We start from the raw sequence: 115,343 nt of genomic DNA on the forward strand, positions 1-115,343 counted from the left end.
CAGGCCGCCCACCAGGCCGGCGCACAGGTCACTCACGATGTCGCCGTACAGGTTGGGCAGCACCAGGACATCGAAGTCGTTGGGGTTCTGGACCAGGCCCATGCAGGTGGCGTCGACGATCTTGTCGTTGAACTCGATATCGGGATAGTTGGCGGCCACCTCGCGCGCAACGCGAAGGAACAGACCGTCGGTCGCCTTCATGATGTTGGCCTTGTGCACGGCCGTCACCTTTTTGCGGCCGCAACGACGGGCGTACTCAAAGGCGTACTCCACAATACGGCGGCTCTTGGCGATAGAGATCGGCTTGATCGAGATCGCGGAATCCGCGGCGAAGGTCTTTTGGCCCGAACGCTCGACGAGCTGCGAGAGCTCCTCGACCTCGACAGCGCCCTCATCAAACTCGATGCCGGCGTAAAGGTCCTCGGTGTTCTCGCGCACGATAACCAGGTCGACATCGCGGAAGCGAGAGCCGTCGCCCGGCTGCGACAGGCAAGGGCGCACGCAGGCATACAGGTCAAAGTGCTTGCGCAGGGCCACGTTGACACTGCGGAAGCCCGTGCCGACCGGCGTGGTGATGGGGCCCTTGATGGCAACCTTGGTCTCGGCGACCGCATCGAGGACGTGCTGGGGCAGCGGCGTGCCGAACTCGTCCATGACGCCGGCACCGGCCTCCTGGACGTTCCAATTGATCTGGACACCGGTGGCCTCGACCACGCGGCGCATGGCCTGCGTAATCTCGGGACCGATACCGTCACCGGGAATCAGGACTACATCGTGCGCCATAATCTGTTACTCCTCGTCTTCGGCGGCCTCAGATTTTTTAACGCTAGCACGCTTCTTCTTTTTGGAGAGATCCAGGCCAAAACGTTTAACAAGCATTTCGCAAATCTCGCTCGAACGGGCCTTGAGATAGCTGCCCTTGCCGTTCTCGGCGTCGAACTTAAGGCGCAGCGCGAGCTTCTCGGCGACCTCGGCGTCGATCTCTCCCTGGCTAAACTCGTACAGGCAACCGAGCATGTCGCGATACTCGAGGTCGCCGTGGTAGCACTGGATAGCCTCGTCCAGGATGGGCCAAGCCTCGCGCGAACGCTCGACGCTCGTGGCGCCCCACACGCACAGCAGGCGGAAGGCGGCATAGCGCAGCGTGGAGGAAATCTCGTCGAACAGCGCGGTCTCGGCGCCCTCAAAGGCATCGCCCAGCTGCTCGGGGCAGGTGGTGGCGAGTGCCGCCAGAGCATCGAGGGCCTCCCAGCGGGTCTGAGCCTCGGGGCGGTCGAGCGCCTCGATCAGCGCGGGCACGCAGGGCACGACGCGCTGCGGATCGCGCTCGGCAAGCAGGTGCAGCACGCGGGCGGCAAACTGGCGGATGCGGCGCGTGGGGCAGCCGAGCTCCTTGACCAGGCGGTCGACGGCGTTCTCGTTCTCCTCTGCCAGCTGGAGCTGTGCCAGCTCCTCATCGGTGAGCTGTTCGTCTTTATTTTCTGCCATAGTTACCTCTTCTTACTATTTCTTAGCGTGCTTGCCAGCACCCTTGCTGTCGTCGGTGACCGAGATGAGCTGTCGGTCGGCCGCGCCGTTGCGACGCGCACGGCGACGCTCCTCGGCGTCGCCCGCGTCGGCGGCGGCGCGGTGTGCCTTGTTGACGTTAAAGACCTCGTCGTGCTTGCGCCACAGTCCGACGGACTCGCCAAAGCTCATCTTAAGACCGGCGATAAAGCCGCCGAGCCAGCCAATCGGCGCAAACTGCACCAGCGGGAACAGCGAAAACACCCAAGTCAGCAGGACGACTGCCGCCGCACCCGCAAAATTGGCGATCCAGTAGTCGCGCTTGGTGATGACGCGCTTTTCGCAAGCCCACTGGCCGCACAAAAAGCCAATGTAGATCGCAAAGATAAAGAGTACCAGCGCGAGCACCACGAACGTCCAGCTCATGGGCGCTACTCCTCGTGATGGTGGCCGCAGCAGCACTCGTGGCCGTCATCGTGGCCGTGACCGCCGCAGCACTCGTGGTCCTCGCCATGGTGGTGGCTGCAACCGCACTCGTGGTCGTCGCCGTGCTCGCCGCAACCGCAGCCGTCCTCGTGGGCACCGTGCTCCTCGGGACGATACTGCGACCAGTCCAGACCGGCAGCGATGGCGTCGGCCTCCTCCTTGTAGAGTACCGTGATGGCCTGGGTGCCCAGCTTGGCACCACCGATAGCATCGAGCATGTCGTAGAGTGTAAAGGCGACGTCGGCACCGGGCAGCGCGAGCTCGCGGTCATCGGCGTAGGCGAGCGCCAGACGCAGGTCCTTAATGAAATGCTCGACCATAAAGCCGGGCTTGTAGTCGCCGTCGAGCGCCTTGGGAGCCAGGCTCTCCATGGCGCCGGACTTGCCGGTACCGCCCAGGATCATCTGGCGGGTCTTCTCCAGGTCAAGACCGCTCAGCTCGGCAAACGCCATGGCGTCTGCCATGCCGACCATGCAGGCGCCCAGCGACACCTGGTTGGCGAGCTTGGCAGCCTGGCCCTTGCCGGCGCCGTCGAAGCAGCAGATGTTGGCCGTAAAGGTGGCAAGGATATCGCGGACCGGCGCGATGTCGTTCTCGGTAGCGCCCACGATAGCCGTGAGCGTACCGGCGATAGCACCCGACTCGCCACCGGTGACGGGGCAGTCAAACGCCATGCGACCGGAGACCTGGGCGGCCTCGGCAATGTCACGGGCGAGCTCGGGCGAGCTCGTGGTGAGGTCGATCAAGACCGCGCCCGGCTTGGTGCACGCGAGCAGGCCGTCGCCCGCCAGGTAGAGCTCCTCGACCTCGGAGGGATAGCCCACCATGGTAAAGACGACATCGGCGTTAGCCACGGCATCTGCCGGCGTATCGGCCCAGACGGCGCCGCGCTCAACGAGCGCTGCGGCCTTGGACTTGGTGCGGTTGTTGACCGTGACGGAATAGCCGGCGTCCAGGATGTGGCCGGCGATGGGGGCACCCATGATTCCGGTGCCGATAAATGCGACGGAGAGCTTATTTGCCATGAAACCTTTCCTTTTGGGTTGGGTGTTGTTACCAGGTTGAATACTCAGCGCCAGCGCTTGAGCTGCGGGGCGCCCGTGGTCGTAGCGCCTGTCTACTCGCCGCGCACACGGCGCGCGATGCGGTCGGAAAGCGAGGCCTTCTCGGCGCGGTTCTTGCCCCAAAACGCGCAAGCCACCATGCCGGGGCCTACGTGCGAGCCAATGGTGGGGCCCACAGAGCTGCGGATGATGGTGACGTCGGCGCAGCCCTCCTCCTTGCGGATGGCGGCTTCGAGCCAGTCGCCGTCCTTCTCGGCATCGGCCGTCATGATGGCGATGGGCATAGTGCGATCAGGCACGTAGTTCTCACGGAACGACTTGAGGATGGACTTGAGCGCCTTCTTGCGGCCGCGGTTGACGCCAATCAGCGACAGCGAGCCGGCCAGGTCGTAGGAGAGCTCGGGCTTGACATCGAGCTTTGCCGTGAGTTGCGCCGCCGCGGGCGGAATGCGGCCGCCGGCAGCCAGTGCGTCGAAGCTCTCGAGCGTAAAGTAGCCGTGGACGTAGGTCTTTGCCTCGTTTGCCCAATCGACCAGCTGCTTGGCGGTCAGTCCCGCCGAACGCTGGCGCACGGCCTCGAGCGCCAGGAGCGCGCCAGTCGCGCAGGGCAGAGCGTTGTCGACCACGTAGAGCTCAAAGTTGGGATACTCGGCGCGCACGGCATCTGCCGCCTGACACGCGGAGCTGTAGCTCGACGACAGCGCCGAGGTAAAGCACAGGTAGACCGTGGGCGTGCCCTCTTTGGCGCACTCGGTAAAGAACTCGATATAGCGACCGAGCGACACGGCGGAGGTAGACACGCGAGCGCCGGCACGCATGCGGTCGTAGAACTCCTTGGGTGTGATGCTCGACCAGATATCGTCCGTGCGCTCCTCGCCATCGATAATGAAGGGGAAACCCAGGATATCGACATCAAGGTTCGCGGCGACCTCGGGGCTAAAGTCGCAGCAGGTATCGACGACGATGCGGCAACGGTCCGAATGGCCGGTAGATGCAGCCTTGTCCATCAAAGCGACTCCTTACGTAAAAAAGGCGGCCACCCGCATGGGATGGCCGCCAACCGTTAACTCATGCAAGCTAACGTATTTTACTCGTCAAGTGTTTCGATGCGGGGCTTGATGATGCCATATCCACCATTCTTACGGTGATACACCACATTGATGAGGCCGGTCGTCGCGTTCTCGAACACGTAGAAGTCGTGGCCGAGCAGATCGGTCTGCACCAGCGCCTGCTCCTCAGTCATCGGAGTGACATCGATGACCTTCTCGCGGACGAGCAGGTCGTCGTCCTCCTCGGGCAGCAGCAGGTCGGCCAGATCCTCGACACGCTCGACCGGTGCGACATCCGCGGCGCTGGCACCACCCTGGCGGTTGTCCACGACCTTGGTCTTGAACTTGCGCAGCTGGCGGGTAACCTTATCGGCGGAGAGGTCGATGGCGGCATACATATCTGCGCCGTGCTCGGCAACGCGAATCACAGAGCCGCGGGCACGAACCGTGACCTCGACGATTGCCGGGTTGGGGTTCGAGGGGTTCTTCTCATAACGAAGCACGACGTCGACTGTCATGGGCTCGATGTCGAAAACCTTGAGCGCCTCGCCGATTTTCTCATCCACATGCGCACGCAGAGCATCGGTTACCGTCGTCTTGCGTCCAGAAACCTTGATATCCATACGTGGCTCCAATCTGCCTCGGGGACTTACTGTACTGGCTATGTACCCATTGCCGTGCATTTAATCACGCGAATTCCCAAAGACCCGAATAACGACTGCTTGATACCGCATACCGAAGTCTCGCACTTTTCTGTGGCAAAGTGCGCTATAGGAGGGAGCCGGCGACTTTGTATTTGGTCCCGAAAATTGGCTTTGACCTGCTGGTTTTATAGAGATGAAAAAGCCGGGCTCCCCTATTGGGGAAGCCCGGCAGTGCGTGTTGAAACCGTGAAGAGGCGTCCTTTCCAACGTATAGGAGACACCACCCCTAGCAATAACTAGCTATTAAGCTTGTTAATGTCGTCGTCGGTGATGGTGTCTTCCTGGTTGGACGATTTGTCTTCGGAGGATGCGGTCTCATTGTTGGAATCGGAGGACTCGCTGCCGGAGGACGTGGTCTCACTGGACTCAGAGTCGCCCGGCTGCACGTTAGCGCCCGAAACCGTCTTAGTGGTGAGGTCGTAGGGCATCGTGCCGTACCAGACGCAGTGGACCGCCTCGAGCGTGCCGTCGGCCGTAATACCATCGAGGGCATCGCTCACGGCACGGCACAGTTCGTCATTGGACGAGAGGCCCGCAACACCAAGCGTCGAGGGTGCCTCGAGCGCACCGACATAGGAGATCTCGCTCATCAGGCGTGCAAGGTAGCCGCCGGCCGTGGAGTCGCAGATCACATAGTCGACCTCGCCGGACTCGAGCGCCTCAAAGCACTCGTTGATGTTGGAGTAGGTCTTTTGGTTGGCGGTGATGCTCTGCTTAGCAAGCGCCTCCTGCGAGGCCGAGGACATCTGGATACCCAGAGTAGACGTGTTAAGGGTATCGGTGGAAACGCTTAGCGACCCACCATCGCTGGTTTTACCGAACACGGAAGCGGCATCGTACAGGCAGGTGCCGAGCGAGCTAACGTCCCCGTCCGTAGAGTTGATCTCGCCGATAAAGATATCAGCCTTTTTGTCGCCGAGCGCGGAACCTGCCGAGGACGCATCGACAAAGGCGACCTTAAGGCCCATGCGGCTTGCGAGGGCGCGGGCAGCGTCGACTGCATACCCCGTGAGCTCGCCGTCAGCGCCCTGCATGGCCTGCGGCGCATCGGAGGTATCGAGGGCGACCGTCAGGGTACCGGGAGTGACCAGGGCATCATCCGACACCGTGGGCGTGACGGTCTCGTACTCGATCTGGTCGATCGTGGGAGTCGTGAACGTAGACAGCGGGTTGAACGCGCATCCGCTCAGGCCCAAAACGGCGATGACCGCTGCGGTCCCAGCACCTAACCGAGCCGCGTGCATCAAGCTGCCCCTCACCATGTCCACTACCCTGCCTTCTGTGTCGTATACGATCCGTGCGTCGCGCGGAATATCAGATTGTTCCCACCAGCTGACCTGGTATTTGACCCCACACTTGCGCACCGGGGTGTTTGCTCGGGAGGCCGCAGCCACCTTCACGACTGGCCCGCTCGCCCGCGAGGCGGTATTGCCCCAAAGAAAGTAGAACGGACGGTGCGGCTTACATCTAGGACGCGCCATGATCGCGCCGCGCGCACGCGGTCGCTTACGTGGATCCCTTTGACCGCGTCTGTCTTGGACTAGGACGGGCATTTCGTCCGTCCGCAACCACAGCCTGGTAGGAACGTAGCGCATTATAGCTAAGTTCAAGCTAAAGTTTAAGGTTAGGGGCGTCATTCGCATCGCGAGTACAGATTTCGCAGGTCGGGACGGGCCGCACGCGCTATCTTCACTGCCACAAAACCACCCCTACCAAACACGTGCGATAGCAAGGCCATCGACTGCCGCAGCGCCGGCACGCTTGAGCTCCGCCGAGGCTGCTGCCATGGTCGCGCCCGTGGTGATAACGTCATCGATAAGCAGTAGGCGGCGGCCGTGCACGTCCTCAACCGTCTCGTACATGCCTTGGGCACGCTCGCGACGCTCCTCACGACCGAGTTCGCGCTGGTCGCCATGCCCGTACTTGACGAGGGCATCGAGCAGGGGAACACCCGACAGCTCGCAAAATGGGCGCGCAATGGCCTCCATATGATCAAAGCCACGCCGCCGAAACGCTGCCGCCGTCGCAGGCACAAACACCACCGCATCCGCACCGGACAGCACACCTCCTAAGCGTTCGGGCGCTACGACCTGGGCATGCAGGGCGGTGTCGTAGAGCAGCTCCGCCAGATACGGCGCCAGGCGTCGCTCGCCCGCGTCCTTGTACGCTTTAATGATGCGCGGCAGCGGATGCGCATAGACGGCGCACGCCAGGCAGCGGTCGAGCGCCTCCGCCATTGCCGAGGACGTGCCCTCGACCGAACACTCAGTGCACAGCAAATCCCCAAACGGGGCGCCGCATCGGGTACAGCTATGACGTGGGTCGATGAGCGTGAGCGCGGCCAGGCAGTCTTGGCAAATAAGCGCACCGGCGCGCTCGCAGCCGGCACATCGTGTTGGCGACAATGCCTCGAGTGCCTCGCGTGCCGCCCGCTCGGCAAACGGCAGCAATTCGTCCGCAAACGGTAGGGCGCCGGCACCCTGCAGACGGCTCAATTTGTTCAGATGGCTCTTCAAGACACAACCCTCCCTACGTTCGGTCGCAGGGAGGGTTGTTGATTCGGCGCTATGATACCCCGATGCGCTCGGGGCAAGGCGGGCTAAATCCGCTCGCGGGCGTTATTCGCCGGCGGGCGGTTGTGGTGCGGACGAAGACGGGGTCGAGCCCTCGCCACCATCCTGGCGCGGCTTGCGGGAACGGCGACGGCGACGGCGCTTTTGACCCTGGTCGGCCGAGCCCTCGCCACCGCGATCCTCGCGTGGCTCGCGCTCGTCGCGAGCGGCGCCACGCGAAGCCTTGGCAGCCGCTCCCCCGCCATCCCCGGGACGACGGCGCGTGACCTTGACCTCGCCATCCGAGACCTGATCGGCCACGGAGGGCACTGAGGGCTTCTGTTGCGCGCCCGAGGAATGGCGACGGCGCGGACGCGGCGCGCGCTCATCCTCGCCACGTGACTTGCCGCCCTTGTCGGCAGGCGCATCGGAACCCGAGGGACCCTTGGAAGCGGTACCGGCCTCGCGAGCAGCTGCGGCGCGGAAGGCATCCTCGCGCTCCTCGCTCGACAGGTGACGGCGGCGACGGCGCGTGGGGTTCATGCCACCGCCGCGGTTTTGCTGCTGAGGCTGCTGAGTCTCGCGCTCGCGGGAGGAGTTCTTGCCTGCAGCTGCAGCCTCGCCGACATCGCCCGAGCCCGCGCGCTTGCGACGGCGGCGGCCACCGGCGGCCTCCTCGGCCTCGGGCGTTGCGGCATTGCCACGGCCCTTTCCGCGGCCACGGCCCTCGCCCTGGCTCTGACCGGCGCGAGCATCGGATTCAGCATCGCGACGACGGCGCTTGGGCATCGACGTACCGGCCAGACGGTCGGCGCTCGACAGGCCATCGCCCACGTCGACGCCGTTCTCGCGGTCGAGCTCCATGAGCGCCAGGCGCATCTCGGGCGACTCGATGCGCTCGAGCACGTCGCGCGTCACGCAGTCGGGGCGGCAGTTGCAGCCCTGCTCGGCGGCCTTCTTTTTGCAGCCCTCCGAGCAGGTCATATCGGCCAGGTTGACCTTAAAGACCTTGCCGTTCTCCAGGCGCAGCACCAGCTGCTCACGCGGCGTGTCATATTCCTGAATACGCGCCTTGCCGAGCGGCGTATCGATGAGCGTCTTCTTTTTGGGCGCACGGCTCTTAAAGTCCTTGTAGGCCTCGAACTCGTAGCGCAGGCAGCACATCAGGCGGCCGCACACGCCGCTGATCTTGGAGGAATTGAGCGGCAGGTCCTGCTCTTTTGCCATGCGGATCGAGACGGGCTCAAACTGTCCGCCAAAGCGCGTGCAGCAGAGCTCCTGGCCGCACTGGGCATAGCCGCCCACCAGGCGAGTCTCGTCGCGCACGCCGATCTGGCGCATGTCGACGCGAATGTGCAGCGTCGAGGACAGATCCTTGACGAGCTGGCGAAAATCGACGCGCTCCTCGGCCGCAAAGTAGAACACGGCCTTCTCGCCGCCAAACAGGTACTCGACGCCGACCGGCTTCATCTCGAGGTCGAGTTCTTTGACCAGACGGCGGAAATCGACCATGGCCTCGTCGCCCTGGATGGCAAGATCGTCGGCAAGCTGCAGGTCGATGTCGCTCGCCACGCGCAGCACGGGCTTGAGCGGCTGACCGATCTCGTCTTGCGGCACCTCGAAGGGATCGGCCGTAACCAAGCCGATCTCGGTTCCGCGCTCGGTGGAGCAGATAGCATAATCGGCCTCGAGGATATCCAGATCCTGCGGGTCGAACCACAGGTCGCGCGAGGCGTAGGTAAACTTAACGGGTACGACTAACGGCATTTCAGTGCCTTCCTGATATCGAACAGCATGACCTCGATGGCCAGCTGGGGAGTAACGTTTCTGGCGATGTTGCGCTCGGCGGTTGCGACCGCCTCGAGCGCCTGGGTGGCACCCGCAACATTGGTCGCGGCGGCAAGCCGACCGATCGTGTCGCGCACATCCTCGTTCACGACGTCGGCCGCCTCATCCTGAAGTGTCAGCAGCACGTCGCGCATGAGCGTCCGCGCGCTCGCCAGCGCTTCCATGATACCCGAACGCTCGCGCGCGTTGAGTTCGCGCTTGTTGCGGTCCTCAAGCTGCTTCAATGCTCCACGCGACAGGTAGTCGGCATTTTGCTCGAGTACCTTTTCCTGCGTGGACTTGACCTCGGCGAGCGGCGCCTTAACGGCGACAATGAGCGACTTGGCGCGGCTGAGCACGTCGGCCTCGTCGGCGGCGATGAGCGAATCGATGGCGCGGACCATCTGGCGGCGAGCATCCTGGCGCTCGGCGCTCTTAAGAAACTCGATGCCGCGTGTGGGGCTTCCCGCCACGGCGACCGCCATGCGGCAACGCGCAGGGTCCTGACCGGTGGCGCGGCTCACGGCCTGCGCGGCGACGGCGGGCGATACCAGCCGAAACGGCACGCACTGGCAACGACTCACGATAGTGGGCAGCATCACGTCGGCCGAGGTGCCCAGCAAGATAAACATAACGCCCTCGGGCGGCTCCTCGAGCGTTTTGAGCAGTGCGTTGGCGGTGTTGGCACGCAGTTGCTCGGCACGGTCGATGATGTAGACCTTTGCCTTGGCGCGGATGGGCGCCAGCGGCACGTCATCGAGCAGCTCGCGGGTCTGGGCAATGAGGTAACCCGTGGCGCTCTCGGGAGTGTAATAGCGCACGTCGGGATGCGTATGCCGAGCAACGCGCACGCAGCTGTCGCATGCGCCGCAGCCGTCCTGCTCGCACAGGAAGGCTTGGGCGAGCGCCCACGCGGCGTCGAGCTTGCCCGCGCCGGGCGCACCCAAAAACAGGTAGGCGTGCGATGCGCGACCGCTAGCGACGGCATTGGTCAAAAAGTCGCGCACGCGCTCTTGGGTGTTGAGCTTGGCCAGCAGGCTTGCCTGAGCGGGGGCCATGTTACTCGGCCTCCTTGGCAAGCGCGGCGGCGACGGCTTCCCGCGGAATGTCGAGACCGTACGCGCGAACCTGCTCGACCGTCTGCGCGAAGACGTCTTCGATGGACGCGGTCGCGTCGATGAGCTTTACGCGGTCTGGCTCCTCGGCGGCAATGGCACAAAATCCCTGATAGACACGCTCCTGGAAGGCCATGCCCTTGGCCTCCATGCGATCGGTCGCACCGCGGGCCGCCATGCGCAGCGCCGCCTGCTCGGGCGTGATGTGGTAGACGAGTGTGAGTGCCGGGTGCGTTCCCGCGACGGCCAGGTTGTTGGCGTCGCGCACCATCTGGCGATCGAGGCCATCGGCAAATGCCTGGTAGCAGGTCGTGGAATCGTAGAAGCGATCGCACAGGACCACCTTGCCGGCCGCAAGGGCGGGCGCGATGACCTCGTGCACCAGCTGGGCACGCGCCGCCTCGTAGAGCAGCAACTCGCAGGTGTCTCCCATCGCCGTGTTGGCGGGGTCGAGCAGCAAAGCGCGAATCTTTTCGCTGATGGCAGTGCCACCCGGCTCGCGCAGAGTTACGACCTGATAGCCAGCGAGGTCGAGCGCACGGGCAAGCAGGCGCGCCTGCGTGGACTTGCCGGCACCGTCGACGCCCTCGAGCGTGATAAAGCTATGTTGAGCAGGCTCAAAAGCCATGGGCGCAGCCCCTTCCTACAAGGCGCGTAAATGCAGATATATCAACCAAGCCATGATACCCCAGTGCTCGGCGCGTCCCCAATGGTTAAAGGCGCCTTTCCAAAGTTGCGGTGAAATAGGGGCTGATTGAAGCTCTGAGACCGCCAAACAGCCCCTATTTCACCGTAACGTATGATGGGGAATTTTGGATGCTGGGTATAATCGTCGTATTGCATTGAAATATGGCGAAAGGAGTGGCAATGTCTCGGTATTGCGCCTCGTGCGGCAAGCTTCTTGCAGATGATGCCAAGTTCTGCACCTCGTGCGGTGCACCCGTTGAGCAAACAGCCGCGAGCGATAGCCAGCCCGCTTTTGAGCAGACCGGCTCCCTTGATACGCCGCAAGCCAAGGCGGACGACTCCCTCGCCTATAGCCCCGACCCCGCCGTAAGGACCGAGGCCGTCGAGACCACGCAGCGCATACCCGTCGCGAGCGGCTCGCCCCAACAGCAGCCGGCTCCCGCATACGCACCCGCTTCGCCACAGACCCCCGCTCCCAAAAAGAGCGGCACCGGGCCGCTTATCGCCGTTATCGTTGTGCTGGTGGCGATCATCATCGCCCTGGTCATCTTCTTTGCAATCAGACCGTTCGACAACGCCGCCACGCAGACGACTGCCGAGGTAGTTAAGCTGCACCATGACGTCGACGACGATGACCTAAAGCCTCTCGGCGATCCCAACAGTCTGTACGACGATGATGACGATGACGACGAGGATGGCGGCGAAGCAACGCTCTCCGAGCAGAACCTCTACCGTCGCCTGAGCGAATACTACGACCTGCTCGAAGATCTCGACAGCCAGGTCCGTGGCTGCGCGCAGAACTTCAACGGCAACTATCTGGAAGAGGATCGAACCACCCGTCAAAATCTCGCCGACGTCGCCGAGCGCACGGAGGACACCATCGAGCAGTATTACGACATCGTCGAGGACCTGGACGTCCCGACGAGCTCCAAGAACTACAGCTCCTGGAAGGACATCATCGCCCTGTACGACGACCTGGATCACCGCATTGACGCAATCTGTGATGCCTGGGAGATCAGCCTGAAATACGCCAAGCCTGCGGACCACAAGAATGAGATCGTGGCGCCGCTGTCGCGCGACAACGTGGCGGGCACCAATGACAATAAGTACCGCCTAGACTTTGAGGAGCGCTATCCCGGCGCCAAGCCTGTCGAGGTGAACTAGCGCTTTGTCGTTCCCGAGCCGGCAGTTAGGGACGTTCCTAAACTGCCGGCAGAAAAGGAACGTCCCTAACTGCCGGTCAAAAAACGAGCGAGGATCATGGGACCCTCGCTCGTTTTTTGGGCACTGTTTCGACTGCGCCGTTACTTGTCGGCGGCTGCTTTCTTGGCAGTCGACTTCTTCGCGGTCGTCTTCTTGGCGGCAGTGGCTTTCTTAGCCGTGGTCTTCTTTGCCGTGCTCGCCTTAGTCGCGGTCTTGCGGCCGCGGGCGGGCTTCTTCTCCTTGGTCGGGCAGTCCATGTTGACGCAGATACGCCACGGACCGCGCGCCGTGTTGACCACCACGATGGGGGCGCCGCACTCGGGACAGGTCTCGCCCGTCGCCTCGAGCTTGCCACGCGCCGGCAGCGGATAGCTCACGCCGCAATCGTCATAGTTGGTGCAGCGGATAAAGCGCTTGCCGCTCTTTTCGCTCTTGTGCGCGATCAGGTCGCCATGGCGCCCTGCCTCGGCACACACTTTGCACTCGCCCACCTTAAGGTCGGGCTCGTAGTTGGTGGGGCACGTCGGGTTCACGCAAATCTCGAAAGCCTTCTGGCGGAACGGCTGACACTTGATGCGCGGCGCACCGCACTCGGGGCACACGGCGGCCTCGCCCTCGAGCGGGCTCACCTTGACGCCGCTCGGCACCGGATAGGTCACGTCGCAGTCGGGCCAGCCCATGCAGCCAATGAAGCTGCCGCGGGTCTTGGCGCTCGTCTTCATAACCAGGTCCTTGCCGCACTTGGGGCAGGCGCCCACGCGCGCATCGGCCGTGACGGCGTCGCTGATGGCGTCGCCGAGCTCCTGCGTATGCTTGAGCAGCTCGTCGAGCACGCCGGCCAGCAGCGCACGCGAGTGCGTCACGACATGCTCTTCGGTGTCCTCGCCGCGCTCGACGCGAGTCATGTCGCCGTCGAGCTCGCTGGTCATATCGGGGCTCGTGATGCGCGGGGCAAACTGCGTCAGCGCGTCGATGATGGCGATGCCCAGCTGGCTCGGCTCCACGGGATCGTTTTTGAGGTAGCGCACGGCGTACAGGCGCTCGATGATGCTCGCGCGCGTGGACTTGGTGCCCAGGCCGCGCTTTTCCATCTCCTGCACGAGCTTGCCCTGGCTGTAGCGCGCGGGCGGCTCGGTCTGCTTGGCCTCAAGCTTAATGTCGAACACGTCGACCGTGTCGCCCTGCTCCAGCGGCGGCATCTGCTCGTCGCGCTTGAGTCCGTACGGGTACGCCTCGCGGAAACCCGGGGTCACGAGCACGTCGCCCGAAGCCACGAACGGCTCGCCGTTGACGTCGAGCTCGAGCTTGGTGTTCTCGATGGTCGCGGGACCCATGAGCGTTGCCAGGAAGCGGCGGGCGATGAGGTCGTAAAGCTTGCGCTGGCCGCCGTCGAGCGTGGACGGATCGCCCTCGCCCGTGGGATAGATAGGCGGGTGGTCGGTGGTCTCGACCTTGCCGCGCGTGGGCTTCATGGGACCGGCGAGCACCTTTTTGCACACGGGCGCCAACGCCGGGTTGATCTTTGCCAAGTCGCTCACCACGGCGCCCAGATCGAGCGTCGCGGGGTACACGGTGTTGTCGACACGCGGATAGCTGATGAGGCCCGCCATGTAGAGGGACTCGGCGATGCGCATCGTACGCGCAGGCGAGATGCCCTCGGCCGCGGCGGCAGCCTGCAGCGAGGTCGTCGCGAACGGCGTGGGCGGCTGTTGCTTACGCGAACGCTTGGTCACCGCGGCGACGGTTGCCGTCTTGGCGCCGTCGACGTGACCATACGCCGTCTCGGCAGCATCCTTGTCGGTAAAACGTGCCGTCTTGTGGGCAATCTTAAAGCGATCGTCCTCGGCAGCGCCCTGCGCGGCACCCATGCCGCGAATCTGCCAATAGTCCTCGGGCACAAACGCCATGCGCTCGCGCTCGCGCTCGACCACCAGGGCGAGCGTCGGCGTCTGCACGCGGCCGGCGGAGCGCACGTTGCCAAAGCCGCCAAACTTGGCGAGCGTCAGGTAGCGCGTGAGCACCGCGCCCCAGATAAGGTCGATGTGCTGACGGCTCTCGCCAGCGTCGGCCAGATTCTGGTCGAGCGAGACAAGATTGTCGAAGGCCTGCGTGATCTCGGCCTTGGTAAACGAAGAATACTGGGCGCGGGCAACCGGCAAGTCGGGCGCAACCTCGCGCACCTTGTTGAGGGCGTCCGAACCGATCAGCTCGCCCTCGCGATCGAAGTCCGTGGCGATGATGACGCTGTCGGACTTTTTAGCGAGGTTCTTGAGCGAACGAATGAGTTCTTTCTCGGCCGGCAGCTTAATGACGGGCGCCCAGGTGAGATAGGGCAGGCTCTCGAGCTTCCAGCCCTTGATGGAGATACCGTCGGCAAGAAACGGCTTGCGCTTGGTGTCGTAGGGCGGACGAGCCAGGCCATCGGGCATGTCGGCCGGCAGCATTTCGCCGTCCTCCGTGACCGAATACCAGCCCAGCTTTTTATCGAACAGCACGCTGTCGCAAAAATCGGGCGCCAGAATGTGACCGGCAAGGCCGATGGTCACGCACTCCTCGCCCTTCCACTCAAAACGGTAGATGGCGGTGTTGTACACCTTGTCCTTTTTGGGTTTGCCCGTGGACAGACGCTCGGCGATCTGACGCGCGGCGTCGTTTTTCTCGGCGATGATGAGCTTCAAAAGAGGCTCCTATCTCGTGTCTCTGCGGCTACACCCGCCCGTGTGGCGGCCGATTTACGCCCTTGCTTGCTCGATCTGCCCGATGAGCCAATCGCACCAGGCATCCATGCCCTCGCCCTTGCGCGCGCTCACGGCAAACCGCGGCGCCTGCGGATTGAGGTCATCGAGTGTCTTAGTATACCTATCCATGTCAAAATCGAAAGCCGGGGCCACATCGACCTTGTTGAGCAGCTGTGCGCCGGCGTGCTGGAAGATGCCCGGATACTTGATGGGCTTGTCGTCGCCCTCGGGCACCGAGAGGATCATGATGGACAGGTTCTCGCCCAGGTCAAAGTCGACCGGGCAGACCAGGTTACCCACATTTTCGATAAAGATGACGTCGATGTTCTCCAGACCGACGGCGTGGTCGAAGGCGTCGACGGCCTCCATGACCATGTTGCCCTCGAGGTGGCACAGGCCGCCCGTGTTGATCTGGATGGCGGGCATGCCGGCTTCCTTCATGGTGATGGCGTCGACATCCGAGGCGATATCGCCCTCGATGACGGCACAGCGCAGGCCGGCTTTGTCACGCAGACGCTCGTTGGTACCCAGAATCGTGGTGGTCTTGCCCGAACCGGGGCTCGACAAGACGTTGATCACGTAGGTGCCTGTCTCATTAAATCGCTGACGCAGCTGATCTGCCAGGCGCTCGTTGCGCGACAGGATCGGCGACGCGATATCAATCGTTTTCTCGGCCATACTTAGCGCTCCTTACTTTGGCCCCTTTATACCCCATCACCAGATGGCTAGCGGGCTAATCGTCGGGGGTTTCGATTTCGATACTTGCGATATCGAGCTCGCGGCCGTGCAGTAGGCGCACGTTGGCACCACCACACTGGGGACAGCGACAGTGGAAGCGATCGTGGTCGAAAACCTCGCCGCAGTCCAGACACTCGCTTTGTGGATGGACCTCCTCCACGGCAAGCTCGCAGCCGCGCGTGAGCGGGTCCTCGTCGCGAAATGTCTCCCACGCAAAGTCGAGCGCCTCGCGCACGACCTCGGTCATATCCCCGATACGCAGCGTAACCAAAACAGCGCGCGAGGCCCCCGCCCCACGCGCCGCGCGAATCACTGTATCGAGTATGCCGTTGACAATGCCAACCTCGTGCATACCGATTTACTCCTCGTCGTCCTCGTCGTCCGAGAACAGGTCCAGACGGCTCACGAACAGGCCCTCCTTGCCCTCGCGCGCGGTAATGACCACGCGAGCGATGGCGAGCGAAATCTCGTAGAGCGAGAGCAGGGCGCCATACATGAGACCCAGCGTAACGGGCGAGCCGTCGGGCGTGATCACAGCCGAGCCCACGAGCAGGCCAACGTATACGTAACGCCAGGCGCTGCGGAAGGCCGCATAGGACACGATGTGGAAAACGGACAGGTAGAAGATGATGAGCGGCAGCTCAAACGCCACACCAAAGCCGATCATAAAGAGCAGCTCCATGTTGACGTAGTTCTCCAGATCGGGCAGCGCCGTAGCGACAGCCGAGGTCTCGCCGATGAGCCACTCAAAGCCCGCCGGGATGATGATGAAGTAGCAGAAGATGGCACCCAGGAAGAACAGCACCGTCGAGGCGAGCACCGTGGGCACAACCCACTTGCGCTCGTTGGGGCGCAGTGCCGGCAGGAAAAATGCCAGGATCTGCCAGATGATCATGGGCGTGCACATGACCACGGCCATCTTGATGGCCAGCGAGAAGCGCAGGCCAAAACCGCCGAGCGTGGTGGTGATGTAGAACTTACCGTCCGGCACAAAGGAGCGGATGGGGTCTTCCAAGATGTCGAGCACCACGGGTGTGGCGAAATACAGCACGATAGCGGCGGCAAACACCGACACGACCACGATGGTCAGGCGGCGACGAAGCTCTCCCAGGTGATCGAAGAGCGGCATACGCGCAGGTCCGATAGGCATTACTCATCGCCTCCCTTCGGGGCGTCGGCGGCAGCAGCGTCGTCCTCGGCCTCGAGCTCGCGAGCGAGCTGGTCGACGACGGCCTTGCGCTTGCGGGGACGACGGGCGTAGAGGTCAGCCGTCGTGGGCTCTGCCGGCTCGGGCTCGGGCTCCGGCTCTGCAGCAGGCTCGGGCTCGACGGCATCAGCAGCAGCAGGCTCTGTACCCTCGGCCTCATCAACAGCACCTTCGCCCTCAGCAGCACCCTCGCTCGCGGCCTTCTCGGCAGCAAGACGAGCGCGACGCTCGGCAAAGGTCTCCTTCTTGGCGGGCGCTGCCGCCTCGGCGGCATCCTCGTCCGCATCGGAATCGTCGTCGGTCGCAGCGGCCTTCTTGGGCTTGACCGGGGCCGACGCGGCCTCGCTCACCGGATCGATAATCTCGGACTGAACAACGGCCGTCATCTTTTCCTGCGTCTCGCGGAACTGACGGATGGCACGGCCGATCGTGCGGCCCATCTGCGGGAGCTTATCCGGGCCAAACAGCAAAAAGCCGAAGACCACGATGATCGCGAGCTCACCCTCTCCAATACCAAACACACATACCTCCAAGGCTCGATGTGAGTCGAGCCCGCACCGCGCCATTCGGCCGGAACTCGTCTATTCATTCGGTCAAGTATAGCGCCCGGACGCCAAAACGTCCGAGCGCATCACAAACATATGCCAAACGGCACGCCCTTTTGGGGGCAAAGATTATGCAGCGGTGATCGAAATCTCCTGGTCGACACCCAACAGCAGAACCACGCGCATCACCGGGGGCTGCACATTGGTGCAGCTAAAGCGCTTGCCGTGGTCGGCCGCGTGGTGCGCGGCGCCCACGAGCACGCCAATGCCCGTCGAATCGATGTAGCTCACCTGGGCAAAATTGAGCTCAACGGCCTCAGTGGGCTGCTCGAGCGCCAGGTCGATGGCATTGCGCAGGCTATCGGCGTTAGAGATATCGATCTCACCGGTCACCATAATGGTGTAGAGCTCTGGCGTGGGGTTGGTGGAAATACCCAAATCCATGTATACGCTCCTTTACGTATCGAAAGTGCGGATAGTACGGGAAGCCGCGCGTTAGGCGCGCTCGGCACGCGCAAGCTCGGCAGCGACAAGCTTAACGGCCAGCACCAGCACATCGAGCGCGGCCTCCAGGTCCTCGACCGTGGGATAGCTCGGCGCGATGCGGATGTTGGTGTCGCGCGGGTCCTTGCCATAGGGCCAGGTGGCACCGGCCGGCGTGAGTTTGACGCCCAGGTCGGCGCAAAGCGCGGCGACCTTTTGGGCCGAGCCCTCGGGACCATCGAAGCTTACAAAGTAGCCGCCGCGGGGGTGCGTCCAAGTGGCGCAGCCCGTGTCGCCCAAGCCCTCGGTGAGCTTGCGCTCGACGGCCTCAAAGCGCGGGCGCAAGAACTCGGCATGCTTTTTCATGTGCTCCTTGACCGCCTCGATGGTGGGAAGGAAACGCACGTGGCGCAGCTGGTTGAGCTTGTCGGCGCTGATAAGGCCTGCCTTCAGGCGCTTGGAGAACTCGGCGATGACCGCGGGGCTCGCACCGATAAAGCCGATGCCGGCGCCCGGGAAGGTGATCTTGGACGTCGAGGCAAATGCCACCACACGGTCCTCAGTGCCCGCCGCGCGAGCGAGGTCGAAGATGTTGGCAAGCTCGTCGGTCTCGTCGTACAGGTCGTGCACGCAATAGGCGTTGTCCCAGAAGATGCGGAAATCGGGCGCGGCCGTGGACATCTCGACCAGGCGGCGCACGGTGTCCTCGCTAAAGGTAATGCCCGTAGGGTTGGAATACTTGGGCACGCACCAGATGCCCTTGATGGAGTCGTCGGCGGCAACCAGGCGCTCGACCTCGTCCATGTCGGGGCCGTTGTCGGTCATCGCGACGGGAACGTTCTCGATACCCAGATCGGCGGTAATGCCAAAGTGGCGATCGTAGCCAGGAACGGGGCACAGGAACTTGACCTTCTTGCCGTCGTGCGCTGCCTCGTAAGCCTCCCAAGGGTCGCTGCCGCACGAACCGCAACGCCAGAACATGCCGGCGATATCGTGCTCGATCAGCAGGCTCGACGAGCCCAGCACGAGCGTCTGCTCGGCAGGGCAACCCAGGAACTCCCCCGCTAGTTTGCGTGCCGAGGGAATGCCCTCAAAGCAGCCGTAGTTGGAACAATCGACGTCGCCGTCGTGCAGATCGGCATCGGCATTGAGGATATCGAGCATGGGTCGAGAGATGTCCACCTGGGAGGGCGACGGCTTGCCGCGGGCCATGTCGAGCGCCAGGCCCTTGGCCTTGACCTCGGCGGCCTCGGCTTTGAGCGCCTCGATGGCGGCATCGAGTTCGGTGGTTTCCATCTTCTGGTAGATCGTCTGCATGGGGTGCGACCTTTCGCGAAGCGGTACGTTGCAGTTCGTCTAAGTATAGACCGCCACCGCCGCAACGGTATGAAGCCGTGATAGATTAAGTTCATCGCAATGAATTACGAATCGCCGCGCATGCCGGCGTGGGGCGCCCAAGGAGGCACTATGGAGTACGGATCGTTTCAGGCCGAGGAATTCGGCGACCTGCAGCGCCTGGTCGACGGACTGTTTTACGACCGCCACGCCATCGACCGCCTGGATCTGATCGTACAGGCCGAAATCTTAGACCTGGCGCCCGACCTCATGGAGATCGTGAACCTTTTGCCGCCCGGCTATTACGACCGCCAGTCACTTTGTGATCAGCTCAACTCCGCCTTAGCCGCCCACGGCTGGGGCGCCGTCTACGGCACCGTGGAATAGCCCTAGTCATTTAAGAACGTCCCCAATGACTAAAAACGCCGCTTGTGATGGTGTTCACAGGCGGCGTTTTCAAACTTGTATGTGCTTTTACTCGTCCTTGGGCGAGGGATGCTTGCAGACCACGCTCATGTAGATCATGCCGAGCACGGCAGCGGTGACCGAACCGGCGAGAATAGCGGCCTTGGCAGCCAGAACCTCAAACTGGGCCGTCGGGAAGGCGAGGCCGCTGATGAGGATCGACATGGTAAAGCCGATACCGCCCAGAATGCCCACGCCGGCAATCATGTGCCAGTTGACATTGTGCGGCAGCTCGCAGGCCTTAAGCTTAACCAGGGCAAACGTCATACCAAAGATGCCGATCGGCTTGCCCAGCAGCATGCCAAAGTACACGCCGAGCGTCACCGGGTCGGTGAGCAGCGTGCTCATGTCCACGCCCACCAGACGAACCTGCGCGTTCACGAACGCAAAGATCGGCAGGATCACAAAGTTGACCGGCGTGGAGATCAGACGCTCCATGCGGATAAGCGGCGGGGTCACGCGGTGCATGACGCGCTCGACCTTGGTTGTCGAGACGGTAAAGTCATGCTGGCCCAGGATGTGCGCCTCGTCGTCGTAGCGGTCATCGAGCAACGGCAGGCACTCGCCCAGCCAATCGGTAAGGCTATCGAGCTTGACGCCGCACTTGGCCGGAATGGTGAAGGCCAGGATGACGCCGGCAAGCGTAGCGTGCACGCCGCTCTTGAACATGCAGAACCACAACAGCAGACCCAGTACCGAATACGGGGCAAGGCGGTAATGCTGCGTCTTGTTAAGCCACACGAGCGCGCAGGTCACAAGCGCGGCGGCGCCCAACCAAAACGGATTGGGGCTCTGACCGTAGAAAATGGCGATGGCGGCGATGGAAATCAGGTCGTCGGCAATAGCGAGCGTCGAGAAGAACACGCGCACGCCGTTGGGCACGCGATTGCCCAAAAGCGACAGCACGCCCAGCGCAAAGGCAATATCGGTTGCCATGGGAATGGCCCAACCGTTGCGGGCACCGGCATGGTTAAAGATCAGGTAGATGCAGGCGGGAACGACGACGCCGCCCACGGCCGCCAGCATGGGAAGCATGGCCTGACGCGGATTCTTGAGCTCGCCGACCGTCATCTCGTACTTAAGCTCAATGCCCACCAACAAAAAGAAAATCGCCATGAGGAAGTCGTTGACGAAAAGCTCAACGGTGAGACCGGCCGTAAGGTTGCCCAAGCCCACATACAGCGGGGTCTCCAAAAAGTGATGGATGGCCTCGTAGGCATCGGTGTTGGCGCAGATGACGGCGGCGATAGCGGCGAAGACCATGACGGCGGCGGAAATCGTGCCGTTCTCGGCGATGCGCTCCCAAATGTCGTGACGTTCAAAGCGCTTGCGCTCACGAACGTTGAACAGCTGCTCAGTTGCTGCCATGGGCGGCTCCTTTCACGGGAAGGCTCCCGTCTTAAAAAAGCACGGCCCGCCCAAGTGGCGGCGCCGCGCTCTAACGTATTACGCTTGCATCTAGCCTACCCTGCACGACAAGCACGCAGGCGTGGCCGAAAAGCGGAACCACAGGTTGAACATTATTTGCTCAACGGCACGGGCGCGCCTGCCCAAGAGACGACGCAGCGTCGTGCACAAAAAACGACCGGAGCGCGGGGCGTCCGCGATCCGGTCGTGGCGTTCGGTCAACTAAACCTAGCAGGCGGCCATGATGGGGGCAGCGACCTGCTTTTTGCGGGAGAGGACGCCCGGCATCCAGACGCCGTCGTGCTCGTCGGCAATGCCCAGGCCCTTCTGAGCAGCCTCGGTCTCGCCCTCGAGCAGGACCTGCGAGCCCTCCTCCATGATGTCGGTGATGCACAGGACGATGCCGTCGGCACCCTTCTCGGCGGCGTAGGCGCGCATGGCCTCGCGGATCTCGTCGATCATGCCGAGCGCGCGGCTCTTGTCGACGGTCTCGTACTGGCCAATGAGCAGCTTCTTGCCAGCGGGCTCGAACATCTTGATGTCGTTGCCGACCATCTCGGCTGCAGTGAAGGAGCCGGACGGACGGGTGAGGAAGACCTCCATGCCAAACTTGACCGGGTCGACGCCCACCTGCTCGCCGAGCTTGGCGGCAACGGTGCGGTCGACATCGGTGGTGGTGGGGCTCTTGAGCATGAGCGTATCGGTCATCATGGCCGAGAGCAGCAGCTTAGCCTGGACGTCGGAAAGCTCAACGCCGAGCACGCCGGCGAGCTTGGTGACGATGGTGCAGCTGGAGCCCCAGGGCAGGCAGATGTAGTGCAGCGGGCCGGCGGTCTCGAAGTCGCCGATGCGGTGATGATCGACGACACCAAAGACCGTGGCGTCCTTAAGACCGGCAACGGACTGGGCAGACTCGTTGTGGTCGGTGAGGACGACGAGCTGACCGGCCTCGACGGACTCAATCACGCGGGGCTCGGCGATGCCGGCGTCGGCAAGCAGCTTGGCGGACTCTGCCGGAAGCTGACCAAGGGCGCAGGCCTCGTAGGTGTTGCCGGCATACTCAACCTGGTTGAGCAGCTGGGACAGGACGACGGCGCTCATGATGGCGTCGTTATCGGGGTTCTGGTGACCAAAGACAAGAACGTTTGCCATGGATATCCTCCACTTGATATGTGTACTTGGACGTAGCTATGGTAGCACGCCGATGCCGAGCCTTCGCAGACGGAAGGAGCACGGCATATTTTGGGGCAGGCACGGGGGACAGGTTACATTGCACCAGCTATTTACCGGCGGCGCGCAGGGCTACGTAGGCGGCACCGATGATGCCGGCGTCGTTGCCGAGCGAAGCGACCTTAATGGGCGTCTCGCGCGAGGCGGAAAGCGCGTACTGCTTAAAGTGCTCGCGAACCTTGTCGAGGTAGACATCGGCCGAGGCGGAGGCGCCGCCGCCGATGAGGAACATCTCGGGATCAACCACGTTGGCAATAAGCGCCAGTGCGCGGCCGAGATAGTCGGCCATGGTATCGGCCGCGGCCAGCGCGAGCTTGTCGCCCTCGCGGCAGGCCTGGAACACGTCCTTGGAATCGGAGGGGCCGGTCAGCTCGATGGGCTCGACGCCCGCCTTTTCGCACTCGGCAAGGTAGTTGCTCACCACGCCGGTGGCGCTGGAATACTGCTCCAGATGGCCATGGCCGCCGCAGCCGCAGGTGCGTTCCTCAGCCGGGTTCAGGCACATGTGGCCAATCTCGCCGCCGGCGCCCACAACGCCCGATACCACGTCGCCGTTAACGATAACGCCGCCGCCCACGCCGGTACCAATGGTGACCATCACCACGTTCTGTACGCCCTTGGCAGAGCCGAGCCAGGCCTCGCCCATGGCAGCGGCGTTGGCATCGTTCTCGTACTTAACGACCGCGTCGGGGCAGTGCTCCTGAATGGCGACTCTCAGCTCGGGCAGGTTAATGGCAATGTTGGCCTTGACCTTGGCATCGCCCGATGCCGGGATGGGGCACGGAACGGCCAGGCCAATACCCGCCACAAAGGCGCGCGGAATCTGGGCCTTGGCGACCACCTGGTCGATAGCCTCGGTCACCGCGGCAAAGCCCGCAGCGTCAACGATGGGCGGCGTGGGTACGCTTGCCTTGGCCAGCAGGTTACCGTCCTCGTCGAACAGGCCCTCCTTAACCGAAGTGCCGCCGACGTCAATGCCGATGTAGTACTGCTTAGGTTCCATGGGAGCCCACCTTTCTCGTTTAAACATTGCCTGTATGGTACCGCTCCCAAGGCAAAAACCAGCCAAAAAGGGACAGGTTTGTTTTGGCAGGTTTTATCTGTGAAAACGCAAACGACCGCTCAAAAGGTCACGCAGGGCCTTCGCCAAATATAAGGGCGCCGGGAGGCGGAGACTCCCGGCGCCCGTCAAAGGGACTGTGTTGTCTGTTGGATCGCACGGTCCGTCGCGGCGATAACGCCGACTAGGCCTGAAGTGCCTGCAGCTGCTTGTGAACCTCGATGAGCTCCGTCGCCATGACGCGCATGGTCTCGGTGCCGGCCATCTGGTCCTCGGCATGCAGCAGAATCAACGGAGCCTCGCCGTTACGCTCGCCGTTGGCCTCCTTCTTCAGAAGCCCCATGTGAACATCGTGGCCACCGTTATAGGCCTCGTCGCCCTGCTTGATAAGCTCCTCGGCGGCGTCAAAATCGCCCTCCTTGGCCTTTTGCACGGCATTGATGTACATGCTCTTGGCGGTACCGACGTAGCTGATGATCTCAAAGCAGGTCATCTGCAGTTCGTTCATATCCTCCATGCGGAGCACCTAGCCCATCACGCTGACGCAGTGGTCGATGATGCCGGCAGCGTTCATGCGGCCGTAGTCGACCATGTTGATGACCTCGACCGGAAAACGACCGGCGGCCTCCTTCTCAAAATCGCCCTTGGTGTAGCCGATCTGCGGGCCAAGCAGCAACATGTCGCACTCGTCCAGGTGATCGTGGGCCTCGTTCATGGGACGAGCCTCGACCTCAATATCCAGACCACGGTTTGCAACCTCGGCCTGCATCTTCTGGACCAGCAGGCTCGTGGACATACCGGCATTGCAGCAGAGCATGATCTTCTTCATGGTTTCCTCCTTATAACTGCGCGGCGCGCAGACGACGACTGGTTTTATTCCTTGCGGCTATTGTGCCCACCCCCTGCATCTTTACACAAGGGAGAGAGCCGCGGGCGCCGGCACCGCGTACCGGTGCCCGCAACGGTGAAAGGGACGAACGTTAGGCGTTCTACTCGGCGAGAGCCTCCTGCTTGGCGATTGCCTTCTCGGAAATCTTCATAAAGGGCAGGTAGACGGCCATGCCAATGACAATCTCGAGAGCCTGCCACACGCCGGCGCGCCAGTCAAAGCCCGTAGCGAGCAGGGCATTGATGACGGGAGGCATAGTCCAGGGCACCTGGGCGATGCAGGGGCTGATGATGCCTGCGCAGGTAAGGCCATAGGTGATGCCGATGAACAGGTCGGGAAGAAGAACGAACGGAATCATGAGCGGCAGGTTGTACACGATGGGGTAACCGTAGATAACCGGCTCGTTAATGTTGAACAGACCAGGCAGGATAGCCATCTTGGAAACGGTCTCGGATGCCTTGTTCTTGGAGAACAGGAGCGTGTCGAGCAGAAGCATGAGGGTGCAGCCCGAGCCGCCGATGAGGGCGAAGCTGTTAACGATCTGCATGTTCATGTAGTGATCGGGCTGGATGGTGCCACCGGCGGCAAAGGTAGCCATGTTGTCGACGATGAGCATGGTCAGGATCGGCTCGACGGTAGCGCCAGAGATGGTGGACTGGTGAATACCGACGCAGAACAGCAGGTTGGCAAGGGTGTAGATGAGGATAACAGCCCACGGACCGGCGTTCATGATGCTCTTGAGCGGGTTGGAGATGCACGTGGAGATGATGGCGCACAGATCGGTGCCGGCGCACACGGCGAGCAGGGCTGCGGCAAGAGCGAAGATCGCGAGGTTGAGCAGCATCGGGATCATGACGTTGAAGGAGTTGGAGACCGCGGGAGGCACGCCCTCGCCCAGCTTAACCTTGAGCTTCTCGACGCCAGAAATCTTGATGAAGAGCGAGACGGAGAGCAGGGCGATGATAATGGCCGAGAACAGACCATTAGTGCCAGTGTTGGCAGTCGAAAGGGCGCCCGTGACCTCGGCGGAGGTGATCTTGTCGGTGAGCAGCGGGCTCGTGGCGGCAAGCGTGGCGGTGATCTGCTGCGGCATCATGATGACGAAAGCAGAGATAGCGACGACCACGCAAGCGAGCGGGTTATCGAAACGCTTGTTCTTAGCGAGGCTGTAGCCAATCAATCCGGCCAAGATAATAGCAGAGACGTTGAGGGTACCCAGCGTAATCGCCGAACCCCACGTCTGAAGGTTGGCAAGGCCCGCCGCATCGAGCGGGAACAGGGGGAACACGACGTTGTTAATAAGAACCGCGATACCCGCAAGGATATAGAGCGGCGTGATGGTCGCGAAGGCATCGCGCAGGGAACGCAGGTGAACCTGGTTTCCCACCTTCGCAGAGACCTCGGCAAACTTGTCGAGGAAGCTCTTTCCGTTGTCACTGGCCATGATTGCTCCTAACTATCAAATCCGGCCTTTTCCTATGCGCACGGTGGCCTGTCGCCCTCTGCCACCAGATGTGCCATGTGTTTCGCGCGGCGGCGCGCGGTCTGGGCGTTCGCCCGGTCGCTAATCAACCACGTGGGTTGTGGCGACCTGTTTGAGCCAGGCCGCTGACTTCTTAAGGCGGCGCTTGTAGCCGTCCATAAGGTCGACCTCGACAAAACCGTAACGGTTCTTAAAGGCATTAGCCCAAGACCAGTTATCGATGACGGCCCAGTAATGGTATCCGCGGCACTTGGCGCCCTCGGCAATTGCCTTGGCCACCCACTCCAGGTGCTGACGTACAAAGTCGACGCGGTAGTCATCCTGGATGGTTCCTTCGGCGTCACGGTTCTTGTATTCGTCCATGATGCCGATGCCGTTCTCGGAAACGAACCACTCAAGATCGGGGTAGTTTTTAGCGCAGTCCATGCCAAAGTCGTAGAGGCCCTGCGGGTAGATCTCCCAGCCACGGCTCTCGTTCATAACGGCGTCGGGCCATACGTACTCGTCGGCAAAGTGCGGCAGGCCGTACTGGTCGACCTTGCTCGCCGGCGCCTGAACACGCGTGGGGTGGTAGTAGTTGCAGCCGAGCCAGTCGACAACACCCTGCTTGAGAATCTCTTGGTCGCCGGCACGGAACGGGAGCTTAACGCCGCCCTCGGCCAGGCTGTCGAGCACGTCGGCAGGAAGCTCGCCCTTGGTAATAAGGTCGAGCCACCAGCGATTGTTGATGCCGCTGGTCATACGCACGGCCTCGAGGTCTGCCTCGCTGGGGTTCTGCTTGGTGTAAACCGGGGTAAAGCAGTTGATCATGCCGATCTTGGCATCGGCGCGAATAGCGCCCTCGTCATAGGCCTTACGATAGTTGGCCACGGCCAGCGCATGTGCCAGCGAGATGTGATACTGCACGGTGCGGGCGCGGCTAAAGTCGTGGAGCTGCGGGAACCACACGCCCTCCTGATAGCGCTGTTCGGGCTCGACGATGGGCTCGTTAAAGGTGAACCAGTACTTAATCTCCTGGCCAAACTCGTGGAAGGCGACGTCGGCGTAATGCGCGTAAGCCTCAACGACCTCGCGGCTCTCCCAGCCGCCACGGTTAAAGAGGTAGGTGGGCATGTCAAAGTGGTACAAGTTGACAAACGGCTCCAAGCCGGCCTCGCGAGAGGCGCGGAACAGCTCGTGATACCACGCAGCACCCTCCTCGTTGAGGTTGCCGTCGGCATCGAGCAGACGGCTCCACTGGATGGAAGTGCGATAGGTATTCAGGCCCAAGTCCTTCAAAATGCGAAAGTCTTCCTGGTACTTGGCCATAAAGTCATTGCCGGCATAAGAGCCAACGCAGTTGTAGAACGAACCCAGATCCTGGATGGACCAGGTGTCCCACAGGTTCTCGAGCTTGCCGCCCTGGTTCCACTGACCCTCAGTCTGCGGGCCGGACATAGCAGCGCCAAAGAAGAAGTCACGGGGCAGCTGATACTGTGCCATCAAAGTCCTCGCTTTCGTGTTCTAGAGCTTCCGGTTGGAGACGAGTTTGCTTTGGCAGGTTATCCGGCGCGGGCGCGCACCGGTCATACCAATATCCAACCCGCCAAAACAAAACCGTCCCCAAACAGTACAAGCAAACGCCAATGCATCTCGCTTGTTGTCTGTAACTATAGCGCTCTAATTTTATATGTAAAGCGTCTTTTTCATTTTTCTTTATCGTACTTCTTTCATGAAAGCCATATGGATGCTTTTTAAGTAGGTATACTCTCTTTATATCGACGCAAATATGAAGGGAGGATTGCATGATTCCCAAATACGAGGCGATAGCTGCAGATATCCGTCGAAGCATCGAGGACGGCGCCCTTAAGCCGGGCGATAAGTTGCCCACCGTCGTCGAGTTCTGTGAGCTCTATAGCGTTTCCAAAATCACCGTCAAACGAGCGATTGAGCAGATCACCGAGGAAGGCCTTATTACTAGCCGGCGCGGATCGGGCACCTACGTCAAGGACACGGCGGGGCTTCCCGGCCAGGTGTTTTTCCAAGGCAAGAACGACCGTGCCCAAGGCTTTTCGTACGAGCATCGCGGGGAGAAAGTGACCTCGGTGGTCTACGATTTCTCGATCGTCAATCCGCCGGCAGAGGTTGCGACCCAACTGGGAATGGCCGAAGACGACTTTGCCTATCACATCGTGCGCGTACGCGAGGTCGATGGTCAGCCCATCGTTATCGAGTACACCTATATGCCACTCGAGCTGATTCCGGGTCTTAAGAAAAAAGACCTGTACGCATCGATCTACAGCTTCATCCGCGAGCAGTGCGGACTCAAGATCTCGAGTTTCCACCGTACCATTCGCGCTGTCGCGGCAACTGAAGAAGAGGCCGAGCGCCTGGATACCAAACCCGGCTCTCCCTTGCTCGAACTCAACCAGATTGGCTTCTTGGATAGCGGCACCGCGTTTGAATATTCTGTCTCGCACAACGTAGGCGACCGCTTTGAGCTGCACAACGTAACGCTGGCCTAGTTTTGTAATCCGGTGGGTGCTCGTTTTGAGCTGTCTTACGCGGCACCCGCACAACCTTATGGGAGTATGCACATGTCCGATTTGATTAAACTCACGCCGATCTTCCACGAGAAGATCTGGGGCGGCCGCCAGCTGGAGACCGTGTTTGGCTACGACATTCCCGAGGGTCCCATCGGTGAGTGCTGGGCCATCTCGGCACACCCCAACGGCGACTGCCAGATCGCTGAGGGCCCGTACGTCGGTCACACGCTATCATGGCTGTGGGCCGAGCACCGCGAGCTCTTTGGCAACTGCGAGGGCAAGGAGTTCCCGCTGCTCATTAAGATCCTGGACGCCAAGGACGACCTTTCGATCCAGATCCACCCCAACGACGAGTACGCCGCCGAGCACGAGAACGGCAGCCTGGGCAAAACCGAGTGCTGGTATGTACTGGACTGCGAGCCCGGTGCCACGATCATCGTCGGCCAGCGCGCGCACGACCGCGCCGAGGCCGCACAGATGATCGAGGAGGGCCGTTGGGACGACATGCTCAACGTACTGCCGATCCACAAGGGCGACTTTTTCCAGATTGATTCCGGTACCGTCCACGCCATCAAGACCGGCACGCTCATTTTGGAGACGCAGCAGTCGAGCGACGTGACGTATCGCCTGTACGACTACGACCGTCCCGGTACCGACGGCAAACTGCGTCCACTGCACATTGAGCAGAGCCTCGACTGCATCGACTTTGATGCTCAGGCTCCGACCGACGGCACGGTGACCGCGCCCGAGGTCGATGGCGTGACCGAGCTCGAGTCTAACTCCTGCTACACCGTCGATCGCGTGCGCGTCGACGGCAGCAAGACCCTCGACCAGCGCTGGCCCTTCATGTGCCTGTCAGTCATCGACGGCGAAGGCACCGTCTGCGGCGAGCCCGTTCACAAGGGCAGCCACCTGCTGGCCCCCAGCACCGTGGACCAGATCGAACTCGAAGGCAAGATGGAACTGATCATCAGCCACCTCTAGGTCGCAACAACAACCAAAACGAAACAAGGGGCTCCCCCGTTCATCAACGGAGGAGCCCCTACTCGTATCTATATATCAGCCCACCCGGCTCTCCAGACCAAAAAGCGAACGAGCAAAGCGACGTTCGCAAGCAACGTTATCCAAGGACCCGGGCGGGCGTATGGGGCAACATCGATCGCGAGTTCCGCACGAGCCGGAGAGCACTTAATGTGCTCTCCGTGCGAGCAGGACTGTCCGAGCAGGCGACCAAAGCCCCCGGCGCGCCCACCTAGCAAGATGTACGGGTTTTCCAGGTGCGGCAGATCGGCCTGAAAGAGGAGGGCATAGACCTTGAGGTCATGCCCGACGATTGAAGGCCGAGGTGCCGTGCCTGGGAAAGCCGCCTAGGTCAGTTTCACTATAGGCGCAAAGCCCTTCATAAGCTTTTTGGTCTGGCCGGTCTTTTCGAATTGGACCTCGATCATGTCTCCGGCGACCGAGATCACGGTGCCCGTACCAAAGGTCTTGTGGCTCACGGTATCGCCCGCGGCAAAGTCCTGCGACGCGCTGGCGCGATCGACCTTGCGCTCCACCGTCGGCGACACCTTGGACGACGGCTTTTTAGCTCGCGGCGCGCCCGAACCAAAGGTTGAGGCAACACGGCCGGCATCGGGCGAGACCCCACGATGACGCTCGGTCCCGTAGCTGCTGCCACCAAAGAAATCGTCAAAGCTCGATCCGCCGCGCGAACCGGAACCGCCGGTCGAGCGCGTATGCGAACCAAACACCTTGCCGCCGTACATATCCGAGCCCATGCCCGAGCCAAAGGTGCCGTGACGGTCGCCGCGCTTCTCCCAGCCCGTGCCCTCAAAACCGGCAGAACCGATACCGCTAAACTCAATATCCTCAAACGGAATCTCGTTGAGGAAGCGCGAGCGCGGGTTGGCAGAAGTCGAGCCGTAGGTGCGACGCGTGGCCGCATAGGTCAAGAACAGGCGCTTGCGAGCACGCGTAATGGCGACGTAGGCCAAGCGACGCTCCTCCTCGAGCTTGCCCGGATCGTCACTACCGCCAAAGTCGTGCACGTGCGGGAAGATGCCTTCCTCCATGCCGGCCACGAACACCGCGGGGAACTCCAGGCCCTTGGCGGAGTGAATGGTCATCATGGTGATGGCATGCGTCTCGCCGGCCAGGGAATCCAAGTCGGAGCGCAGGGCCAGCCACTCCATGAGAGCAGGAAGCGCCTTGCAGGTGAGCGGGCCGTAGGTGCGCTCGATCTCGTCGGCATGCACGGCGCCCGCGGGCAGCTCTGTCGGTGCGGCATAGGCGTTGCCCGCGATAGCGGCAGCCAGGGCATCCTGCGGCGAGAGCGCCGGGGCCGCCAGGCTGTCGAGCGGATTGGAACCCGCGGCGTCACGCGCGCCAACGAGCGCCTCAAACGAAGACGCGGGCGCAGACGGGCCGGGCTCGGGCGCAGGTGCGCCCACCACAACGGGCTCGGGCTCAGCGTCGGCAGGCACATCGGCAACACCGGCAGCGCGCAGCTCTTCCAAGCTCTCAAGCGTACCTTCGATATCCTCGTGCGTCTCCTCAAATTCGGCAGCGACGCCCAGGAATTCCTGGATGTTCTCGGCGCGACTCTCGGACTCCATGGTGCCCTCGGCGCGGAAGGCCTGCAGCAGGCCCGTCTTGTCGACAATCATTTCGACGACGTCCTTGAGCTCGCCGTCCATGCGCCGGCCCTCGCGCACCAGCGACACAAAGCTCGACAGGCCGTTGCGTACCTTGGCGCTAAACATGCCCGTCTCGGCGCACGCGATCTCACAGGCTTGGAAGAACGAGCAGCGGTTGTCGCGTGCCAGCTGCTCAATCTTTTGAATCGAGGTGGAGCCAATGCCGCGGCGCGGCGTGTTGATGACGCGCTTGACGCTCATCTCGTCGGCCGGGTTCACGATCATCTTGAGGTAGGCCATGACGTCGCGGATCTCGGCGCGGTCGAAGAATCGCGTGCCGCCAACGATCTTGTAGGGCACGCCCGCGCGCAGGAACATATCTTCGAGGATACGCGACTGCGCGTTGGTGCGATAGAACACAGCGATGTCGTCGTAGCTCGTGCCCTTGGAGTGCAACTTTTCGATCTCACCGGCAATCCAGCGGCCCTCGTCGCGCTCGTCGCTCGCCTGGAAGGCCTGGATCTTCTCGCCATCGCCCTCGGCCGTAAACAGGCGCTTGTCCTTGCGCTGCGAGTTGTGGCGCACCACGGCATTGGCGGCGCTCAGGATGTGACCCGTGGAGCGATAGTTCTGCTCCAGCTTGACGGTCTTGCAGTTTTTAAAGTCCTTCTCAAAGTCCAGGATGTTGGTGATGTCGGCGCCGCGCCAGCTATAAATGGACTGGTCATCGTCGCCTACGACCATGAGGTTTTGGTATTTGGCGGCCAGCAGGTTGGCGATCTCGTACTGGACGTGGTTGGTGTCCTGATACTCGTCGACGCTAATGTAGCGGAAGCGCTCTTGGTACTTGTCGAGCACCTCGGGGCGGGTGCGCAACAGCTCAAGCGCGCGCACGAGCAGGTCGTCAAAGTCCATCGCGTTGGCGGCGCGCAGGCGGCGCTCCAGCTCCATATAGACCTGTGCGGCCTTTTTGTCGTTGGGGCCATCGGCACTCTTGAGCATGTCCTCGGGGCCGATCATGGCGTTTTTGGCCGAGCTGATCTTGCTGCGGATCATGTTGATGGGGAATTGCTTTTGCTCGATACCGAGCGCCTGCATAATGTCACGCACCATGCGCTTGGAATCGTCGTCATCGTAGATGGTGAACTGACCGGTGTAGCCCAGCAAGTCGGCGTCCTCGCGCAGCATGCGCACGCACATGGCATGGAAGGTGCACACCCACATGCCGCGGGTACCGCTGGGGATGAGCGCCGCCAGACGCTCGCGCATCTCGGCCGCGGCCTTGTTGGTAAACGTGATGGCAAGGATCTGCCAGGGCTTAACGCCCAGGTCGCCGAGCATATGGGCGATACGGAAGGTCAGGACGCGGGTCTTGCCCGAGCCAGCACCGGCAAGGACCAGCAACGGACCCTCGGTGGTCAGGACGGCCTCGCGCTGAGCGGGATTAAGGCTGTCGATATCGACGAGCGGCTTGGCGGGCTTGGGTGCCGGTGCGGGAGCGTCGTAGATGTCGAGCGGGACGAGCTCGGGCTCCGGCGCGGCGGGGGCGGTGTACGCATCGAGCGGCACGGGTTCCGGCGCGGGCGGCACGGGTACCGCGGCATTCTTTTCCCAGGGCAGGGGCTGGGTCATGGGCGACTCCTCATCTGACGGACGGCGTGCCTGCGGGCAGCGCCATAGTTTGAGCCGTACCAGTATACCGAGCCGCGCGGACACCGACGCAAATCACACCGCGACTCCGTGCGCCGCCATCGAGCCCGCCCCAGGAGATTTGGTGCATTGGGGTTAGATTAGCCTGCACCATGTTGCTGCAAGACAACCTGTCCCCATTGCACCAAAAAAGGCGGCATAGACCTTTTGGTCATGCCACCCTCTTTGCATAACAAGTTGTCGCTCTGGCCGCCGCGCAGCGTCAACCAAGTTACAGGCCGAGCATAGGCTCCAGAACGAAGAAATACGCGAGCACCACGATACCCAGGACAATGCGGTAGACGCCGAAGCACTTAAAGTCGTGACGACGGACAAAGCCCATGAGCCACTTGATGGCGATAAGCGAAACCACAAAGGCGACGATGCAGCCCACGCCCAGGATGGCGACCTCGTTGGCGCCAAACGTACCGCCCTTAACGAAGTACTTGACCAGCTTAAGCGCACTCGCGCCAAACATGACGGGGATAGCCAGGAAGAACGTGAACTTGGACGCCACCGAACGCGTGCAGCCCAGCAGCAGGCCGCCGATGATGGTGGAACCGGAACGCGATGTGCCCGGCACCAGCGACAGAACCTGGAAGCAGCCAATGCCCAGCGCGGTCTTCCAGCTTAGGTCCTCGAGCGTCGCAATGGAGCCAAAGTCGAGGTCTTCGTCATCGTTGCCCGAATCCTCGACGGCAGGCGCCGCAAAGTGCGCACCGGCGGGACGCCCGCCCGCCACAACGGCGCGCGAACCAAACGACCCTGCGAATGTCATCTCTTCGCGCTTGCGGGCGCGCCAATTCTCAATCACGATGAACAGCACACCGTAGACGATGAGTGCCAGCGCCACGACGGGAGCGTTGTAGAAATGCTCCTCCATCCAGTCGTTGAGCGGCAGGCCAATCGCCGCAGCGGGAATACAGCCGAGCACAATCTTGCCCCACAGCACCCATGTGTCGCGACGACCCTCCTTGCCCTTGCTGGGCGAGAACGGGTTGAGGTCGTAGAAGAACAGCACGCAGACGGCCAATATGGCACCAAGCTGAATCACGACCAGGAACATGTTCCAGAACGTCTCGCTCACGTTCATCTTGACGAACTCGTCTACCAAGATCATGTGGCCCGTCGACGAAACGGGCAGCCATTCGGTAATGCCCTCGACCAGGCCCATGAAGGCAGATTTTAGAAGCTCGATAATATCCAAAGGGACCCCCTCGTTTAACACCCGCCGATAGATGTTTCTGCGGACGGTGCGGGCGATGTCCCATTATCAACCGTTGGCGACACACACATGCCAACCCTTACCAAAAATCTTGTCCGTTCACAGAATTGCAGGCGGTCAAACCGAAATCCTTGGGTATAACTGCAACAAGATAAAGTGTCCGGCGGTCCGCGCATCCGCGGCCGCCCGACGCACGAGCCCTGCGCCCGTGCGATAGACCAAGGAGGAAACCATGAACGAGGGCTACACCAAGGTATTTGTTTCACTCGACGGTACTGAGCAGCAGGATTTTGTGCTCGCACGCGCCATCAAGGTGGCCGCAAACAACGGCGCAAAGCTGATTATCGGTCACGTGATCGACTCCACGGCGCTCGAAAGCGCGGGGGCTTACCCAGTCGACTTAGTCAACGGCTTGGAGGAGGCCTTTAACAACTCCATCGCGAAGCAGCTCGAGGAGGCCAAGGCTAATCCCGATATCCCCGAGGTCGAAGTCATGATTCGCGCCGGTCGTATTCGTGAGACGTTGAAGGACGAGATGCTCGACGTGGTCAAGCCCGATCTTGTGCTCTGCGGTGCCCGCGGTCTGTCCTCGATTAAGTACGCGCTCCTGGGTTCGATTTCGACGTTCCTTCTGCGCAATACGGACTGCGACATTCTGGTCGTGAAGTAGGTTCCTTCCCGCCGGCGCAAGGCCTGCGGGGTTATCACGCCGACGTCCTCGCCGCTTCGCGGCTGCGGGATGTCGGCTTAGATAACCCCTCCCGGCCTTGCGCCTTCGTCACCATACTTCAGCGAGTTGGCTGATAGAAAAAAATGGCGTGCCGCCCCGGTTGGGGCGGCACGTTTTTCATGGGCGGCACGTTTTGTTTGGGCGGACGTCTGCCGTGTGCGCTACTCGAAATATTGGAACTTGTTCGTTGAGAAGGCGAACGTGACGACAAAGCCTTCGCCCGGCTCCGATGCCGCGGTGACATCGATGCCCATCTTGGAGCACAGGCGCGCCACCAGGTAGAGGCCGATGCCCGTTGCGCGCTTGGTGGTGCGGCCGTTGTCGCCGGTAAAACCCTTCTCGAACACGCGCGGCAGGTCGGCCGCGCTCACGCCGCAGCCGTTGTCCGCGACGGTAAGCTCGATGCGTTCGCTCGCCAGGCCCTCGTCCAGCAACGCACCCGAAAACACGATCTTTGCGCCGTCCTCGCGCGCATATTTGATGCTGTTCTGAATAAGCTGGCCTAGAATAAACTCGAGCCACTTCTCGTCGGTAAAGACCTCAAAGTCGAGGTTCTCGCACACCGGAGCCACGTGCGCCGCGATAAGCTCACGCGCGTTGGCCTTAATCGCGCCCGTCACCAAGGTCCTGAGATCCCAGCGGCGAATCAGGTAGTCGCGCTCCACAACTTCCGAGCGCGCGTAGTACAGTGCCTGGTCGATATAGCGCTCAACGCGAGCCAGCTCGCGACCCAGGTCATCCACACGCGACAGGTCGTCTTCGCTGCCGTCCAGGTTTTCCAAAATCAGATGGGCTGCCGCCAGAGGCAGCTTGGCCTCGTGGACCCAGCTTTCGATATAGTCGCGATAGTCGTCGGTTTGACGCCGGCCTTCGGCAACTTCGTCGCAAGCGGCTTTGCCCACCCGGCGCAAGACCTCGTACTCGAGCTCGCCCTCGGCATAGGTCGGGCATTGCACCATCTCCTGCACCCACGCAGGGCTCTCGAGCTCCTCGACCGCGCGCTCCAGCTGGTGCAAAAATCGACGACGACGCGCGTACTCGATCACGATGCCGAGCATGCCAAAGATAAAGGACACGCCGACCGCCACGACCACGATGGAAGCGGGTGCCCCGGCGACCGTCAGCACAAAGCAGCTCAACAGCACGCCGCACGTCCACACGGCGACGGGAAGCAGCGCATCTTTGAAGAATTTGCTAAACGACATAGCTGGCACCTAGACCGAATAGCCTTGGCCGCGATGCGTGGTCAGATACCCCTTGACGCCGATTTTTTCGAGCGTCGTGCGCAGGCGGTTTATGTTGACGGTGAGCGTGTTGTCGTCCACGAAGGCATCGGAGTCCCACAGGTCCTGCATGATGGCCGAGCGCGAGACGATCTTGCCCGCGCGGCTCAGAAGCAGCGAAAGAATGCGCAGCTCATTTTTGGTGAGCTCGGTGCTGTCGCCGGTCGCCGTGTTGGTGACCATAGAACGGGCGAGGTCGAGCTCCAGCCCCTTGTGGACGAGCGTGCTGCGCTCGCCCGCCGCCGCGGTGCGACGCAGCAAGGCATTGATGCGCGCCACGAGCACGCGCGCGCTATAGGGCTTGGGAACGAAGTCGTCCGCGCCGAGCGTCATGGCCATGACCTCGTCGATCTCGGTCGTGCGCGACGTGAGGACGATGATGGGAACCTCGGATTCGCGGCGGACTTCATGGCAGATATGCTGGCCGTCTTTGACGGGAAGCGTGAGGTCGAGCAGCACCAGGTCGGGCGCAGCGGCGAGAATATCGCGCGAAACGTGCTCGAACGATTCGCAGGCCTCAACCTCAAAACCGGCACGAGCAAGGATGTCGGCAAGCTCGCGACGAATGGGCTCGTCGTCCTCAACGACATAGATCAGCGCCATGTGTCCTCCCATTTCGCGCAACTTGCACCTTCCGCACCATTATGCCCACAGCGTCGCAGCGATACGACCCCGTGGGCAACTAATATGACAAAAGTGTTCGGTAGCCTTGAGAGAAAAGAGGGACCCTCGGTCCTAAACCGATCGGCCCCATCGCTTCGACCTCGAGCCTCTACTCGAGCGTACGCATGTACGCGGAGATAGCATCCAGGCCCTTCTGCAGGTCGTCGGTGTTATCGGAGTATGCATAGCCGATGCGCATGCTCTTGGGCTCCTCGAAGCAATCGCCCGGGGTGACGAGCGCGCCGGACTTCTTAATCATGTCGATGCAGAACGTCCTGGAGTCGATGTCGTAGTCGTAATACACGAGCGCGGTGGTACCCGCCTCGGGCTTGACGAACGACAGGTGCGGCTCGCTCTCGACCCACTTCTCCAGAACAGCAAGGTTCTGACGGACGATGCGGCGGCTGCGCTCAAGGATCACGGAAGCGTTGCCCAGAATAAGCTCCGCCACCGACTCGCTGAATATGCCGGCGGAAATCAGGTTGTAGTCGCGATGCGAGAGCAGCGCGCGGCGGAGCTCCGGGCTCTTGGTGACCGCCCAGCCCAAACGCAGGCCGGCGAACGACCAGACCTTGGACATGGATGCGGTGGCGACGGCCTTGTCGTACAGGTCGACCACGGACTCGCAGTACTCATCCGTCTGAGTAAGCAGACGGTAGACCTCGTCGCAGAGCACCCACGCGTCGTGTTTGCGTGCGACCTCGACAATCGCCTTGAGCGTATCGGTGTCGAGCAGGGCGCCCGTGGGGTTGTCCGGGTTATTGATGCAGATGAGCTTGGTATCGTCGGTCACCAAGGCATCGAGCGCGTCGACGTCGACGTGGTAGCCATTCTTGCGATCGAGCTGAAGGATATCGACCTTCGCACCGCACATCTCGGGAATCGAGTAAAGCTGCTGGTAGGTGGGCTTGACGGAGACTACATGATCGCCCGGTTCGACGAGCGTGGAAATAACCAGGGAGTTGGCACCGGTCGCGCCGTGCGTGGGCACGATATGCCCGGACTCGACCGTCTTATAGAGACGCGCGACCCCCTCGAGGAAGCCGGGCTGCCCCTCGATGTCTCCGTAGGTGAATCGGCGCGAGCACAGGCTATCGAGCCACGCCTTTTTGTCGGTGTTCGTAAGCTCGAACAGCTGGTCGAGCGTGAGGGAGTAAACGCACGTCTCCGCAACGTTGTAGGTGCACTTGGTCTCCCACTCGTTCATCCACTGCTCGACGGCGAAATCCTTGATCTGCATTGTCGTTTCCTTTCCTTGACTTTCTTACAGTTCCACCGCGGTGCCCAGCCCCGCCTCGACGGCGCGGTCGTAGGCAATTTTCGATGCCGAAAGGTCCTGAACGGCGATGCCCGACGTATCGAACACTGTCACCTGTTCGTCATCCAAACGCCCCGTAGCCGTTCCGGCGATGACTTCACCGAGTTCCGCTTTGATGTCCTCGGGCGTGATGGCACCCTCGGCAACCGGAATCTCCAGCTCACCGGACGCGACCGATTGCTCGCGGTCGTCGACGTAAACAGCGGCACGGACGACAAGCGCCGAGGCGAGCTCCTGCTTGCCGGGCATGTCGGCACCGACGCAGGAGATATGCGTACCGGGACGCACCCATGCATCGGGGATGATGGGCTTGGTCGCCGGCGTGATCGTCACGATGATGTCGGCCTCTGCCGCGGCGCCTTGGCCGTCGGCCGTCGCCTCGATGGAATAGGTGGATGCCTCGCGAGCATGCTCACAGGCGCCCAAGATATGGGCGACCTCGTCTCGCATGCGCTCGACGCGGGCCTCGGGCGCGGCGTCGGAAACCGGCTCCCACACCTTGACTTCGCCCACTTTGGGGCAGGCGGCGAGCACGCCCGCCACCATATAGGTGCTCATGTGGCCGGCACCCGCAACAAGCAGTTTGGACGCATCCGCCCGAGCCAGCCACTTGGCACCGAGCGCAGCGGCGGCACCGGTGCGAAGCCCAGTGACGGCGGAGGCATTAAGCAGCGCTAACGGCTCTCCCGTCGCGTTGTCGCACAGCAGCGTGGTGCCAAAGATCTCGGGCAGCCCCTTTTTGGGATTCTGAGAGAACCAAGCAGTGAGTTTGAGACCGAAAAGGCCGCTTCCCGCCAACTCGCCCGAGCGGATATCCATATCGGCCACACCGGGTTCGAACTGCTCATATACCATCGGCCACGCAACACCCTTGCCCGTTGCCTTCTGGCGATATGCCTCCTCCACGGCAGCGATTGCATCCTCAATCGTCAGCACCTTGGAAACTTCCTCGGCCGAAAGCACCACCATCTGCCCCATCATCGCTCCTCTCAGCGAAAGCTTTACGTTGCTTCACTGTACGGTTTAGCTACGATGCCGCCAAGGATCATTTCTTGTTGGAATCTACAACGATTCTCAATCTGATTTTTCGTTCCATCAGCATCTATTTGAACTATTTCTCGCATTAAAGGCATACGGATGTGCGATTATCCTATTTATACCTGTACTTATTGTAGTGATTTACAAGGTGATGTTGATGCTATACACCATCTCGGACTTCTCGCGGGAATATGAGGGGTCGGTCCGTCTGATCGCCGGCAGCGATGGCGTCTCGCGTGCAGTCTCCGGCGTCGGGATCCTCGATTATGAACTCATGCCCGGCCTCAAGAACAAGTACCAGCGCGTCAACTTCAGCTCAGACGAAATCGTCCTCAGCACTTTCCTCTATGCAAAGGACGACCCGTACCTCATCACTGAAGCCGTGAAATACCTCGTCGCCAAGGGAACGAGCGGTCTCATCATCAAAAACGTCCTGCACATCCCGATTCCCGACCAAGCTATCCGCTACGCCAACGCGCGGCACTACCCGGTCTTTCTCACGACCGACGACTCACTGTTCTTTGACAGTGTCATCTATGAGGTCAAACGGCATATCGAGCAGCTCGCGTCCATCGACTTCGCACAGCGCGAGATCGATGCCCTGAGGACAGACGTATCGCCCGAGTCCATCTGCCGACGCATCCGAGGCCTCAACCCGTCATTTCTGGACGAAGCGGTCGCCCTGTTCGCATCGTTTGCAGAGCCCCTCGATCCGCGTACGTTTTTGCAAATCGAACGTCTCTGTGCAAAATCAGCCCTCGCCGGATGCCACAACATGCTGGCACCCTATGACGGAGGTTTGTTATTCGTAGCGACAAGTGACTCGGAGCAGGCGCTCGATGTGGATCGAATCGTGCAGGCGTTCACGGAGCTCATCGAGGCTAGCGGTATCGATGGCGGAGCGGGAGGGCTCGGCATCAGCGATATTCTGTTTGGAGACGAAGCGGTGGCGCAGGCGATCTCGCAGGCGATTTACGCACAGCGCCTATCTTGTCAACGAGCCGAGGGCCCCGTCCGCTATACGCAGCTCGGCATCCTGAGAACCGTGATGCCTTTTGCGGAAACCCCGGAGATGCGATCGTTTTCGGAGGCGATTCTCTCGCCGATACGCGAGCACGACAGTGAGCATGGCAGCGAACTGGAATCCACGCTCGCCGCATTCATCGAGAACGACCGACGTATCGAGCGAACCGCCAAGCAGACTAGCCAGCACCCAAACACAATTCGATATCGCCTCGATAAGGTGACAGCTCTCACCGGACTGAGCTACAAATGCGCCCCGGAGATGGAGCAGCTGTCGCTCGCCTACGCAATCGAACGCGCTCGCTCGCTTCAGTAAGCCCACCCCGCCTTGAGGTTAGGAGCAGCGGGCACGGAGCTTTTCGTAGCCGTCGGCGAAGAAGGTGACCATAGCAGCGTCCGCCTCGGCGGCATCGGTATCGTCGGCGGAGACCACGCCGTGCTCGTCGCTCACCAGGAACAGCGCGCCCTTGAGCTGAGCGGGGATGTCTACGCGCGTGACCGGGATGCCCTTGGTCTGGGCCAGCTGCTCAATGAGTGTCGCCGTGCCGCACAGGCACTCGTCCGCCGGCGCCACAAAGGCAAGCTCCCCGTCGTTGACGGCGGCAAGTAGCTCGGGCGCCACGCCGGTCTCGTCGGCCTCGGAGCGAGCCTCGGCAGAACGGACACGCAGCGCCTTGGCCGACGTATCGGCGAGCGGCTCGTACTCCCCCACCGTCATGGCAGCGTTGCCGTTGATGTCGATCACCAGCATGAGTACGCCGTCGCGCGCGGTGTAGTCGCCCTCGGCAAGCGACCACTCAACGTGCTGCTTGGCCCAGCTGAGCATGTTATGGGTAAGCGGTTCGCCCTGCACCAGACGCTCGGACAGCGCGCGGATGTGGCGGTTGAGCATGGGCACCTTTTTGTTGGACATGCGCCAGCGGCAGACAAGCGCGGGCTTGTCGAGCGTAAACTTCTCGACCGCCTCCTGATTGGCGCAAAAGTCCTCGTACGCACGCTGATCCTCGGCATTGCCAAACAGCTCGGCATCATCAATCTGGGGCATGGTTGTACCTTTCGTGTTAGTCATTCCGTCCTCTTATACCAAAAAGACGGCCCTCCAAACGGAGCGACCGTCTTTTGCAGAGATTATTTTGACGATATGGCCAGGCGACCGATCAACTTAATGGGATAGAACAACATCCCATTAAGGGTTTTCCAAGTGCCCGAGATTGCCCCGAAAGAGAAGCGCCGCGTACTAAATGTACGCAAGCGACGGTTTGAGGGGCAAGGTCGGGTGCTTGGGAAAGCCCTAGTGCCTAAAATGCCTGGCACCTGTGAAGACCATCGCAATGCCATGCTCGTTGCAGGCCTGGATGCTCTCGTCGTCACGCTTGGAGCCGCCGGGCTGGATGATGCAGGTCACGCCGTGCGCGGCAAGCACGTCAACGTTGTCGCGGAACGGGAAGAACGCGTCGCTTGCGCAGGCAAAGCCGCCCTTCTCCACGCCCTCGCGCTCGCAGAAGTCCTCGGCACGCTCGCAGGCCAGCAGTGCAGAGTCAACGCGGTTAGGCTGACCCGGGCCCATGCCAATGCCGGCCTTACCCTTGGAGACCAAGATGGCGTTGGACTTAACGCCCTTGCAGACCTTCCAGGCAAACTCGAGCTCGGCCATCTCAGCGTCGGTGGGCTTGCGGTCGGTGGGGAACGTGAAGGTCGCGGGATCCTCGGTCACGTGGTCGACCTCCTGCACCAGCATGCCGCCGTCGATGGAGCGCAGCTCCACTTGGGCACCGTGGTCCACGCCGCCGGTAGCCAGCACGCGCAGGTTGGGGCGCTTGGCCATGCGCTCGAGCGCCTCGGCGGTATAGCTCGGGGCGATGATGACCTCGACGAACTGCTTGTTCTGGTCGGCGAAGTGCTCAACCAACTCAAAGGGAACCTCGCGGTTGCAGGCGATGATGCCGCCGAAGGCGCTCTTGGGATCGCAGGCGAAAGCGCGGTCGTAGGCGGCCGTGATGTCCTCGGCAACGGCGGAACCGCAGGGGTTCTGATGCTTGAGGATCACGCAGGCCGGCTCGTCGAACTCGCGGACCAGGTTCCAGGCAGCGTCGGCATCCAGATAGTTGTTGTAGCTGAGCGGCTTGCCCTGGATCTGCTCCGAGCCAACGAGCGGGAACTGCGAGCTCGCGGTGTTCTCGCAGCCCTCGGCAAAGCGATAGACCGTGGCCTTTTGCTGCGGGTTCTCGCCATAGCGCAGGTCGTCGACCTTCTCCAGCGAGATCTCGAGCTTGGCAGAGGTGTCCGCCACATCGCTTGCTTGGGCGGCAAGCCAACGGGAGATAGCCGTGTCGTAGGCGGCGGTGGTCTGGTAGACCTTCACCTGCAGGCGACGACGGGTGGAAAGCGTGGTGCAGCCACCGGTCTCGTGCATCTCGGCCAGGACGGCATCGTAGTCGGCCGGGTCGGAGATGACGGTAACGCTCGCGGCGTTCTTAGCGGCAGAGCGCAGCATGGAGGGGCCACCGATGTCAATGTGCTCGATGGCATCCGCGAAGGTGACCTCGGGGTTGGCGACGGTCTTCTCGAACTCGTACAGGTTGACGACGACCAGATCGATCAGCTTAATGCCGTGCTGAGCGGCCTCCTGCATGTGCTGCTCGGAATCGCGGCGGGCCAGCAGCGCGCCGTGAACCTTGGGGTGCAGGGTCTTAACGCGGCCGTCCATCATCTCGGGATAGCCCGTGAACTCCTCGATGGGGGTTACGGGAACGCCCGCGTCCTCGATGGCACGAGCCGTGCCGCCCGTAGAGATGATCTCGACGCCAAAGTCATCGACCAGCGTCCGTGCGAAATCGACGACACCCGTTTTATCGGTAACCGAGATCAACGCGCGTGCGATCTTCACATCAGATCCCATGCAGTCCTCCTGTCTGGTACGCCGCCGTGCTCTGTGAGTCGGTGATACGTCGATCTGCAGCGCTCGCGCAGCGGCATTGAAAATACTGATTCAATGTAGCGCATCGAGCGCATCGATGCACCCCGCAACGAGCGCATGTGCAGAAAAAGTTTGCGAGCGGAGGGGATGGGCACGGCACCGGGCACGGTGAGTTCATGGAACACAGGGGCACCATAATTAGATGCCAATAGCGTGGTAGAACTGTGCTCGATACGCATCCGCAAAAGAAAGAGGCACCATGGTCTCGCGGGTTCTCTACCGACCGTTTGATACCGAAGACTTCGACGCCATCGCGCTGATTCTGCAGCAGCTTTGGCATAATAATTCGGATAACGATGAGTACAACCGCCTCGAGGCCGCGTGCGACCTCGCCTATTGCCTTTCGTCCTCGACGTTTTCGCAGGTTGCCGTAATCGACGGTCAGGCGCGTGGCATTTCGCTCGCGCGTGCGGGACAGAGCTCCGGCGCCACCGTTAAGGAACATTGGATGGATACCGAACGCGCGCTGCTATCGCAGATGCGTGAACTGGAGCCCGATGCCTGCGCCGAGTATCTCTCGTTTGTGCGCGCAACCATCCGAACCAACAACCGCCTGCTCGAAAGCAGCCCGTTGCCCCACGACAACGAGGTCACGCTGCTTGCCGTGGATCGCGACGTCCATGGCCTGGGTGTAGGCTCAGTGTTGCTCGATGCCGCGGTCTCGTACCTGTCCTCGCGCGGGGCGACAAGGGCGCACTTGTACACCGACTCTAACTGCTCGTGGAAGTTCTACGAGCTGCACGGCTTTAAGCGCACGGCCACGCACCGCGCCAACCGCGAAGAGCGTCGTCACGACATGCCGCGCGAAAGCTTTCTCTACGAACTCGACCTAACAGCCTAGCCCAAGCAGCCACACCTAGTCATTTAAGAACGTCCCCAGTGACTGATCCCCAACAACTAGTCATTTAAGTCTGTCCCCAATGAGTAGCCTTGGTGGTCTGCAAATAGCTGTGGTCAAAAAACATCAAATATGAGTACTGCTACCTTTTTAGTAGCAGCAACTTGGGGCATTTTTGATGCTTGTAGGCATGACGACCAGCTGCACGAGCTGACGTAGCTCCCCAAATGTTCAATAAAATGGGCTCCTAACGAGAAGTACTCTCATTAGGAGCCCATTATTATGTGCAAACATATGTGACCAACGCAGCAACAGTACTCATATTTGGCATATTTTGTCCACTGCCCCTTGCGCGAAGGTCCGCAGCGGAAAGTTTGGCCCGTTTCGATGCACAAAAATGGGATGAATCTTCCCTGGCAACCGCCCAGAAAGATCCACCCCAAAGCAAGCGCTCGCTAGAACGTTCCGCCGCCGCCTCCGCCGGCGCCGCCACCACCGCCGCCAGAGAAGCCGCCGCCGCTGCCGCCGCTCGAGCTATCGGAACTCGAAGCCAGCTCGCGGATGGTCTCGTGATACACATCGTTGAACGAATCGAGCGGAGACTCGTTGCCGTAGTGATGGTAATACCACCAGTAGCAGGGGTAGTTGTCGTAGAAATCGTCGCTGTTGCGCAGATCCGCAGGCACGGCCTCGGCCAGCTGTCGCAGCACTTCTTTCGAAACGCCCAGGGCAACGCCCATCACCAGCAGCTTGTTCCACAAGATCAGGTCGCTGGGAACGGCCTCCTTCAGACGCGTAAAGTCCTCGAGCCAATGCTTGAGCGCCTTGCAGCGAGCCGCCACCTCGGCGCCCTCCGGCGTGTATCGACGGAAGGTGCAGCTCAGGACAAAGCCCACGATCGTGACGGGAATCGAGATCATAGCGGCGCCGACGTTGGCGTCCGCAAAGTCGGTATAGATCAGAGAGCCCAGAATGCCAAAGACAATGATGATGCCGAGAACCAGGCCGGCCACCATCGCGATAGTGCCATCCGATGCGATAAACTCGCGCGCCTCCAGCTTGCCCTTAACCGTGCTCTGATAGTCCTCGAGCTTGTCGCCAACAGATGTGGTGCGCTCGCTAGCGTACTCCTCCAGCTCGCTAAACGTGCGTGAACGGACGCCGTCTTTATCGGGCTTAACGCCGGCGAAGAAGACCTTGAGCACATCGCGATCGATGCCGTCCTTCTTGGCAGCCTTCCAGGCCTCGTTGGTCACTGTGATGCGATACGTCTGCTCCTCTTTTTCGCGACGGAGCAGACCCTTCTTCTTGGTCTCGGTCGCTTCTTCCAGCTTGATCACGCGATCGTCGGTCAGCTTCATCAGTGTGGCGATATATGCCTGATCGGGCACATCGTTCCAGCTCATGAGAGCTGCAAGCACCGCGGGATGGTCGGCCGAGGGCACATCGCGGAAGTACTCGTCCTGGAAGAGCGGCTTGGGCTTGGGCCTGCGCAGCTTAAGCATCACGATCACACCGGTATAGGCAACCGCCACGACAACACACACCACGGCAATCGCGCCGGCAACCGCACGCGCGTGCTCACGGCGAGCGTTGGCCTCGTCGGCCCATTCCTTCTCTTCGCTCAGAATCGTCGACATGCGCTTTTCGCCCGAGACGGCAAGCTGCGGCACCCAGTCGCTGGGGAAGGCGATGCGTGCCTCGGCGAATTCGCCCTCATGCACGCAGGGAATGGTATAGGTGACCATGGGCTCGTCCGCATCGAGCGACACGTCGCCCGTCAGCGGGCCGTGGCCCCATGCGCGGAAGTTATCGCCCTTGACGGCAGCCGTCCCGGCAGCGGCATTTGCGAAGTAGACCTCCATCTCGACGTCATCGGAGTCCGCCGACCAGCCGTCGCCGACGAATTTCCAGTAAAGCTCGGCGGTATCGGCCCAGTTCATAACCGCACCGGTCATGGAATAACTCACGTAGTAGATTGCGCTGTCGCCGCTCTCGTGGGGGCTGAACACCTTAATCTTTACGCCGTCGTCGGACTGTTCCACCGTGTAAACGCCGTCGTCGCCTTTGTTTGCGCTGTCGACCTTGTTAAACGCAGTGTCGTCTTCCTCGACGCTCAGCACATTGACGACCACCGAGCCGCCTTGCTGGTTAGAGCCTGTATTGATATCCCAATACACGCCGTTGATGTCATCGCCGAAATCGAACTGGCGTCCCTCGACAACGGTCAGCGAGCCATCGGCCTCAACCGTGGCGCCGATGTAGGTTTGGCTCATGGAGTAGCCGTCGGCGTGCGCGACGGCAGGCAGCAGCAACAACGCAAGCGCGACGAGTGCGCAGACGGAAGCGAACCGCGCAAACAGGCGGCGCTGCCGACAGGGCTGGGCAACGGGGGCGTTCATAGGCACATCCTTTGTCTGTGGTACCAGTAGCGTCATTGTCCCACGTTTGCGGGTTCATGTGACGAACATCTAGGCCAGCGGAGCGTCAAAACGGGACAAAAGTCACGACCGTGGCCGGCACCTGGGGACGTTCCTTATCTGCCGGCAATCTGGGACACTCCTTGGCATAGCCCGCTCCGGCAATAGATACCACTTCATAGCTCCATCACAGGTGTAGCGGCTTTGTGTGGGCGCGGCATGCGCTGATTGAGCCGCCAGTTGAGGGGCATAAAGCAGTTGAGCGAAAACGGTTTGCCCCTTTGCCGTCCGCTCGAGGATCATGTCCCCCTTTTCCGCGGAAACCCCGGCAGTTGCGAAGAGCTGCCGGGGTTTCTGTCGTTTGAGGGCTAGATTGATTGACGGCGATTAAGGCGCCGAGCCGGTGGTCCGGCACGCGCAACGCGCGGCCTCAGCAACTTGCAGGCCACGGCAGCGTCTCCCCCACCGCGCCCCGCGCTATACTCGTCCGCATGGACATCAACGCACGCAACATAGCAACACCCGCCGCCGACGCGCCAACGACGCCGGCCGCCCCCACCCCCGTCGTGGGGCGCTTTGCCCCGTCGCCCTCGGGCCGCATGCACCTGGGCAACGTGTTCAGCTGCCTGTGCGCATGGCTTTCGGCCCGCAGCCAGGGCGGCAGCATCGTGTTACGCATTGAGGACCTGGACGATCGCTGCAAGCGCCCCGAACTTGCCACTCAATTGATTGACGACCTGGCCTGGCTGGGGCTGGAGTGGGACGAAGGCCCCTACTACCAGCACGACCGCCTGGACTTGTACGAGGACGCCCTGCGCCAGTTGCAATACGCCGGCCTCACCTATCCCTGCTTTTGCACGCGCGCCGAGCTCCACGCCGCGAGCGCACCGCACGCGAGCGACGGCACGCCCATCTACCGTGGCGCCTGCCGAAGTCTTTCGGCCGAGGAGGTGGCCCGTCGCAGCGCCCTGCGCGCCCCGGCCACACGTCTGTGCGTGCCCACCGTCGACGACCTCGCAGACGACGTGATCGAATTTGTGGACCGCACGTACGGGGCCCAATGCGAGGCGCTCGCCACCGAGTGCGGCGACTTTTTGGTACGCCGCAGCGACGGCGTGTTTGCCTATCAGCTAGCCGTGGTGGTCGACGACGCTGCCATGGGCGTCACCGAGGTCGTGCGCGGATGCGACCTGCTGGGGTCCACGCCGCGCCAGATCTATCTGCAGCACCTGTTGGGACTGCCCACGCCGCACTACGCACATATTCCGCTGCTCATGGCACCGGACGGCCGCCGCCTTTCCAAACGAGACCGCGATCTGGACCTGGGCGAACTCCGCGCCCGCTTTGGCACGCCTGAAGCGCTGCTGGGCTGGCTCGCCGGGCAAACGGGCATCGCGCCGGACACCACGCCGCGCTCTGCCGAGCGGCTGGTCGAGCACTTTAGCTGGGACGTCATCCGCGCGCACCGAGAGAACATCACTGTAACGGCCGAGTAGCCAGCCATCCCGCCTCTACGCAACATCCCAGGACTGGAGTTCGTCGCCCAGGCGAACGATGCAGTCGTAGAGCACGGTATGGCGCTCGGCCGGGTTGGCATCACGATGAAAATGCCCGTAGTACCAGCGCTTGTAGTCCAAGCGATCTTCCAGCTCATCGAAAAACGCCGTAAGCCGATCAACGGCGGGGCAATTCCAGCCGGGCGCCGGATAAAGCGTGGGCGAAAGCATGCGCGTAGAGCAGGTGTGGGTGATCACGTAGTCGACCTTCCAGCCCACGCTGTCGAGCTTTGTCCGCGCCTCCTCAAAGTTGCGCTCGTCCGGCAGCTCCTGCGGCCACCAGCTGGAATACGGAATGCGGTATTCCTTGTCCACGCTCGTGGCGCCGCCCATGGTAAAGACCGTTGAGCCGTCGAGCTCAAAAACCTCGCCGCGCGTCAGGCGCCGTATGGGCGAGGTGTCCGACAAACGCTGTGTCAGTCCGCCGTGCCACAACTCCATGGGTCGCTCCGCCCAGTGGTCGAAACGTTCGTGGTTGCCGTCGACGAACAGCACGGTATAGGGGCGCGACTCCAGCCAAGCGATGTCGGCGCACTCCTCGGCAGAGAAATCCCACGGAAAGCCAAAGTCGCCGGCAATGATGAGATAGTCGTCGCTCGTCAGGCTTTCCCCAAGATCCCAATCGCGCAGCTTTTGCATGTCGAGGCCGCCGTGAATATCGCCCGTCACATAGACCGTCATCGGATCACCACTTCCCCGTAAGTCGCTAGCCCACATTCTGCACGATCACTAAGCCAACCGTTCCAGCCCTTCCATCCTTTAGGACCTACCCCTCGTTCTTCCATCCAAACGGGTCGAGCACCCAAAAAATCAGATCGAGCACGCCGCCGGTCATCATGGCGCCGGCAAAGGCCATGCAAACGTGCAGAGAACTGGCACTTCGGAGCACATCAAACGGTCCCAGAACAGCCAGCAGCGCGACCGCTGCGCCGGCAAGGCACAACGCGAGGCACGGCCCCGCGTCCTTGACGCACTTCTTTGCGAGATGCTTGGTGTTATCACTCATCGATATCGAACTCCTTAGAGGGTCGTTGCTTTGATTCACACCGCCACGACAGAGCAAGGCGGCAGGTTAAGTGTCACATATCGTGCGGACATCAATGGAGAAACCGCCTGCTCGACCAACCCTTGACGCCGTTTTGCACCGGTACCCCATCTCCCGCTATCGAGGTCTAATACTTTTCCACGAAGTGAACGTCTGTTTTTGGACCCCTGAAGCATCCGCATTTTTCGTCGGCAAAATCGCAGGATTCCAGTATCGAAACCGCAGGAAACGATGCCCTTAAAGTGTCGATGCTTCGGGGGTCCAATTTAGCTCGTTCACTTCTCGGAAAAGTATTAGACCTCGCTGCTAGCTACCCAGAAGGACACCTCTCCCTTCCCCACTGCCACCCAAAAACTCATCCAACATTAATCTTGGCTCAAGAATCGCTTAATCTATAACCTGCACTATAGAGTTCGACCAAGGGCGGGGCGGCGCCGCGCAACGCAGGCCGCCGAACGCAACGCTCGCGCCCGGGCAAATCGCCCGGCGTCGCGCCCATCGAACGAAAGGACAGGTCATGGACGACCTCGAAAAAGTTGAAACCATCCGCACCAAGTGCAGCGTGAGCTACACCGATGCCAAGGCCGCGCTCGACGCCGCCGACGGCAACGTTCTGGATGCCATCATTTGGCTCGAGTCGCAGGGCAAGACCCAGACCACGTCGGCGCATGCCGCCACCGAGTCCGCGCCAGTCGATGAGCCCTCTGCCGAGATGGTCGCCGCGCAGGCAGCCTACGAAAAGTCGAGCGAAAAGACCGACTTCTCCAAGAAGATGGACAGCGTGTGGGAGTACCTCAAAAAGCTCTTCCGCCTGAGTCTGGACACCAAGTTTATCGCCACGCGCCGCGATGCGATCATCCTCAACATCCCCATCCTGATCCCCATCGTCGCGCTGTTTGCCTGGGGCGCCACGATATGGCTGATGCTGATTGGCCTGTTCTTTGGCATGCGCTACCGCATCGACAGCGACGGCGACGTGCCCGGCAGCATCAACAACCTGATGGATAGCGCTGCCAACGCCGCAGACGACATCAAGCAAAATCTCAACGACGACAAGTAATCGCAGACGGGGGCACGCATGGCACGGATCTTGATCGTAGAGGACGAGGAGAAAATCGCTCGCTTTGTGACGCTCGAGCTGGAGCACGAGGGCTACCAGGTGGAACACGCCGCCGATGGCCGCACCGCCGTGGACCTGGCGCTGGAGCGCGACTACGATCTGATTCTGCTCGACGTGCTGTTGCCGCAGCTCAGCGGCATGGAGGTCTTGCGGCGTGTCCGCAAGCACAAGGATGTGCCGGTGATTATGGTCACCGCGCGCGATGCCGTGATGGACAAAGTGGCCGGGCTCGATGCCGGTGCCGACGATTACCTGACCAAGCCATTTGCGATTGAGGAGCTGTTCGCACGGATCCGCGTGGCGCTGAAGCGCTCGGAGGCCGTGCGGGCGGCTTCGGGCGTTGGCGGCATCGGGACGGGCGCGGCGAGCGACGCGGGCGGGAGCGCCACTGCGATGCCGCCGGTCAGCGACTCGACCCAGGCTTCCGCCACGCCCTCCCACGCCGCGCTTACCGTTAACTCGGTTGCGCTCGACCCCGACCGCCGCGAAGTCACGGTCGGCGGCTCGCCCATCGCGCTCACGGCCCGCGAGTTCGATGTCCTCGCCCTGCTTATGACGCATGCCGAAACCGTGCTCACGCGCGAGCGCATCGCGCACGAGGCGCTGGGCTACGACTACGTAGGCGACACCAACAACGTCGACGTGCACATCGCGCACCTGCGCGCCAAGATCGAGGACGCCGGCGGCGCCCGCATCATCCAAACCGTGCGCGGGGTGGGCTATGTCTGCCGCGCGTAACGCCGAGACCAAGCGCGTCACCTCCATCGCCCGCGCCATCAACTGGAGCTACATGTGGCGCCGCTTGATGAGCTACGTCTGGCTCGATCTGCTGCTGATGGTGACTGCAGCGGCGATCCTCGTCTATGGATACAACCAGACGCTGCCCGACGGCGCGTTTACCGCTGGATGGATCCCCGGCGCCGCCGTTCGCAGCATGTCGCTGACGCCCGCGCGCGGCTGGGACCTGACAACGCTCACCTATACCGTCGAGCTTGCGCGTACCACCAAGACTTTCCCCCTCGCGCAGGACCTCGTCACGCTATGGCCTCTCTACCTTGTCGTTGTGAGTTGGCAGGTCATCAGCGTGCTCAACATGCTCGGCGGCGCCCGCCGCGTGCGCCGCACCATGGCGCCGCTCAACGATCTGGCCCTGCGCGTGGACGAACTCGGCCGCATGCAGCTCTCCGGCGGCAAGATGGAAACACTGGAGCAGGCCATCGAGCGCGCAAGCGTCGACTCGCCAAGCGTCACTACCGGCGACGCCGACCTGGCAAGCATCGAGGTTGCACTCAACCGCCTACTGCGCCAGATGCAAGAGGCCAAGCTGCAGCAGATGCGCTTTGTCAACGATGCGAGCCACGAGCTGCGCACGCCCATCGCGGTGATTCAGGGCTACGTGAATATGCTCGACCGCTGGGGCAAAGACGACCCGGACGTGCTGGCAGAGTCCATTGCCTCGCTCAAGGCCGAAAGCGAGCATATGCAGGAGCTCGTGGAGCAGCTGCTGTTTTTGGCGCGCGGCGATGCCGGACGCACAGTCCTGCGGCGTGCGAATACTAACCTGGCCGCGCTGGTCGGCGAGGTATGCGAGGAATCGCAGATGATCGATGCCGCGCACACGTATCGGCCGGCCTTTGACGCTGCACTTGCCAGCGACCCGCGCTGTGACGCACCCGTTGACGTGGCGCTCGTGAAGCAGGCTCTGCGCGTGATCGTGCAAAACGCCGCCAAGTACTCGGATGCGGGAACGACCGTCACATTTGGCATAACGCCCGATGCGGGCATGGGCACGATCGACATAAGTGTTGAGGACGAGGGCATCGGCATGAACCAGGAATCCGCAGCTCACGCGTTTGAACGGTTCTACCGCGCCGACAACGCACGCGATGCCGGCGCGCAGGGCTCGGGTCTGGGGCTTGCCATTGCCAAGTGGATCGTCGACAGCCACGGCGGCGTCATCGGTGTGACCTCAGTCGAGGGCGTCGGCAGTCGCTTTACGATTCGCCTGCCACGATAGAAAGCCCCTCGGCATAAATAAAGGGATAAGGCCATGCGGCCCTATCCCTTTTTGCTAGCTATAGCAGCCTGTGCGCTACTCGCGGCACAGGTGCACGGCGAAGCCGGCGAACTCGCGCTTAAAGTACACGAGCTTGGTGCCGCCGTCGGGCAGCAGCACGCGCGACTCCTCGTTGACCTCGAGCCCGCGCTCGGCAAACCACTTCTCGGCCGCATCGATGTCGTTGACGGCAAAGCCGATGTGGCCCTTGGTGCCACGACCGTTCTGCTTCATGACCTCGATCAGCGAATCGTTAAAGTACGAAACCGGGGTCTCAATAACGGGCAGGCCCATCATCGTCGAGAACAGCTCCGCGATCTCCAGGGCATCGGCCGGGTCGGTGGCGTTGATGCCCACGTGGGCGACGCGCATGCCAAAGAGCTCCACCGGGTTGGTGTTCTGCTCACTCATACAGGCAGCGCCTACTGAGCCATAACGTCGAGAACGGCTTTCTCGGCAGCGACGCGGTTCATGCCGGTCATGAAGGGCACGCCACTCACGTACGGGCAGGTGAGGCCCTCGGGGGCAACGGTGGTGGCGATCAGCAGGTCGGCGCCCTCGTCGCAGTAGTCCTTGGCCTCGGAGATGGCGCACTGCACGATCTCGTACTTGTCGGCGTAACCGTTGGCGTCGAGCAGGGTGGCGACCTTCTGGGCAACAAGCGTGGAAGTAGCAGCGCCAGCACCGCAAGCCAAAACGATCTTCTTCATAGGTAATGTCTCCCTTCATGGTTTACTTTAGGTAAGTGTACCGCAGCGAGCGATGGCACTTAGCCTCGATGAGCTTTTATGCCAGTTTGCTTGCGCGCTGCGTATAATACATCTAGTACGTGTTGTCATACCGCTCGCGCTACGAGCGACTAAGGACCCTAATATGCCCGATTCCCGCACCCTCTGGACCGCCGTCGTTATCATCTGCATCGCCGTGTCGGTGTTTTTTAGCGTCAAAAAACGCACCACGTTCAAGCGCCTGCAGCAGTTGATGGCCGCCAAACAGTGGGCCGAGTTCGATCGCTTGCTCGACGGCAAACTCACCAGCATGCTGTACCCGCGCTATAACCGCGACTACCTGCGCCTGAACTCCTATCTGCTGCGCGAGGACCACAAGCGCGCCGACGAGATGTTCGATTTGCTGCTGGGACTCAATCTGCCCAAGATGCAGCGCGTCGACCTGGTGATTAAGGCCTTTAACTACTACGTTGGCCAGGAGGACCGCAAAAAATCCAAGGAGCTCCTGCACGAGATCAAGGGCTTTGAGGGCGGTCAGGCCGAGGCAGTCGCGCACGAATGCCAACTGATGTACGACACGATGATCTTGAAGCGCCACAACGACATTCCCGAGCTGGAGCGCATGCTCAAGGAGGCCGGTGACGACAAGGTCAAGAGCTGCCGCCTGGAATACCTGCTGGCCCTGCAGTACAAGAACAAGGGCGACGAAGCCAAGTTCCAGGAGTTCCTGGAGAAGTCGGGCCAACACTCGATGGCCGTCAACGCGTAACGGACGGCTTGTGCTAGACTTCTAGTCTCACGGGGGCGTGGCGGAATTGGCATACGCAGGAGACTTAAAATCTCTCGCCGCAAGGATTGTGGGTTCGAGTCCCACCGCCCCTACCATGTATTGCTTACGAGCTCGTGTCCCCCAGGGATGCGGGCTCGTTTCTTTTACACGCCGGTGGGGCTCGAACCCGCGAGGGGGCGAGCGTCAAGCGGACGCGCAGCGTCCGCAGCGAGCCGGCGAGGGCGCCGGCAGGCGGCCGAAGCCGGTGCGGATTTGCGCAGCAAATACGCAGACGTCCCACCGCCCCTACCACGTATTGTTTACGAGCCCGTGTCCCCCAGGGATGCGGGCTCGTTTCTTTTGGATGCCGTCAACTGCAGAGCAGCTCATTTGGGACAGAGCTTTTTTGACCACTTTTAAAGGGCACTCAGGCTGGGAGTCCAGGCGATGGTGGGGGTTGCACCGTCAAGAGTCTCGTTGATGGTGGCGGCCATACCGGCGAGTAGGCTATTCTCGCTTACGGTGAGCGTCTTGTAGCCGCCGGCACGCATGAGCTCGCGAATCACCACGGCGCCAGCCAAGATCACGCCCGCGCGTTTGGGCTGCACACCCGGTAGCGCGGCGATGCCGTCCGCGTCCAACACAGACATGTGCTCGATAGCAGCCGAAATCTGTTCCATCGAAAGCTCGCGCAGGTGCACAAAGCTCGAATCATACGGCTCCAGCTCGTGAACCAGCGCCACGAGAGTGGTGACGGTGCCACCCACCGCGACCAGGCGCTCTGCACGCTCAAAATTGCTCGGCAGGCCCTCAAAATAGGCGGCGAACTGCTCGCCCGCCCAGTTGGCAGCGGCAGCAAGCTCGCCGTCCGCAGGCGGCAGTGCCGAGAAAAACCGCTCCGTCACGCGGCGACAACCGATGTCCAGCGAACGCGTACCCTCCAGCGCGAAGACCCCACGCTCCGGTGCGTACACACCCGTCGCGAGTTCCGTGGATCCGCCACCCGAATCGGCAACAATGATGCGCTCGCCGGCAAAGTCGTGCGCCACGCCAAAAAACGTCAGGCGCGCCTCGACCTCGCCCGGAATCACCTGCGGTTCGAGCCCCAGCTTACGCAGGCCGTCCAGCAGCAGGGCGGCATTGGATGCATCGCGCGCGGCGCTCGTGCATGTGGTGCAAATGCACGCGGCCCCAAAGGCACGCGCCTCGTCCACAAACATGCGGCATGCAGCGAGCACGCGCTCGACCGCCGCCTCGCAAAAGCGGCCCGTCGCGTCGACGCCCTCGCCCAGATCGGTAATCTCGGTGTGCTTGGACGATTCCACGATCGCCCCGCCCTCGACCTGGGCCAACACCAGTCGCGACGACACCGTTCCCAGGTCGATCGCCGCCACCTTATAGCGTTTGCAATTTGTCATTGCGGCCCCCCTCCGGGCGCTATTTGCCGTTGGACACGACCGCCTGGCCCTCGACACCGTTAAACCCAAACAGCATGTCGAGCGCCTGGATGTACCACGGCGCGTCCTTACCGACTTCTTCGATTTCCTTGGCAACTTCGCTGGCCTTCTTGGCGTTCGACGACTTCTTGCTCGAAGACGAATCTGAATCGTCATCCAGACCCAGCACGTCAATCTTGGTCTCGCCGGGCATCACCAGGCCCAGGTCCTCGGACGCCGCGTCCTTAATGCCCTCCTCCGAGAGCAGTTTGTCGACGCTTTTTTGCAGCTCATCATTGTATTGCTGACGAATCTCGACCTGCTTGGCCAAGATATCGCTCGAACGCTTTGCCACGTACAGATCGCGCACAGGGAAATACAGGCTCACGAGCACCAGGGCAACGACAATGCCGATGAATAGCCCTCGCTGAGGACCGTGGGTAAAGTCGTAAATTGCCTTGACCACTGCGTTGTCGTTGGCGTAGTGCATAAAGTCCGAGCCGGAAAGACGGCTTGAGGGCCTGGTCGACTTTTCGTGCGTTTGAGCCGAGGGGCGCTGCGTACGCGAAGCATGCGTCGGGCGCGCCGAACGTGACGGGCGGTCCGTCGACATATTCATTTGAGCATGGGAGTCCGAATTGCCTGCCGTGCGATGCGTGGGACGGGCAGCGCCCGTATAATCGGGCCCGCCAAGCTGCACCGAATGCGCACGACGAGACGACGGCTCACGCGAACCGGCGGAATAGTACCTGTTGTCGTAAATCTGATCCATGTGCGCCTTGTGCGGTTGAGGTTTGTTTGCGCTAAGTCCTTTAGTTATAGCACGAGCGCCCGCACCGCCTTCGCCAGCCTTTGCTCGACATAAAAAAGGCGCTGAGCCACACGGCCCAGCGCCAATAGTGCTTTGCGGCATCCGGGCAAGGCGGGGCGGAACCGAGTCCACCCCCTCCCCGCCAGGCTCATCTGTCTAGCGGATGTTGTAGAACGCAGACTTGCCGGCGTAGCGCGCGCTGCCCTCGAGCTCGTCCTCGATGCGGATGAGCTGGTTATACTTGGCGATGCGATCACTGCGGCACGGGGCGCCCGACTTAATCTGGCCGGCGTTGACGCCCACGACCAGGTCGGCGATCGTGGAGTCCTCGGTCTCGCCGGAACGGTGGCTCACGATGCAAGCATAGCCGGCCTCCTTGGCGGTTTCGATGGCCTCGAGCGACTCGGTGAGCGTGCCGATCTGGTTGACCTTGACTAGAATCGCGTTGGCAGCGCCCAGTTCGATGCCCTTCTTGAGGCGCTCGGTGTTGGTAACGAACAGGTCGTCGCCCACCAGCTGCACCTTGTTGCCAATGCGACGGGTGAGCTCAACCCAGCCGTCCCAGTCCTCCTCGGCCATGCCGTCCTCGATGGAGATGATGGGATAGGTGTCGACGAGCTTCTCCCAGTAATCGACCATCTGGGCGCTCGTGTACTCCACGCCCTCGCCCTTGAGCTCGTACATACCGGTCTCGGCGTTGTAGAACTCGGTGGACGCCGGGTCCATGGCGTACATGAAGTCGACGCCGGGCTTAAAGCCAGCCTTCTCGACGGCCTTGGTAATGTACTCGAACGGTTCGGCATTGGTTTTGAGGTTGGGCGCGAAACCGCCCTCGTCGCCCACGCCGCCGCCAAGGCCGGCCTCGTGCAGCACGCCCTTGAGGGTGTGATAGACCTCGGCGCACCAGCGCAGGCCCTCGGCAAAGCTCGGAGCACCCACAGGCATGATCATGAACTCCTGGAAGTCAACGTTGTTGTCGGCATGCACGCCACCGTTGAGGATGTTCATCATGGGTGTGGGCAGCAGGTGAGCGTTGACGCCGCCCAGGTACTGGTACAGCGACAGACCCGCCGACTCGGCAGCGGCGCGGGCAACAGCCAGCGACACGCCCAGAATGGCGTTGGCGCCGAGCTTGGTCTTGTTGGGGGTACCGTCCGCGGCAATCAGCGCCGCATCGACGGCGCGCTGATCGAAGGCATCGAGGCCCACGACGGCATCGGCGCACTCGTTGTTGACGTGTTCGACGGCCTGTGAGACGCCCTTGCCCAGGTAGCGACCCTTGTCGCCATCGCGCAGCTCGCATGCCTCAAAGGCGCCGGTCGAAGCGCCCGAAGGCACCATCGCGCGGCCGAAGCTGCCGTCCTCGAGCACGACCTCGACCTCGACGGTGGGGTTGCCGCGGCTGTCGAGCACCTCGCGACCGTAGACGTCCAAAATATCGCTCATGTTGTCTCCCTCTCACTTGGAAACGTAGTTGATGCAAGCGACTGGCCGACCGTGCACCATCGGTGCGCCTCCGTAAGTTAGCCATGTCGCACTTTTTGCATTATGCCCTAAGTTAGCCGAGGGATACAATTGTTTTTCGAAAAATTTAGCGGGAACGATGAGGCATGTCAGCCCGTCGTTCCCGCAGTCTTACTCCTCCGCCTTTGCGGCATCCCAAAGGTCGTTGAGGCCGTGGGTCGAAAGCTCAGCCAGATCTACATGAGCGTTGGCCGCCATCTGCTCCATCGCGGCCCAACGGCGGCGGAACTTTGCCGTGCTGGCACGAAGGGCACTCTCGGCGTCGATTCCCTCCTTGCGCGCAACGTTGACCAGGGCAAAGAGCAGGTCGCCAAACTCCATCTCGCGCTCGGGCGAGCCGGGAGCCTCGGCCTCAAACTCGGCACGCTCCTCGGCGACCTCGTCCCACACGTCCTGGACCGTCTCCCACTCAAAGCCCACGGCCGCTGCCTTGCGCGACACCTTCTGGGCCTGCATCAGCGCCGGCAGATGCGTGGGCACGCCGTCGAGCAGGCCCTCGGGCGCAGCCTCGCCTGCCGCCACGGCCTTGTCCTTGGCAGCTTTCTCGGCAAGCTTAACCTCGTCCCAGATCTTGAGTACCTCGTCAAAGTTATCGGCATCCGCATCGCCAAACACGTGCGGGTGACGGCGGATGAGCTTGGCGTCGATATCGCGTGCCACATCGGCCAGCGTAAACTCACCGGCGTCCGCCGCAATCTGCGCATGCAGTACCACCTGCATGAGCACGTCGCCGAGCTCCTCGCGCAGATGTGCCACGTCGTCCGCCTCGATGCAATCGAGCGCCTCATAGGCTTCCTCGATCATGTTCTTGCCGATGCTCTGATGCGTCTGCTCGCGGTCCCACGGGCAGCCATCGGGCTGACGCAGACGCCAGATGGTCTGCACCAGATGCTGCAGCTCGGCCGACGCGTCGACCAGCGTGGACAGATCGCGCGAACCCTCGGCATTTTGCTGAGCCATATGCTGCGCCATGGTTATTCTTCCTCCAGGGTCACGTGGCGGAACGCGCCGCCCTCGTAGATGCCGTAGCTGTGCGTGCCGTCCTTGGGAATGCTCACGCTGCCGGGGTTGAAGAGCCACAGGCCCGGGTGCGCCTCGCTTGCCTCGTTAACCTTGATATGCGTGTGGCCGTAGACGAGCGCGGAGCCCTCGGGCAGCGCGGGCGCGTGGTCGACGCTGTTGTGCATGCCGGCGCCAAAGACGTGGCCATGCGTCAGGAACAGCTCGCGGCCGGTCTCGTCGAACAGCGTGGCATAGTCGGCCATGACGGGAAAGTCGAGTACCATCTGGTCGACCTCGGCGTCACAGTTGCCGCGCACCGCGATGATGCGGTCGGCCAGGGCGTTGAGCAGCGGAATCGCACGCTTGGGGGCGTAGTCGCGCGGCAGGTCGTTGCGCGGGCCGTGGTAGAGCAGGTCGCCCAGCAGCACGATGCGGTCGGGCTGCTCGGACTCGATGGCGGCGACCAGGCGCTCGGTCCAATATGCCGAGCCGTGAATGTCGGAAGCGATGAGGTATTTCATGGTGGTCCTTTCGGGTGGGGTTGATGGGGCTGGGCGTGGCGTGCCACCGGCCGCGTTACTCAAATCGCAGTGTCGAGGCTTGTGCCGCCTGCATCACGCGCTGGAGCGGCACGCTATGCTCGCGAGCAAGACGGGCGCAGTCTTCGTACTCGGGAGCCGCGCGCTCGCTGCCGTCGGGCAGGGTCGCCACCTTAACGGATACCTCGCCCCAAGGCGTCGCCACCTGCTCAAAACGACGCGGCAGACAGACGCGCTCCATAACCTGGCGGCGGATGCCGTTGGTCGTGGTTTCCAAAAAGATGGTCATCTGCAGACGGTCAATGTCCTCGCGGGCGCAGATTACCTGCAGCTGCCAGCCGGGACGACCTTTTTTGCAGTAGAGAGGCAGCCAGTGCACTTCGCGGGCGCCCGCCTCGCGCAAGCGGTCGGCGGCATAGGCGAGTACCTCGGGCGACGCATCGTCGATGTCGCACTCTAGCTTGACGATGGTCTCGGGCGCATCGGTCTCGCGGGACAGCGGAGATGTACTTCCACGTTGCATACGGTCCGGATCCTTTCCGCACGGGCTCGTTTTATTCACCCAAACGCTAGCACATCGGACGTGGCACAGGCGTGACTTTCGTCCATCGCCGCCCTCGCCCCTATCCAAACGTGTACGTCAGCCTCCAAACATGTCATTTTTTGTCGGTTTTGGAGGCTGACGTACACGATTTGAGAGCAAGCGAGGCCGCACCGCGCACCCTTTCCAGTCGATTTCGGCACCTCGCGTGCACGACGCGCCGAGACTGCGCTATTACAATGGAGCGGATTCGCTTGACGCAAAGGAGTCGCCATGCCCGCATGCCCGCTGGTTGATTGCCATACCCACACCTCGTTTTCGGACGGCCATGCCTCGTTTGAGGACAACGTTCGCGCCGCCGCTGCGGCCGGCTGCCGCGTCATGGTCTCGACTGACCATCTCACCCTGCCCGCCAGCATGGACGCCAACTGCGAAGTGCAGGTTGTCGAGGGCGACCTGACGGCACATCGTCTGGCCTTTGAGGGCGCCCGCAAACTCGCCGCGCAGATTGCGCCGGAGCTCGAGCTTATCTATGGTTTTGAATGCGATTGGTACGAGGGCTGTGAGCCTTTGGTTGAGCGCTGGTCCCAGGGCGCCGTCGTACGCTTGGGCAGCGTGCATTGGATTGGCGATCCGGGCGATATCATGGCCGGCGCCGCGGGCACGGCGGGAACGGAAAACGTCGCTCGCCCCGATATGCCCGATTCCCTTTGCGGTTGGATCGACGACGACACCAACCTGCACGTTTGGGATAACTTAGGCGTGCGCGGCGTGTGGGAGCGCTACGTCGATGACTGGTGCCGCGCCTGCGAGAGCCCGCTCAACTTTGATGTAATGGCCCACCCCGACCTGGTCATGCGCTTTTCGAAGGAAGGCTTTGCGCCCGATTTTGACCCCGCGCCGTTTTGGGAGCAGATGGCCGAATGCGCCCACGATATGGGTCGCCGCGTTGAGGTCTCGACCGCCGCGCCGCGCAAGGGCCTCGACGACTATTACCCCTCGACGGGGCTGTTGCGTTGCTTCGCCCACGCCGAGGCACCCATCACCTTTGGCTCGGACGCGCACCGCGCCTGCGATATTTGCTGGAACATCCGCGAGGCTCAGGCCCACGCCTACGACTGCGGTTATCGAACCTTCGACATCCCCCACCTCAACGGAGAATGGGAGTCCACGCCCCTCGCCTAACGAGTCATTGGGGACGTTCTTAAGCGACTAGTGGCGGCGGGCGTTGAGTTCGCCGGCCAGCTCGTCGAGGGTGATGCCGTAACGCTCGAGCGTCACGAGCAGGTGGTAGATCAGGTCGCCGGCTTCGTAGCGGATGTGGTCGTGGTCGTTGTCCTTGCAGGCCATGATGACCTCGCTCGCCTCCTCGGCAAGCTTCTTGAGCAGTTCGTCCTCGGCGTCGGTCAGCAGACGAGCGGTGTAGCTCTCCTGTGGCGACGCATCGCGACGACCGTGAATCACCTCGGCCAGTCCCGTCAGCGTCTCGCCGATATTTCCCGGCTGCACGTTAGCTGTTCTGACTCCCATGGTTATTTCCTCTCGTTACTGCAGCGTAAAGTAGGTACCGGTCTCATCGAACCGAGGCTTTGCGCCCTTTTTCTCAAAGAACTCAACGATGACGGCATGGGCCTCATCGAGCCTTTCCTTCTCGGCCTCGAGCCAAAGCGACTGCGCCCCGCAGGCATCAGTCAGGTGCACGCGGCATGGCACGCCCGCGCGGAGGAGCTCGGTGTTGCAGTCGGCGACCTCGAACGGCGTCACGACTTTCATCGCACTCCCCCTTCCACGCGCTTAAAGAAACAGGTACGGTTGCCGGTATGGCAGGCCGGACCTGGCGAGTCGACCTTGACCAGCAGCGTATCGCTATCGCAGTCGGCCCAGAGCTCCTTGACCTCCTGCATGTTGCCGCTCGTCGCGCCTTTGTTCCACAGCTCCTGACGGCTGCGGCTCCAAAACCACGTGGTCCCGGTCTTGAGCGTCAGCCCCACCGACTCCTCGTTCATCCAGGCAACCATAAGCACCTCGCCGGTGTCATATTGCTGAACCACACAAGGAATCAGCCCACGGGCGTCGTATTTAAGCTCGGACGCAGTTGTCACTTGCTCCATTTAAAAATCCAATCTGACAGGGATGCCCTGGCTGGCCATATACTCTTTGACTTCGCGAATGCTGAAGGTTCCAAAGTGAAAGACGCTCGCCGCCAGCACGGCATCGGCCTCGCCCTCAATCACGCCCTCGGCAAAATGCTCGAGCGTGCCCACACCGCCGCTCGCGATGACGGGGATTGGCACCGCGCGGGCCACAGCGCGGGTGAGCGCCAGGTCAAAGCCGGCCTTGGTGCCGTCGCGATCCATACTGGTCAGCAGGATCTCGCCGGCGCCGCGGCGAGCTGCCTCCTCGGCCCACGCCACCGCGTCGATACCCGTGGCGTTGCGGCCTCCTGCGGTAAAGACCTCCCACTTGTCGGCACCGGATGCTCCGGGCAAGCCGACGCGCTTGGCATCGATCGCCACGACCACGGCCTGGCTGCCAAACGCCGCGGCAGCCTGGCTGATCAACGACGGATCGCGCACGGCGGCAGAGTTAAGCGACACCTTGTCGGCACCGGCGGCAACCATGGTCCGCATGCCCGCCAGGTCGCGAAAGCCGCCGCCCACGGTATAGGGGATGGCGAGCTCCTCGGCCGCATGCGCCGCCATCTCAATAGTTGTCGCACGGTTGTCGCTTGTGGCGGTAATATCCAGGAAAACAACCTCGTCTGCACCCTCGCGGTCGTAGGCACGCGCCAGCTCCACCGGATCGCCCGCATCGCGCAGACTCACGAAGTTGACGCCCTTGACCACACGACCGTCCTTAACATCCAGACAGGGAATCACGCGCTTGGTAAGCATTGGCTATTCCTCCCCTCGTGCAGCGGCGAGCGCCTGGGTCAGCGTAAAGTTGCCCTCGTAGAGTGCGCGACCGGTAATGGCACCTTCAATCGCGCCCTCACCCACCGCGGCCAGTGCGCGGATATCGTCGAGCGTCGAGATGCCGCCCGAAGCCACGACGGGAAAGCCCGCGACCTCGGCCACATGGCGATACGCCGCCACGTCGATGCCCGTCTGCATGCCATCACGCGCGATGTCGGTATACACCAGATGCTTAAAACCCAGCTCGGAAAGCTGCGCCACGGCATCGTCGAGTGCCACGCCCGCACCATCGCGCCAGCCGTTCACCTTGACCTGGCCGTCGCGTGCGGCAATGTCAGCCACCAGCAGCTCGCCAAAGCCTTGGGCCGCCACCTCGGCAAAACCCGGCTCGGTCACCAGCACGGTTCCCAGTGCAATGCGGCGAGCGCCGTAGCCGGCCAGCTCGTCGATGCGCGCGAGCGAGCGAACACCGCCGCCCACGTCCACGGACAGGCCGTCGACGCCGCAGATGGCCTCGATCGCTGCCGAGTTGGCAGCGCACGCGTCCTCGTCCTCGCCAAAGGCAGCGGACAGGTCGACGACGTGCACCCAGCTCGCACCCTGCTCGGCAAAGGAGCGGGCGACGGCGACGGGATCGTCGGAATATACCTTGCAGCGGCTCCGGTCGCCGCGCTCCAGGCGCACGACCTTGCCGCCGATCAAATCGATTGCGGGAAACAGGATCATCTGCCAACCTCCTCGACGATGCTCACGAAGTTCTTAAGGATGCGCTGACCCAGCGCAGAGGATTTCTCGGGATGGAACTGGCAGCCCCACACGTTGCCGTGGCGCACGATGCACGGGAAGCTCCGCGTGTAGTGCGTGCGCGCCAGGACGTCGGCGGTATCGGCATCGTCTGCCACCGCGTAGCTGTGGGTGAAGTACATGTTGGCGCCCTCGGCAAAACCGGCGAGCAGCGGGTCGGCCGCGCCGGCAGGCGTCATGTGCACCTGATCCCAGCCCACATGCGGGACCTTCAGACGGCTCGACTCCAGGCGCGTGCACGAGCCACGCATGATGCCCAGGCCATCGACCCAGGGGCCACCGACCTGCTCGGGGGTGTTGCCGTCGGCAACCGCGCCCTCGTCCGCAGGCACGCCCTCGTTGCCGCGCTCAAAAAAGAGCTGAAGGCCCAGGCAGATGCCGAGCAGCGGAGTTCCGGCGGCAACGGCATCGAGCACCGCGTCCGCCTCGCCGCTCTCGCGCATAAAGGCGATCGCGTCGTAGAACGCGCCCACGCCCGGGATGACCAGGCCGTCGGCGTTGCGGATCTGCTCTGGATCGTCCGACGTGCAAGCGGCGGCACCGGCGCGCGCAAGCCCGCGCACAACGCTCGACAAGTTGCCCTTGTGGTAGTCGACCACCACGATCTTCGGTTCGCCCACGCGACCCTCCCTTTTCCCATTCAAAACCTGCCAAAAAGGGACAGGTTAATTTTGGTCGGTTAAACGTTCACCCACCACATGAGACAGCATTCCCGCAGATAAAACCTGCCAAAATAAACCTGTCCCTTTTTGGTAGATTACAGTGAGCCCTTGGTGCTGGGGATGCCCTGCACGCGGGGATCGAGCTCGCAGGCATGGCGCATCGTGCGGCCCACGGCCTTAAAGGCGGCCTCGATAATGTGATGCGAGTTGCCGCCCGCCAGCTCGCGCACGTGCAGCGTGAGCTTGGCATCGCGCGCAAAGCCATAGAAGAACTCGACGGCCAGCTCGGTATCAAAGCTGCCCACGCGCTCGGTCGGCACGGGCAGCTCACAATAGGCCTGCCCGCGGCCCGAGATATCCACAGCGGCCATCACGAGCGTCTCGTCCATGGCAATCGCCGCGTCGGCAAAGCGCGTAATGCCCGCCTTGTCACCCAGCGCTTGGCAAAACGCCTCGCCCAGCACGATGCCCGTGTCCTCGACGGTGTGATGCGCGTCGACATCAACGTCGCCCACCGCATGTACCGTCAAATCGAACAGGCCATGGCGACCAAAGGCGTTGAGCATGTGGTCGAAAAACGGCACGCCGGTCGAGATATCGCACACGCCGCTTCCGTCCAGGTCAAGCTTTACGACGATGTCGGTCTCGCCCGTCTTGCGGGTCACCTCGGCATAGCGGCCCATCTACATCTCCTCCTTCACCAGCGCGGCAAACGCAGCCAGCACCTCATCGTTTTCCTGCGGCGTGCCCACGGTAATGCGCAGACAGTCCGCGAGCCCCGGCGCGTAGCTAAAGTCGCGCACCAAAATCGAATACTCGTCGCGCAGACGCTCGCGCACGCGCGTGGCATGCGGCGTACGCACGAGCACAAAATTCGCCGCACTCGGCCATGCCTCCACGGGCAGGCCCTCGGCAGCCATCGCGCGCAGGGCGCGCAGCTCGCGTTCGCGCTCGGATGCAACCTGTGCCACCACGGGCGCGTACGCATCGCGGGCACGCACGCAGGCAAGCGCGGCGGCTTGGCTCAGCACGTTAACCGAGTAGATCTGGCGAATCGCGGCGAACACATCGATGACCTCGGGCGCCGCGATCACGTAGCCCAGACGCGTGCCGGCGGCGCCAAACGCCTTGGACAGCGTATGCAGAATCACCAGGTTTGGATGCTCGGCGATAAGCCCTTGCGCCGTGGTGGCCGCGCCAAACGAATCGTCGGCAAACTCAACGTAGGCCTCGTCGACCATGACCATGCCGGGGCACGCATCGCACAGGGCCGCGACAAAGTCGAGCGGCGCCACGTCACCCGTGGGATTGTTGGGCGAGGTCACAATGGCGAGGCTGCACTCCGGCGCCGCCGCGAGCACAGCAGCTTGGTCGAGCCTAAAGGTCGCCGGGTCGCGCCACACGTCGCGCACCTCGGTCTGGCACAGAGACGCAAAGAAGGCATACTCGCTAAAGCACGGCGGGCAGTTGAGCAGGGTCCGCCTCGCGCCGCCAAACGCCAGCAGGTAGTTATAGAGTAGCTCGTCGCCGCCGTTGCCCACGCAAATATTCTCGCGCGTCACACCATGCCAGGTAGCCAGCTCGTCGCGCAAGTCGTTCGACATGGGATCGGGGTAGCGGTTGAGCGGCGTGACAGCCAGGGCGGCGTCGACCGCCTCGCGCACGCCGGCCGGCACGGGATAGGTGTTCTCGTTGGCCGAAAGGTTGATGCGCGTGGGCGTAAAGTTGGGATCGTAGGGCTCAATACCGGCCAGGTAGGGCTGGACGAGCTCCTTCATGCGGGGCGTGAGTTCGGCCATATTAGGCCTCCCCGCCGGTCGCGCCAGCGCCATCCGCGCCCGCAGCCGCCAGGTCCACGCCCTCGGCAACCGTCGCCACGGCATCGCCCGGCCAGGCGACCTTGGTCAGGTCGGCCGCGGCCAGCGACTCGGCACTCACGGCATCCTCGCCCTGTTCCAGCACGCGGCGACGCAGGGCGGCGGAAAGCGCGTGCGCCCACAGGCCCTCGGCCTCGGCCAGGCGCTGCGTCGCGGGAGCGTCCGAGAGCAGGCCCTCGGGCGTATAGCAAATGACGCTCGAGCGCTTGACGAACTCTTCCACCGAAAGCGGGTTGGAGAACATGGCCGTGCCGCCGGTCGGCAGCGTGTGGTTGGGACCGGCAACGTAATCGCCAAGCGGCTCGGAGCTCCAAGCGCCCACAAAGATGGCGCCGGCGTTGCGAATGCCGCCAAGCAGGCCCATCGCATCCTTGCAGTGCAGCTCCAGGTGCTCGGGCGCCACGGTGTTCACCGCCTCGACGGCGGCAGCCATGTCGGCGGCCACCACGATGGTGCCCTCGTTATCGAGCGAGGCGCGCGTGATCTCGGCACGCGGGGACTGCGCCACCAGGATATCGATGCCGGCCTCGACCTCGCGCGCAAACTGCTCGTCGCAGGTCACCAGATAGCAGGCCGCCAACGGATCGTGCTCGGCCTGGGCCATCAGGTCGGCCGCGACCACCATGGGCTTGGCCGTGGCATCGGCCAGTACGCAGACCTCGGACGGGCCGGCGACCATATCGATGCCCACGTCGCCCGAGACAATCTGCTTGGCAGCGGCAACAAAGGCGTTGCCCGGACCGGTGATCTTGTCGACGCGCGGAATGGTCTCGGTGCCGTACGCCAGCGCGGCCACGGCCTGGGCGCCGCCCACCATATAGATCTCGTCCACGCCGCCGAGCTTGGCGGCCGCGAGCGTATACGGGCTAATCAGTCCATCCTTTTGCGGTGGGGTTACCATGACCACGCGTTTGACGCCGGCCACCTTGGCGGGAATGGCGTTCATAAGCACGGTGGAAGGGTACTGTGCACGACCGCCCGGCACGTAGATACCGGCCGCAGCAAGTGGGGTCACCTTAACGCCGAGCATCGTGCCGTCCGGGCGCGTGGTAAACCAGCTCTGCTCGACCTCGCGCTGGTGGAACTCGCGAATCTGGCGTGCAGCCTTTTCGAGCGCCGCGACAAAAGCCGGATCGAGGCCTTCGAGCGCGGCATCGATCTGCTCTTGCGGAAGACGGAAGCTCTGCAGCTCAACACCGTCAAAACGCTGGCAGTAATCGCGCACCGCGGCATCGCCGTTGGCACGCACGTTGGCCACGATATCGCGGGCGGCGTCGACGATGTTTTGCGGCAGCACGCCCTTGCGGTTGAGCTGGTTGGTAACGAGGCGCTCACCGGGAGCAAGCTTGATAGTCTTCATATCGGTATCCCCTATCAGTCGAGGTTTTTGTTCGAAAAACGAGAGACCGGGCGGCGGCGTCAGTCGGCCCGCCGCCCGGACGTTGGGGCGCCCGTGCGTGCTCGCGCTATTGTGCCGAGCCCGCAACGGGCTCAAAATGCTTGTCCTTCACGGCTGCCGCCAAGCGATCTGCCAGATTGCGTACGCGCGGATCCAGACGTGCGGCACCCGGATTGACAAAGAAGCGGGCCGTGCAGTCCATAATGCGACCAGTAATAACGAGGTCGTTATCGCGCAGCGTGGCGCCCGTGGCGGTAATATCCACGATGCGATCGGTCATGCCGACGATGGGACCCAGCTCAATGTTGCCGTGCAGCGAGACGATATCGGCGTTCACGCCGCGCTCGGCATACCAGGCGCTCGCGATGCGCGGATACTTGGTGGCCACGCGAAGCGACCCGCGACGGGCATAGTTGCGCTCGGCCTGGCCGGCGCGCCACGCGGGCTCCGCCTCAATGAAAGTGCACAGGCCGTAACCCAGATCGACCAACTGCAGCAGGTTGAGGTCTGCCTCGATAAGCGAGTCCCAACCGCAGATGCCGCAATCGGCACCGCCGCAGCCCACAAAGGCGGGCGCATCGCTGGGACGCACGATGACAAACTCGATATCGCCGACCGCGCCCTTACCGGCACGCGTGTCGCGGCCGCGCACGATCAGGTGACGGCCGGGGTCGCGCAACTCAGAGACGTCTAAGCCCGCGGCCTCGAGCACGTCGAGCGTATCGGCCTTGAGCGAGCCCTTGGGCACGGCGATGCGTAGCGGGCCCTCGGCGCCACGGCCCACGGCGTGGTCGCCATCGGGGGCGGCGTCCTCGGCCGAGGTGCGCGCGGCCTCCAGACGCTCGAGCGAAAAGGCGAAACCCGCCGCCGGCACCTCGATGCCGTCGCCAAATGCGCCGGTAAAGATGGAGTCGTAGCGGCCGCCCGAACCGACCGGATCGGGCAGGCCGCCGGCATAGGCCTTAAAGACCAGGCCCGTGTAGTAATCAAACGAGTTCATGATGGAGAAGTCGAAGGACAGCACCTGGGCGTCCCCGGGAGCCAGGCCCTCGACCAGAGCACGCAGCTCACTCGTGAGCGGCGCGACGATGCCCGCCGCCGCCAGAAGCACATCGACGCGGTCGAGTACCTCGGCGCCGCCGTGCAAGCGCGGCAGCTCGCTAATGGCAACCTTGACGGCATCGGACTCGGCGCTTGCCGCCACGCGGGCATCGAGGCCCACAAAGTCGTTGGCGTGCACGCAGCGCAGGGCCTCGGCAGCCAGCTCGCGATCCTCACACGCCGCGAGCAGCTCCTTAAAAGGACGAACGCTACCTGCGATAATGCGCGCACCGGGCAGCGCTAGCTCGCGCACGGCCTCGGCTACCAGCGAGACAATCTCGACATCGCCCGCGGTATCGCCCGCGCCGATGAGCTCAAAGCCCAGCTGCGTAAACTGACGCGAGCCGCCTGCGTTGCGCTGGCACTCGCGAACCACCGGCGCCTCGTAGCGCAGGCGCAGGGGCAGGTCGGCCGCGCGCATGCGGGTCGAAACCAAGCGCACGATCGGCAACGTATTGTCGGGACGGACCACCAGCAGGCGCCCATCGTCGTCGAAGAGTTTAAACGGCGTGTCCGCAATGCGGCCGCCTTCCTCGAGCGAACCCTTGTCCTCGAGCAGCGGCGTCTCGACCGGCAGGTAATGATGCTCCCTAAAGCAGCCCTTCACCGTCAGCGCAATCTCCTCGCGCGCCTGAGCCTCATCGGGCAATATGTCCCGAAATCCCCACGGTGTGGCCGTCATCTGGTGAGCCTCCTCATGCTGTGCTTCGTATAGAACAGAAGACCGGCGTAGCTCCGCCGGTCTTCTGGGTACTTTAGCATACTAGAGTGCTTGCGGGGAAAATCCGTCGCAGCCGCTCACACCGTATTCATCTGGAAACATAGGGCAGGTTGCCGCAGCCCGACCCCACCTAGGCGCCAATCGCACGACGATACTCTGCCATTACCTGCGCATCGGCAGCTGCGGGGTCGGCAAAATAGCGCCCGTCATAGGTCTCGGCCGAAACAACTCCGCGATAGCCGCGCACCACCAGCCTATCCAGGTCGGCGCGCATATCGCGGTCGCCGTCACCCCAGGCAAGATGCGTCGTGCCATCTGCCGCAACATCGACAAAATGCACGTGGGCGACATCATCGCCAAGCAGATCGAAATAATCGTCGATGGTATCCCCCGCCACCGCCATGGCGCCCATATCCAGACACGCCTTAAGTGCCGGATGGTCAACTGCCTCGATCATGCGCTTCGTGTCGGCCGCCAAGTTCACGATCATCGACTCAACCGGCTGTAGGGCCTCGAGCACCAGTCGCACGCCGCGTTCTCCCGCATGCTCGGCAATCGCACGCAGCATCGAGGCACTGCGACCCCACGCGTCTTCGATCGGCTCGTTCAAAAATGCCCAGCCGCTCGAGACCATGACCTGCTCGGCTCCAAGTTCCGCCGCGATATCCACAACGTTCTTAAAGTACGCGAGCGTGCGGGTACGCGCTTCATTCCCGCGCGCCGCGATATTCCACGGCTTGGGGTTGTTCTGTTCGGGACAAAGCCCCACAATCCGAACCCCATACCGCTGTGACAGCTCCCGCACCTGCTCGATCGAATCGTATCCATGGCAATCGACATACAGATGCATCGCCCCGGTCCAAAGCTCGCAACACGTGTAGCCCGAGGCCGCAGCCGAGGAAAAGAATTCCTCAAGGTCAAAATAACGATGGCTGATATTCATGACGGCAAGCTGCGGATACTCCATCTTGTCCACCTTTCGGCAAAAGGGCGCCGCAGCACAATGTGCGCGACGCCCCCTCTTACATTGTTTTAATTATGACGGATGCCCTACTGAACACCAAGCACTCCAAAGAACGCGCCGGCGATACTCACGAGTAGGATTACGAGCATGATGAGCAGCGGATTCATCTTCTTCTTGAGCATGAGATAGACAATTCCAAACAGTCCCATCGTGACAAAGCCCGGGAAGATTCCGTTGAGCAGCTCGGCGAGCGTCTGAGCGCCATCGCCCGCGCCGACCATGAGCGGAATGTCCACGGTGACCATCTCCATGGTCATAGCGCCGATCACCATGGCGCCCATGATAGAGGCCATCTTGACGATCGTGTCCATAATGCCCGATTCCTGGACCTTGCTGATCATGTCCGAGCCAAAGCGATATCCCACAAACGTCAGCAGGTAACGGATGATGTAGTGGGGGACGTTGAACACGAGCAAGAACAAAATCGGGCCAAGAATAGAGCCCTGCAGCGCCAGCGACGTGCCGACACCCGTTGCCAAAATTCGCAGCGTACCCCAGTAGAAGGCATCGCCCACGCCGGACAGCGGTCCCATCAAAGCAAGCTTGACATTAGAGATCGCGCTCGTGTCAAAGTTATCTTCGGTGGCGTTGACTTCTTCCATTGCGGCAGCAATGGACATGGGGAGCGTCGAGATATACGGCGTGACGTTATAGAGCTCCATATGGCGCTTGAGTGCGGCCTTAAAGTCCGCATCCTGCGGATACAGCTTGCGAAGGATCGGCATAAGGGCCCACATAAAGCCGATATGGCCCATACGCTCGTAGTTCCAGGAATGCTCATAGGGAATCGAGCGCCAGAACAGCTTCTTAAGGTCTGCGCGGGAAATCAGCCCGTCGTAGGAAGACTCAAACTTAAAACTCATCGAACCCACTCCCAATCGCAGGATCCTCGGTTGCCACTGCGGGCTGCTCCGCCTTTTTCTTGTCACCCAAAACCGTCATCGCGACGACGATAATCGCGGCAAAGATCGCCACGCCCGTCGTGCTAATGCCAAAGTAGGCGACGAGGAAGAAGCCAGCGAAGAAGAACGGAGCCACTGTTTTGTTCATAATCATCTGCGCCAGCATCGCAAAGCCGAGTGCGGGCAAGAAGGCGGCGGCGACATCCATGCCGGTCTGAACGAAATCGGGGATGATGTTGAGCAGGCTGACAACAGCATCGGCGCCAAAGAAGAATGCCAGGGGAATGATCAGCAGGCCGCACCAGCTCTGCGCGTAACCGGCGATGAGCATGTTGCGCGTGATGGCCTTGGTGTCTCCGTCCTCGACGTTTTTGTCGATACGGTGCACCAGCAGCAGCATGACCGGCTGGCCCAGGGCCGTATCGAGCGCCAGGACGATCGTTGCGATGGGAATGCCCAGGGTCAGGGCCGCCGAAGCGTCCGCGCCGGCCTGCATGGCAAGCGACACGCCCAGAATGGTTCCGGAAATCGTATCGGGCGGGTTATACGCACCGACCGAGATGGCACCGACCATGGCAAGCTCCATCGTGGCGCCCATAATGGTGCCGGTCACCACATCGCCCATGACAAGGCCGACCAACGGTCCGAGCACAATGGGGCGCTGAAGGTAACTCGTACCGGTCAGCCACTCGGAATAGCCCAAAAGGGCAATCAGGAAAATCAGGATCGTCTTGATAACCATGACAGCCCCTAACCGATGACCTTTGCGGCGTCAGTCTTCGCATCCGCCGGAATCATCTGAATGAACAGCTCATAGCCCTCGCCGAGCAGCTCCTTCACGTAGGCCTCGTTCTCGGGCGTAAGGAATACGCTCGTCGAGACCTGGCGGGCATCCTCGCTAAAGGCCACATTGCCGAGGTTGATCTTCTTGACGCCCATCGCCTTGGCGACGGCACCGGCCTGCTGGATCGTCTCGCAAACCACGAAGAGCTTGTACTTGTCGGTCACACCGCTCTGAAGCGCCTTGACGGCGTCCTCGGTGTTTTTGACAACGACCTTGCAGCCCTCCGGCTTTGCAAGGGACAGGGCCTGCAGACGAAGCTTGTCGTTGAGGACCGTGTCGCTCACTAACAGGATGCAGTCGGCACCCAGAGCCGAGGTCCAGCTAACGGCAACCTGGCCGTGAAGCAGTCGATAGTCCACGCGTATCATCTGAATCATGATGTGCTCCTAACGATTAAAACTCATCGAGTTCGGCCTGCCCCAGCAGGTCGTTGACGTACTTGACCTTGGTGTCGTCCGCCTCGACGATCTGGCGAATGGCCTCATCGATCGGGGTGGAGTCGGGCACGAACAGCAGCTGAATAAGGAGCGGCAGGTTCATATTGGTCACCAGGTGCGTGTTGGGGCGCGTCTGGACGATCTTGGTGAACTCGTTGTTGACGCTGCCGCCAAAGAGGTCGGTGCAAACGACGACCTCATCGTCCGCGGCAAAGCCGTCCAGAATCGATGCGGCCTCCTTGACCAGGTCCTCGTTTCCGTCGACATACATAGACAGCGCATGGACGTTCTCGCGCTCGCCCGAGAGTAGCCCGATGCTCTCGACGATTCCGGACGCAAAATGAGCATGGGATGCAACGATAAACTGCCTCATTCGATTCCCCTTTCTTGCAAACTTCGGCATAAAAATGCCCGGACGCATGCGCCCGGGCAGGGTGCTTCTTGATCAGTAGCTAATTTGTCGCCGATTAGTAATCGAACTGGTGATAGTAGCGACGGTAGTTGAGGTTGTGCTTGGTGACCGTCTCGTAGTAAGCGGCAAGGCGATCGGTGATCAGCGAGGAGAGGATCCACGGAGACACGATGACGCGGAACTCGTCGTCAAGGCCGGGGATGCCGAACTCGGCGGTGTCGATGATGTTGATGTCGGTGTCGCCGGTCACGCCGCGGTTGAGGAACGCGCGGACGCGCTCGTCGAGCTTGCGGTTCTCGTCCTCGCCCATGAACAGGAAGACCGGGACGCCCGGCTCCACGAGCTCGAGGGTGCCGTGGAAGAAGTCGGCCGAGGTGATGTAGCGGGTGCGCTTCCACTGCATCTCCTCGAGGATGCACATCGAGAACAGGATCGTCTCGCCCCAAAGGGCGCCGGAGCCGATGAACATGGTGTAGGGGGCCAGGGCGTACTTCTTGGCGAGCTCCTCGGCGCGCGGCTCGAAGCTCTTGCGGATGTCGACCAGGTGGGTCCAAACGTCCTTGGTCTGCTCGATGAACTTATCGAACTGCGGGAAACAGCCGCGGCGGTTGAGCAGGCGCAGGCCGAAGCAGTCGGCGAGGTAGTAGCCCATCTCGCAGCCACCGTTACCATGATCGGAGGCCATCTTGACGCAATTCTCGGCGCCGACAGCCTGGCCGATGAGACCCTCGGGCTTGGTCATGGCGTAGACACGAATGCCCTTTTCCTTCATCTTCTTGACGGCCTCGAGGACCTCGGGGGTGGTGCCGGACTCGGAGGCGGTGAGCACGACGGACTTCTCGGTCATGCGCTTGTGGCCGGAGACGTTCCACTCGGCGGCGTGGATCAGGTAGACCTCGAGGTCGCGGTCGCCGAACTTGTTCATGAGGTACTCGAGCTGCATGAGCTCGTCCCAGGTGCCGCCGACGCCCATCAGGAACACGGCGTCGTAGCCCTCGTCGGCGACCTTGTCGGCGAGCGCGGTCATCTTCTTGCCGGCCTCGTAGACGTTCTTGCCGTCCTCGACGTAGCCCTCCTGGCTAAAGTGCATGATCTCGATCTTCTCGGTTTCCTTCATTGCTTTTCCTTTCTGTCTTGCACGCGAATCTATACATCGCGTTTCTTTTCGATACCAATTATAGACATACACCTAACGTGGTTTTAATACCACTTTTCAATCTGCCCCAATCCTCGGTAAACGGTCGAAATTCCCTGGTGAGTGGTATTAAATTAGAATTTGATGTATAGCTAACGCCCCTGGCGTCTCCCTTGTGTGACAAAGAATAGCGTTCCTACCAGCGCAATAATGGTCGATGCCCCAAACAATACCGTCTGGACGCCCAAAGCCTCCGCCAAAAACGGAGCCGCCAGCAGCGGCACCACGCCGGCGCTCATCAGGCCAAAACGCACAAAGCCGGTAATGCGCCCCAGGTATTTGATGTCGGCGCGCTCCTGAATCAAGATCATCTGCAGCGGTTCCAGGAACCCCCAGGCCAGACCGTTAATCGCCTGACCGATAATCGCGACCCCCAGCATATCGGTGCCCACGTACACCATGGACCCAATACCCACGGCCATGAGCGCGCCGAGCAGCAATCGCAGGTTGACATGGCGAGCAGAAAGCTTGGTCAGGATGAACGCACCCACCGAGGAAGTGAGGCCCACGACCGAGGACAGCCAGCCCAGCCAGACGATATCCACGTTGAGCACATCGCGATAGAACAACGACTCCAGCGAATCGAACGCGCCAAACGCAAAGAAACCCAAAAAGCCCGAGATAAAGATGAGACGCAGGTCGTGGTCGCGAAACGTAAGTCGCGCACCCTCGGCCATGCCGCCCAGAATACCTCCCTTCGGCTTCTCCCCTTTTGGGGGAGCAACACGCTCGTGACAGCCCAAGGAGAGCACGGCCGCCACACCCATCATGCCCGCCATGAGCAGATAGACCGATTGCGTGGCAAAACAGCTCACGATGGCACCACCGAGCAGCGGGCCAGCGGTATAGGCGATATTGCTGTAAAACACCATGAGACCGTTCACACGAGTACGGCCCTCGGTGGTCGACTCTAGATATCCCGGAAACGCATGCGTGCAGGTGTTGATAAAGCCGCCCGCAAGTCCCAAGACGCACGCGGCAAACACAAGCCCGGGGACAGACAACGGCGCCAACCCCACGCCAAGCGATAGCACCGCCGTAATCACGCACGTCACAAACGACGTCCGGCGCGGTCCAAAGCGGTCGATGACCGAGCCCGACACCATATTGCCCACCGACGTCATAAGATTGCGAGCGAGCGTAATGGCAGCAACCAAAAAGGCCGTGCCAGCCAGATCATACGTGGCCGCACCGATAAGCCCCAAAAAGTAGACCGCGTTGTTGGCGCACCACTGCAGGGACTCAATAAGAATCAGCCTGACCTCTGCCGGCGTCAGGCGCATTGCTTCGCGATCCTTCGCGAACATACGAACTCCTTCTATACAAAAAGGGGATGGAGGGCATAGGCCTGCCCCATCCCCTTTCCAGGTTGAAACGAAAATCTATGCAGTCAGGCCCTTACGCCAGCACGCCGAAGAACGCGCCGACGATGCCCACGACCATGGTGGCCACGATCAGCACCATGGGGTTGATCTTCTTGGACAGCAGCCAGTAGTACAGCCAGAAGGCGAGCATGCCGAGCATGCCGGGCATGATGCCGTCCAGGATGTCCTGGAGGGTCTGGGCGTCCTCGCCCGAGCCGATGGCCACCGGGATGCTGGCCCAGAACATGTCCTTGCACATGGCGCCCACGACCATGACGCCCACGATGCCGACGCAGGTCATGATCTTCTGCATGAGGCCGGTCCTCTGGGCCTCGTCCAGGAAGCCCACGCCCAGCTCGTAGCCCTTGACGGCGCCCCAGACGCGCAGCGCGAAGCCGGGGACGTTGTAGATGAGCAGGAAGGCGATGGGGCCGAAGGGGTTGCCGGCCTGGCACAGGCTGATGCCCACCGCGGCGGCGACCACGCGCAGCGTCGACAGGAAGATGGAGTCGCCGATGCCGGACAGCGGGCCCATGAGGGCGGCCTTGACGTCGTTGACGCTCTCGGGCTCGATCTCGCCGCGGGCGACCTTCTCCTCCATGGCCATCGCGATGCCGCCGACGAACGGGGCGAACTGGACGGTGATGTTGAAGAACGCGCAGTGGCGGTGCAGGGCCTCGGCGTAGTCGTCGGGGCGGCCGGCGTAGATCTTCTTGAGCATGTTGGCGACCATCAGGCAGAAGGCGATGTTCATCTGCTTGTAGTAGGTCCAGGAGAACTCCATGCCCAGGGCGCCGACGTTGACGGCGCTCTTGACGAGGTCGGAGCGCGTGATCTTGTTCTCGGGACTAGAAGTCATCGTCCTCATCCCCTTCCGCGGAGAGCTGGGGCTGGGCTCCGCCCAGGCCGAGCAGGTCGAACTTGTCGATGCCGATGATGATGGCGATCAGGGCGACGCCCAGGACGGGCACGTTGGCGTAGGAGCACAGCAGGAAGCCCAGGAAGTAGAAGGGCACGAGCTGCTTGGTGAGCACCAGGCGGCCGAGCATGGCGAAGCCCATGGCCGGCAGGATGTTGGCGGCAACGCCGCAACCGTCGATGATGAAGGGCGGGATGAAGTCGAGCAGACCCTGAATGGCGTCGGAACCCAGATAGAAGGCGCCGCCGCACAGCAGGAAGTACTCAACGCAACCCCAAATTCCAATTCCCCAGTGAACGGCGTAGATGCCTTTGAGGTTTCCCTTGAGGGCAAACTTGTCTGCCATGTCGACAAACACGGGGAACAAGGCGTTGGTAATGTTGCCGATCGTCAACGAAAGGACGGCGATGGGCATGGCGAGCGCGATGGCCGTCTCGGTACCCTGGCCGAGCTGGATGGCAAACGCACAGGCGAGCACGCCGCCGACGGTTTCGTTAGGCGGCACGTAGGCGCCGATGGAGATCGAGCCCATGAACAGCAGCTCCAGGCTGGCGCCAACGGCAAGGCCAGTCTGCAGGTCCCCCAGCGCCAGGCCCACGAGCGGGCACAGGACGATGGGGCGGAACGCGTAGAGGGTGCCGAGCTGGTAGTCGAGGCATCCAAACGCTCCGACTAAGCCGACGAGGATTGCTTGGACAAGCATAATTCCTCCCAATAAGGAATATCGAACCGTCGTCACTCCCGTCGCGCGCGTTGCTGATATCAATTCCGGGAGTTCGATCACACGGCTCGAAGCGTACCTGGTGTGCTGCTAACACCCATGCCAGGTACAAATGATTTGATACCAATTATAGGTATGCAGGTTCTTACTATTTAATACCACTCGCCCAGCGGGGTGTTTTTTACCGTAAACGGCAGACGTATCCCATCAGGCACGTTCCTTGTTTCGGTGGCGGACAAGCGCCACCAGAAAGCCATCGCCAAAGGCATCGGATGCCAAGTTGGCTACAATCACCAAAACGATAATCGCCGCGCCCAAAAACTCGTTCCAGTGAAATACCTCGCCAAAGAGGAGCGCCGACCAGCAGGGAGCGAGCACGACCTCGCTCATGCAGACCAAGTTGGCCGCAAACGCGTTGGTGCGCGCAATCCCTTTGGCATACAGCACGCTCGCAAGACCGCTGCAAAAAAGGCCATGCACCAGCATGAGCCCCCACTCAAAGGGTTTCACGGAGTCTAGGGTGCCGGCAAAATAGACAATCGGCAGCATCGAGATACCGCAGGAGATGAGCGAGGACACCATGGGCGACGCATCGGGGCGAGAGTTCAAAAAGAAACACAGCCCAAAGGTGGCGCCCGAAATGACGGCAAGCAGGTTGCCGAGCATGCCCTCGGCACTCAAATCGCCTAAAAAGAAAAGTCCCATACCCGTAAAAGCAACCACCACGGAGGCAATCTTCGCAGGCGAGGGCAACGTGCGAGTTGCGAGCGATTGATACACGATAACGAAAATCATCGAGGTGTACTGCAGGACGATTGCGTTGCCGACCGTCGTGAGCTGGTTGGCAAAGTTAAACGTGGTGCCCGTTACGAAGTTACAGACGGCCACAAGGACAATAAGACGACTGACGCGGAGGACAGGCCTGCCGACGAGCAGGATAAAGAGCGCCATAAATATTGCCGTGACGGCACCGATCAAAAGAGCTGACTGCGAATTGGCGCGAACGAGGATGCCGATAAAACTCCACAAGAGCGCCGTGCCAAATAGATACATCGCCCCGCTCACGCCATTATCGGGTGGATTGTCAGATAGAATCACGAAGCACCTCCAGCTAGCTTTCGGTAATAAAAAACGGCGACCGCAATGGGTCGCCGTTTCCCTTGGGGGCAGAATAGAACGCAGGAGCCTACGCCAGCACGCCGAAGAACGCGCCGACGATGCCCACGACCATGGTGGCCACGATCAGCACCATGGGGTTGATCTTCTTGGACAGCAGCCAGTAGTACAGCCAGAAGGCGAGCATGCCGAGCATGCCGGGCATGATGCCGTCCAGGATGTCCTGGAGGGTCTGGGCGTCCTCGCCCGAGCCGATGGCCACCGGGATGCTGGCCCAGAACATGTCCTTGCACATGGCGCCCACGACCATGACGCCCACGATGCCGACGCAGGTCATGATCTTCTGCATGAGGCCGGTCCTCTGGGCCTCGTCCAGGAAGCCCACGCCCAGCTCGTAGCCCTTGACGGCGCCCCAGACGCGCAGCGCGAAGCCGGGGACGTTGTAGATGAGCAGGAAGGCGATGGGGCCGAAGGGGTTGCCGGCCTGGCACAGGCTGATGCCCACCGCGGCGGCGACCACGCGCAGCGTCGACAGGAAGATGGAGTCGCCGATGCCGGACAGCGGGCCCATGAGGGCGGCCTTGACGTCGTTGACGCTCTCGGGCTCGATCTCGCCGCGGGCGACCTTCTCCTCCATGGCCATCGCGATGCCGCCGACGAACGGGGCGAACTGGACGGTGATGTTGAAGAACGCGCAGTGGCGGTGCAGGGCCTCGGCGTAGTCGTCGGGGCGGCCGGCGTAGATCTTCTTGAGCATGTTGGCGACCATCAGGCAGAAGGCGATGTTCATCTGCTTGTAGTAGGTCCAGGAGAACTCCATGCCCAGGGCGCCGACGTTGACGGCGCTCTTGACGAGGTCGGAGCGCGTGATCTTGTTCTCGGGACTAGAAGTCATCGTCCTCATCCCCTTCCGCGGAGAGCTGGGGCTGGGCTCCGCCCAGGCCGAGCAGGTCGAACTTGTCGATGCCGATGATGATGGCGATCAGGGCGACGCCCAGGACGGGCACGTTGGCGTAGGAGCACAGCAGGAAGCCCAGGAAGTAGAAGGGCACGAGCTGCTTGGTGAGCACCAGGCGGCCGAGCATGGCGAAGCCCATGGCCGGCAGGATGTTGGCGGCAACGCCAAAGCCAGCAAGGACAAAGGGCGGGATGAAGTCGAGCATGCCCTGGATAGCGTCAGCACCCAGATAGAACGACAGCGAGCACAGCAGGAACGCCATGATGACACCGGTGGAACCGATCAGGAAGTGCATCGCATAGACACCCTTAAGGTTGCCCTGGCCGGAGAAGACATCAGCGCGGTCAACCAAGATCGGCAGGGCGGCGTTGAGGATGTTCTTGATGGCAAGGCACAGCGTGGCGATGGGCATAGCGAGCGCGATGGCTGCCTCGGTGCTCTGGCCCAGCTGGATAGCGAAGGCACAGGCGAGCACGCCGCCGATCGTCTCATCAGGCGGCACGTAGGCGCCGATGGAGATCGAGCCCATGAACAGCAGCTCCAGGCTCGCACCGATCGCGAGACCAGACTGCAGGTCCCCCAGCACCAGGCCCACGAGCGGGCACAGGACGATGGGGCGGAACGCGTAGAGCGTACCGAGCTGGTAGTCGAACTTACCAAATGCGGCGATAAGTCCGATGAGGATTGCTTGGGTAAGCATATATCCCCCTTTCCTAATAGGACACTACGAAGAGCTCAGGCTCTTCGAATTCAAACGCCTAGAGCACGCTTGCGCAGTCAACCTTGGGGTCATCGGCAAGGGGTCGAATCTCGACCTCAACGCCACGATCCAGCATCTCGCGCACATCGGCTTCCTCGGCCGCGGTCAGGAAGATCTGACGAGAGACCTGACGAGCGTCGGGACGCTTCTCGTCCTTGGGCTTGGTGTTACCCAAGTTGACCGACTTGATCTGCGGGCAGCCCTCAACAAGCTGCTTTGCCTCAGCGATGGTGGCGACGCAAATGATCATCTTGTACTTGTCGGTCACGCCCGAATTGATAGCTTCGATGGCATGCTCCATATCTTTGATGACGAGCTTACAGCCGGCAGGCTTGCCCATCTTGAGCGTCGTCTTCCACACCGGGTCGTTGGCGACCTTATCGCCCACGCAGAAGATGCAGTTGGAGCCAAGGCCCTGAACCCAGGAAACTGCGACCTGGCCATGAAGCAGGCGATGGTCAACGCGAAGTAGCTGAATCATAATGTGACCCCCCAAAGGTCTTGCGCCGTCTTACGGCATGTCAATAGGTGCTGCGGATTAGAACTCTTCTTCCTCGTCGTCATCGACCAACAGGTCGTTGACAAACTTCACGCGCGTGTCGTCCGCAGCGACGATAGCGCGAATCGTCTCCTCAACCGGCGCCGACTCGTCAGAGAACAGCAGTTGGATGAGCAGAGGAAGGTTCATGTTGGTAACGAGGTACGTGCGGGGACGCGTCTGGACGATCTTGGTGAACTCGTTGTTGACGCTGCCGCCAAAGAGGTCGGTGCAGACAACGACATCATCGTCGGCAGACATGCCTGCCAGCAGTTTTTGGGCCTCCTCGGCCACGTCCATGCGGCCATCGACGAACATCGAAAGATCGTGGACGTTGTCGCGAGCGCCCGAGAGCAGCTCGACGCTCTCCTTGATACCGGTAGCGAAGTGCGCATGGCTGGCGATGATGTACTGTCTCATTCTGTGTTCCTCTCAATAGCCCGGCACGTTCCCGCACCCGTTTTCTTTAGTAGTCGAACTGGTGATAGTAGCGACGATACTTGAGGTTATGCTTGGTGACCGTCTCGTAGTAGCGAGCCAGGCGGTCGGTCACGAGCACCGTCAGAATCCACGGGGAGACGATGACGCGGAACTCGTCGTCAAGGCCGGGGATCGCGAACTCGGCGGTGTCGATGATGTTGATGTCGGTGTCGCCGGTCACGCCGCGGGTCAGGAAGGCGCGGACGCGCTCGTCGAGCTTGCGGTTCTCGTCCTCGCCCATGAACAGGAACACGGGGACGCCGGGCTCCACGAGCTCGAGGGTGCCGTGGAAGAAGTCTGCCGAGGTGATGTAGCGGGTGCGCTTCCACTGCATCTCCTCCAGGATGCACATCGAGAACAGGATCGTCTCGCCCCACAGGGCGCCCGAGCCGATGAACATGGTGTAGGGGGCCAGGGCGTACTTCTTGGCGAGCTCCTCGGCGCGCGGCTCGAAGCTCTTGCGGATGTCGAGCATGTCCTTCCAGATGTCCTTGGTCTGCTCGATAAACAGGTCAAACTTGGGGAAGCAGCCACGGCGGTTGAGCAGGCGCAGGCCGAAGCAGTCGGCGAGGTAGTAGCCCTTCTCGCAGCCGCCCGAACCATGATCAGAAGCCATGGCAACGCAGTTCTCGGCACCGACAGCCTGGCCGATGGGGCCCTCGGGCTTGGTCATGGCGTAGACGCGCACGCCCATGTCCTTCATCTTCTTGACGGCCTCGAGGACCTCGGGGGTGGTGCCGGACTCGGAGGCGGTGAGCACGACGGACTTCTCGGTCATGCGCTTGTGGCCCATGGCGTTCCACTCGGCGGCGTGAATCAGGTAGACCTCGAGGTCGCGGTCGCCGAACTTGTTCATGAGGTACTCGAGCTGCATGAGCTCGTCCCAGGTGCCGCCGACGCCCATCAGGAACACGGCGTCGTAGCCCTCGTCGGCGACCTTGTCGGCGAGCGCGGTCATCTTCTTGCCGGTCTCGTAGAGCGCCTTGCCGTCCTCGAGATAGCCCTCCTGGTCGAAATGCATGATCTCGATCTTCTCGGTTTCCTTCATTTGTCTCTCCTTTCTGGGGTTGTTTCCACATCCCCCATGCCAACGGGCATCAAAACCCGCTTACATTCCGTAACACTCAGCCGCTTTGGCCTTAAGCGCATTGACTGACTCTTCGTAGCCCTCTGCCTTGACCTCCATTTGCTTGGAGACGGCATCGAGATACGGGTGCACGTCCCATGACTTCAGACGCTCGGCGATCATTGCCGCAATCGTCTGGAAGAACACAAGATTGGGAATCGCGCTGAGCAGCGGAGCCACCTGAGGCACCGCAACCTCGTGAGCCCTACCCCTGGGATGGGCCGTGAGCAGCACCGTTTTTGTCGTAACGTTCGATAGCGCATCGGCGATATTCGCAAGACGCTCCGACCCCTGCGGATCGTCGACAATAAACACCAGATAGCCCGGAACGATCTGCATCTCGGGACCGTGGACGAACTCCTCGCCTTCGTGATGCATGGCAGGAATCTTGATGGTCTCGCTCAGCTTGAGCGCTGCCTCCTCGGCAACACCGTAGTTGGGGCCGTTGCCGACGACCATGGCGGGCATGTGCTCAGAAAGCTCGAGCATGTGGCCTTGGACATATGCCTCGGCGGTCTTGCACATCACGGCATTGGCCTGGATAGCCTCGCGCAGGTCGTCAAGACGCTGGGCAACGCCCTTGGCGTCAATCGTTCCGCGCGCCTGACCGCCGTAAATACCAAAGAGCACCAGGTACTCAACGAGAACCTCGACGCCCAGCGTCACAAAGTCCACCGACTCGACGCCCACACCGTAGTCAAGAACGATGTCAGTGTGCTCCTTGATGGGTGCCTCGACGTTTGCCGTGAGCGCAACTGCAGCCATATCGTGTGCGCGCATGTAATCGAGCGCCGCAATCGTATTGGTCGAATAACCACTCTGCGAGACGGCGATGTTGAGCGCATGCTGCGGATAGGTGTGTTCAAAATCGACGAAGGCCTCGGGCGTCACAACGGACACCTGCATCTGCAGCGCATCTTGCAGGTAATCGCGGGCGCAATCGGCGGCATGGCGCGACGAACCCGAAGCAACGATGCGCAGCGCGTCAAAAGAACCGGACTGGAAAATATCAACGAGCTGCGCTACCAGCTCAGACGAACGCTCGAGGTTCTCTCCCATACGCACATGAGCGAGTTGAACGTAATCGAGCATCTTCATCGTCTCACCTCGTAACAAATCATTAGTATTTGATATCAATCACGGTTACAGGTTACGGCTTTTTGATACCTCTTTGTCGATTAATCTATCCCCTTCGGCGAACGGTCGATTTTGAGCCCTGTAAGGTTGTATATACGGCTGACCCAACGATCAAAAACCGGTTAGTTTCCCAGCCGTTATTCACAAAACACCAGCTAGTACGTATAGGTATATCCACCCGCATCACCGCGGTTAAACGACTTGACGTACTCGATCGCCTGGCCGCTCGCATCGAAGCTCACGCACTCCAGCGTCAAGGCAAGATCGCCCTGCTCCAGCCCAAGCAGGCCGGCATCTCGCGCGCCCAGCGCTTCGATATCGAGCTTTTCCTGTGCCATGACCGGCTTTCGGCCCAACATCTCATAGGTCTCGTACAAACTGAAGACCGACACGTCAATATCTTCGATTGTGGGAAACAGCAGGCACGGGATGAACGCCGTCTCAATCGATACGGGATCGCCGTTGACGCAGTTCAAACGCCGAATCGAATACAGCAAATCGTCCTCGGCAATGCCAAACAGGTTGGCATAATATGGGCCCGCATAACGCTTGGAACGCGCGAGGATACGGACGGACGGCTCGCCACCCGAAGCACGAACCGATTCGCGAAAGCCTCCTGTTCGCTCGTACGCAACGGGCACTTTCTGTGCCACAAACGCGCCCTTTCCGCGGACGCGTCGAATCTGCCCACGCCGAACCAGCTCATCGACAGCACTTCGGATGGTCAAGCGTGTCGTACCAAATTCCTCGGCGAGGTCTTTTTCGGACGGAATCATGGAACCCGTGGGATATATACCGCGCTCGATGCGCTCTTCAATGCGACGTCGTATGCGCATATAAACCGGGGTGGCATCTACTGTTTCAGCCATTGTTCACCTGCCACACTCCTCATGCCGTTCTTTTCGCCGTTGTCGGCAAAGCGGAACTTTGTGGGCAAAATCACCGATTTGCAATGCTCCACAAAACGCATGTCCTTATCAAATTCAATCGTGCTCTCATAGAACACCGGCGTTCCCTCTTCTTGCTGGAGCAGCTTGGCCTCTTCGGCGTTCAACCGCGAAATGGAGATATGCTCACGTCCATGCTCAACACGCACGCCACCTTCTTTGAGCAAGACATCGTAAAGGCTCTCACACTCAAAATCGTGCTCGGGAAGCGATGGGCACAGGGACAGGCTAACGTGAGCGGTCTCGATTGACGCCGGCTCGCCCTCAATAAGTCGAACGCGCTGCATGCGGAGTAAGGGAGCGCCTACAGCCACCCCAAGCTTGTCAGCAAGCGCCTCATCTGCCTCGATGGTCCCGGTGGAAACCAGACGAGAAGAGGGGTGCAGGCCGGCAGTCCGTACAGCATCGGAAAAGTTATACGTTTCTTGGAAGATGTTCAGCGGCTTGGGAGGACACACATACGTACCCGATCCGCGACGGCTCTCGAGCGTTCCGCACGAGATGAGCCGCGTGATACCAGCGCGCAACGCCGTACGCGAAACGCCAATCTCTTCGCACAGCACGCGCTCGGCCGGCAGGCGATCGCCGCCGGCAAGCTGGTGGTGCTGGATATACCAAAGAATTCCCTCAACAGCACGATCTTTGGGGGGAATTGCATAAGATTCGCCTGCCATTGCACAGACTCCTCATTCAGAAACGTATGTCACCAAAATTAGGCCAGCCCTCCCATGGCATCAAATTCGGCCTTGATCTTCTCGGCGACATTCCGATACGACTTATATAGGCTTGAATCGCGTTTGACTTCGTCGGTCATAACGGGAATTTCTAATTTGGAAACTTCGTCTTTTCCCGTCTGAACCGCCACAACAACGCCCATACCAAGACACATATTACGCTTGGCAGCGTTCATTTTTGCCGCCTTAGCGGGATTTGCCAGAATACGCTGCGCAAATTCCTGTTTAGAGACCGCTTCTTCGGCCTCCGGATCGCCCGCCTCGGCTACTTCGCACTGAAGCACGTCCGCATAGTCAAAAATCTTTGGCTGCGCGCCGCGCTGATGCACAGCCCACTTGCGGCGCGTGGCATCCTGATAGATAGCCGGCAAAAATGTAAACCGCGGCGGGTCCAAAATCGTATCCGTGATGGTAAACACATCGGGATCAAAGGCATCCTGCGGGTTTTTCTTCTTGAACAGCCCCATATCAGCCTCCCGTACTAGCATTAAACAACTCAAGCCAAATATAGCACCAATTTCAAGCCGCCGCTTTACCGCATCGGTGCATGGCGTCTATAGCTCGCTCAGCGGAAAAGTTTACAGACGAGGGCGGGGGCGGGGTGCTTGGTTTTGGAAGTGGGCTTCGCGAACTTCCAAAACCAAGCACCCCGCCCCGGCCCCGGCAATGTAGTCTTGGCTGACCATAGTTAGATGCACAGTTTCCAAGGCAACGTAAGCAAAATCCCCATTGCATAAAAAAGAATCAGCCCCCGCATATCGAAACGGTCGAGAGGGCCGCATGCCTACCCGCACAGCGTGGTTACGAGTGGGATAGTCAGAATGGAGCAGATGATCGACAAAAACGTGCACTGCATCATGGGGCGCGCATCCTTACCGTATTGTAGGCAGTACAGCGTACCGTTGCTGCCCACCGGCATTGCCATCTCGAGCACAAGCGTCGCGATAAACATGGGCGTCATGCCGGGCCACAAGCGCGCGACGGCAAGACATGCCGTCGGCACGACAACCAGGCGAAATGCCACGGCGACATAGGCACGCCAGTTGGTGAGCATCTCGAGCGGACGGTACTTGGCGATAGACGACCCCATGAGCAACAATGCCGCCGGAGTGGTCATGGTGCCAACGATGGAAATCGAGTCGCCCAACACGCCCCAATCGGTCCATCCGGTTAGCACGATCCCAAGCACAACAGCACTTGCAATGAGACCAGGACTCTTGCAGCAGGCGGCAATATTGCGCATCTGCTTTTTAAGGCCACCATCCATTCCGCTGAATAACATGGCGCCGACGGTAAACATAAGAATGTTTAGGGGGATAAGCGCAATCGATGCATACAACAGCGCTTGTTTTCCCAACACCGCCGAAATAACCGGAAAACCGATAAACCCGGCATTACCGAAAAGCACGGCGAAGCGATACGAGCATTCCGTCCCTTTGGGAACGCGAAGAGCAGCGGTGACGGCAAACGCAATAACGATCGCCACCACATACATCACAAAGGACAGACCCATGAGCGAAAACGTATCGGCAATGCTCGGAAGCTTCACACCATCGCCCAGCGCTGACGAAAGTACCAAGCACGGTAGCGCCACCTGCAACAGCAGATGCGACAGCTCGCGCTCGAACTCCGCTTTCATAAACCCCAGCTTGGCGATACACCACCCCAACAAAATAGGCAACGAAACCGTCAACATCTGAAGCGCCACACTTGTAAAGCTCATGCTACCCCCTTATCTATTCCACGATATTCCACGAGGGCCGGGGCGCCTGCTTTGTTTTGAGAAGTGGGCTCCGCGAACTTCTCAAAACAAAGCAGGCGCCCCGGCCCCAGCAATGTAATCTTGGCTGACCAAAGTTATATGCACAGTATCCAAGGCAGCGTCAGCAAAGTCTCCATTACTTTAAAAATTATCAGCCCCCGCATATCGAAACGGTCGAGAGAGCCTTGCCCGGCGGGGTGGCCTTGCTCCGGGAAGTTCGCGAAGCCCACTTCCCGGAGCAAGGCCACCCCGCCGGGCAAGGCCCCAGCGCGAGACCGTCCCGGATGCCTACCTACTCGTTGTCGCCCGCGGTCATTTGCGTTGCGGAGAGCGCGCCGTCGGCAGCGGTTGCGGCTGCGGCGTCGGGCCAGACCCAGTCGGTAAAGGCCGGATGATCGAAGCCCTCGTCGCACGCGAACTCAAAGGCCTCGGTGCGGAAGGCCTCCCACTCATCAATCTGCTCGGCGAACTTATCGGCGTCGACCATGCGCAGCACGTCGGCGGCCAGGGCCCAGCGGTCCATGTTGTTCAGGCGCAGCATGTCGAACGGCGTGGTCGTGGAGCCCTTCTCCTCGTAACCGTGGACGCGGAAGGCGTCGTGGCCGGGACGGTTCCAAATCAGACGGCGGATCGTGCCGGCATAGGCGTGGAATGCGAAGAGCACGGGCTTCTCGCCGCAGCCGAACAGCTCAGCCCAGCGTTCATCGCTGATGGCCTGGTCGTTCTCGCAGACGTTCTGGATCTTGAGCAGATCAACCACGTTGACGAACCACACCTTAATGCCTAGCTCGCGCAGCATATCGGTTGCGGCCAGAGCCTCGAGCGTCGGCACGTCACCGCAGGTCGCAACCACGACGTCGGCCTCGGCGAGTGAGCCAGCGGTCGATGCCCACTTCCAGGTCGCGACGCCCTCGGCGAGCTCGGCCTTTGCCTCGTCGACCGTCTGGAAGGTCGGGGCGGGCTGCTTGCCGCAGAAGATGGCGTTGACGCAGTCGGTGGACTGGTAGACGCGCTCGGCCACGGCAAGGGCCATGTTAGCGTCGGCCGGATAGTAGGCATTCACGATGTGCGTGTCGTTGGCCTTGTTGAGCAGCAGGTCGATAAAGCCGGGGTCCTGGTGCGAGAATCCGTTGTGGTCCTGGCGCCAGACATGGCTCGACAGCAAAATGTTAAGGCCGCTAATGGGAGCACGCCACGGAATCTCGCGCTTGGTAGCCTCGAGCCACTTGCAGTGCTGGTTGACCATGGAGTCGACCACATGGACAAAGCTCTCGTAGGAGCTCCACACGCCGGAGCGGCCGGTGAGCACGTAGGCCTCGAGGAAGCCCTCGCACTGGTGCTCGGAAAGCTGCTCGACAACCTTACCGGAGCCTGCCAGCAGCTCGTCGTTGGCCTCGTCCTCGTAGAAGCCGGCATCCCACTGCTTCTTGGTCACCTTGTAGGCAGCCTGCAGGCGGTTAGACGCGGTCTCGTCGGGACCGAAGATGCGGAAGTCGTCCATGTTCTTGGCCAGGACGTCGGCAGTGTACTCGCCAAAGACGCGGGCGGCCTCGGTGGAGCCCCAGCCGTGACCCTTCTCGGCGACGGGGATCTCGTGGGCGTGGATATCGGGCAGTTCGAGCTCGCGGCGCACCTTGCCGCCGTTTGCATTGGGGTTGGCGCCGATGCGCAGCTCGCCGGTCGGCATAAAGGCCGTCACCTCGGGGCGCACCTGGCCCTCGGGCGTAAAGAGTTCCTCGGGCCTGTAGGAGCGCAGCCACTCGCGTAGCACGCGGAAGTGCTCGTGGGTGTCCTTGGCGCTCGCCAGCGGCACCTGATGCGCGCGCCAGGAGTCCTCGGTCTTCTTGCCGTCGATGTGCTTGGGGCAAGTCCAGCCCTTGGGCGTACGGAACACGATCATGGGATAGGCCGGGCGGACCACGGTCTCGCCCGCGGCTGCCTGGGCCTGAGCGGTGGCCTTGATGTCGCAAATCTCGTCAAAGACCTGCTCAAACAGGGCGGCGAAACGCTCATGGATGCTCGCGTGACTCTCGTCGTCAAAGCCAGCGACAAAGAAGTGCGGCTTGTAGCCCATGCCCTCAAAGAACTTGGTGAGCTCCTCGTCGGACACGCGGGCGAGGATGGTGGGGTTGGCGATCTTGTAGCCGTTGAGGTGCAGGATCGGCAGGACGATACCGTCGGTTGCCGGGTTCACGAGCTTGTTGGACTGCCAAGAGGTCGCAAGCGGACCGGTCTCGGACTCGCCGTCGCCCACCACGGCCACGGCCAGCAGGCTCGGGTTGTCCATGACGGCGCCGTAGGCGTGGCTGAGCGTGTAGCCGAGCTCGCCGCCCTCGTGGATGGAGCCGGGCGTCTCGGGCGCAAAGTGGCTCGGGATGCCGCCGGGATAGGAGAACTGGCGGAAGAACTTCTGCAGGCCGGCCTCATCATTGGTGATGTCGGGGCGGATCTCACGGTAGGTGCCATCGAGCAGCGACTGGGCGGTGCCGGCGGGACCACCGTGGCCCGGGCCCATCAGGAAGATGGCGTTCTGGTTGTGATCGGCAATAAGGCGGTTGACGTGGCCGAACAGGAAGTTAATGCCGGGCGTGGTGCCCCAGTGACCGACCAGGCGGTGCTTAACGTCCGGACGACCAAAGTCGCGCACCTCACCGGTTTTCTCGTCAACAAAGTCGGGGCGCATCAGCGGGTTGGAGCGAAGGTAAATCTGGCCGACGGACAGGTAGTTCGATGCGCGCCAATACAGGTCGACGCCCTCGAGCTCGGAAGCGGGAACCTCATGTCCCAGTTTTTGCCACGGCGTTCCCAGTGTTTTAGCCATTGTTTATGTCCCTTCACTGCGCGGTCGCCTTCCGATACGGCAACCTTTCGTTGGGACTAGTATATTTGCTAAAACGTTTTATCATGGTGAAAAAACGTTTTATCATCTTTATCGATCCCATCGATCGGCAAAACGCGACATTCACCTGCGGCATTATCTGTCACAGGTACTCCACATTCAATCTGCATGAATTGGTAAACGTGTTTAGTTGTGTTTAGTAAGCTCGAGCACACTGTCCTTAACGATAAGCGCCGGCTCCAGAACGACCTCTTCGGCACGCCTACCGCCCCTACCGGCAAGACGCTTGGACATGCAGCCAAAAGCATGCTCCGCAAGGACACCAGGATCCTGCTCAATCGCGGTCAGCGCCGGCTCAAAGAGGACGTCGGCTGCCGAGTTGTCATAGCTTACAACCGAGATATCGCCCGGGATGCTCTTCCCCATCTCATGCAGGCGCTTGAGCAGACCCAGCGCAATGTTGTCCGAGCTTGCGAACACGGCGGTGGCGTCAGTTGCGAGCACCGCCTCCGAGGCCTCGTAGGCACTCGAAATGTAGTACTCGCTCTCAAACTCCAAACGCGCGTCGATCGGCAGGCCAACCTCGCGCAGCGCGCGCTCATAGCCGGCAAGTCGCTTGCGGCCCGTATTGGAACGGCGGGCATTAACCAGGCAGGCAATACGGCGGTGGCCTTGCTCGATCAGATAGCGGGTGGCCATATAGCCGCCCATCTCGTGGTCGAACATCACCTTGTCGCACTCGAGCCCCTCAATGGCACGGTCGACCATTACGGCCGGGATGGGCAGGTGGCTGACTTCTTCGCGCAGGGCGCGGTCGTCGGAGAACTCGTCACCCACCACCAGGAAGACGCCATCAACGCCGCGCGTCACCAGCTGGCGCAGCAGCTCCAGATCGTCATCGGCGCTTCCGCCCGAGCTGGTAATGAAGAGCGCATAGCCGTCCTCGCGGCAGCGCTTTTCCAGGCTACCGGCGAGCGAGGCAAAAAAGCGGCTCTCGATGTTAGGGACGATAAGGCCCAGCGTGCGCGACTCGCGCATGACCAGGCTGCGCGCAATCTGGTTGGGAACATAGTGGTTGCGCGCCGCGACCTCTTTGATGAGCTTGCGGTTTTCTTCCGAGATGCGACAGGGCCGATTATTGAGAACAAGCGAGACCGACGAGGGGGAAAGCCCCACCTCCTGGGCGATCTGCTTGAGGGTGACTTTGTTGGCCATCTCGCTCCTTCCGGGTTTACGCGCAATCTCTTGAAAGTATAGCGACTACCCCTCTACCTCGGTGATAAACACTTTACCAATCCGGTGGACGGCTGTTTTATCGCCGCCAGCGCACCAAATCCGTCCGGGTGGGGTATATTGCAATCGATTGATGACAACGACCACCAAAAGGCGGATATTCGTATGCACGAGAACGACTTTTTTAACGAGGACCTGCTGTGCGCGCTCGCTGGCGTTGCCGGCGAGGACAACGTGCTGATGAGCGAGCCCATGCGCGAGCACACCACGTTTAAGATCGGCGGCCCGGCCGACGTCTTTGTCACGCCCGATACCGAGCAGGGCCTCGTCGCCACGCTCGATACCTGCTATCGCTGCGACCTGCCACTCACCATCGTGGGCAACGGCTCCGACTTGCTCGTCGGCGACAAGGGCATCCGCGGCGTCGTCGTAGCGCTGGGCGAGGGCCTCTCCAACATTACGGTCAACGGCACGCACGTCACGGCGGCAGCCGGCGCCTTGCTTTCCGATGTCGCCGCGGCGGCAGCCGAGGCCGGTCTCACCGGCATGGAGCCCATCTCGGGCATTCCCGGATCGGTCGGCGGCGCCTGCTACATGAACGCCGGAGCTTACGGTGCCTGCATGGCCGATGTACTGGAGTCCGTGCGCGTCTACAAACCTGCTCGCCAGCTCGACGACGGCACCCGCGGCAGCGGCAATATCATTGAGTTCGATGTCGACGAGCTCAACCTGGGTTATCGCAAGAGCCGCATCGCCGACGACGGCTTCATCGTGCTTTCGGCCACTTTCAATCTCGCCCCGGGCAACGCCGCGATGATCAAGGCCGACATGGATGACTACCGCCAGCGCCGCGAGGACAAGCAGCCGCTCGACATGCCGAGCGCCGGCTCCACCTTCAAGCGCCCCGAGGGCTACTTTGCCGGCAAGCTCATCATGGACGCCGGCCTGCGAGGACACGCCATCGGCGGCGCGCAGGTGAGCGAAAAGCACTGCGGCTTCATCGTCAACGCCGACCACGCCACCGCCGCCGATGTCGACGAACTCATCCGCCACATCCAAACAACCGTCAAAGACCAATTCGACGTAGACCTAGAACCCGAAGTCCACCGAGTAGGCGAATTCCTCTAATAAAAAAGAAGGCCCCGAAAAGGGCCTTCGCCATATTTATTCAGACAACCAGTCCGATGTGTGACGCATTGGATCCGAGAGGTCCGTGGCTGCCCGGAAGGCATTAGGTTGATCGCGAGTTCCGCACGAGCCGGAGAGCACTTAATGTGCTCTCCGTGCGAGCAGGACTGTCCGAGCAGGCAACCTAATGCCTTCCGGGCAGCCACGGACCAACTTACTTCAAACCGCCGTTACGACAGCGCGATACCGCCGAGCCAGCCCCAACGCACGCCAGAGCCAGTACCATAAAAGCTAATGAACGAATCAAGCGACTTAGACGTAATGGCACCCTCGTTGCTCATAACGATGCCGCCGCCAACGTAGATACCCACATGACCGTAGATAAGGCCCGGAGCACCCGTGCCGCTGTGCGAGGAATCGGCCACGATCATGCCCACCTGCAGCGCCGAGCGGTCGGAGCTATAGCACCAGGCGTTGAACATGTCACACGCGTTGCCGCCAAAATAGCCCACGCCGGCATTGCGGAAGACGTTGGTAACCCAGGCAGCACACCAGCCCTGGCCGGGAGAAGGCGTCGAGTAGCACGCATTGACGACGGCCTGCTGCTTGCCCGAACCGCCCGTCTGTTGCGGGATGCCGCCGGCATACGAGCCGCCACCCGAGCTCGAGCCACCCGAAGAAGAGCCCGTGTTCGCAGAGGCCGCGGCTGCCGCAGCCGCCTTCCTAGCGGCCTCCTCAGCCTGGGCGGCAGCGAGGATCTCGGAATCGCGCTGAGCCATGAGCTCCTTGACGTCGTCGGAAAGACCGTTCAGTACGGTCTGGACTTCTTGCTGCTTGGCCTGCATATCCTGCATCTGAGCCGTCTGCTGGTCCTTGAGTTTCTCCAGGTCGGCCTTTTGTGATTCGAGCTCGGTCTTCTGTGCGTCGAGCTCGGCCTGAATCGTCTGGATGTCCTCGATGGCATCGCGGTCGCTCTTGTTGATCTTCTCAACGTAATGCGCGTTGGCGACGAGTTCCTCAAACGAGCCAGAGGCCAGCAGCAGCGACAGGATGTTCGTGCCGCCGGACTTGTAGCTGGCGGCCACGCGATCGGAAAGGTCGTTGCGCTTCTTCTTGAGCTCGGCCTTCTTTTCATCGATCTGGGCCTGCGTGTCGTCAATCTTGCCCTGGACATTCTCGATGTCGTTGAGGGTCTGGGCATTCTTGTTGGCCAGCGCCGCATACTCATTTGCGATGCTGTCGAGCTGGGCCTGAACCTCGTCGAGCTGGGCTTGGGCGGCATTCAGTTTATCGGTGGTTTCTTTGGATGCCTCCGCCGCATGGGCGCGAGTGGGCAGGCCAAAAAGAAATGCCGCAGAAGCGGCGCCGAACAGGGCCTTGAGGGCAGTGCGGCGCGAGAGCTCCTGGGAAAGGATGGAATCGCTGTTTGGTGACATATGTACTCCGTTACATGCTTATTTATATGTCGCTCAACTCATACATATTAGCGTACATATGGCGCGTCCCAACGATTTCCACGAACGGCAGGAAACTGCAAGGTCGGCGGCTCGTAAGCAATTGTCAAATTTGAGGTAACAATTGAGCAAGCTCTTCTATGAGTACGTTAACATACTCCTCTGCTTTTCCTACAGCGCACGATTTGGGCGTCCCCGCCTGCGCTATACTCCCCTCTAGAAGTGTTCCTGATTCGATAGGAGACTACATGTCCAAAGCACTCGACCCCAAAGACACCTGCGTCCTCGTTACCGGTGGCGCCGGCTTTATCGGCTCGCACACCGTCGTTCAGCTGCTCGAGGGTGGCTATCAGGTCGTCATCGTCGATGATCTCTCCAACTCCAGCGCCGTCGCCGTCGACCGCGTCAAGACCATCGTGGGCGACGAGGCCGCCAAGAACCTCACCTTCTACGAGGCCAACGTGCTCGACCGCGATGCGATGAACAAGATCTTCGATACCCATCAGATCGACCGCGTCATCCACTTTGCCGGCTTTAAGGCCGTCGGCGAGTCGGTGAGCAAGCCCGTCGAGTACTACCACAACAACATCGAGAACACCCTGGTGCTCATCGACGTCATGCGCAACCATGGCTGCAAGTCCATCATCTTCTCGAGCTCCTCGACCGTCTACGGCGACCCGGACAACCCGCCCGTCACCGAGGAGGATCCCAAGAAGCCCGCGACCAACCCCTATGGTTGGACCAAGTGGATGATCGAGCAGATCCTTATGGACGTCCACACCGCCGACCCCGAGTGGGACGTCGTGTTGCTCCGTTACTTCAACCCCATCGGCGCTCATCCGTCGGGCCTGATCGGCGAGGATCCCAAGGGCATCCCCAACAACCTGGTGCCCTATGTCGCCCAGGTCGCCGTGGGCAAGCTCGAGGCCGTTCAGGTCTTTGGCAACGACTACCCCACCCCCGACGGCACCGGCGTGCGCGACTACATCCACGTGTGCGATCTGGCCTCTGGTCACGTTGCCGCCCTTAACTGGATGAACGGCAAGACCGGCGTCGAGATCTTTAACCTGGGCACCGGCACCGGCACCTCGGTACTCGAGGTCGTCGCCGCCTTCTCCAAGGCTTGCGGCAAGGAGCTGCCCTACGTGATCCGCGAGCGCCGCGCCGGCGACATCGCTGCCAACTGGTGCGATGCCTCCAAGGCCGAGCGCATGATGGGCTGGAAAGCCCAGTACGACATCGCGGACATGTGCCGCGATAGCTGGAACTGGCAGAGCCACAACCCCAACGGCTTCGCCGACGCCGAGTAGCAAAAACCTACATACCGTTCTTGCCCCGATCTCACGTTGTGAGGTCGGGGCTTTTTCATGGCATGTAGCCATTCGCCGAAAATCGACCAACTTTTTTATCTTGCCTGTACATGTTTAAACAACATGTTTTACAATAGGCGTATCGAATCAGAACATCGGAGGCGGACTGCATACCCATCGGCAGGCCGACCCCACAACAAGAAGGTTGGTGAGCGCATTCATGGAGCGTGCAAGCGGCGTCCTCATGCCCGTCTCATCTCTGCCCGGACCATACGGAATCGGCGGCTTTGGCTGGAATGCCTACGACTTCGTCGATTTTCTCGCCTCGTGCAAACAACATTACTGGCAGATTCTGCCCCTTACGACGACCAGCTATGGCGATTCGCCCTATCAGTCGTTCTCGGCCCGCGCAGGCAACCCCAACTTTATCGACTTTGCCGAGCTTATCGAGGCAGGGTATCTGGAGCAGCGCGATATCGATGGCGTGTATCTGGGATCCGACCCCAGCAATGTCGACTACGGTGCTATCTTTGGCGGCCGCCGTCAGATTCTCGACCGCGCCGCTGAGCGCTTTGCTGCCGACAAGCCGGCCGATTTCGATGACTTTATCCAGGCCAACGAGGACTGGCTCATCCCCTACTGTGAGTTCATGACCGTCAAAGAGGAGTGCGGTCTCAAGGCGTTTTGGGAGTGGCCCGCGGAGCTCCGCACCCGCGGCGAGGCTACCGCCAAGGTCTGCGCCGACCATCCGGCGCGTATGCTCTACCACCAGATGACGCAGTACTTCTTCGATCGCCAGTGGAGCCGCCTCAAGGCCTATGCCAACGAGCGCGACATTCTTATCATCGGCGACCTACCCATCTATGTCTCGCGTGACTCCGTCGAGATGTGGGCGACACCCGAGCTCTTTAAGATCGACGCCGCCGGCAATCCCGTGAGCGTCGCCGGCACGCCGCCCGACCAGTTCTCGGCCACCGGCCAGTACTGGGGCAACCCCATCTACGACTGGGACGCCATGGAGGCCGACGGCTTCTCCTGGTGGGAGGGCCGCATTCGCGCCGCCCTCGACATGTACGACGTCATCCGCCTGGATCACTTCCGCGGCTTCGAGGCCTATTGGGAGGTGCCGTTCTCCTCGCCCGATTCGTCCTACGGTTCGTGGACGCAGGGTCCCGGCCTCAAGCTCTTCAAGACGCTCGAGGAAAAGCTCGGCACGCTGCCCATCATCGCCGAGGACCTGGGCTTCCTCACCCCCGGCGTCATCGACATGCGCGACAACTCAGGCTTCCCCGGCATGAAGATCCTGCAGTTTGCCTTTGAGGGCACCAACTCGTACTACCTGCCGCACAACTACATTGCCAACACCGTCGCCTACGTGGGCACCCACGACAACGAGACGGCGCGCGGCTGGTTTGAGGGAACGGCCACCCCGCGTCAGCGCGAGCAGGCAGCCCTGTACACCCATCAGCAGGCCGGCGAACCCATGGCAGATGCACTCAATCGCACCATCGCCGCCAGCGTGAGCGACACGTGCATCTACACCATGCAGGACCTGCTTAACCTGGGCAATGAGGCGCGCATCAACACCCCTGCCACCCTGGGCGGCAACTGGACCTGGCGCATGCTCGACGGCGCCATCACCCGCGAGCTCGAGCACAAACTCACCGACTGGACCGAGACCTACTTCCGCATCCCGTCGGAAGCCGAAATCGAGCTTCCTCAATAGGAGCTACCGCGCCCGACCCCTCCCCACCGTGCGGACGCGCTTGCTTTTCCCGCGCGAGGCCACCCCAATCCCCTCGCGCGGGATTCTTTTGAATTTCTGACATGTAGTCAACTCACCACAGGAGGAAACATGCCCCGCATCAATCTCGCGGATCTTGCCGAGCAGTCCTTTGGAACTTCGCTCGAGCAACTCGATGACCGCCGCATTTACAAACTGCTGGTCAAGCTCGTGCAGGAGCGCTCTGCCGCCTGCCCGCTCAACAACGGCAAGAAAAAGCTCTATTACATTTCCGCCGAATTTTTGATCGGCAAGCTGCTCATCAACAACATGATCGACCTCGGCATCTACGACGAGGTTAAGGACCAGCTCACCGCCGCAGGCCACGACCTCAACAAGATCGAGGAGTTCGAGGTCGAGCCGTCGCTCGGCAACGGCGGCCTGGGCCGCCTGGCCGCGTGCTTCCTGGATTCCATCGCCACGCTGGGCTTGACCGGCGATGGCGTGGGCCTCAACTATCACTACGGTCTGTTCCGTCAGCGCTTTGTCGACAACCAGCAGAAGGCCGTCCCCGACGAGTGGCTCGGTGAGCAGGACATCCTAGTCGACGATGACCGCTCCTACACCGTCGAGTTCGGCGATTTTGCCGTTACCTCCAAGCTCGTCAACATCGACGTGCCCGGTTACGGCCAGCCCACCAAGAACCGCCTGCGCCTGTTCGACCTGGCGAGCGTCGACGACGGCCTGGTCCCCGGCAGCTCCATCGACTTCGACAAGACCGAGATCGCCAAGAACCTCACCTTGTTCCTCTACCCCGACGATTCCGACGAGCAGGGCCGTCTGCTTCGCATCTACCAGGAATACTTCATGGTGAGCAACGCCGCCCAGCTCCTGATCGACGAGGCCATCGAGCGCGGCAGCAACCTGCACGATCTGGCCGACTACGCCGTGGTCCAAATTAACGACACGCACCCCACCATGGTCATCCCCGAGCTCGTTCGCTTGCTCACCACCGAGCATGGCATCGAGTTTGATGAGGCCGTGACCATCGTACGCTCCATGGTCGCCTACACTAACCACACGATTCTTGCCGAGGCGCTCGAGAAGTGGCCGCTCGCCAGCCTGCAGAAGGTCTCCCCTGCCATCGCCGACATTATCGTCAAGCTCGATGAGATCGCGAAGGCCGAGCACGATGACCCGCGCGTCGCCATCATCGACGAATACGACACCGTCCACATGGCCCACATGGACATCCACTTTGGCTTCTCCATCAACGGCGTAGCCGCCCTCCACACCAAGATCCTGGAGGACACCGAGCTTCATCCGTTCTACGAGATCTATCCCGAGAAGTTCTCCAACAAGACCAACGGCATCACCTTCCGCCGCTGGATCCATGGGGCCAACCCCGCGCTCGCCAGCCTGCTCGACGATGTGATCGGCACCGACTGGCGCAGCACCGGCGATCTGAGCAAACTCGCCAAGTTCGCCGACGACAAGGATGTTCTTGAGCGCCTGGCCGCCACCAAGACCGAGGCCAAGGCCATCATGCGCCAGTTCATGGCGCTCGAGCAAGGCGTGACTATCCCGTCCAACGCCATCATCGATGTTCAGGTCAAGCGTATCCACGAGTACAAGCGCCAGCAGATGCTCGCACTCTACATCATCTGGAAGTACCTCGATATCAAGAACGGCAACAGACCTAAGCACCCCGTCACCATCATCTTTGGCGGCAAGGCGGCGCCTGCCTACACTATCGCGCAGGACATCATCCATCTGATCCTGACGCTGTCGCAGTGGATTGCAAACGACCCCGACGTGGCTCCCTACCTGCAGGTTGTCATGATCGAGAACTACAACGTCACTGCCGCCGAGCGCGTGATCCCCGCCGCTGACATCTCCGAGCAGATCAGCCTGGCCTCCAAGGAGGCGAGCGGCACCTCCAACATGAAGTTCATGCTCAACGGCGCCCTAACCCTGTGCACGCTCGACGGTGCCAACGTGGAGATTGCCGAGCTCGTGGGCGACGAGAACATCTATACCTTTGGTGCCTCGTCCAAACAGGTCGAGCAGCTCTACGCCGACGGCACCTATGACGCCGGTGTGCTCTACCGCAAGCCCGGCATTAAACTGCTGGTGGACTTCATCACCAACCCGGCCTTTATGGCGACCGGCAACGCCGAGCGCCTGCAGCGCCTGCACGACGACATTAAGGGCAAGGACTGGTTTATGGCCCTGCTCGACATTGAGGAGTACATCCAGACCAAGGAGCGCGTGCTGGCCGACTACGAGGACCAGGACGCCTGGATGCGCAAGGCGCTCATCAATATCGCCAACGCCGGCACCTTCTCGTCCGACCGTACGATCTCCCAGTACAACGACGAGATCTGGCACCTGAGCTAGCTCATTCCCCTTACCCATCCTCTTGAGAAACGGAGTCGTGGCAACACGGCTCCGTTTTTTGTGCCCGCACGTTACCCTGTGATCCGACTCGGCCAAACAATCTCGATCCGTAACAATTACTCAACCAAAACGGTCCCAGCCGTTACAGATTGAGACATACCGGCCCCTCCCCTTGGGTTTATCTCAATCTGTAACATCTAGCAGGTGTAATTCGCCTTTGGTGTTACAGATTTAGATGAAATGGTTGGCACAGCGGAACCGTCTCGATCTGTAACATCTAACGTCCGAAATCGGCCCTACCTGTTACAGATCAAGACAAACTGACAGACGGAAAGCCCCAACACAAAGAAAGGCTCCCCTCTCGCCCAGTGGACAGGAGGGGAGCCTTATATGTGACCACGGCAAAAGGATGGCAAAGCCGCAGTCGCCCAAAGGGAGGGCCTGGATGCACCGGGCCTAGATAAGGTTCTTGCCAGACACCTTATCGAAGAGATGAGTCGCGTTCTTCTCGAACTTGAACCAGATGGTGTCGCCCGCCTTGAGCGCGCCCTTGGCCTCAAGGTCGACAACGGGAATGATCAGGACGAACTGGCCATCGGGAGCAGTCACGTGGACATGCTCGGTCGAACCCATGAGCTCGGTCACCTCGACGGTGCCCTGGAGCGCACCCTCCTCGCCCTTGTCGGCAAGCAGGATCTGCTCGGGGCGCACGCCGGCCGTGATCTCCTTCACGTCGCCGCCGTCCCAGTTGAGAGCAAGCTGAGCGCAGGTCTCGGGGGCCAGCGCGACATTCATGTCGTCGGTCTTGACGGTAAAGCCGTTGCCCGAGCGCACCAGCTGGGCATCGAAGAAGTTCATCTGCGGCACGCCGATAAAGCCGGCGACGAAGATGTTCGCGGGATGGTTGAAGACCTCCTGCGGGGTGGCGATCTGCTGGACGACGCCGTCCTTCATGACCACGATGCGGTCGCCGAGGGTCATAGCCTCGGTCTGGTCGTGGGTAACGTAGATGAAGGTGCCCTTGATCTCGTGACGCAGCTTAATGAGCTCGGCGCGCATCTGGTTGCGAAGCTTGGCATCCAGGTTGGACAGGGGCTCGTCCATCAGGAAGACCTTGGGGTCACGCACGATGGCGCGGCCGATGGCGACGCGCTGGCGCTGGCCGCCAGAGAGCGCCTTGGGCTTACGGTCGAGGTACTCGGTAATACCCAGGATCTCAGCAGCGGAGCGAACCTTACGGTCGATCTCGTCCTTGGGGACCTTCTTGAGCTCGAGCGTAAACGCCATGTTCTCGTACACCGTCATATTGGGATACAGAGCATAGCTCTGGAACACCATGGCGATGTCGCGGTCCTTGGGAGCGACGTCGTTGACGCGCTTGCCATCGATGAGCACATCGCCCGAGGTGATGTCCTCCAGGCCGGCGATCATGCGCATCGTCGTGGACTTACCGCAGCCAGAGGGGCCAACGAGGACGATGAACTCCTGGTCGTGAACGGTGAGGTTGAAGTCCTCTACAGCAAGCACACCGTCCTCGGTAACCTTGAGGTTGTGCTTCTTCTCCTCGGTCTTCTTCTTTTTGCCAAAGAAGCCCTTCTTTTTTGACTCGTTGTTGGGATACACCTTCTGAACATGTTTGAGAACGATCTCGGCCATGTCTTTACCTTTCGATACGCGGCGCCGCGCTGAGGGGCGCCGCCAAAACTTGCAAAACAGTTACGGCATCAGCCCTTGACGGCACCTGCCACAACGCCGTCAATGATGTACTTCTGGCAGAAGATGTACATGATGACGATGGGGATGACGACCATCATGATGCATGCCATCATGGGGCCGAGCTCGACGTGGCCATAGCCGCCACGGAAGTACTGGATCAAGATAGGAATGGTCTTGTACTTGGTGGAGTCGAGCGTAAGGTAGGGCAGCAGATAGTCGTTCCAGACCCACATGGTCTCAAGGATGCCGACCGAAAGATAGGTGGGCTTCATAATGGGAAGGACGATCTTAAAGAACACCTGGACCGGGTTGCAGCCGTCGATCATGGCCGCTTCCTCAATCTCGAGCGGGATGTTCTTGACGAAGCCGGCGAACATAAAGACCGCGAGGCCCGCGCCAAAACCAAGGTAGATGAAGCAGATGTTGAACGGCGTGTTGAAGCCGATGCGGTCCGCGAGGTTGGACAGCGTGAACATGAGCATCTGGAACGGTACGACCATCGAGAAGACGAACAGGTAATAGAAGAAGTTCGAGATCTTGCTGTTGACGCGCACCACGTACCAAGCGCACATGGAGCAGCACACCAGAATCAGCACGACCGACGTGACCGTGATGATAAGCGAGTACATAAACGCCGAGGCAAAGCCCTGCTCGTTAAGGGCGTGCATGTAGTTTGCGAGGCCGTTGAACGTCTCGGGCGTGAGCAGATCGAATGCCGTGGTGGTGCTGATTGCAGTTGCCTTTTTAAAGGAATTGAGCGCAATCATGAACACGGGATAGATCCACGCGAGCGACAGAATCGTAAAGAAAATCGAGAGCGCGCGGTTGATAACCTTATCGCGTTTCATTACTGCTGCACCTCCTTGGACCTCGTGGCCTTAAGCTGAATCATGGAGATGGCTACGACCAGGATGCAGAAGATAACCGCCTTGGCCTGACCGATGCCCTGCCATGCGATACCGGCACGCGAATAGAACGTGTTGTAGATGTTCAGGGCGAGCATCTCGGTGGAGTGCGCCGGGGCGCCACCGGTAAGGGCGAGGTTCTGGTCGAACAGCTTAAAGCCGTTGGTGATGGACAGGAACAGGCAGATGGTGATGGTCGGCATCAGGTTGGGGATCTTAACCTTCCAAAACGTCTGCCATGCCGTAGCGCCATCGACCTTGGCGGCCTCGATGTAGTCAGACGGAATGGACTGCAGACCGGCGATGTAGATGATCATCATGTAGCCGACCTGTTGCCACAGGGTCAGGATGATAAGGCCCCAGAAGCCAGCGGCGGAGTTGAGGGCGATAAGCTGGGCACCCACGTTGGAGAGCAGGCAGTTGATCAGAATCTGCCAAATGTAACCCAGTACAATGCCGCCAATCAGGTTAGGCATAAAGAAAATCGTACGGAAGATGTTGGTGCCCTTGAGCGCCTTGCGAGTGAGCGCCTGCGCAATGGCCAGCGCGATCACGTTGATGAGCACCGTCGACAGGAAGGCAAACGCCACGGTAAAGAAGAACGACGTGGAGAACTGCGGGTCGGTCAGTGCGCGCACGTAGTTCTCGATACCGACAAAGTGCGCGTTATTGATGGTAATAAACTGGCAGAACGAGAGATAGAAACCCTGGATAAAGGGAATCACGAACCCGATCATAAACGCCAGGCACGTGGGCAGCATAAAGAGCGGCCACCAGCGCTTGAGTGCTTTGCCCATAGAAGGGTCCTTTCAATATGCAGGGGGCGGGCAAACCTACGTCTGCCCGCCCCCTGTCGCTAATCAGATAGCTTGGGCAGCAACTGCTTACTCGGAAGCAGCCTTCTCGGTCTTCCAGCCATCGACGAAGGCGTTCTTGACGCCGTCCCACTTGGTGTTGTCGGCAGCATAAGCGATGAGAGCCTGCTTGAGGTTCTTCTTCCACTCCTCGGAGGGGATGTAAACGAAGTCCCAAGCGACGGTCTTCTTGCCGTCCTTGGCCATGGCAACGGCCTGCTGTGAGAAGACGTTGGTGGTCTCCTTAGCGCTCTTGAACGGGGCGGTCAGACCCATCTTGTCAGCGATGATGCTGGTGGCGGTGTCAGAAGTGACGCACCAATACATGAAGTCCTCGGTGGCCTTCTGAGCATCCTCGGAAGCCTGGGAGCTCACGCACCAGTAGTTCTCGCCGCCGGAGCACAGGCCCTGGTTCTCCTCGCCGTCAACGCCGATGTAGATCGGCAGCATGCCGAGCTGATCGTCGGTCATACCGGCCTTGGTGAGGTCGGCGTAGGCCCAAGAGCCGTTCTGGTAGAAGACGGCCTTGCCGGTTGCGAACTCGTTGGTGGCGTCGTCACCGGTCTTGGAGGCGAGCTGCGAAGGATCGCAGGTGGAGTCGGTGATGTACAGGTCGAAGATCTGCTTAAAGTTGTCGAGATACTCGCCCTTGATCTCGTCGTCCTCCTGGTTGTGCTCCTTCTCGAATTCGTAGTAGAGCGGGAGGTTGGCGAGGTGGGTGGTGTAGCGCCAGCTGGAGGAGTCATCCATGCCGGCGGAAGTGAAGGCACCGTCAACGCCGAGCTCGTCCTTGCGGGCCTGGATGTCATCGGCGCAAGCCTTCAGCTTGTCGAAGGAGTTGATGTCCTCGGCCTTGTAGCCAGCCTTCTCGAGGAGCTCCTTGTTGTAGATGATGCCGTAGCTCTCCTGAACCCAGTCGATACCCAGATCCTTGCCGTCGGACTGCAGAGCCAGGGAGTCGTCGATGAGCTCGCCGCGGAGCTTGGTGTCGGACAGATCGGCGCAGTAATCCTTCCAGTTCTTAAGACCGGTGGGGCCGTTGACCTGGAACAGCGTCGGAGCGGAGCTCTTGGACATCTCGGACTTGAGCTTCTCCTCGTAGGTGTTGGAGGCGGCGGTCACGATCTTGACCTCGACGCCCTTCTCCTTCTTGTACGCCTTGGCGATCTCCTTCCACTCCTTGTCGACCTCGGGCTTGAACTGGAGGAAGTAGACCTCGGCAGCGTCACCAGAAGCAGAGGAGCCAGAGCCGGCAGAACCACCGCAGCCCACGAGGCCTAGACCAAGAACCGCAGCCGCGGAACCAGCAAAGCCCAGGAACTGCCTTCTGCTCATTTCGTTCTTCATTACAATCCACCCTTTCACACCGTGGCGGCACCCTTTGCCGCCGCCTTCGGAGATTGGCTCGGGGACTTTGCCCCTTTTGCTGATTTGTACAATACGCTATTTGGCTAGTTGTTTGAACAAGTATTACTAGAGCGGTAGAAAAACTTCGGTGAACGGTAATTTCGACTTGATACTTGACAAGTTTTGTATAAACAATTATTTGTTATCGAATGCAGAGAAAACGCCCGGTCAAGCCGATGCATCGTCGGTTTGACCGGGCGTTTTCTCTTTGAGGGCATGAGTCTCGTCAGGCTGCGAGCTAGCCGGCTATCGCTTGGAGTTGACGCGGTAGTGGAAGATCTCAGGATGCGTGCGGGCATGCGTGACCTCGAACAAGATGCCGTCCGAGGTGTACGACTGGCTCTCCATAACGGCGACGCAGTTGTACTTGCCAAGGTCCAAGTAGCTGCAGTCCTCATCGTTGGCAAGCTCGACGCTCACCGTACGGCGGCTCGCCATCACTTTGACGCCACGCTTGTGCTCCAGATAGTCGTAGATAGAGCTTGCCGCAATCTCGGGGGTCAGGCCCTTGGCGATCGACTCCAAAAAGTAGCCATGGTCCACCTGGCGCGCGCTGCCGTTGAGGCTTCGGACACGCACGACGCGAATCAGCTCCTCGCCCACCTTAAAGCCAAGGCGGCGCGACAGTTGCTCAGTGCAAATCAAATGTTCAAAAGACTTGACCTCGGTCGATGCGACGGCATTGTTGCGTTTTGCGAACTCGCCAAACGACTCAACCTCTTCGAGTGCGCCCAACATGTCGGTTTCGCCCTTAAGCCAAATAACGCGCACGCCCTTGCCGTGTATGGGCTGCACAAACATCCCGTCGGCCAGCATACCCAGGGCGCGACGGACAGTATTGCGAGTACATCCGAACTCCGCGGTCAACTCAGCTTCGGTTGGCAGCATCTCCTGAAACGCATAGGTCCCATTAATGATGCGTGAGCGTATTTCTCGGTAGATTCCTTCGTATATCGCTTTTGGCATGACTTCACCTCTAATGAATATGTATGGCTAGGCACGATAGCATTTCTTTGGGTTGTTTAAACCGATTATCGGTAAAGCACGGATTATTTACCGTCGACGGTTCCCCCGAAACCCAAATCGGACCGAATCAAAACCGTCAATGCGGCAAGCAGCCAGTCCTCTACAATGAGTTCATTGTTTAAACGTTCTTGCTCGCACAGCATGTTGCATCCGGAAGGCATATTATGCTGCAAAAAATCCAACGCTTTGGCGGGGCGATGTTCGCGCCCGCCATGCTGTTTTCTATATCAGGCCTCATGGTCGGCATCTCCGCCCTCGCCACGACCGTAGACATCGTCGGTGACCTCGCCGTATACGGAACCCCTTGGTACGTTTTCTGGACCATCATCCAGCGCGGCTCGTGGACGGTCTTTAAACGTCTCCCGCTCCTTTTTGCCGTAGCGCTGCCTATCGGTCTTGCCCAAAAGCAACCGGCACGCTGCTGCCTCGAGGCGCTCGTGGCCTATTTTGCCTATTGCTTCTTTTTGAGCGAGATCATTAAGCTGAGCGGAGACAACCTTGGGCTTAAGTACCCATCATCTTTGACCCCCGCCAGCGGTATCACCGTCATCGACGGCATCAAGACGCTCGACACCGGCATTATCGGCCCGCTGGCGGTATCGGCAACCGTCGTCGCCATCCATGACCGCTTCTACGATGCCAAGGTTCCCGATTGGCTCGGCACCTTCTCGGGTTCCTCGCTGGTCTACCTCATCAGCTTTTTTGCCGTGTTTGCCCTTGCCGCCATCTCGGCCGCCATCGTGCCCTTCGCATACGCTGTGACCGAAACGCTGCGCCACGCACTTGCGGGCGTCGGCCCCTTCGGCGTGGGCATCTTTGTGTTTTTGGAGCGAGCACTCGAGCCCATGGGGCTGCACCACCTTCTCTATATGCCCATCTATTACGACAATCTGGTCATTCACGACGGTATTTACGCCACGTGGACCAACCTGCTCCCCATTCTCTCCCATAGCACGCGCCCTTTAAATGAACTTGCGCCCTGGGCAGGTTTTACCGCCACCGGCTGGGGCAAGCTCTTTGGCCTTCCCGCCATCGCGGCAGCATTCTATTTCACCGCCAAACCCGAACGCCGCGCCGGCCTTAAGGTCATCCTTTTGCCCGCCATCGTCGCCTCGGTGGTCTGCGGTGTCACCGAGCCGCTCGAGTTTCTCTTTATGTTCACCTATCCTGGACTCTTTTTGCTCTACGCCGTCCTATCCTCCTGCCTTGCCATGACCATGAACTTCTTTGGCATCGTCGGCATCTTCTCGGGCGGTCTCATGGAAATGACGGCCTTCAACTTCATCCCACTCATGCGAATGCATGCCGGCTCCTACCTTTTGGCGCTCGGTATCGGTCTTGCCTTTAGCCTCATCTTTTTTGTTAGTTTTCGAGCACTCATCTTGGTCTATGACCTTAAGACGCCGGGCCGCGAGGATCATGTCTCCAATCGCGCGGCAATCGACCGTTTAACGGGAAGCGGCTTTGCCAAAGAGCAATCTCCCAATGGCGAGGTCAGTATTCAATCCGATCAAGATCACGTCCTCGCTGAGCGGGTAATTCAGCTTTTAGGTGGCGTTGGCAATATCGTGGGCGCAACCAACTGCGCCACGCGCCTGCGCGTCGAGGTCGCAGACCCTTCCATCGTTGCAGATAATGCGTCGTTTGTCGCGGTGGGCGCCAAGGGCCTCATCATTACGGGCAAGACCGCCCAGGTGATTATCGGCATCTCCGTTCCCCGCGTTAAAGAGCATTTTGACCAGATCATGGGCCTCGAGCCGGGATTTGTGCCCACCACCTCGGCCTCCCCTGCCGCCAGCGCAGCCCATAAGCGCGGCGATATCTGCTTCTTCGACATCGACGGCACGCTCGCCTGGCAAGACCCTCGAGTGGCACAAGAGCTTCCCGAGGATGAGCGAGACCTCTCCCCCTATCCCAATGAAGCGGTCTCGCAAGCCATCCGTGATTTTGTTGCCAAGGGCAATATGGCGTTTATCTGCACAGGGCGCACGCTGAGCTGCATCCATCCAAAGCTGCTCGAGCTGCCCTGGACCGGCATCGTCTGCCTCGCGGGTGGCTATGTCGAACTTGAGGGACGCGTGATTCGCGATTTGGCGATGACGCCCGGCATGCTGCAGCGCCTTGCTCCCATTCTTGAGCAATCGGACGAAGTGATTCGTTTTGAGGGACTCAATGGCGTCGTTCGCATGAGTGCCGATGCGCCCGACGCCCCCGGATACGCCCGCACCGTGGGCGATGCAATTACGCAGCTGCAACATTACAGCGCCTACAAGATCTTAATGTCCACGTCGCTTGCCAACCGCATCGCTCAGGATCAAGCGTTTGAGCCGCTGCTCTGCTTTAACGAGCTCGAACTCGAGGTAACCGAAATCTCGCCCCGCGAATGCACGAAGCGCGGGGGCATCCAGTCTGTACTCGACGCCCTCGATCCCCACCACGGAACCGTATACGGCATCGGCGACGCCAGCAATGACGTCTCGCTGATGAACGCCGTCGACGTTGGCATCGCTATGGGCAACGCACCGGACTTCCTTAAGGAAAAGGCCGACTATGTCACCGACAGCATCGACCACGACGGCGTCGTCACCGCGCTCGAACACTTTGGGCTTATCTAGCCAAGCCCCTACCGCACTTGCGGCCGCATGGACCAATCGTCTTCAACCGCCGCGCTCGACGCCCTAATGTGGCAATATGTTGTCTGCATAATGCAACGATGCAACCTATCAAAGAATGCGAGAACCCGTGTCCAGTCCGTTTACCAGCTTTTTAGCCCAGCACTTTGACCAGATTAACGACTATCTGGCCACGTTCTTTGACGGACAGGCGACTTCCGCCGATATCGAGCGCTACCTGTATACCCCGCTCTCGGCATTTACGGCCAACGCCGGTAAACGCCACCGCCCGCTCATCTGCATGCTCGCCGCCACCGCGGTGGGCGGCAGCTTTGAGAGCGCCCGCAGCGCAGCGGCGGCCATCGAGCACTTTCAGTCGGGCGCACTCATCCACGACGACATCGCCGACAACGGGCAGATTCGTCGCGGCAAGCCCTGCATGCACCTTACCGAGGGCACCGGTCTTGCCATCAACTGCGGTGACCTGGCGCTCACCATGGTCACCAAGACGGTTCTCGACGACCCCACACTCAACGCAGACGTGAAGCTTCGCGTGCTCCACGAGCTTACCGAGATGATAGTCCGTACCATCGAGGGCCAGGCGCTCGACCTGGGCTGGGTCCGCGACGGGCGCTTTGACATTTCGGTCGACGATTATCTGGACATGGCGACGCACAAGACCGCGTACTACAGCGGAGCGACGCCGCTTGCCGCCGGAGCCATCATTGGCGGAGGCAGCGAGGAGCAAATTGAGGCACTGCGCGCCTTTGGCCTGCACACGGGCCTTGCCTTCCAAATTCAAGACGACCTGCTCAACTTGATCGGCACCAAGGAGGCCGCCAACAAGGACTTCCGCACCGACATCACCGAGGGTAAGCGCACGCTCGTTGCCGTGCACGCCCTGTCTGATGAGCGCTATCACGACGAGATTGAAGCGATCCTTTCCTCGGGCACCGAGGACCCCGCGCAGCTCGCACGCGCCGTGGAGATCTTCCAGGAGACCGGCTCTATCGATTACGCCCACACTTATGCGCTCGACCTGACCGCCAAGGCCAAAGCGGCCATCGAGGACGTTTCGCTCGACCCGCATGCACGTGAACTGTTCCTCTCCATGGCAGATTTCTTTGTGGAGCGCCTTAACTAGCGGGGGTTATAAAACCTGTCAGCAGCGTATTTGGGTACAACTTGCTACACTGTTGAGTGCATGTTTATGCATCCCTTTGCGTTGTCTATCCGACACACGCTCAAATAGTACGAATGGTACGCCGAAAGGGGTTCGTTCATGGAACCTATTACAACGGGCATGCAGGGAGCAGCCGTCGAGGACGTCCAGTCCCGCCTTCTGCAGCTCGGCTATACAATCGATGACACCGAGGTTGCCGACAAGCGCTTTGGCACCACCACCGAGCAGGCCGTCAGCACCTTCAGGCTCGACAGCGGCCTTGCTGCCGGTCATGCCGTCGATATCCCCTGTTGGAGCGCCCTGGTCGACGCCTCGTATAAGCTGGGCGACCGCACTCTGTATCTGCGCATGCCCAATTTCCATGGCGCCGATGTGCAGGCCCTGCAGCGCGCTCTCAACGTTTTGGGCTTTGCCTGCGGCGAGGACGACGGCTACTTTGGTCCGCATACCGAGGCCGCCCTGCAGCAGTTCCAGGAAAATGTCGGCCTGTTTGCCGACGGCATGGCCTTCCAGGACACCTACGCCTACATCAACCGCCTGCACCATGTGTGGGAGGGCAAGCCCTCGGTCACCGAGGCCGAGTCCCGCATCGGTTTTGCTCGCGCCGCCAACGTGCTCGAGCGCTTCCAGATTGCCGTTATCGGCGAGGACCCCATCGCGCGCAGTGTTGCGTCGCGCATGTGGAATATCGCCACGGCAACGACCGACAACAGCGGCATGATGCTCTGCGACTCCGAGGTCCCAACCAACGTTGACCTGGTGCTCGAGATCGCAAGCGACGAGCTGCCCGCCGACGCCGCGCCACGCGCCACGATTGCCCTCGCCGAGTGCCACAACCTGGCCCAGCGCATCCGCACCGCCAATGTCGCCGCGCAGCAGAAGCCGGCTCGCATTCGCATTGAGCTCACGGGCATGACGCGCTACAACGGCACCTTCACGGCCAGCGACGCGCAGACGCTCGCCGTACGCCTACTCGACGGCGTTTGCGATGCCCTCGCAGATTAGGTAAACTAGACGAGTTGCTTTTGAGCAACACCACACATTGGGACGTAGTTCAACGGTAGAACTCCGGTTTTTGGTGCCGGCTGTTGGGGGTTCGAATCCCTCCGTCCCAGCCATTAAAACTGAGCGCCCTAAGCCCATAACGGCCCAGGGCGCTTTCTTGTGGGCAAGCGGAGGAATTCGAACCCGCAAGGGTGCGGAGCTGAGGAAATGCGAAGCGTTTTCCAGCGCAGCACGCAAGGAGCGAAGCGACGCAGCGGGGCGCGGCCGCCGACCAGGCGGACGCGGAATCCCTCCGCCCCGTATCAGCCGAGAGTGCCTCGCATCAAGAAATATCAGCCCCGATCCAAAAAGCGAGCCGTAATCTATAAAATGGCGTGTGGCCCCGACGGGCCGAGCATTAAGTTTGTCGCGAGTTCCGCACGCAAAGAAGGCCACGTGACATCGATGTTTTGGACGTGGCAGCGAGAGGGGTCCCGGTATGGCAAGGTGACGTGAAACAAGGCGGCGCTGACCTTCTGGTCGCGCCGCCGAAGTTGAACGTCAGATTGCCGTGCCAGGGCCCCTCGCAGCGTCAAGGAGTCCGCCGTTCGGTAGAACGGCGGAATTTAGTTGTTCAGCATGCGGTCGAAGCTTCCCGAGTCGCCATCCCGATAGTCGGCGGTCATCAGAATCTCCTGCGGAATGCGCCCGCCCTCGCGCAGCACATTGCGGAACTGCACGCGCGTGACCATGGGCAGATCCTTGATCGTCGCCGCCAAGTTCTGCGGCACGCCCTGGTTGGCAGCCGCGGGCTCGCACTCTCCGCCGGCCTTCACGCGACGCTTGTGCTCGGCGAGCATGGCGCGGTACATGCCGGCATGCAGGCGGATCTCAACCACATTGGCATTGCGAGCCTGCTCGACGATGCGCGCGCCCTCGCGGTCGATATCGCCCACGTAGTAGACGTAGTTAAAGCGATAGCCGATCTCGGCCAGATAATCGTCCAGGGCATGCGAGACGCTCGCCTTGCATCCGCCGCCAAAAATCACGCCGCCCACCTTGATGCCAAAGAGCTTGGCGTGCTTGCGGCCACGCAGCAGCTTGACGATCTCGTCGTAGGTATCCAGGTTCTCAACCATAATGAACGGCTTGTCGGCGCCCAGCGTAAAGAAACCCGTAAAGTGCACGGGGCGGTTGGGGGCGACCTTAATCGCCTGCATGCTGATGCCCTTTTCGGTCATACGCCGAATTAGGCGCTCGCCGTGCTTGCCGTCAAAGGCCTTCTCATCGTTAAAAATCTGGTAGGCGCGCTGGCGACGCGAAGCAACCGGCGTATCGGCACCTCGGTTCTGCTCGATCCAAGCCTGGATGATTGCAATCTCCTCGGCAATCTTGCGGTTGGACATCTCGTTGTGCTGGGTGCGCTGCGGCGCCTTTTTGCCGTCCTTGCCCTCGACCTTAACAATTTGAGTCTGCTGCTCCTTGATCTTAGAGAGCGCCGTAGGCGTAGGGACAACTTTGAGCAGCTGCCTGCCCAAAACGCGGGCAAGGGCAAACGCCGATACCTCGCCGTGGACGGCCGACTCGGGCTGCTGGGTAGCAGTATCTGCTACGGCAGACTCCGGCTTCTTCTGAGACTTGCGCTTAGAATCGCCTTGGGAATTGCGCTCGCGCTTCGGCATAGACGCCTGCTTCTGCGGGCGATCGGACTTGCTCTCCTTCGTCGGCTGACGCTTAGGCTGCCCCGAAGAAACCTCGGCCTTCGCATCCTCGTCCTGCGGCGTGGTCTTCTCGGCTGCAGTCTCGGCATGGGAACTGCGGCCCCCGCGATGGCGACGGCGGCGAGGCTTGCTCGACGCGCCCTGCTCCGTCTGCTCATCAGTAGGCTGCTCGCCCTTGGCCTCGGCATCAACCTCAAGCTGCGGCTCAACAGGCTTCTGTTCGCGAGCCGCCGGCTCAACGGTTTTCTCGGTTTGTTCGGCCTTCTTGTCCTGAGTGGTCGAAGCCGGCTCGCCCTTCTCCTGACGCCTTACGGGATACGCGCGTCCCACAAAACCGCGGCCGGGACGACACGAACCCGGAGCCCTCTTGGCAGACTCCTCAACATCGTCTGCAACCTCGGAAGGCTCTTCAGCCTCATGCGCGACATCCTGCTGCGCAGCCTTAAAGTGAGCACCGCGACGACGCTTGGGCTCTTGGGCCTCCACGGGCTTTTGCTCCTTCGCGGGCTTCTGCGACTCGGCAGCAACCTCGTTCTCAACAGCCTCGGCATCCGTCTCACCCTTTTGAGCAACGGCGCGACGGAAGCGCTCCTGCTGGGCGCGGCGCTGCGCATCGCGCTTGCCACCCCCGCCAAAACCGCCGCGTCCTGCCTTGGCCGTAAAGGCGCGCACGACGTTCTCATCGAGCAACTCATCGGTATCGACATGCTCACGCGGAGCAACTTCTTCCACAGCAGGCACGTCAGCGGAATCCTCGACGACAAAATCTTCGACGGACTCGGCAGGCTGCTCCTGGGCATCGCGGATCTCGACATTGATGGTATAGAACGCCGGGCGTCCGTTAATGCCGCTACCCTCGATCTTGGTCACGATATTTGCCGCGATAAGCTCATCGCGCATCGCCTTGGTGTCGCATTCCTTATCGACGGAGCGGAAAATCTGCGCCAGCGCACTCGACTTAATCTTGAGCGCCTTGCGGCAAAGCAGGTCGTAGGCAACCAGCTTGGCACGCTCAGCAGAAAGCGACGTCTGGCTGCTCAGGCGCTCAGCCAAAGCATCGACATTGTTTTGATTATCGGAATATACCGTCTTGGCCACGGGGCCCCTTTCATATGTACACATATACGTCTATATGGTACAACGCGCGCCCTTATCCACGCAAAACATCTGCGAGAACACTCGAGCGTCACCCGCTTTCGCATGAAAAAAAGACCGGGTCCGCTTGATTGCGGACCCGGTCTTTCCGAGTCAAATAGATGGGAGATTCAACCCGTCCGACCGACTAGGCCTTGGCGGCCTCGGCGTCGGCAGGAGCTTCAGCGGCAGCGGCGCGACCGTACTCGGCCTTGCCCATCTCGGACCACTCGGGCTCCTCGTCAGGCATGGAGCCGGCCTCCTTGCCGAAGAACTCCTTGAGGCAGTTGACGGCGACGATGAGGCCCAGGACCATCAGCAGGACGGCGAAAACGAGCTGCAGGCCCTTGGTGGCGGCGACGGAGACGGCGGCCGTGGTAGCGGTAGCCGGGATGGTGCCGAAGAAGCCGTAGGCCTGGACGGCGGTCATGCAGCCCATGGCGCTCTGGACCAGCGAGGTGAAGGTGCAGCAGAGCAGGAAGGCGACGGGCACGTAGAGCATCCAGCCCTTGCGGCCGGTGCACTTGCAGAACACGGCGAGGGTGATCATGGTCATACCGCCGAGCAGCTGGTTGGAAGCACCAAAGAGCGGCCAGATGTTGGCATAGCCACCAAAGGCAAGGGCGAGACCAGGAAGCAGGGTGACGACCGTGGCGAACCAGGGGTTGCCGAGAACCTTCATGTAGCCGGCCTTGGACTCGATGGCCAGGGCGTCGTTGGTCTGGGCAAAGAACTCGGAGAACGAGGTGCGGGCGATGCGGGCGACGGCATCGAGCGAGGTCAGGGCCAGAGCGGAAACGTTCATGGTCATAAAGACGGTAGCGAGCGTGACGTCAACACCGAAGGCCTGCATACCGCGGGAGATGCCAGCGGCGAAGATCTGGAATGGGGTGGAAGCGACGCCGGCGTTGAGGGCACCGGTGCCGGCGGTGTTCATGTCGGAGAACATGATGCCGGCGACGATGATGGCAAGGATGCCGACGAAGGACTCGACGATCATGGCGCCATAACCGACCTTGACGGCGTCCTGCTCCTTCTCGACCTGCTTAGAAGAGGTGCCGGAAGAAACGAGGCTGTGGAAACCGGAGAGAGCACCGCAAGCGACGGAAACGAACAGGACCGGGAACATCATGCCGGAGGCAGTGGAGAAGCCGGTGAAGACCGGAGCGGTGATGGTGGCCTGACCGTTGACACCCAGGACGACGATGCCGAGGACAGCGCAAACGATCATGACGATCATCATGATGGAAGTGAGGTAGTCACGCGGGGTCTTGAGCATCTGGATGGGCATAGCGCCAGCGAAGACCAGGTAGACCATGACGACGGCGAACCACTGGAACTTATCCAGGTAGACCGGGAACTGCATACCGACGGCGAACATGAGAACCATGAGGACCACGCCGGTGACGAACTCGGCGGCACCGGTGAGGTTGAACTTCTTCTGGGCCCAACCAAAGGCGATAGCGACGAAGGTGAACAGGATGGAGATGGTGCCAGCGCAGCCAGCGGCATAGGACTTGGTGAAGTCGATGGCACCGGTAGCGGCGCCAGAAGCGTCAACGGCCGGAGTGAACATGAACGTCTTGCAGACCATGTCGGTGAAGGCGGCGATGACGATGATGCAGAACAGCCAGCAGAACAGCAGGAACAGGCGACGGCCGGTCTTGCCGATGTACTTCTCGATGAGCTGAGCGAGCGACTTGCCGTTGTTCTTCATCGAAGCGTACAGAGCACCAAAGTCGTGGACGGCGCCAAAGAAGATGCCGCCGACGAGGACCCAGAGCACGACGGGCAGCCAGCCAAAGGCCATGGCGACGATCGTACCCGTGACAGGGCCAGCACCGCAGATCGAGCTGAACTGGTGCGAGAACGCGGTAAAGGCGGAGACGGGCGAGAAGCTCTTGCCGTCCTTCATGCGCTTGGCCGGCGTGAGGGCTTCTTTGTCAACGCCCCACTTGTTGGCCAGCCAGCGGCCGTAGCCCAGATAGCCGCAGGCGAGCACCGCCGCGGCCACAACCATGAGCAAGACTCCGTTCATTACATTTCCTCCTCTAAAAAGAACTTCCTAGACATAAAAAATGAGGGCCGTCGGTTGCGCTCGACGGCCCTCATCTTCATCAGCCGCCCGTTATCGTACGGGCTAGCTGTATGTGCTAACCCGCATCAGATAATTACTACGCTGATAATGTTTAGCTGATGCGTGAACATGTCTAAGAAATCCTCTTCAATCATGATGCGAACGATCCGTGCGGTTCACATCCCCCAGTGGATGAAAAGCAGTATGAAACTTTAGTTACCTAAAGTCAACGCAAATTTGTAATGAATTTTCAACTTTTTTGAAATTCTCGGTATAAAACGCCACTGACCTCGAACTTTACCCAACAAAAGTTTTTGCACGAGAGATGCCCCTCGGGAGCGGGCGGGCGTATACAAGGTTTCCTGCTCTACAGTCCTGCTCGCACGGAGAGCACATTAAGTGCTCTCCGGCTCGTGCGGAACTCGCGATAAACCTTGTATACGCCCGCCCGCTCCCGAGGGGCTCCCATCCCAAATGCGGAGCAAAGCTCCGCATGCCATCTTTTCTTTCAGCTAAAGCACGCCGGAAATTCGACGCTGGCTTGTTAACCTTGCTGGACGTTGTCGACGTCGATCCAGCTCAGAAGCTATATCGATACAGAAAGGTCCCCGGCGCTGCCCGGGCGCCAGCGGCCGCATATGAACTTTATCGCGAGTTCCGCACGAACAGGAGGCCACTTAATGTGGCCTCCGTCGTGAGCAGGACTGTAGAGCAGGAAAGTTCATATGCGGCCGCTGGCGCCCGGGCAGCGTCGGGGACCGCACCCGTACGACTACAGCGCCATGTTTGGATCGGCGTCGACGTCGAACGACGAGATTTCACCTCGGTCGAATTTGCGGCGGGCGACCTCCGCGATCATGGCTGCGTTATCGGTACAGGCAGACAAGGGCGGCACCGTTACGCGGATTCCCTGACGCCCAAGCTTCTTGATCATCATCTCGCGCAGATGCGGGTTGGCCGAGACGCCGCCACCGATGCAGTATTCCTTGCATCCGGTAGCGTGCAGTGCGTTTTTGGCCTTCTTGTACTGCACGTCAAAGACAGCTGCCTCAAACGAAGCCGCCAGATCGGGCAGGTGAATCGTGCGCCCGGCCTTGGTCTCCTGCTCGATGTAGAGCGTCACCGCCGTCTTGAGGCCCGAAAGCGAGAAGCGATAGTCCCCCCTGCTGTTAAGCGCGCGGGGAAAATCGATCGCCTTGGGGTTGCCCGTCTCGGCCAGCTTGGAGATGATGGGGCCACCGGGATAGCCCAGACCCAACGCCTTGGCCACCTTGTCGAAGGCCTCGCCCACAGCATCGTCGAGTGTCTCACCAAGTACCTCGTAGTCGCCCCATGCCTTGACGTGAACAAGCATGGTATGACCGCCCGAGACGAGCGTGAAGATAAACGGCGGCTTGAGGTCGGGCTGCGCCAGCAGGTTGGCAAACAGGTGCCCCTCCAGATGGTTGACGCATACGAGCGGCTTACCGGCAGCGTAGGCAAAGCCTTTGGCAAAGGCAACGCCCACCACGAGCGCG

The 115,343-nt window shown here is 61.0% G+C and carries 105 protein-coding genes and 2 tRNA genes (2 of these 107 cut by a window edge); 22 read left to right on the forward strand and 85 right to left on the reverse strand.

Features of this window, described 5'->3' with window-relative positions:
• The 11 genes from CSV91_RS06325 to tmk all read right to left on the reverse strand — a co-directional run.
• Positions 1-783, reverse strand: the 5' portion of a protein-coding gene (locus CSV91_RS06325) for an isocitrate/isopropylmalate dehydrogenase family protein (protein ID WP_099432219.1). 303 nt of this gene lie to the left of the window's left edge; 783 of the gene's 1,086 nt are visible here — the first part of the coding sequence; its start codon is at positions 781-783; its stop codon lies off the left edge, out of view.
• Positions 784-789: 6 nt separating this feature from the next.
• Positions 790-1,488 (reverse strand): hypothetical protein, encoded by a 699-nt coding sequence (locus tag CSV91_RS06330; protein ID WP_099432220.1) that lies wholly within the window; start codon positions 1,486-1,488, stop codon positions 790-792.
• Between the two features lie 15 nt (positions 1,489-1,503).
• Positions 1,504-1,932, reverse strand: a complete 429-nt coding sequence (locus CSV91_RS06335) for a hypothetical protein (RefSeq protein ID WP_099432221.1) — start codon at positions 1,930-1,932, stop codon at positions 1,504-1,506.
• A 5-nt stretch (positions 1,933-1,937) separates the two neighbouring features.
• Positions 1,938-3,017, reverse strand: coding sequence for an NAD(P)-dependent oxidoreductase (locus CSV91_RS06340; protein ID WP_099432222.1), 1,080 nt, complete (start codon positions 3,015-3,017; stop codon positions 1,938-1,940).
• A gap of 92 nt (positions 3,018-3,109) precedes the next feature.
• Positions 3,110-4,063, reverse strand: coding sequence for a DegV family protein (locus CSV91_RS06345; protein WP_099432223.1), 954 nt, complete (start codon positions 4,061-4,063; stop codon positions 3,110-3,112).
• Positions 4,064-4,143: 80 nt separating this feature from the next.
• Positions 4,144-4,728 (reverse strand): ribosome hibernation-promoting factor, HPF/YfiA family, encoded by a 585-nt coding sequence (gene hpf, locus CSV91_RS06350; protein WP_055285508.1) that lies wholly within the window; start codon positions 4,726-4,728, stop codon positions 4,144-4,146.
• A 317-nt stretch (positions 4,729-5,045) separates the two neighbouring features.
• Positions 5,046-6,071, reverse strand: a complete 1,026-nt coding sequence (locus tag CSV91_RS06355) for a substrate-binding periplasmic protein (RefSeq protein ID WP_232049618.1) — start codon at positions 6,069-6,071, stop codon at positions 5,046-5,048.
• A 447-nt stretch (positions 6,072-6,518) separates the two neighbouring features.
• A complete protein-coding gene (locus CSV91_RS06360; RefSeq protein WP_232049577.1) occupies positions 6,519-7,325 on the reverse strand; it encodes a double zinc ribbon domain-containing protein in 807 nt (268 codons plus the stop codon).
• Between the two features lie 102 nt (positions 7,326-7,427).
• Positions 7,428-9,128 (reverse strand): regulatory iron-sulfur-containing complex subunit RicT, encoded by a 1,701-nt coding sequence (locus CSV91_RS06365; RefSeq protein WP_099432225.1) that lies wholly within the window; start codon positions 9,126-9,128, stop codon positions 7,428-7,430.
• Positions 9,119-10,246 (reverse strand): DNA polymerase III subunit, encoded by a 1,128-nt coding sequence (locus tag CSV91_RS06370; protein ID WP_099432226.1) that lies wholly within the window; start codon positions 10,244-10,246, stop codon positions 9,119-9,121. Before CSV91_RS06370 ends, CSV91_RS06365 begins: the two co-directional genes overlap by 10 nt.
• A 1-nt stretch (position 10,247) precedes the next feature.
• On the reverse strand, positions 10,248-10,931 hold the full coding sequence (gene tmk / locus CSV91_RS06375) for a dTMP kinase (RefSeq protein ID WP_099432227.1): 684 nt from the start codon (positions 10,929-10,931) through the stop codon (positions 10,248-10,250).
• A gap of 239 nt (positions 10,932-11,170) precedes the next feature.
• On the opposite strand from tmk, the gene CSV91_RS06380 reads away from it, so the two are divergent.
• On the forward strand, positions 11,171-12,154 hold the full coding sequence (locus CSV91_RS06380) for a zinc-ribbon domain-containing protein (RefSeq protein WP_157758006.1): 984 nt from the start codon (positions 11,171-11,173) through the stop codon (positions 12,152-12,154).
• Positions 12,155-12,294: 140 nt separating this feature from the next.
• Here CSV91_RS06380 and CSV91_RS06385 read toward each other — a convergent pair whose 3' ends face one another.
• From CSV91_RS06385 to CSV91_RS06415, 7 genes are all read right to left on the reverse strand, one after another.
• Positions 12,295-14,871 carry a DNA topoisomerase I gene (locus tag CSV91_RS06385; protein WP_099432229.1) on the reverse strand — a complete coding sequence of 859 codons (2,577 nt, stop codon included), beginning with the start codon at positions 14,869-14,871 and terminating at the stop codon, positions 12,295-12,297.
• Positions 14,872-14,925: 54 nt separating this feature from the next.
• Complete coding sequence (hypB, locus tag CSV91_RS06390) at positions 14,926-15,609, reverse strand: hydrogenase nickel incorporation protein HypB (RefSeq protein ID WP_099432230.1); 684 nt, start codon at positions 15,607-15,609, stop codon at positions 14,926-14,928.
• A 55-nt stretch (positions 15,610-15,664) separates the two neighbouring features.
• Positions 15,665-16,021: a hydrogenase maturation nickel metallochaperone HypA gene (gene hypA / locus CSV91_RS06395; protein WP_022093859.1), complete on the reverse strand. Its 357-nt coding sequence runs from the start codon at positions 16,019-16,021 to the stop codon at positions 15,665-15,667.
• Positions 16,022-16,027: 6 nt separating this feature from the next.
• The gene (gene tatC, locus CSV91_RS06400) at positions 16,028-16,819 is read right to left on the reverse strand and encodes a twin-arginine translocase subunit TatC (protein ID WP_055285525.1); all 792 of its coding nucleotides are present in this window, start codon (positions 16,817-16,819) and stop codon (positions 16,028-16,030) included.
• Positions 16,819-17,397: a Sec-independent protein translocase subunit TatA/TatB gene (locus CSV91_RS06405; protein ID WP_172622458.1), complete on the reverse strand. Its 579-nt coding sequence runs from the start codon at positions 17,395-17,397 to the stop codon at positions 16,819-16,821. The genes tatC and CSV91_RS06405 overlap by 1 nt, the downstream gene beginning before the upstream one ends.
• A 153-nt stretch (positions 17,398-17,550) precedes the next feature.
• On the reverse strand, positions 17,551-17,865 hold the full coding sequence (locus tag CSV91_RS06410) for an STAS domain-containing protein (protein ID WP_099432232.1): 315 nt from the start codon (positions 17,863-17,865) through the stop codon (positions 17,551-17,553).
• Between the two features lie 51 nt (positions 17,866-17,916).
• Entirely contained in the window at positions 17,917-19,221 is a 1,305-nt protein-coding gene (locus tag CSV91_RS06415) for an aminotransferase class I/II-fold pyridoxal phosphate-dependent enzyme (RefSeq protein WP_099432233.1), read from the reverse strand.
• 150 nt (positions 19,222-19,371) lie between these two features.
• Between CSV91_RS06415 and CSV91_RS06420 the strand changes: the two genes are divergently transcribed.
• Positions 19,372-19,626, forward strand: a complete 255-nt coding sequence (locus CSV91_RS06420; RefSeq protein WP_022093864.1) for a hypothetical protein — start codon at positions 19,372-19,374, stop codon at positions 19,624-19,626.
• A gap of 87 nt (positions 19,627-19,713) precedes the next feature.
• On the opposite strand, the gene nhaA is transcribed toward CSV91_RS06420, so the two are convergent.
• From nhaA to CSV91_RS06455, 7 genes are all read right to left on the reverse strand, one after another.
• Positions 19,714-21,072, reverse strand: coding sequence for a Na+/H+ antiporter NhaA (gene nhaA, locus CSV91_RS06425; protein ID WP_099432234.1), 1,359 nt, complete (start codon positions 21,070-21,072; stop codon positions 19,714-19,716).
• A 267-nt stretch (positions 21,073-21,339) separates the two neighbouring features.
• Positions 21,340-22,263 (reverse strand): manganese-dependent inorganic pyrophosphatase, encoded by a 924-nt coding sequence (locus tag CSV91_RS06430; protein WP_099432235.1) that lies wholly within the window; start codon positions 22,261-22,263, stop codon positions 21,340-21,342.
• A gap of 127 nt (positions 22,264-22,390) precedes the next feature.
• Positions 22,391-23,344 carry an ROK family protein gene (locus tag CSV91_RS06435; RefSeq protein WP_232049578.1) on the reverse strand — a complete coding sequence of 318 codons (954 nt, stop codon included), beginning with the start codon at positions 23,342-23,344 and terminating at the stop codon, positions 22,391-22,393.
• Between the two features lie 241 nt (positions 23,345-23,585).
• A complete protein-coding gene (locus CSV91_RS06440) occupies positions 23,586-23,918 on the reverse strand; it encodes a PTS lactose/cellobiose transporter subunit IIA (protein ID WP_197736861.1) in 333 nt (110 codons plus the stop codon).
• Positions 23,919-23,927: 9 nt separating this feature from the next.
• The gene (locus tag CSV91_RS06445) at positions 23,928-24,230 is read right to left on the reverse strand and encodes a PTS sugar transporter subunit IIB (protein WP_035137700.1); all 303 of its coding nucleotides are present in this window, start codon (positions 24,228-24,230) and stop codon (positions 23,928-23,930) included.
• A gap of 160 nt (positions 24,231-24,390) precedes the next feature.
• Positions 24,391-25,734, reverse strand: coding sequence for a PTS sugar transporter subunit IIC (locus tag CSV91_RS06450; protein WP_099432237.1), 1,344 nt, complete (start codon positions 25,732-25,734; stop codon positions 24,391-24,393).
• 120 nt (positions 25,735-25,854) lie between these two features.
• Complete coding sequence (locus tag CSV91_RS06455; protein ID WP_099432238.1) at positions 25,855-27,255, reverse strand: glycoside hydrolase family 1 protein; 1,401 nt, start codon at positions 27,253-27,255, stop codon at positions 25,855-25,857.
• A 302-nt stretch (positions 27,256-27,557) separates the two neighbouring features.
• Between CSV91_RS06455 and CSV91_RS06460 the strand changes: the two genes are divergently transcribed.
• Both CSV91_RS06460 and CSV91_RS06465 read left to right on the forward strand, forming a co-directional pair.
• Positions 27,558-28,277: a GntR family transcriptional regulator gene (locus CSV91_RS06460; RefSeq protein WP_099432239.1), complete on the forward strand. Its 720-nt coding sequence runs from the start codon at positions 27,558-27,560 to the stop codon at positions 28,275-28,277.
• Between the two features lie 72 nt (positions 28,278-28,349).
• Positions 28,350-29,282 (forward strand): type I phosphomannose isomerase catalytic subunit, encoded by a 933-nt coding sequence (locus tag CSV91_RS06465; protein WP_414436967.1) that lies wholly within the window; start codon positions 28,350-28,352, stop codon positions 29,280-29,282.
• 383 nt (positions 29,283-29,665) lie between these two features.
• On the opposite strand, the gene CSV91_RS06470 is transcribed toward CSV91_RS06465, so the two are convergent.
• A complete protein-coding gene (locus tag CSV91_RS06470) occupies positions 29,666-32,566 on the reverse strand; it encodes an ATP-dependent helicase (RefSeq protein WP_099432241.1) in 2,901 nt (966 codons plus the stop codon).
• A gap of 289 nt (positions 32,567-32,855) precedes the next feature.
• Positions 32,856-33,830, reverse strand: a complete 975-nt coding sequence (locus CSV91_RS06475) for an undecaprenyl-diphosphate phosphatase (RefSeq protein WP_099432242.1) — start codon at positions 33,828-33,830, stop codon at positions 32,856-32,858.
• A gap of 250 nt (positions 33,831-34,080) precedes the next feature.
• On the opposite strand from CSV91_RS06475, the gene CSV91_RS06480 reads away from it, so the two are divergent.
• Positions 34,081-34,518: a universal stress protein gene (locus CSV91_RS06480; RefSeq protein ID WP_099432243.1), complete on the forward strand. Its 438-nt coding sequence runs from the start codon at positions 34,081-34,083 to the stop codon at positions 34,516-34,518.
• 221 nt (positions 34,519-34,739) lie between these two features.
• On the opposite strand, the gene CSV91_RS06485 is transcribed toward CSV91_RS06480, so the two are convergent.
• The 4 genes from CSV91_RS06485 to CSV91_RS06500 form a co-directional block, all read right to left on the reverse strand.
• On the reverse strand, positions 34,740-35,783 hold the full coding sequence (locus tag CSV91_RS06485) for a sensor histidine kinase (RefSeq protein ID WP_099432244.1): 1,044 nt from the start codon (positions 35,781-35,783) through the stop codon (positions 34,740-34,742).
• Between the two features lie 9 nt (positions 35,784-35,792).
• Positions 35,793-36,464, reverse strand: coding sequence for a response regulator transcription factor (locus CSV91_RS06490; RefSeq protein WP_099432245.1), 672 nt, complete (start codon positions 36,462-36,464; stop codon positions 35,793-35,795).
• A 169-nt stretch (positions 36,465-36,633) separates the two neighbouring features.
• Positions 36,634-37,764 (reverse strand): aminotransferase, encoded by a 1,131-nt coding sequence (locus CSV91_RS06495; protein WP_099432246.1) that lies wholly within the window; start codon positions 37,762-37,764, stop codon positions 36,634-36,636.
• 24 nt (positions 37,765-37,788) lie between these two features.
• Entirely contained in the window at positions 37,789-38,820 is a 1,032-nt protein-coding gene (locus CSV91_RS06500) for an ornithine cyclodeaminase family protein (RefSeq protein WP_099432247.1), read from the reverse strand.
• A gap of 217 nt (positions 38,821-39,037) precedes the next feature.
• On the opposite strand from CSV91_RS06500, the gene CSV91_RS06505 reads away from it, so the two are divergent.
• A complete protein-coding gene (locus CSV91_RS06505; RefSeq protein ID WP_099432248.1) occupies positions 39,038-40,219 on the forward strand; it encodes a PucR family transcriptional regulator in 1,182 nt (393 codons plus the stop codon).
• An 18-nt stretch (positions 40,220-40,237) separates the two neighbouring features.
• On the opposite strand, the gene CSV91_RS06510 is transcribed toward CSV91_RS06505, so the two are convergent.
• Both CSV91_RS06510 and purH read right to left on the reverse strand, forming a co-directional pair.
• Entirely contained in the window at positions 40,238-40,948 is a 711-nt protein-coding gene (locus CSV91_RS06510) for a hypothetical protein (protein ID WP_232049579.1), read from the reverse strand.
• 246 nt (positions 40,949-41,194) lie between these two features.
• Positions 41,195-42,802: a bifunctional phosphoribosylaminoimidazolecarboxamide formyltransferase/IMP cyclohydrolase gene (gene purH, locus CSV91_RS06515; protein WP_099432250.1), complete on the reverse strand. Its 1,608-nt coding sequence runs from the start codon at positions 42,800-42,802 to the stop codon at positions 41,195-41,197.
• A 277-nt stretch (positions 42,803-43,079) separates the two neighbouring features.
• Here purH and CSV91_RS06520 point away from each other — a divergent pair, with 277 nt between their 5' ends.
• On the forward strand, positions 43,080-43,721 hold the full coding sequence (locus CSV91_RS06520) for a GNAT family N-acetyltransferase (protein ID WP_099432251.1): 642 nt from the start codon (positions 43,080-43,082) through the stop codon (positions 43,719-43,721).
• A 452-nt stretch (positions 43,722-44,173) separates the two neighbouring features.
• Here CSV91_RS06520 and CSV91_RS10050 read toward each other — a convergent pair whose 3' ends face one another.
• Entirely contained in the window at positions 44,174-46,120 is a 1,947-nt protein-coding gene (locus CSV91_RS10050) for a DUF2207 domain-containing protein (RefSeq protein ID WP_157758007.1), read from the reverse strand.
• A gap of 395 nt (positions 46,121-46,515) precedes the next feature.
• Here CSV91_RS10050 and gluQRS point away from each other — a divergent pair, with 395 nt between their 5' ends.
• Positions 46,516-47,634: a tRNA glutamyl-Q(34) synthetase GluQRS gene (gene gluQRS, locus CSV91_RS06530; RefSeq protein ID WP_269148479.1), complete on the forward strand. Its 1,119-nt coding sequence runs from the start codon at positions 46,516-46,518 to the stop codon at positions 47,632-47,634.
• Between the two features lie 15 nt (positions 47,635-47,649).
• Here the strand turns inward: gluQRS and CSV91_RS06535 are convergent, their stop codons facing one another.
• Positions 47,650-48,375: a metallophosphoesterase gene (locus CSV91_RS06535; protein ID WP_099432252.1), complete on the reverse strand. Its 726-nt coding sequence runs from the start codon at positions 48,373-48,375 to the stop codon at positions 47,650-47,652.
• 85 nt (positions 48,376-48,460) lie between these two features.
• Positions 48,461-48,700 (reverse strand): hypothetical protein, encoded by a 240-nt coding sequence (locus tag CSV91_RS06540; protein ID WP_099432253.1) that lies wholly within the window; start codon positions 48,698-48,700, stop codon positions 48,461-48,463.
• 556 nt (positions 48,701-49,256) lie between these two features.
• On the opposite strand from CSV91_RS06540, the gene CSV91_RS06545 reads away from it, so the two are divergent.
• The 3 genes from CSV91_RS06545 to CSV91_RS06555 are packed head-to-tail and all read left to right on the forward strand — an operon-like array spanning position 49,257 to position 51,876.
• A complete protein-coding gene (locus tag CSV91_RS06545) occupies positions 49,257-49,799 on the forward strand; it encodes a UBA domain-containing protein (RefSeq protein WP_099432254.1) in 543 nt (180 codons plus the stop codon).
• 18 nt (positions 49,800-49,817) lie between these two features.
• Entirely contained in the window at positions 49,818-50,597 is a 780-nt protein-coding gene (locus tag CSV91_RS06550) for a response regulator transcription factor (protein WP_099432255.1), read from the forward strand.
• Positions 50,581-51,876, forward strand: a complete 1,296-nt coding sequence (locus tag CSV91_RS06555) for a sensor histidine kinase (RefSeq protein ID WP_099432256.1) — start codon at positions 50,581-50,583, stop codon at positions 51,874-51,876. The genes CSV91_RS06550 and CSV91_RS06555 overlap by 17 nt, the downstream gene beginning before the upstream one ends.
• Positions 51,877-51,951: 75 nt before the next feature.
• Here the strand turns inward: CSV91_RS06555 and CSV91_RS06560 are convergent, their stop codons facing one another.
• Positions 51,952-52,326, reverse strand: coding sequence for a VOC family protein (locus CSV91_RS06560; RefSeq protein ID WP_099432257.1), 375 nt, complete (start codon positions 52,324-52,326; stop codon positions 51,952-51,954).
• 11 nt (positions 52,327-52,337) lie between these two features.
• Complete coding sequence (locus tag CSV91_RS06565) at positions 52,338-52,625, reverse strand: PTS sugar transporter subunit IIB (protein ID WP_006235903.1); 288 nt, start codon at positions 52,623-52,625, stop codon at positions 52,338-52,340.
• Positions 52,626-52,788: 163 nt separating this feature from the next.
• Here CSV91_RS06565 and CSV91_RS06570 point away from each other — a divergent pair, with 163 nt between their 5' ends.
• Positions 52,789-53,412: a hypothetical protein gene (locus CSV91_RS06570; protein WP_099432258.1), complete on the forward strand. Its 624-nt coding sequence runs from the start codon at positions 52,789-52,791 to the stop codon at positions 53,410-53,412.
• A 31-nt stretch (positions 53,413-53,443) separates the two neighbouring features.
• Positions 53,444-53,528 (forward strand) — tRNA-Leu (locus CSV91_RS06575).
• Between the two features lie 300 nt (positions 53,529-53,828).
• On the opposite strand, the gene CSV91_RS06580 is transcribed toward CSV91_RS06575, so the two are convergent.
• The 6 genes from CSV91_RS06580 to larC2 all read right to left on the reverse strand — a co-directional run bounded on the left by CSV91_RS06580 (position 53,829) and on the right by larC2 (position 59,247).
• Positions 53,829-54,830: a Ppx/GppA phosphatase family protein gene (locus tag CSV91_RS06580; protein ID WP_099432259.1), complete on the reverse strand. Its 1,002-nt coding sequence runs from the start codon at positions 54,828-54,830 to the stop codon at positions 53,829-53,831.
• A 19-nt stretch (positions 54,831-54,849) separates the two neighbouring features.
• Positions 54,850-55,620, reverse strand: coding sequence for an FtsB family cell division protein (locus tag CSV91_RS10155; protein WP_232049580.1), 771 nt, complete (start codon positions 55,618-55,620; stop codon positions 54,850-54,852).
• A gap of 195 nt (positions 55,621-55,815) precedes the next feature.
• Complete coding sequence (gene eno / locus CSV91_RS06590) at positions 55,816-57,105, reverse strand: phosphopyruvate hydratase (protein ID WP_099432260.1); 1,290 nt, start codon at positions 57,103-57,105, stop codon at positions 55,816-55,818.
• A 189-nt stretch (positions 57,106-57,294) separates the two neighbouring features.
• Entirely contained in the window at positions 57,295-58,155 is an 861-nt protein-coding gene (gene mazG, locus CSV91_RS06595) for a nucleoside triphosphate pyrophosphohydrolase (RefSeq protein ID WP_099432261.1), read from the reverse strand.
• 2 nt (positions 58,156-58,157) lie between these two features.
• Positions 58,158-58,706, reverse strand: coding sequence for a phosphodiesterase (yfcE, locus tag CSV91_RS06600; protein ID WP_099432262.1), 549 nt, complete (start codon positions 58,704-58,706; stop codon positions 58,158-58,160).
• A 55-nt stretch (positions 58,707-58,761) separates the two neighbouring features.
• Positions 58,762-59,247 carry a nickel pincer cofactor biosynthesis protein LarC2 gene (gene larC2 / locus CSV91_RS06605; protein WP_099432263.1) on the reverse strand — a complete coding sequence of 162 codons (486 nt, stop codon included), beginning with the start codon at positions 59,245-59,247 and terminating at the stop codon, positions 58,762-58,764.
• A 291-nt stretch (positions 59,248-59,538) separates the two neighbouring features.
• On the opposite strand from larC2, the gene CSV91_RS06610 reads away from it, so the two are divergent.
• Positions 59,539-60,450 carry a PHP domain-containing protein gene (locus CSV91_RS06610; RefSeq protein ID WP_099432264.1) on the forward strand — a complete coding sequence of 304 codons (912 nt, stop codon included), beginning with the start codon at positions 59,539-59,541 and terminating at the stop codon, positions 60,448-60,450.
• Positions 60,451-60,477: 27 nt separating this feature from the next.
• Here CSV91_RS06610 and hisE read toward each other — a convergent pair whose 3' ends face one another.
• The 32 genes from hisE to CSV91_RS06770 all read right to left on the reverse strand — a co-directional run bounded on the left by hisE (position 60,478) and on the right by CSV91_RS06770 (position 90,174).
• Positions 60,478-60,795: a phosphoribosyl-ATP diphosphatase gene (gene hisE, locus CSV91_RS06615; protein WP_099432265.1), complete on the reverse strand. Its 318-nt coding sequence runs from the start codon at positions 60,793-60,795 to the stop codon at positions 60,478-60,480.
• A 15-nt stretch (positions 60,796-60,810) separates the two neighbouring features.
• On the reverse strand, positions 60,811-61,038 hold the full coding sequence (locus tag CSV91_RS06620; protein WP_099432266.1) for an RDAC family protein: 228 nt from the start codon (positions 61,036-61,038) through the stop codon (positions 60,811-60,813).
• Positions 61,035-61,376, reverse strand: a complete 342-nt coding sequence (gene hisI / locus CSV91_RS06625) for a phosphoribosyl-AMP cyclohydrolase (RefSeq protein ID WP_099432267.1) — start codon at positions 61,374-61,376, stop codon at positions 61,035-61,037. The genes CSV91_RS06620 and hisI overlap by 4 nt, the downstream gene beginning before the upstream one ends.
• Positions 61,377-62,159, reverse strand: a complete 783-nt coding sequence (hisF, locus tag CSV91_RS06630) for an imidazole glycerol phosphate synthase subunit HisF (RefSeq protein ID WP_099432268.1) — start codon at positions 62,157-62,159, stop codon at positions 61,377-61,379.
• Between the two features lie 3 nt (positions 62,160-62,162).
• Positions 62,163-62,906, reverse strand: coding sequence for a 1-(5-phosphoribosyl)-5-[(5-phosphoribosylamino)methylideneamino]imidazole-4-carboxamide isomerase (locus CSV91_RS06635; RefSeq protein ID WP_099432269.1), 744 nt, complete (start codon positions 62,904-62,906; stop codon positions 62,163-62,165).
• Positions 62,903-63,604 carry an imidazole glycerol phosphate synthase subunit HisH gene (locus CSV91_RS06640; RefSeq protein ID WP_099432270.1) on the reverse strand — a complete coding sequence of 234 codons (702 nt, stop codon included), beginning with the start codon at positions 63,602-63,604 and terminating at the stop codon, positions 62,903-62,905. Before CSV91_RS06640 ends, CSV91_RS06635 begins: the two co-directional genes overlap by 4 nt.
• Positions 63,605-63,741: 137 nt before the next feature.
• On the reverse strand, positions 63,742-64,329 hold the full coding sequence (gene hisB / locus CSV91_RS06645) for an imidazoleglycerol-phosphate dehydratase HisB (protein ID WP_099432271.1): 588 nt from the start codon (positions 64,327-64,329) through the stop codon (positions 63,742-63,744).
• A complete protein-coding gene (gene hisC, locus CSV91_RS06650; protein ID WP_172622459.1) occupies positions 64,330-65,445 on the reverse strand; it encodes a histidinol-phosphate transaminase in 1,116 nt (371 codons plus the stop codon). It abuts the gene before it with no gap.
• Between the two features lies 1 nt (position 65,446).
• Positions 65,447-66,883, reverse strand: coding sequence for a histidinol dehydrogenase (hisD, locus tag CSV91_RS06655; RefSeq protein WP_099432273.1), 1,437 nt, complete (start codon positions 66,881-66,883; stop codon positions 65,447-65,449).
• A gap of 106 nt (positions 66,884-66,989) precedes the next feature.
• Positions 66,990-68,705: an ATP phosphoribosyltransferase gene (hisG, locus tag CSV91_RS06660; protein WP_099432274.1), complete on the reverse strand. Its 1,716-nt coding sequence runs from the start codon at positions 68,703-68,705 to the stop codon at positions 66,990-66,992.
• A gap of 169 nt (positions 68,706-68,874) precedes the next feature.
• On the reverse strand, positions 68,875-69,711 hold the full coding sequence (locus CSV91_RS06665; RefSeq protein ID WP_099432275.1) for a sugar phosphate isomerase/epimerase family protein: 837 nt from the start codon (positions 69,709-69,711) through the stop codon (positions 68,875-68,877).
• A gap of 83 nt (positions 69,712-69,794) precedes the next feature.
• Positions 69,795-70,631 carry a PTS system mannose/fructose/sorbose family transporter subunit IID gene (locus CSV91_RS06670; protein WP_099432276.1) on the reverse strand — a complete coding sequence of 279 codons (837 nt, stop codon included), beginning with the start codon at positions 70,629-70,631 and terminating at the stop codon, positions 69,795-69,797.
• The gene (locus CSV91_RS06675) at positions 70,621-71,412 is read right to left on the reverse strand and encodes a PTS mannose/fructose/sorbose/N-acetylgalactosamine transporter subunit IIC (protein WP_099432277.1); all 792 of its coding nucleotides are present in this window, start codon (positions 71,410-71,412) and stop codon (positions 70,621-70,623) included. Before CSV91_RS06675 ends, CSV91_RS06670 begins: the two co-directional genes overlap by 11 nt.
• 8 nt (positions 71,413-71,420) lie before the next feature.
• Positions 71,421-71,891: a PTS sugar transporter subunit IIB gene (locus CSV91_RS06680; RefSeq protein WP_099432278.1), complete on the reverse strand. Its 471-nt coding sequence runs from the start codon at positions 71,889-71,891 to the stop codon at positions 71,421-71,423.
• Between the two features lie 16 nt (positions 71,892-71,907).
• Complete coding sequence (locus CSV91_RS06685) at positions 71,908-72,324, reverse strand: PTS sugar transporter subunit IIA (protein WP_099432279.1); 417 nt, start codon at positions 72,322-72,324, stop codon at positions 71,908-71,910.
• Between the two features lie 94 nt (positions 72,325-72,418).
• Positions 72,419-73,480, reverse strand: a complete 1,062-nt coding sequence (locus tag CSV91_RS06690; protein WP_099432280.1) for an SIS domain-containing protein — start codon at positions 73,478-73,480, stop codon at positions 72,419-72,421.
• A gap of 170 nt (positions 73,481-73,650) precedes the next feature.
• Positions 73,651-74,865, reverse strand: a complete 1,215-nt coding sequence (locus CSV91_RS06695; protein WP_099432281.1) for an MFS transporter — start codon at positions 74,863-74,865, stop codon at positions 73,651-73,653.
• A 91-nt stretch (positions 74,866-74,956) separates the two neighbouring features.
• Entirely contained in the window at positions 74,957-75,790 is an 834-nt protein-coding gene (locus CSV91_RS06700; RefSeq protein ID WP_099432282.1) for a PTS system mannose/fructose/sorbose family transporter subunit IID, read from the reverse strand.
• Positions 75,771-76,544 carry a PTS mannose/fructose/sorbose/N-acetylgalactosamine transporter subunit IIC gene (locus tag CSV91_RS06705; protein WP_099432283.1) on the reverse strand — a complete coding sequence of 258 codons (774 nt, stop codon included), beginning with the start codon at positions 76,542-76,544 and terminating at the stop codon, positions 75,771-75,773. Before CSV91_RS06705 ends, CSV91_RS06700 begins: the two co-directional genes overlap by 20 nt.
• A 225-nt stretch (positions 76,545-76,769) precedes the next feature.
• Positions 76,770-77,660, reverse strand: a complete 891-nt coding sequence (locus CSV91_RS06710) for a DMT family transporter (protein ID WP_232049581.1) — start codon at positions 77,658-77,660, stop codon at positions 76,770-76,772.
• A gap of 88 nt (positions 77,661-77,748) precedes the next feature.
• Positions 77,749-78,582, reverse strand: coding sequence for a PTS system mannose/fructose/sorbose family transporter subunit IID (locus CSV91_RS06715; RefSeq protein ID WP_099432282.1), 834 nt, complete (start codon positions 78,580-78,582; stop codon positions 77,749-77,751).
• Positions 78,563-79,336 (reverse strand): PTS mannose/fructose/sorbose/N-acetylgalactosamine transporter subunit IIC, encoded by a 774-nt coding sequence (locus CSV91_RS06720; protein WP_099432285.1) that lies wholly within the window; start codon positions 79,334-79,336, stop codon positions 78,563-78,565. The genes CSV91_RS06715 and CSV91_RS06720 overlap by 20 nt, the downstream gene beginning before the upstream one ends.
• A gap of 58 nt (positions 79,337-79,394) precedes the next feature.
• Positions 79,395-79,877 (reverse strand): PTS sugar transporter subunit IIB, encoded by a 483-nt coding sequence (locus CSV91_RS06725; protein ID WP_099432286.1) that lies wholly within the window; start codon positions 79,875-79,877, stop codon positions 79,395-79,397.
• Positions 79,878-79,934: 57 nt separating this feature from the next.
• Positions 79,935-80,354, reverse strand: a complete 420-nt coding sequence (locus CSV91_RS06730; RefSeq protein ID WP_035137739.1) for a PTS sugar transporter subunit IIA — start codon at positions 80,352-80,354, stop codon at positions 79,935-79,937.
• A gap of 46 nt (positions 80,355-80,400) precedes the next feature.
• The gene (locus CSV91_RS06735; RefSeq protein WP_099432287.1) at positions 80,401-81,462 is read right to left on the reverse strand and encodes an SIS domain-containing protein; all 1,062 of its coding nucleotides are present in this window, start codon (positions 81,460-81,462) and stop codon (positions 80,401-80,403) included.
• 60 nt (positions 81,463-81,522) lie between these two features.
• Positions 81,523-82,638: an SIS domain-containing protein gene (locus tag CSV91_RS06740; RefSeq protein WP_099432288.1), complete on the reverse strand. Its 1,116-nt coding sequence runs from the start codon at positions 82,636-82,638 to the stop codon at positions 81,523-81,525.
• A gap of 194 nt (positions 82,639-82,832) precedes the next feature.
• Positions 82,833-83,546: a GntR family transcriptional regulator gene (locus CSV91_RS06745; RefSeq protein WP_099432289.1), complete on the reverse strand. Its 714-nt coding sequence runs from the start codon at positions 83,544-83,546 to the stop codon at positions 82,833-82,835.
• Entirely contained in the window at positions 83,531-84,298 is a 768-nt protein-coding gene (locus tag CSV91_RS06750) for a GntR family transcriptional regulator (protein ID WP_099432290.1), read from the reverse strand. Before CSV91_RS06750 ends, CSV91_RS06745 begins: the two co-directional genes overlap by 16 nt.
• Positions 84,299-84,336: 38 nt before the next feature.
• Positions 84,337-84,825 carry a hypothetical protein gene (locus tag CSV91_RS06755; protein WP_099432291.1) on the reverse strand — a complete coding sequence of 163 codons (489 nt, stop codon included), beginning with the start codon at positions 84,823-84,825 and terminating at the stop codon, positions 84,337-84,339.
• A gap of 317 nt (positions 84,826-85,142) precedes the next feature.
• Positions 85,143-86,081, reverse strand: coding sequence for an AEC family transporter (locus CSV91_RS06760; protein WP_099432292.1), 939 nt, complete (start codon positions 86,079-86,081; stop codon positions 85,143-85,145).
• A gap of 331 nt (positions 86,082-86,412) precedes the next feature.
• Positions 86,413-88,941, reverse strand: coding sequence for a phosphoketolase family protein (locus tag CSV91_RS06765; RefSeq protein ID WP_099432293.1), 2,529 nt, complete (start codon positions 88,939-88,941; stop codon positions 86,413-86,415).
• A gap of 204 nt (positions 88,942-89,145) precedes the next feature.
• A complete protein-coding gene (locus CSV91_RS06770; RefSeq protein WP_099432294.1) occupies positions 89,146-90,174 on the reverse strand; it encodes a LacI family DNA-binding transcriptional regulator in 1,029 nt (342 codons plus the stop codon).
• 183 nt (positions 90,175-90,357) lie between these two features.
• Between CSV91_RS06770 and murB the strand changes: the two genes are divergently transcribed.
• Positions 90,358-91,320, forward strand: coding sequence for a UDP-N-acetylmuramate dehydrogenase (murB, locus tag CSV91_RS06775; RefSeq protein ID WP_099432295.1), 963 nt, complete (start codon positions 90,358-90,360; stop codon positions 91,318-91,320).
• Positions 91,321-91,550: 230 nt separating this feature from the next.
• On the opposite strand, the gene CSV91_RS06780 is transcribed toward murB, so the two are convergent.
• Positions 91,551-92,756 (reverse strand): coiled-coil domain-containing protein, encoded by a 1,206-nt coding sequence (locus tag CSV91_RS06780; protein WP_099432296.1) that lies wholly within the window; start codon positions 92,754-92,756, stop codon positions 91,551-91,553.
• A gap of 266 nt (positions 92,757-93,022) precedes the next feature.
• On the opposite strand from CSV91_RS06780, the gene galE reads away from it, so the two are divergent.
• From galE to glgP, 3 genes are all read left to right on the forward strand, one after another.
• Positions 93,023-94,084, forward strand: a complete 1,062-nt coding sequence (gene galE, locus CSV91_RS06785; RefSeq protein ID WP_006235870.1) for a UDP-glucose 4-epimerase GalE — start codon at positions 93,023-93,025, stop codon at positions 94,082-94,084.
• A 208-nt stretch (positions 94,085-94,292) separates the two neighbouring features.
• Positions 94,293-95,810, forward strand: a complete 1,518-nt coding sequence (gene malQ, locus CSV91_RS06790; RefSeq protein ID WP_232049582.1) for a 4-alpha-glucanotransferase — start codon at positions 94,293-94,295, stop codon at positions 95,808-95,810.
• Between the two features lie 129 nt (positions 95,811-95,939).
• Positions 95,940-98,207 (forward strand): glycogen/starch/alpha-glucan family phosphorylase, encoded by a 2,268-nt coding sequence (gene glgP, locus CSV91_RS06795; RefSeq protein ID WP_099432298.1) that lies wholly within the window; start codon positions 95,940-95,942, stop codon positions 98,205-98,207.
• A gap of 456 nt (positions 98,208-98,663) precedes the next feature.
• Here the strand turns inward: glgP and CSV91_RS06800 are convergent, their stop codons facing one another.
• From CSV91_RS06800 to CSV91_RS06820, 5 genes are all read right to left on the reverse strand, one after another.
• Positions 98,664-99,863 carry an ABC transporter ATP-binding protein gene (locus CSV91_RS06800; RefSeq protein ID WP_099432299.1) on the reverse strand — a complete coding sequence of 400 codons (1,200 nt, stop codon included), beginning with the start codon at positions 99,861-99,863 and terminating at the stop codon, positions 98,664-98,666.
• 68 nt (positions 99,864-99,931) lie between these two features.
• Positions 99,932-100,771: a carbohydrate ABC transporter permease gene (locus CSV91_RS06805; RefSeq protein WP_099432300.1), complete on the reverse strand. Its 840-nt coding sequence runs from the start codon at positions 100,769-100,771 to the stop codon at positions 99,932-99,934.
• Positions 100,771-101,625: a carbohydrate ABC transporter permease gene (locus CSV91_RS06810; protein ID WP_099432301.1), complete on the reverse strand. Its 855-nt coding sequence runs from the start codon at positions 101,623-101,625 to the stop codon at positions 100,771-100,773. The genes CSV91_RS06805 and CSV91_RS06810 overlap by 1 nt, the downstream gene beginning before the upstream one ends.
• Positions 101,626-101,712: 87 nt before the next feature.
• A complete protein-coding gene (locus CSV91_RS06815; protein WP_055252173.1) occupies positions 101,713-103,029 on the reverse strand; it encodes an ABC transporter substrate-binding protein in 1,317 nt (438 codons plus the stop codon).
• Between the two features lie 306 nt (positions 103,030-103,335).
• On the reverse strand, positions 103,336-104,055 hold the full coding sequence (locus tag CSV91_RS06820) for a GntR family transcriptional regulator (protein ID WP_099432302.1): 720 nt from the start codon (positions 104,053-104,055) through the stop codon (positions 103,336-103,338).
• Positions 104,056-104,279: 224 nt separating this feature from the next.
• Here CSV91_RS06820 and CSV91_RS06825 point away from each other — a divergent pair, with 224 nt between their 5' ends.
• From CSV91_RS06825 to CSV91_RS06840, 4 genes are all read left to right on the forward strand, one after another.
• Entirely contained in the window at positions 104,280-106,730 is a 2,451-nt protein-coding gene (locus CSV91_RS06825; RefSeq protein ID WP_099432303.1) for a PTS transporter subunit EIIC, read from the forward strand.
• 127 nt (positions 106,731-106,857) lie between these two features.
• Positions 106,858-107,871, forward strand: a complete 1,014-nt coding sequence (locus CSV91_RS06830; protein ID WP_099432304.1) for a polyprenyl synthetase family protein — start codon at positions 106,858-106,860, stop codon at positions 107,869-107,871.
• A gap of 138 nt (positions 107,872-108,009) precedes the next feature.
• Positions 108,010-108,915, forward strand: coding sequence for a peptidoglycan-binding domain-containing protein (locus CSV91_RS06835; protein ID WP_172622461.1), 906 nt, complete (start codon positions 108,010-108,012; stop codon positions 108,913-108,915).
• 38 nt (positions 108,916-108,953) lie between these two features.
• Positions 108,954-109,028 (forward strand) — tRNA-Gln (locus CSV91_RS06840).
• Positions 109,029-109,520: 492 nt separating this feature from the next.
• On the opposite strand, the gene CSV91_RS06845 is transcribed toward CSV91_RS06840, so the two are convergent.
• The 3 genes from CSV91_RS06845 to tsaD all read right to left on the reverse strand — a co-directional run.
• Complete coding sequence (locus CSV91_RS06845; protein WP_099432305.1) at positions 109,521-111,713, reverse strand: hypothetical protein; 2,193 nt, start codon at positions 111,711-111,713, stop codon at positions 109,521-109,523.
• Positions 111,714-111,897: 184 nt separating this feature from the next.
• Positions 111,898-113,787 (reverse strand): carbon starvation CstA family protein, encoded by a 1,890-nt coding sequence (locus tag CSV91_RS06850; protein WP_099432306.1) that lies wholly within the window; start codon positions 113,785-113,787, stop codon positions 111,898-111,900.
• 811 nt (positions 113,788-114,598) lie between these two features.
• Positions 114,599-115,343, reverse strand: the 3' portion of a protein-coding gene (tsaD, locus tag CSV91_RS06855) for a tRNA (adenosine(37)-N6)-threonylcarbamoyltransferase complex transferase subunit TsaD (protein ID WP_099432307.1). It continues 1,640 nt past the right edge of the window; 745 of the gene's 2,385 nt are visible here — the last part of the coding sequence; the start codon falls outside the window, past its right edge; the stop codon is at positions 114,599-114,601.

Source organism: Collinsella aerofaciens (assembly GCF_002736145.1).
In the GTDB taxonomy this organism is placed as follows: Bacteria; Actinomycetota; Coriobacteriia; order Coriobacteriales; family Coriobacteriaceae; genus Collinsella; species Collinsella aerofaciens_A.

Excerpts from the sequence above, each read along its gene's own strand:
- CSV91_RS06330 (WP_099432220.1), bottom strand. The coding sequence starts at position 1,488 with ATGGCAGAAAATAAAGACGAACAGCTCACCGATGAGGAGCTGGCACAG.
- CSV91_RS06335 (WP_099432221.1), bottom strand. The coding sequence starts at position 1,932 with ATGAGCTGGACGTTCGTGGTGCTCGCGCTGGTACTCTTTATCTTTGCG.
- CSV91_RS06340 (WP_099432222.1), bottom strand. The coding sequence starts at position 3,017 with ATGGCAAATAAGCTCTCCGTCGCATTTATCGGCACCGGAATCATGGGT.
- CSV91_RS06345 (WP_099432223.1), bottom strand. The coding sequence starts at position 4,063 with ATGGACAAGGCTGCATCTACCGGCCATTCGGACCGTTGCCGCATCGTC.
- hpf (WP_055285508.1), bottom strand. The coding sequence starts at position 4,728 with ATGGATATCAAGGTTTCTGGACGCAAGACGACGGTAACCGATGCTCTG.
- CSV91_RS06355 (WP_232049618.1), bottom strand. The coding sequence starts at position 6,071 with ATGGTGAGGGGCAGCTTGATGCACGCGGCTCGGTTAGGTGCTGGGACC.
- CSV91_RS06365 (WP_099432225.1), bottom strand. The coding sequence starts at position 9,128 with ATGCCGTTAGTCGTACCCGTTAAGTTTACCTACGCCTCGCGCGACCTG.
- CSV91_RS06370 (WP_099432226.1), bottom strand. The coding sequence starts at position 10,246 with ATGGCCCCCGCTCAGGCAAGCCTGCTGGCCAAGCTCAACACCCAAGAG.
- tmk (WP_099432227.1), bottom strand. The coding sequence starts at position 10,931 with ATGGCTTTTGAGCCTGCTCAACATAGCTTTATCACGCTCGAGGGCGTC.
- CSV91_RS06380 (WP_157758006.1), top strand. The coding sequence starts at position 11,171 with ATGTCTCGGTATTGCGCCTCGTGCGGCAAGCTTCTTGCAGATGATGCC.
- hypB (WP_099432230.1), bottom strand. The coding sequence starts at position 15,609 with ATGGCCGAGAAAACGATTGATATCGCGTCGCCGATCCTGTCGCGCAAC.
- hypA (WP_022093859.1), bottom strand. The coding sequence starts at position 16,021 with ATGCACGAGGTTGGCATTGTCAACGGCATACTCGATACAGTGATTCGC.
- tatC (WP_055285525.1), bottom strand. The coding sequence starts at position 16,819 with ATGCCTATCGGACCTGCGCGTATGCCGCTCTTCGATCACCTGGGAGAG.
- CSV91_RS06410 (WP_099432232.1), bottom strand. The coding sequence starts at position 17,865 with ATGGATTTGGGTATTTCCACCAACCCCACGCCAGAGCTCTACACCATT.
- CSV91_RS06415 (WP_099432233.1), bottom strand. The coding sequence starts at position 19,221 with ATGCAGACGATCTACCAGAAGATGGAAACCACCGAACTCGATGCCGCC.
- CSV91_RS06420 (WP_022093864.1), top strand. The coding sequence starts at position 19,372 with ATGGAGTACGGATCGTTTCAGGCCGAGGAATTCGGCGACCTGCAGCGC.
- nhaA (WP_099432234.1), bottom strand. The coding sequence starts at position 21,072 with ATGGCAGCAACTGAGCAGCTGTTCAACGTTCGTGAGCGCAAGCGCTTT.
- CSV91_RS06430 (WP_099432235.1), bottom strand. The coding sequence starts at position 22,263 with ATGGCAAACGTTCTTGTCTTTGGTCACCAGAACCCCGATAACGACGCC.
- CSV91_RS06435 (WP_232049578.1), bottom strand. The coding sequence starts at position 23,344 with ATGGAACCTAAGCAGTACTACATCGGCATTGACGTCGGCGGCACTTCG.
- CSV91_RS06440 (WP_197736861.1), bottom strand. The coding sequence starts at position 23,918 with ATGGAGGATATGAACGAACTGCAGATGACCTGCTTTGAGATCATCAGC.
- CSV91_RS06445 (WP_035137700.1), bottom strand. The coding sequence starts at position 24,230 with ATGAAGAAGATCATGCTCTGCTGCAATGCCGGTATGTCCACGAGCCTG.
- CSV91_RS06450 (WP_099432237.1), bottom strand. The coding sequence starts at position 25,734 with ATGGCCAGTGACAACGGAAAGAGCTTCCTCGACAAGTTTGCCGAGGTC.
- CSV91_RS06455 (WP_099432238.1), bottom strand. The coding sequence starts at position 27,255 with ATGGCACAGTATCAGCTGCCCCGTGACTTCTTCTTTGGCGCTGCTATG.
- CSV91_RS06460 (WP_099432239.1), top strand. The coding sequence starts at position 27,558 with ATGATTCCCAAATACGAGGCGATAGCTGCAGATATCCGTCGAAGCATC.
- CSV91_RS06465 (WP_414436967.1), top strand. The coding sequence starts at position 28,350 with ATGTCCGATTTGATTAAACTCACGCCGATCTTCCACGAGAAGATCTGG.
- CSV91_RS06470 (WP_099432241.1), bottom strand. The coding sequence starts at position 32,566 with ATGACCCAGCCCCTGCCCTGGGAAAAGAATGCCGCGGTACCCGTGCCG.
- CSV91_RS06480 (WP_099432243.1), top strand. The coding sequence starts at position 34,081 with ATGAACGAGGGCTACACCAAGGTATTTGTTTCACTCGACGGTACTGAG.
- CSV91_RS06485 (WP_099432244.1), bottom strand. The coding sequence starts at position 35,783 with ATGTCGTTTAGCAAATTCTTCAAAGATGCGCTGCTTCCCGTCGCCGTG.
- CSV91_RS06490 (WP_099432245.1), bottom strand. The coding sequence starts at position 36,464 with ATGGCGCTGATCTATGTCGTTGAGGACGACGAGCCCATTCGTCGCGAG.
- CSV91_RS06495 (WP_099432246.1), bottom strand. The coding sequence starts at position 37,764 with ATGCAGATCAAGGATTTCGCCGTCGAGCAGTGGATGAACGAGTGGGAG.
- CSV91_RS06500 (WP_099432247.1), bottom strand. The coding sequence starts at position 38,820 with ATGGGGCAGATGGTGGTGCTTTCGGCCGAGGAAGTTTCCAAGGTGCTG.
- CSV91_RS06505 (WP_099432248.1), top strand. The coding sequence starts at position 39,038 with ATGCTATACACCATCTCGGACTTCTCGCGGGAATATGAGGGGTCGGTC.
- CSV91_RS06510 (WP_232049579.1), bottom strand. The coding sequence starts at position 40,948 with ATGCCCCAGATTGATGATGCCGAGCTGTTTGGCAATGCCGAGGATCAG.
- purH (WP_099432250.1), bottom strand. The coding sequence starts at position 42,802 with ATGGGATCTGATGTGAAGATCGCACGCGCGTTGATCTCGGTTACCGAT.
- CSV91_RS06520 (WP_099432251.1), top strand. The coding sequence starts at position 43,080 with ATGGTCTCGCGGGTTCTCTACCGACCGTTTGATACCGAAGACTTCGAC.
- CSV91_RS10050 (WP_157758007.1), bottom strand. The coding sequence starts at position 46,120 with ATGAACGCCCCCGTTGCCCAGCCCTGTCGGCAGCGCCGCCTGTTTGCG.
- CSV91_RS06535 (WP_099432252.1), bottom strand. The coding sequence starts at position 48,375 with ATGACGGTCTATGTGACGGGCGATATTCACGGCGGCCTCGACATGCAA.
- CSV91_RS06540 (WP_099432253.1), bottom strand. The coding sequence starts at position 48,700 with ATGAGTGATAACACCAAGCATCTCGCAAAGAAGTGCGTCAAGGACGCG.
- CSV91_RS06545 (WP_099432254.1), top strand. The coding sequence starts at position 49,257 with ATGGACGACCTCGAAAAAGTTGAAACCATCCGCACCAAGTGCAGCGTG.
- CSV91_RS06550 (WP_099432255.1), top strand. The coding sequence starts at position 49,818 with ATGGCACGGATCTTGATCGTAGAGGACGAGGAGAAAATCGCTCGCTTT.
- CSV91_RS06555 (WP_099432256.1), top strand. The coding sequence starts at position 50,581 with ATGTCTGCCGCGCGTAACGCCGAGACCAAGCGCGTCACCTCCATCGCC.
- CSV91_RS06560 (WP_099432257.1), bottom strand. The coding sequence starts at position 52,326 with ATGAGTGAGCAGAACACCAACCCGGTGGAGCTCTTTGGCATGCGCGTC.
- CSV91_RS06565 (WP_006235903.1), bottom strand. The coding sequence starts at position 52,625 with ATGAAGAAGATCGTTTTGGCTTGCGGTGCTGGCGCTGCTACTTCCACG.
- CSV91_RS06570 (WP_099432258.1), top strand. The coding sequence starts at position 52,789 with ATGCCCGATTCCCGCACCCTCTGGACCGCCGTCGTTATCATCTGCATC.
- CSV91_RS06580 (WP_099432259.1), bottom strand. The coding sequence starts at position 54,830 with ATGACAAATTGCAAACGCTATAAGGTGGCGGCGATCGACCTGGGAACG.
- CSV91_RS10155 (WP_232049580.1), bottom strand. The coding sequence starts at position 55,620 with ATGGATCAGATTTACGACAACAGGTACTATTCCGCCGGTTCGCGTGAG.
- eno (WP_099432260.1), bottom strand. The coding sequence starts at position 57,105 with ATGAGCGATATTTTGGACGTCTACGGTCGCGAGGTGCTCGACAGCCGC.
- mazG (WP_099432261.1), bottom strand. The coding sequence starts at position 58,155 with ATGGCGCAGCATATGGCTCAGCAAAATGCCGAGGGTTCGCGCGATCTG.
- yfcE (WP_099432262.1), bottom strand. The coding sequence starts at position 58,706 with ATGAAATACCTCATCGCTTCCGACATTCACGGCTCGGCATATTGGACC.
- larC2 (WP_099432263.1), bottom strand. The coding sequence starts at position 59,247 with ATGCAACGTGGAAGTACATCTCCGCTGTCCCGCGAGACCGATGCGCCC.
- CSV91_RS06610 (WP_099432264.1), top strand. The coding sequence starts at position 59,539 with ATGCCCGCATGCCCGCTGGTTGATTGCCATACCCACACCTCGTTTTCG.
- hisE (WP_099432265.1), bottom strand. The coding sequence starts at position 60,795 with ATGGGAGTCAGAACAGCTAACGTGCAGCCGGGAAATATCGGCGAGACG.
- CSV91_RS06620 (WP_099432266.1), bottom strand. The coding sequence starts at position 61,038 with ATGAAAGTCGTGACGCCGTTCGAGGTCGCCGACTGCAACACCGAGCTC.
- hisI (WP_099432267.1), bottom strand. The coding sequence starts at position 61,376 with ATGGAGCAAGTGACAACTGCGTCCGAGCTTAAATACGACGCCCGTGGG.
- hisF (WP_099432268.1), bottom strand. The coding sequence starts at position 62,159 with ATGCTTACCAAGCGCGTGATTCCCTGTCTGGATGTTAAGGACGGTCGT.
- CSV91_RS06635 (WP_099432269.1), bottom strand. The coding sequence starts at position 62,906 with ATGATCCTGTTTCCCGCAATCGATTTGATCGGCGGCAAGGTCGTGCGC.
- hisB (WP_099432271.1), bottom strand. The coding sequence starts at position 64,329 with ATGGGCCGCTATGCCGAGGTGACCCGCAAGACGGGCGAGACCGACATC.
- hisC (WP_172622459.1), bottom strand. The coding sequence starts at position 65,445 with ATGGCCGAACTCACGCCCCGCATGAAGGAGCTCGTCCAGCCCTACCTG.
- hisD (WP_099432273.1), bottom strand. The coding sequence starts at position 66,883 with ATGAAGACTATCAAGCTTGCTCCCGGTGAGCGCCTCGTTACCAACCAG.
- hisG (WP_099432274.1), bottom strand. The coding sequence starts at position 68,705 with ATGACGGCCACACCGTGGGGATTTCGGGACATATTGCCCGATGAGGCT.
- CSV91_RS06665 (WP_099432275.1), bottom strand. The coding sequence starts at position 69,711 with ATGGAGTATCCGCAGCTTGCCGTCATGAATATCAGCCATCGTTATTTT.
- CSV91_RS06670 (WP_099432276.1), bottom strand. The coding sequence starts at position 70,631 with ATGAGTTTTAAGTTTGAGTCTTCCTACGACGGGCTGATTTCCCGCGCA.
- CSV91_RS06675 (WP_099432277.1), bottom strand. The coding sequence starts at position 71,412 with ATGGTTATCAAGACGATCCTGATTTTCCTGATTGCCCTTTTGGGCTAT.
- CSV91_RS06680 (WP_099432278.1), bottom strand. The coding sequence starts at position 71,891 with ATGATTCAGATGATACGCGTGGACTATCGACTGCTTCACGGCCAGGTT.
- CSV91_RS06685 (WP_099432279.1), bottom strand. The coding sequence starts at position 72,324 with ATGAGGCAGTTTATCGTTGCATCCCATGCTCATTTTGCGTCCGGAATC.
- CSV91_RS06690 (WP_099432280.1), bottom strand. The coding sequence starts at position 73,480 with ATGAAGGAAACCGAGAAGATCGAGATCATGCACTTTAGCCAGGAGGGC.
- CSV91_RS06695 (WP_099432281.1), bottom strand. The coding sequence starts at position 74,865 with ATGTTCGCGAAGGATCGCGAAGCAATGCGCCTGACGCCGGCAGAGGTC.
- CSV91_RS06700 (WP_099432282.1), bottom strand. The coding sequence starts at position 75,790 with ATGAGGACGATGACTTCTAGTCCCGAGAACAAGATCACGCGCTCCGAC.
- CSV91_RS06705 (WP_099432283.1), bottom strand. The coding sequence starts at position 76,544 with ATGCTTGTCCAAGCAATCCTCGTCGGCTTAGTCGGAGCGTTTGGATGC.
- CSV91_RS06715 (WP_099432282.1), bottom strand. The coding sequence starts at position 78,582 with ATGAGGACGATGACTTCTAGTCCCGAGAACAAGATCACGCGCTCCGAC.
- CSV91_RS06720 (WP_099432285.1), bottom strand. The coding sequence starts at position 79,336 with ATGCTTACCCAAGCAATCCTCATCGGACTTATCGCCGCATTTGGTAAG.
- CSV91_RS06725 (WP_099432286.1), bottom strand. The coding sequence starts at position 79,877 with ATGATTCAGCTACTTCGCGTTGACCATCGCCTGCTTCATGGCCAGGTC.
- CSV91_RS06730 (WP_035137739.1), bottom strand. The coding sequence starts at position 80,354 with ATGAGACAGTACATCATCGCCAGCCATGCGCACTTCGCTACCGGTATC.
- CSV91_RS06735 (WP_099432287.1), bottom strand. The coding sequence starts at position 81,462 with ATGAAGGAAACCGAGAAGATCGAGATCATGCATTTCGACCAGGAGGGC.
- CSV91_RS06740 (WP_099432288.1), bottom strand. The coding sequence starts at position 82,638 with ATGAAGATGCTCGATTACGTTCAACTCGCTCATGTGCGTATGGGAGAG.
- CSV91_RS06745 (WP_099432289.1), bottom strand. The coding sequence starts at position 83,546 with ATGGCTGAAACAGTAGATGCCACCCCGGTTTATATGCGCATACGACGT.
- CSV91_RS06750 (WP_099432290.1), bottom strand. The coding sequence starts at position 84,298 with ATGGCAGGCGAATCTTATGCAATTCCCCCCAAAGATCGTGCTGTTGAG.
- CSV91_RS06755 (WP_099432291.1), bottom strand. The coding sequence starts at position 84,825 with ATGGGGCTGTTCAAGAAGAAAAACCCGCAGGATGCCTTTGATCCCGAT.
- CSV91_RS06760 (WP_099432292.1), bottom strand. The coding sequence starts at position 86,081 with ATGAGCTTTACAAGTGTGGCGCTTCAGATGTTGACGGTTTCGTTGCCT.
- CSV91_RS06765 (WP_099432293.1), bottom strand. The coding sequence starts at position 88,941 with ATGGCTAAAACACTGGGAACGCCGTGGCAAAAACTGGGACATGAGGTT.
- CSV91_RS06770 (WP_099432294.1), bottom strand. The coding sequence starts at position 90,174 with ATGGCCAACAAAGTCACCCTCAAGCAGATCGCCCAGGAGGTGGGGCTT.
- murB (WP_099432295.1), top strand. The coding sequence starts at position 90,358 with ATGCACGAGAACGACTTTTTTAACGAGGACCTGCTGTGCGCGCTCGCT.
- CSV91_RS06780 (WP_099432296.1), bottom strand. The coding sequence starts at position 92,756 with ATGTCACCAAACAGCGATTCCATCCTTTCCCAGGAGCTCTCGCGCCGC.
- galE (WP_006235870.1), top strand. The coding sequence starts at position 93,023 with ATGTCCAAAGCACTCGACCCCAAAGACACCTGCGTCCTCGTTACCGGT.
- glgP (WP_099432298.1), top strand. The coding sequence starts at position 95,940 with ATGCCCCGCATCAATCTCGCGGATCTTGCCGAGCAGTCCTTTGGAACT.
- CSV91_RS06800 (WP_099432299.1), bottom strand. The coding sequence starts at position 99,863 with ATGGCCGAGATCGTTCTCAAACATGTTCAGAAGGTGTATCCCAACAAC.
- CSV91_RS06805 (WP_099432300.1), bottom strand. The coding sequence starts at position 100,771 with ATGAAACGCGATAAGGTTATCAACCGCGCGCTCTCGATTTTCTTTACG.
- CSV91_RS06810 (WP_099432301.1), bottom strand. The coding sequence starts at position 101,625 with ATGGGCAAAGCACTCAAGCGCTGGTGGCCGCTCTTTATGCTGCCCACG.
- CSV91_RS06815 (WP_055252173.1), bottom strand. The coding sequence starts at position 103,029 with ATGAAGAACGAAATGAGCAGAAGGCAGTTCCTGGGCTTTGCTGGTTCC.
- CSV91_RS06820 (WP_099432302.1), bottom strand. The coding sequence starts at position 104,055 with ATGCCAAAAGCGATATACGAAGGAATCTACCGAGAAATACGCTCACGC.
- CSV91_RS06825 (WP_099432303.1), top strand. The coding sequence starts at position 104,280 with ATGCTGCAAAAAATCCAACGCTTTGGCGGGGCGATGTTCGCGCCCGCC.
- CSV91_RS06835 (WP_172622461.1), top strand. The coding sequence starts at position 108,010 with ATGGAACCTATTACAACGGGCATGCAGGGAGCAGCCGTCGAGGACGTC.
- CSV91_RS06850 (WP_099432306.1), bottom strand. The coding sequence starts at position 113,787 with ATGAACGGAGTCTTGCTCATGGTTGTGGCCGCGGCGGTGCTCGCCTGC.